Origin of the sequence: Methyloceanibacter stevinii, from assembly GCF_001723355.1 — a bacterium.
In the GTDB taxonomy this organism is placed as follows: Bacteria; Pseudomonadota; Alphaproteobacteria; order Rhizobiales; family Methyloligellaceae; genus Methyloceanibacter; species Methyloceanibacter stevinii.
In genome coordinates this window covers 227519-338689 of the sequence record NZ_LPWE01000010.1, presented here as the reverse complement: position 1 = coordinate 338689, position 111171 = coordinate 227519, and the positions used below count along the sequence as shown (strand labels likewise).

Below are 111171 nucleotides of genomic sequence, written 5' to 3'. Positions count from 1 at the left end.
AAGGATCCCAATCTGTGGCCCGCGCCGGGCCGCGACAACCAGCTGACCCGTCACAGCCCGCTGAAAGACATCAACACGGAGAATGTCGGCAAGCTTGGGATGATTTGGGCGCAGTCGATGAACTCGCTGCGTGGCCAGGAAGGCCAGCCCGTCGTCGTCAAGTTGGAAGACGGCACGCCCATGATGTATTTCGTGAGCGGTTGCCCGTCGATGCCGCTTTGCAACGTTGTGCAGGCGCTTGACCTGACGGATCCGGATAATCCGAAGCAGATCTGGAACTACGTGAAGAAGACCGATCGTGACGAATCGGCCATTCCGCGCGCCTGCTGCGACACGGTCAACCGTGGTCTGAACTACGCCAAGGGCAAGGTCGTGTTCCACACGCTGGACGGCTTCGTCATTGCGCTCGACGGCAAGACCGGCAAGGAGGTCTGGACCGTCAAGCACGCCTATCCTGAGAAGGGCGAGACGCATACCGGTCCGACGATGATCGCCGAGAACCTGGTGCTGGCCGGTTTCGGCGGTGACGAATTTGCCGCTCGCGGCCGCATCACGGCCTACAACATCGAAGACGGCAGCGAAGTTTGGAGCTGTCATTCGACGGGATCGGACAAGGATGTCTGCCTGACGGCCGACACCAACAAGGCCAACCCGCATTACGGGTCCTACGGCAAGGATCTCGGCGTCGTCACCTATCCGAAGGATGAGTGGAAGATCGGCGGCGGCTCGCCTTGGGCGTGGTTCAGCTACGACCCCGAGCTGAAAATGATCTACTACTCCACCGGTAACCCCGGTCACTGGAGCCCCGGCCTTCGCTGCGGTCTCGAAGGTGAGAATCATACGCACGAGAAGTGCAACGAATTCGATCCCGACCTGACCTCCGGCAAGTTCGACAACAAGTGGTCGATGACGATCTTCGGCCGCAAAGTCGATAACGGTGAGGCTGTGTTCGCCTACCAGATGACCCCGTTCGACCAGTGGGACTATGACGGCGTCAACGAGAACATCCTCGTGGACATGGAAGTCGACGGAAAACAGCGTAAGACGCTGGTGCACTTCGATCGCAACGGCTTTGCTTACGTCCTCGACCGCGTCGACGGCACGCTTCTTCGTGCCAACAAGTTCGTCACCGTGGACTGGGCGGAGAAGGTCGATCTCAAGACCGGCCGTCCGATCAAGGTGAAGGAGCATTCGCCCTTCAACATCGGTGTGAACACGTCGGCCTGTCCGTCTGCCATGGGCGGTAAGGATCAGCAGCCCTGCGCAATCGATCCCAAGGAAGGAAACATTGCGTACTGCCCGACCAACAACTGGTGCATGGAGGACGAGCCTCAGGAGCGCACGCACACGCAGCAGGGCACGGTTTACGTGTTCGCGAACGTGTACATGTATCCTGAAAAGCCCGGCGTAACCGGCAAGTTCAAGAAGTTCGACGTGCTGACCGGTAAGACGCTCTGGGAGATCCCGGATCCGTATCCGAACTGGGGTGGCGCTGCCGTGACCGACGGCGGTCTCGTCTTCTACGGTTCGCTCGGCGGTGACTTCCGTGCGGTCGACCGGAACTCCGGTAAGGTCCTGTGGAGCCGCAAGCTGGGCTCCGGCATCATCGGCAATCCGATCACCTACAAGCTTGACGGAAAGCAGTACGTGTCGGTGCATTCGGGTATCGGCGGCTGGATCGGCCTGCCGGTCACCGCGGGCCTCGACATGAGCGACAAGTTCGGTGCGATCGGCGCGACGGCGATGGCGAAAGCCACTGGCCTTAACAACGTCCCGCAGGGTGGAACGGTCACTACCTTCAGACTCCTCGACTAGCTACGGCTTGTCAGTGGCGTCAGACGGGGCAACTCGTCTGGCGCCACCTCTTTTTCTGAGAACCTTTGATCCAAATTGGGGTTGTTGCGTTGACCCACCGATCTCCTGCACCGCCGTCTGCGCGGCATTTCTGTTTTTTACAGGCAGCGCCGTCGCGACTGCTCAGGCCGAAGAAACGGCGCGGCCCGAAGAAGCAGCGCAGTCCGAAGAAACAGCCGAGTTTCTCAGTCAGGGCTTTGCCAACAAGACCTATGACGAACTGACCTCGGCCGAACTGACCGCCGCCAAGGCGGTCGCGCGCAAGATGAAGATCGATTCGCTGCGCGTGTGCGCCGACCCGGGCAACCTGCCCCTGTCGAACGACAAGCGCGAAGGCTTCGACAACAAGATCATCGACATCGTCGCGAAAGAACTCGGCACCAAGATCACCTATTTCTGGCGTCCGCAGATTGACCGCGGCCTGACCCGTCAGACGTTCGACAATCACGAGTGCGACGTGCTCTTGGGCATGCCGGCAGGCTATGAAAGTGTTCTGACTACCACCCCCATCTATCGAACGCCCTACGTATTCGTCACCCGCGAGGAAGACGATATCGACATCGAAGGTTTCGATGATCCGCGCCTTAAAGAGCTGCGCTTCGGCGTCTACCAGCACTCCGGTCTGCGCCTGGCACTTGCCAAGCACGGGATTACCAACAGCCTGGATGTCCATGTCCTCAGCCACGACGCGGACTTGCAGCCCGAGAAACAGCCCTGGCGGCAGGTCCAACAGGTCGTCGATGGAGAGATCGACATTGCCGGCGTGTTCGGCCCCTTTGCGGGCTTCCTCAAGACCATGCGCGGCGCGAAGATCGCCATTCAACCCGTCAATCAGATAGATGACGAGGTGCCGCTCGAGTTCAACCTCGCGCTCGGTGTCCAGCCGACCAACATTGTCCTGAAATACATGCTGGATGACGCGCTTGAACGCGGCCGCGACGAAATCAAGGACGTCCTGACCGCGTACGGTGTGCCGCTCGTGCAATGCAGCAACTGCGTCGTGTCGGGCGACATCCCTTCCCATGGCACCTACTTCACGGACCGGCAGGAGAAGGCGCGAAAGCTCTATCTGACGCCCTTGTCGGAAAATCGCGAGGGCTTGCAGAGAGACAAGGCTTCCGCCGATCAGGTCGTGACCGAAACGCGGCTCGACGAATGGCTCGACGACGGCGCCGATCTCAACGAGGAACTCAGCAACGCGGTTGTCGGCACCGACCGCGAGCGGGTCGCCTTCCTGCTAAAGCGTGGTGCCGATATCGATTCGCTCAATCTCATGGGCCTTGCCCCGCTCCACACCGCTGCCGCGAGCGTGACTCCGACATGATCGCGTTTCTGCTCGACAAGGGCGCGGACCCGAATCGTGCCGATCGCGACGGTTGGACGCCGCTGCTCCACGCGGCATTTCGCAACCACGTGCCGTCCATCGAGGCGCTGGCGAAAGGCGGCGCCGATTTGGATAAAGCCGCTCCCAGCGGAGTGACACCGCTGGCAATCGCCATCATGGAAGCCAAGTTCTTCGCGGCCAACGCCCTCATGGATGCGGGCGCGAAGCTGGACGAGCCGGTGGGCCCGGAACGGCTGACGCCTCTCATGATGGTTGCCACGCAGCCCCTCAAGTCGGGACGTGCCGCCCGCTTCAATCAGGGCGCCAGTTCCGTCGATGTCGCCCGCCGGTTGATCGACGGCGGTGCGGATGTCGATGCGCGGAGCACGAAAGGCGTGACGCCGTTGATGATCGCGGCCACGCACAACAACCCGCCCCTGATTGGTCTCTTGCTTCAGGCGGGCGCGGATCCCGAGGTGAAGACGCCGGGCGGTCAAACGGCGCTGGATATCGCCAAGGCCAATCAGAGCGAGGCTGCGGTTCTCCAGCTCGAACTCCCGGCCAAAATTCGTGCGCCGCGAGTCAAGAAATCCGAGCGCGGCGCCGAAGAAACGCCCGAGAAGTCGTCCGCGGCCCTGATGGAGGTGAAATGAGATTAGGAGCGGCAACCTTACGCATCGCCGTCGCCGCGATCTCTGTCGCACTGCTCACCCCCGCTTATCCCACGGAGCAGCCCGGCAATAACGTCTCTAAACCGGCCGAAGAGTCCCGGGCGGCGCGGAAGCCACCGGCACCGCAGCCGGAAACGGTCGTGGACATCGTCTATCTCGGCAAGCGCTACGCGGAACCGATCCCATTGTCGCTGATGGAGCCGGTCCTCACCGACAAGGGCTTACAAGGCGCCCGCCTCGGCATCCTCGATAACAATGCAACGGCGCGCTTTCTCGGCGTTGAGACGGTGCTGACGGAGCGCATCGTGCCCGAAGACGGCGATGTCGCCGCCAAGGCCAAGAAACTGCTTGCCGAAGGACCGCGGTTGATCGTGGCCGATCTGGAGCCGGCGGACCTTCTCGCCGTGGCCGATCTTCCCGAGGCGCAAGACTCGCTGATCCTGAACATGCGCTCCGCCGACGACCGGCTGCGCCAAGAGAACTGCCGCGCCAATGTCGTTCACATCGTGCCCAATTGGGCCATGCGCGCGGACGCTCTTGCCCAATACCTCGTTTGGAAGAAGTGGCCGCGATGGATGATCGTCAAAGGGACTAGCTCGCAAGACGACGCCTATGCCGAGGCCGTCAAGCGCGCGGCGCAGCGATTCGGCGGCAAGGTGGTTGACGAACGCACCTATGAATTCGAGGCCGGTTCGCGGCGCGTCGAGTCCGGCCATCAGCAGATCCAAAGTCAGATCCCGATGGTCACGCAGAACGCGCCCAATCACGATGTGGTCTTCGTCATCGATACGGGCGAGGCTTTCGGGCTGTACTTCATGTACCGCACCGCGGAACCCGACCCGGTTGTCGGCACGCACGGCCTTACCGCCTCTATTTGGCACCGCGCCTTCGAACAATGGGGCGGCATGTCCCTGCAGAGCGCTTTCCGGGAACTGACTGGCCGCAACATGACCGAGCGAGACTATGCTGGCTGGCTGGCCGTCCGCACGCTCGGAGAAGCGGCCGCGCGTTCTAAGAAGCGCGACGTCGGATCCCTGCGCAACTACGTCTATTCGGACAAGTTCCGCGTGGCCGGCTTCAAGGGTCAGAAGTTGACCGTGCGGCCTTGGGACCACCAACTGCGTCAACCAATTCTGATCATGGGTCCGCAGGCGCTTGTATCCCTTTCGCCGCAGGAGGGGTTCCTGCACCAGCATTTCCCGACCGATACGCTCGGCTTCGATGAGCCGGAAACGGCCTGCCGGTTCCCTGAAAACACCGCCCCCGAAACAACCGTTCAGAGATAGTGGGAATGAAACGCCGCAATGCCGTCATGCTGGCCGTGGCGCCGATCGCGATGCTCGCGATCACGCCGGCCTACGCCGACAGGATTTTCGTCTCGAACGAGCGGGACAACACCGTCACCGTGGTCGACTCGGACTCCTTGGAGATCATCAAGACGATCGCCACGGGACGCCGCCCGCGCGGGATCGTCACGGGACCGGACAAGACCGAGGTGTTTGTGTGTGTCGGTGACGACGATGCCGTCGAGGTCATCGATGCAGACTCGCTCGAGATCGTCCGTACCTTGGATTCGGGCCCAGATCCGGAACTGATGGACGTGTCGAAGGACGGTAAGACCATCTATATCGCCAATGAGGACGACTCGATGGTGACGATCATGGAACCCGACTCAGGAGAACTCATCGTCGAGGTTCCTGTCGGCGTCGAACCGGAAGGCATGCGGGTCAGCCCCGACGGCGCCGTGACGGTGGCAACGTCCGAAAGCTCGAGCATGGCGCATTTCATCGACACGGCAACCAACGAGCTCGTGGCCAACGTCCTCGTCGATACGCGCCCGCGCCACGCCGAGTGGCAGCCCGACGGCAAGAACGTTTGGGTCACCTCCGAAGTCGGCGGCACCGTTGCGGTCATCGACGGCGACACCTACGAGACGCTCAAGGTGATCGGTTTCGAAATTCCGGGTGTGTCGCCGGAGCAGATACAGCCTGTCGGCATGCGGTTCTCCAAGGATGGGAAAAAGGCTTTCGTCGCTCTGGGGCCCGCCAACCGGGTCGCGGTGGTGAACGCCGAGACGTTCGAAGTGGAGGACTACATCCTCGTTGGACAGCGCCCCTGGCACGTGGAGATCGCTCCCGATGGCTCGAAGCTCTATGTCGCGAACGGCCTCACAAACGACATGACCATCGTCGATCTGGAGACGCTGAAGCCGCTCAAGTCCGTCCCGGTCGGGCGTCTGCCTTGGGGCATTGCGATCACGCCTTAGGCTGGTGCTCGGCACATCGGCGCCAAGGCGAACCGGTCGGCCCTCGAGGCTTCCGGCGAGGCTTTGTCAAGCCACTGATTGTGCGAGGGATTTGGTGGAGCCGGACGGGATCGAACCGACGACCTCAGCAGTGCGATTGCTGCGCTCTCCCAACTGAGCTACGGCCCCATGCGAGCCCCGCATTTAGGGAGCCGCTCCCCCCTCTGTCAAGCAACGCCCGCATTGAAGCGCCGAATTCTGTGCGGTGGTCAGTTGGTCGGGGAAGCGCCACGAAACGGCGCAAAGGGCGCGCAGGAACGGGCTTTTCGTCACGGGGCTTGCCCTTTGGCGCGCCCGTCAGCTACATGGGGTCCGAGGCCGCGCGAGGAGGGGCCGTTACATGGTGCCTTTGATCGGATTCATTGCTCTTGTCATCGACCTCTTCATCTGGGTTGTCATCGCCAGCGCCATTCTGAGCTGGCTGATCGCCTTCAATGTGGTGAACACGAACAACCGCTTCGTCTATTCGATCGCGGACATGCTCTACCGCATCACCGAGCCCGCGCTTGCGCCCATACGCAGCTTCATGCCCAATCTCGGCGGTATCGACATCTCGCCGGTGATCCTCATCTTGATCTTGTTGTTCATCCGCGACGTGGTGCTGCTGGGCTGGCTGCTGCCGGCCTTCGTGTAGCGCTCCCATGGGCGACAGCGCCCCGGGGCCTCGTGCGCCGCAACTGAAAATCCGTCAGACGGAAACCGGCGTGGCCATTGCCGTGCGGCTTACGCCCAAGTCGGCGCGGGATGCGGTGGAAGGCGTCGAGGAGTTCGGGGGCGATCCCGTACTGAAAGCGCGCGTGCGCGCCGTGCCTGAGAACGGCAAAGCCAATGCCGCGCTCGAAGCGCTGATCGCCAAATGGCTCGGCGTGCCGCGGTCGACGGTTTCGGTCATCCAGGGCACCAAGGCGCGCATCAAGATCGTGGCGATCGACGGCAGCGCCATTGGCCTTTCGGCCTTGGTCGCCACAAGGCTCACCGAATTCAGCAATCCTGCTTCCTAGGCGGTCGCGGCAATCTCCGCGGCGATGGCCTCTGCCGCCGCCCGTGGGTCTTCCGCGCGCGTGATGGGACGCCCGATCACGAGGTAATGCGCCCCGGCGGCAATCGCATCGCTAGGGGTCACGATCCGCGCCTGGTCGTTCGCGTCGGCACCCGCCGGTCTGATACCGGGCGTGACGATGAGAAAGTCCCGCAGGCGCTCATGCAGCGCTGCCGCTTCCTTGCCCGACGCCACGATCCCGTCGAATCCCGCATCCTGCGCCAGCCTTGCCCGCTCTTGCACAAGGGCCAAGGGAGGCATCTCGATGCCTTGCTCCGAGAGATCCGCCCGATCGAGATTGGTGAGCACCGTGACACCGAGCAGTTTCATCGCGCTGTCCCCGCGACCGCGCACGGCCGCATTCAGGGTCTTGCGGTCGGTGGCGTGGACGGTGAGGAATTGCGCGCCGGTCTTGGCGATCGCCGCCGTGGCGCGCTCCACGGTCGCTTCGATATCGAGCAGCTTGGCATCGAGAAACACGTTGCGGCCTTGGCCGACCAGTTCCTCCGCGAAGCCGAGCCCGCCGCGATAGATCAGCTCGAGGCCGATCTTGAAGACACCCACGCTGTCCCCGAGTGCGGCGACAAGCCTGCGCGCCTCATCGAGATCGGCGACATCCAGCGCAAGAACGATCCGGTCCTTGGGCGCCAAGTTCTCCGTTGTCATGTTTCCCCCCAAACGATTCCGCGCCTAGGCCGCGAACTTACGCGCCGCCACCGCCAAGGCCTCGACCACATCGGCAAACATCTTCTGCCGCGTCTCGTCGACCAGACTACCATCCTCGGCGAAGGCCTTCATCGCGCCGGGCAACGCCATTTGTTGCGGGATCACGGTGGCGCCCAGCCCGACCGTGAGGACTTGGCGCAGCTGCAGCAGCGCGCGCATGGCGCCGTAATAGCCGGGTGACGTGCCCGAGACCGCGAACACGCGGGTCTGGAACACGTTCGGCTCCGTGCGAACGCGGCTAACCCAATCCAATGTGTTCTTGAGGAGTGCCGGGATGCCGGAATTGTATTCGGGCGTGACGATCATAACGCCGTCATACTCACCGAGAAGCGCCTTGAAGGCTTGGGCCCGTTCCGGCACGCCCTCGGCGTCTTCCAGATCGCCGTGGTAGATCGGCATGTGGTAGTCGCAAAGATCGGCGAATACGGCCTCTATGCCGTTGGCTTCGGCGATCATCTGCCCCAGACGGGCCAGCTTCTTGTTGTGCGATCCCTCTCGAGCGCTCCCTGCGAAAAACAACAACCGCATAAGCGTCTCCGTTGTAGTCGAGCCATCCCGTTGATCTTTGCAGGCTGAGGCTTGTCCGTCGAGGCTTAGAGCGCCTTCGCCGTGGCCTTATGGCGAAGCGCGCCGGTGCCGCCCTCCTGTCGTCCGCGCGGGAATGCATGTAGGGACGGTTTGGTGGAAGCGGAAGAGGCGATCGTGGAATTAATCGGCCTAATCGCGTGACGGCGTATGCGCTACTCGCCGATGCCGTCGAAGAATTCTTTCACGCGCGCGAAGAAGCCCGATGATTCGGGGCTCGTCTCCGCGTTCGACTCCTCGTCGAACTGACGCAAGAGATCGCGCTGCTTGCGTGTGAGGTTCTTCGGCGTTTCGACCTCGACCTGAATATAGAGGTCGCCCTGCTGCTTGGACCGCAGAACGGGCATGCCTTTGCCTCTGAGGCGAAACTGTTTGCCGCTCTCGCTGCCCTCGGGAATCTTCACGCGGCTACGTCCGCCGTCGATCGTCGGGACTTCGATCTGGCCGCCCAGCGCAGCCGTCGTCATGGAGATCGGCGCGCGGCAGAACAGGTCCGCACCGTCGCGCTGGAAAAACTCATGGGGCTTGATAGCCAAGAAAATGTAGAGGTCGCCCGGAGGTCCGCCGCGCAAGCCCGCCTCACCCTCGCCGGCGAGCCGGATCCGCGTGCCGTCCTCTACGCCCTCGGGGATCGTCACGGACAGTGTCCGCTCCCGCATCACGCGCCCGGTCCCTTGGCAGCTCGTGCAGGGGTCTTCGATGACCTCGCCGCGGCCGTCGCATGTGGGGCATGACCGTTCGATGGTGAAGAAGCCTTGGCTCGCGCGGACTTTGCCCGCGCCGCCACAAGTTCGGCAGGTGACCGGCGATGTACCGGGCTTGGCACCCGAGCCGGAACACTCTTCGCAGGTGACGCCGGTGGGGACGCGGATTTGCGCCGTGCGGCCTTCATAGGCCTCGGCCAGCGAAATCTGCATGTTGTAGCGGAGATCGGCGCCACGCTCACGGCCGCCGCGTTGCCGCGGCCGGCGCGCGCCCATGAACTCGCCGAACAGATCGTCGAACATGGCCGACATGGACTCCGAAAAGTCCGAACCGAAGCCATGACCGCCCGCGCCGCCGCCAAAACCGCCAAAGCCGGACCGCCCGTCGAAGGCCGCATGGCCGAACCGGTCATAAGCCGCGCGGCGCTGCGGGTCCTTCAGGATCTCATAGGCTTCGTTGACAACCTTGAAACGCTCTTCGGCGGTCTCGTCCCCGCCATGCCGGTCGGGATGACATTCCTTCGCAAGCCGCCGGAACGCGGTCTTGATCTCCGCGTCATTGGCCCCGCGGGCAACGCCGAGGACTTCGTAGTAGCACTGCTTCGCCATTACCCCTCCGGACCCTCATACCTCTTCGGTTCCGAACGGGGCGCATGCGGGCCTCTTATTGGGCAGCCGGCGGAGCCCCGTGAGGATCGGGGCTCCGCTGCCGTGTTGGACCTTGTCGTTACGCGGATTTCTTGTCGTCGTCGTCTTTGACTTCCTCAAAGTCGACATCGACCACGTTCTCGTCCGTGCCGCCGCTTCCGGCCGCGTCGGCGGAGGGGCCCTCAGCGGCACCCTCGGCCTCGTTCGACTGATACATGGCTTCGCCAAGCTTCATCGAGGCTTGGGCCAATGCCTCAAGCTTCTGCTTGATAGCTTCCACATCCTCGCCTTCGGCGGCGGTCTTTACTTCGGCCGCGGCAGCCTCGACCGCTGCCTTGTCCTCGGCCGAAACCTTGTCGCCGAAATCGGCGAGCATCTTTTCGGTCGAATGGGTCAGCGCTTCCGCCTGGTTGCGGACCTCGACGAGTTCGCGGCGCTTCTTGTCTTCCTCGGCATGGCTTTCGGCTTCCTTGACCATGCGGTCGATGTCCGTATCGGACAGACCGCCAGAGGCCTGGATCCGGATCGACTGCTCCTTGCCGGTCGCCTTGTCCGCCGCCGAGACATTCACGATGCCATTGGCGTCGATATCGAACGTGACCTCGATCTGCGGCACGCCGCGGGGTGCGGGCGGAATGCCGACAAGGTCGAACTGGCCAAGCATCTTGTTGTCCGCAGCCATCTCGCGCTCGCCCTGGAAGACCCGGATCGTCACCGCATTCTGATTGTCTTCGGCGGTGGAGAAGACCTGGCTCTTCTTGGTCGGGATCGTCGTGTTGCGGTCAATGAGACGGGTGAATACGCCGCCCAGCGTCTCGATACCGAGCGACAGCGGCGTCACGTCGAGCAGCAGCACGTCCTTGACGTCGCCCTGCAGGACGCCCGCCTGGATCGCGGCGCCGATGGCCACGACTTCGTCCGGGTTCACGCCCTTATGCGGATCCTTGCCGAAGAAGGTCTTCACCGTCTCGGCGACCTTCGGCATGCGGGTCATGCCGCCGACGAGGATCACCTCGTTGATGTCGCCAGCCTTCAGGCCGGCATCCTTCAGCGCCGCCTCGCACGGGGCGATGGTGCGCTTGATCAGGTCTTCCACGAGGCTCTCGAGCTTCGCGCGGGTCAGCTTCATGGTCAGATGCTTCGGACCCGACTGATCGGCCGTGATGAAGGGCAGGTTGATTTCCGTCTGCTGCGTCGACGACAGCTCGATCTTGGCCTTCTCGGCCGCCTCTTTCAGGCGCTGCAGAGCGAGCTTGTCGCCGCGCAGATCGATGCCGTTCTCCTTCTTGAACTCGTCGGCCAGGTAATCGACCAGGCGCATGTCGAAGTCCTCGCCGCCGAGGAACGTGTCGCCGTTGGTCGACTTCACCTCGAACACACCGTCGCCGATCTCGAGAATGGAGACGTCGAACGTGCCGCCGCCAAGATCGTAGACGGCAATGGTCTGGCCGTCCTTCTTGTCAAGACCGTAGGCAAGCGCGGCAGCGGTCGGCTCGTTGATGATGCGGAGCACCTCAAGGCCGGCGATTTTGCCGGCGTCTTTTGTCGCCTGGCGCTGAGCGTCGTTGAAATAGGCGGGAACCGTGATAACGGCCTGTTCGACCTTCTGCCCAAGATGGGCTTCGGCCGTCTCTTTCATCTTCTGAAGGATGTAGGCGGAGATTTGGGAGGGTGAGTACTTCTTGCCATGGGATTCGACCCACGCATCGCCGTTGTCCGCCTTGATGATCTCGTATGGGACGAGCTTTTGATCCTTGGCAACCGTCGGGTCGTCGAAGCGGCGACCGATCAGGCGTTTGATCGCGAACATCGTATTTTCGGGATTGGTAACGGCTTGGCGCTTCGCCGGCAGTCCGATCAGCACCTCGTCGTCGTCGGCAAACGCCACCATGGACGGTGTCGTGCGCACGCCCTCGGCATTTTCGATGACCTTCGGGCTTGTTCCATCCATGACCGCGACACAAGAATTCGTCGTGCCGAGGTCGATACCAATAACTTTCGCCATTTCCGAGCCTCTCTTTCTGGCAAACCGTCCGGGCCCTAGCGCGGCACCCGGCATTCACTGATGCGCCTGGCCTTCCTCAAGGCGGCGCGATCCGGTTCCCAATTGTTTCGCAGCGCCCCCATGCGCAAAATCACACGGGGTTCCGCGGTTATATAGGTGCCAACCCTAGGGCCCGCAAGGAGAACACAGGTCGCATCTGGAGGTATTCCAGGTATCGCCGCCGGTGCTCTTGCGCGATCCTCCTTTGTCACCCCGGACACCTCGCGATGGGCCCTGTCCTGAGCATTTCCGCCCGGTAGACTAGAGCTTCAAGGCGAGTGGCGTGGAAGGGACGCGGAAGGGCAAACGGCGCGTGCAGTATTTTCCGAAAGAATTAACCGTGGCCGAACAGACCGCGCTGCTGGGCGATATTCGCAAGATTATTCGGCAGGTACCGCTGTTCATCCCCACCATGCCGCGGTCGGGCAGGCCCATGTCGGTCCGGATGACCAACGCGGGCATGCTGGGCTGGGTCACGGACAAGGCGCGCGGCTATCGCTATCAGGCCACCCATCCCGAGACGGGCGCCTCTTGGCCCGCGATTCCCCCAAGGCTCATTGCGCTGTGGGAGAAGCTTGCCGGCTATCCCCATCGGCCGGAAGCCTGCCTGATCAACTACTATGGCGGCACGGCCAAGATGGGGCTGCATCAGGACCGGGACGAGGACGAGTTCGAAGCTCCCGTGCTGTCGGTCTCGCTTGGCGATAGGGCAATTTTCCGTGTCGGCGGCACCACCCGGAAAGGCCCGACGCGCAAACTCGAACTGGCGTCCGGGGACGTGGTCGTTCTGGGGGGTGCAGACCGGCTTGCCTATCACGGTATCGACTGCGTGCTGCCCGGGACGAGCGATCTCCTGGACGAGGGCGGGCGGTTCAACCTCACGCTCCGCCGCGTCACAAAACCGGCTTAGGCGCGCTGCCTGCTAGCTCTTGCCTTTGGTGTCGTCGTTGGCGGCAGGGCCGGTACCGAAGCCGTTGCCCTCAGGCGCACCGCCTTTCGGTGTGGGGGCCGGTTTCGGGCCGCCCTTGGACACAGCGACGAGCGCGGGCCGCAAGACCCGGTCGCCAATGGTGAAGCCAGCCTGCATAACCTGCACCACCGTGCCGTCCGGCACGTCCGTGGTCGGGACTTCGTACATGGCCTGCTCCTGATTGGGGTCGAAGCGCTGCCCCAGCGGCTCCAGCCGCGTGACGCCATGCTTCTCCATCATCTTGAGCAGCTCGCGCTCGGTCAGCTCCACGCCTTCGAGAAGGCTCTTGAGCGCCGGGTCCTTTTCCGCCGCCTCCGCCGGCACATGTTCGAGCACGCGGCGCAGATTGTCGCCGATGGTGAGAACGTCGCGCGCGAAATTCGAGATGGCGTAGCGTGAGGTATCTTCCTTCTCGCGCTCGGTGCGGCGGCGCAGGTTCTCCATGTCGGCCATGGTGCGCAAGACCTTGTCGCGCATGTCCGCGTTTTCCGTCAGCAGCGCCTCGAGATCGCCCGCGACGTCGGTGCCGGCGTCCTTGGTGGCGGACGCCTCCGGTGCGCCTTGCGGCGCCTGCGGCTTGTCATTGGGGCGGGTATCGGAAGGTTCGTCCGGCATCAAAACTCTCAAGCGTTTGGATTGACAGGAAGAGCCCCGGATATCGACCGGGCGGCGACAAAAATCAAGGGAGAAGGCGGGGATCGCCGTGGCGGAAGCCTAAGGGACGAGCCGCCCGAGGAGCCGCGCCGTGTAGTCCACCATCGGAATGATGCGGGCGTAGTTGAGGCGCGTCGGCCCGATCACGCCCAGCACGCCGACGATCTTCTGTTCCGAATCCTCAAACGGTGACACGATCAGAGCCGAGCCGGAGAGAGAAAAAAGGTTGTTCTCCGAACCGATGAAAATCCGGACGCCCTGGGCCCGTTCGGCAAGACCGAGCAGTTGGATCAGCCCTTTTTTGGCATCGAGATCCTCGAACAGCAGCCGGACCCGCTCGAGGTCCTCCATCGCCTTGATGTCCTCGAGAAGATGCGCCCGGCCGCACACGATCAGGCTCTGCCGATTGTCGGCCTCGCCCGACCAGGTCGCGAGTCCGTCCGTGACCACCCGCGCCGTCAGTTCGTCGAGCTGAGCGCGCCGTTCCTCGATCTCCGTCTCGACGCGCTTGCGCGCCTCTTCCAGCGTCATGCCGGCGATACGCGCGTTCATGTAGTTCGTTGCTTCGTTCAGGGACGACGGCGGTAATCCTTGAGGAAGCGTCACGATGCGGTTTTCGACGTCCCCGTCTTCGCTCACGAGCACCGCCAGCGCCTGACCTTGACCGAGATTGACGAATTCAACCTGCCGCAGCGTCTTGCTTTGCTTCTCGGCCAAGACCACACCGGCGCAGCGAGACAGGCCCGACAGCATTTCGCCCGCCTCGGCGAGATAATCCTTCACGCCCCGGTGGCGGCCGCTCGCGCCAATGCGGGCTTCGATTTCCTTGCGCTCCGCCTCCGTGACGTCGCCGATCTCCAGCAGGCCGTCCACGAAGAGCCGCAAGCCGGTTTGCGTCGGCAACCGGCCGGCGCTCGTGTGCGGAGCGTAGATCAGCCCCAGCCCCTCGAGGTCGGACATGACATTGCGCACGGAGGCCGGCGACAGGGTCATCGGCAGGGCACGGCTCAAATTGCGCGAGCCGACCGGTTCGCCCGTCTCCAGATAGGTCTCGACGATGCGCCGGAAGATCTCGCGCGAGCGTTCGTTGAGCTGACGCAATCCGGCTGCTGCGTCCGCCGCCGCCATGGCGCTTTTGACGTCTGTATGACCCATGCGGGAAATTTAGGTAGCGCTCCGCACGGCGTCAAACGGCATCGGCGGCGGGGGTCGGTCGGCCCCGACTAGTTCAGCGGCCCGAAATCATGCGCGACCGGGGCCGAAAGTTCGTCCGGCGCGCCGAAATGGGCGAAATAGCGCGAGTTGATGTGCTCCACCGGCAGGATGATCAGGACATCTGTGGTCCCGAACTGCCGGTCGATCACCGCACCGTCGCCGATATAGGCCCCGAGCCGCAGATACCCCTTGATCAGCGGCGGCATCGCCTTCAGCGCCGCGCGCATGTTCAGCGCTTCCTGCGGCATCATGTTCATGTCGACACGCAGATGATTGTGCGCCGAGACGCGCCACTCTTCGGGCGGGCTGGCGGTGTGGTGCAGGAAGCTGAGCGCCATCGCATGCTGGGCGGGATCGACACCCGGGAAGCTGGCGCAGCCGACCATGACGTCGACGCCGTGCTGGCGCACATAGGACCAGATGCCGTGCCACAGAAGCTCCACCGTGCGGCGGTTGCGGTACGGTTTCAGCACACAGGAACGGCCGAGCTCCATGAAGCTGTAACCGGGCTTGGATTGGATCAACGGTTCGATGTCGTATTCGCCCTGGGTGTAGAACCCATCGTGTTCGTCGGCGATGTCCTGGCGCAGAACGCGATACGTGCCGACCACCTTGGGCCGCCTCCACCCCTTTCGGTTGGGGTCGCCGTGGTCCAGCACAAGGAGATGGTCGAAAATCGGATCGAACGCATCCTCGTCGCGGCGCGACAGCATGGCCAACGCGTTGGGCGTGGCTGCCATCTCCTCGTAGAACACTTTGTAGCGGAGGCGCTGCGCCCGGCGGATTTCGCTTTTCTTGCGTGCGAGCCGGACTTCGAGCGAGCCGATCCGCCCATAAACCTGCGGTGGCTGAAGCCGCCCGCGAAGGCCTGCCGAGAAGCCGCCCTTGCCCAGGGCAAGGCCTTTGCCCAAAGCGCCGCCCCTGCCCATAAACGGCAGTCCGCCAGGGACGCCTCGGAAATTCAAGCCGGGGAATTTGGCTCCCACCAGAAACTTCTCTGCAAAGCGTCCCGGAGTCGTTTTCGTCGGCATAGTGCTGCCCACCTGACATTTTCGGGGATCGTGCCGCGAGGCTTTTGCCAAGCTCTCTACGGATCGCAGGGCCTTCCGGCCACCCCCGATTCGGCCACATCAGAAGCGGGTTAGCAAACCAATTCGAACCCTATGTGACAGGCGGTGGATATCCGTGTGCGACTGAAACGGATTCCAGTGACTAGGCAGCGCCGGCCCCGGCCGCATAGCGGTTCCGTTGCCAGCGTTGGACCAGCTCTTCCAAGTCCCGTTTTTCGAAGGGTTTGGCGAGATAGTCGTCCAGGCCGGCCGCGAGATAGGATTCACGGTCCTCTGCATAGGCATTGGCGGTGAGGGCAACAATCGGCGGGCGCCCGGTCCCCGGCTCTGCGCTGCCGGGATACAGGGCCCGGATTCGGGCCGCGGCTTCGATTCCGCCGACATCCGGCATGTGGATATCCATCAGGATCAAGTCGAAGCCGGATCCGGTGCCGAGCGCGTCCTTGGCTTTCGCAATGGCTTCGGCGCCGTTGCGCGCGCGGATCACGGTGGCTCCGGCCTTCATAAGGACGGTGCGCGCCAACAAGGCGTTGATGTCATTGTCTTCGGCGAGCAGGACTGACAGCCCCGTTGCTGCATGGGCGCGGGCGGCAGTGCCGCTGCCGAGACGGTGTACGGATTTCTGGGGCGCTTCCGGTGGGGTGAACAGGCGCGTCAGCGCCGAGACCGGCCTCACCGGACGCACCAGAAAGGCAGTCTGCCCCTGATCTGCGAGCGCTGCGTAGGCATCGCGCTCGCCCGGGTCGATGACCACCACCACGCGGGGCTCCGGCTGGCCTTGGGCGCGGCCGAGCAGCGGAACGAGGGACCGCGCGCCGTATTCGGCGTTCGCCAGGTCGGTCAGAAGTGCGGTGTACGGAGCGCCTTCGTTGGCGCCACGTTGCGCGACGTTGGTGGCTTCGGCGCGGGAGACGCAGGTCACCGAAGCCCCGGCGCTGGCGATGAGGTCTTCAGCGATGGTGGCTTCCGTTTGGCCCTCGAGCAGGATGAGCACGCGTTCACCCGGCCTGGGCTTTGGCCACGCGGCGCCGAGGCACGGGGTGTCGATTGGGGCCTCGAGCGGGAGATCCACGCTGAACGTCGTGCCCGCGCCCGTCTGGTTTGCAACCCGGATGTCACCGCCCATCGCCTGCACGAGCCGCTTCGAGATCGTGAGGCCAAGCCCCGTCCCGCCGTGGCGGCGAGTCGGACCCTGATCGGCTTGTTCGAACTCGGCGAAGATGCGCTCGAGCGCGTCGGCGCGCACGCCGGGACCGGTGTCAGTCACGTCAAAGCGGAGGACCGGTCGGCCGGCGTCCGACGAAGCGGCGGCCTGGCCGACGGACAGGCTTACGCCGCCGTGCTCGGTAAATTTGATGGCATTGCCGAGGAGATTGATCAGCACCTGGCGGACGCGGATCTCATCCCCGACCACGCGTTGTGGGAGGTCGGGCGCAACGAGCCAGCCGATCTCCAATCCCTTCTCGCGGGCGCGGGGAGCGAGCAGTTCGACGACGCCTTGAATAGCCTCGGACAGGTCGAACGGCGCAGGGCGCAGTTCCATCTTGCCCGCCTCGATCTTGGAGAAGTCGAGAACCTCGTCGATGAGGCTCAGAAGCGTTGTCGCCGATGCCGAAATGGCGTGCGCATAGGTCAGCTGCTCCGGCGAGAGCTTGGTGTCGAGAAGTAGCCCCGTCATGCCGAGGATGCCGTTCATCGGTGTACGGATTTCATGGCTCATCGAGGCGAGGAACTGCGACTTGGCCTGGTTCGCCGTCATGGCTTCGTCGCGCGCCCGCGCCAGGCCAATTCGGCGGCCCGCTGCTCGGTCACGTCACGGGCGACGCTCTGAACCTCGCCGGCCGTTCCGTCCTCACTCGGCAAGACGAAGTCTTCCCACACGAACCAGCGCGGGCCCGATGTGGTGTTCAGCTCGATCACGCGGGTGCTCCGGCCCGCGCCTGTCTCTTCGCTTCTCGAACCGGATTCGCTATCGAGAATCGGCAGCGTCAGCGGCGCGCCGAGAACGTCGTCTCGCGCGACGCCGAATGTTCTGCAGAACGCATCGTTGACGAAAGACAGATTGTTTTGCCAATCGCGGCGCGCGATGACCTCGTCCTGGTGATCCAGCAGGTCGCGATAGCGCCTCTCGCGTTCGCGGATTTCCCACTGCAAGTCCTTGATCGATTCGATGTCGGTATTGAGCCGGTCGGCCAGGGCCGCGAGCCGGCTATGGTCGGCCGTGGGCTGGATACGCATGGCAACGACAAAGAGCGCGAACCCCAGCAGCAGCGGCGCAAGCGCGAGCGTTCCGGTCCCGCCCAAGCCGAGCAGGCACAGCCCGATCAGCGCCAGCGCGAGGGCCGCGATGGTCAGGGGTGCGCGCACCCCGCCGGCGCCGTCAGCGCCGGAGCTCTGCCAGTTCGTGTACTGCACTGTTTTGACGCCTGTTTATGCGCCGGACTTTTTGCCCGGCTTTTCATTGGCGCTGAGCTTGGCAGAGAAAGTTTGAGAAACTCTTGAGAGGATCGTGCGGAATTGCGGCTTCAGGCCGCCACTTTCGTGCGGCGCAGGGCCTCGCCGCGATAGCTGAGCGCCTCGGCGATGTGGATGCGGGAGACGGTCTCCGCCCCGTCCAGGTCCGCGAGCGTGCGGCCCACGCGCAAGGTCCGGTGATAGCCGCGGGCGCTCAAAGAGAGCGTCCGCGCCGCATCGCGCAAGAGCCCCAGCCCTTGCGCATCGGGCGTGGCCACCTTCTCCAGAACCTGGCCGTCGGCCTCCGCGTTGGTCCGCACCTGCGGCAGGCCAAGGCCCCGATAACGTGCCGTTTGGATGGCCCGCGCCGCAGCCACGCGCTCCCGCACCTCGGTGCTGCCTTCGGAGGCGCGCGGTAGCACCAGGTCGGCGGCGGAGACTGCCGGCACCTCGATCTGCAAGTCGATCCGATCGAGCAGCGGACCGGAGATGCGCGCCTGGTAGCGCGCCGCGCAGGATTGCCCCTGGCGGCAGACATGGCCCGGTTCGCCAGCGTGGCCGCAACGGCAGGGGTTCATGGCGGCGACGAGTTGCACCCGGGAGGGATAGGCAATGCGGTGGTTCGCCCGCGCGATGATCGTCTCGCCGCTCTCGAGCGGCTGCCGCAGCGCGTCCAGAACCTGGGGATTGAACTCGGGCAGTTCGTCGAGGAACAGAACCCCGAGATGGGCCAGTGCGACTTCGCCGGGGCGGGGCCGGGTGCCCCCGCCGACTAGCGCGGCCATGCTGGCGGAATGGTGAGGCGCGCGGAAGGGCCGGTTGCGCCCGATCCGGCCGCCTGCCAGATCGCCCGCAAGGCTGCGGATCATGCTGACTTCCAGCATTTCGGCGGGTTCGAGAGGCGGCAGGATCGAGGGCAGGCGCTTGGCCAGCATGGATTTGCCCGATCCCGGCGGGCCGACCATCAGAAAGTGATGCCCGCCGGCTGCCGCCACTTCCAAGGCGCGCTTCGCAGTTTCCTGGCCCTTGATATCGGCCAGATCCGGCATCGCCTCGTCCTCGGGCTCGAGATTGGGCTCCGGGCGCCGCAAGGTCTGGAGGCCCTTGAAATGGTTGATAAGCTGCAGCAGGTCCGCCGGCGCCAGGATCGGCATATCGGCGGCGGCCCAGGCGGCTTCCGCGCCGCAAGGCCCGGGGCAGATCAGCCCCTTGTTCATCGCATTGGCCCCGACCGCCGCCGGCAGCGCGCCTGCAATGGCCGCGATCGAGCCGTCGAGCGCCAGTTCGCCAAGGACGCAGTGGCCCTCGATCGCATCCGGCGCGATGGCCCCGGCGGAGGCCATGACCCCGAGGGCGATGGGCAGATCGTAGTGGCTGCCTTCCTTGGGGAGATCGGCGGGGGCGAGGTTCACGGTGATACGTTTGGGCGGCAGGGCGAGCCCGATTGCGTTCAGGGCGCCGCGCACCCGTTCCCGGCTTTCGGCAACAGCCTTGTCGGGCAGGCCCACGATGGTGAAGGCCGGCATCCCGGAGCTGATCTGCACCTGCACATCGACCGCGCGGGCCTCGATGCCCTCGAATGCAACCGTCGTAACCCGCGCGAACATCCGGCGAACCCCCGTTTGATCTTCGAAGGCAATGCTATCTCAGCGTGTAGGCGGGCGCAAGAACATTAAGTGAACATACGGCACGTCTGCCAAATCCAGCGCGATCGTGTTTGTCTTCGGGAATGAAAAACGATTCGATTCCGCTCGGATTCTTGATCCACGCCGGCGTCTACCTCGCCGTCGTTGGGCTGTGTGCCGCGCTGGCGCTGTCTCACGATCCCCCGCGCCACTGGTTCGTGTGGGTGGCCGCCGGCTGGGGCATCGGGCTGGGCGCCCATGCGCTGGCCGTTTGGCGCTGCCGTGCGCGACGGCGCGCGCGGTCCTAGCGCGCAGCGACCTTCTTCTCGACCACGTCCCAGATCATGGCGGCGATGTCGTTCCCGCCGAACTCCTTCACCTGCCGGATGCCCGTCGGCGAGGTGACGTTGATCTCGGTGAGGTAATCCCCAATCACGTCGATGCCTGTGAAGATCAGCCCGCGCTTCTTGAGCTCGGGTGAGAGCCGCACGCAGATTTCCTCCTCGCGCGGCGTCAGCGTGGTCTTTCTAGCCGTGCCGCCTACATGCAGGTTCGAGCGCGTCTCGTCCGCTGCCGGCACGCGATTGATGGCGCCGGCCACCTCTCCGTCGACCAGGATGATGCGCTTGTCGCCCGCGCGCACACTCGGCAGGTAACGCTGCACCATGATCGGCTCGCGGAAGGTCTGACCGAGCAGTTCGATCAGCGAATTGAGATTAGTGTCGCCCTCGGCGATGCGGAAGATCGCGGCGCCGCCATTGCCGTAAAGCGGCTTCACGACGATGTCCTTGTGCTCGGCGCGGAAGGCGCGGATCTCGTCCGGCGACCGGGTCACGAGCGTCGGCGGCATCAGATCCAAAAAGTCGAGGACGAACACCTTCTCCGGCGCGTTGCGCACGGAGGCCGGATCGTTGACCACGAGCGTGCCGGGCTGCAGGCGCTCCAGCAGGTGTGTCGTGGTGATATAGGCCATGTCGAAGGGCGGGTCCTGGCGGAGCTGCACCACATCGAAATCGGCGAGGTCCACGCTGCGCGGATGCGCTAGCCGGTAGTGGTCGCCCGGCTTGTCCTCGACCGTCAGGCTGTGGCCGAACGCGATCAGCCGGCCGTCCTTCAGCGAGAGATTGGGCGGGGTGTAGTAGAACACGTCATGGCCGCGGCTCTGCGCCTCCAAAAGAAGCGCGAAGGTGGAATCCCCGTTGATGTCGATCAGCTCGATGGGATCCATTTGGAAGGCGACTTTGAGGGCCATGATGTCCTGTCGGTTCTGGGGCCCAGATGAGGGGCCAGGCGAGTTCCGCGGAACTTGCGCGCTGGGGCGCCTCTTTTCAAGCGCGGCACATCCGCCGCCATGTCGCTCACACGGGGAACGCGTTTTCCACGTGCTGCGGCAGGGTCCAAGGGGCGCACAGCACCACGTCGAAGGCGATGGCATGGCCGACGAAATCCGGATGGCTTGCGATCCAGTATTGAGCCGCGCGAACGATGCGCTGCTTCTGCCGCGCCGTCACCGCGAACGCCGCCTCGTCGTGGGTCTTCCGGTGCTTCACCTCCACGAACGCTAGTCGCTCGCCCTTGGTGGCGACGAGATCGATCTCCCCCACCGGCGAACGGTAGCGCTTCGCCACGATGCGATAGCCTTTGAGGCGGAAGAGCCAGGCGGTGAGCGTCTCGGCCATGACGCCGTCGCGGTAGGCGCGTGCGCGAGCCCGGCTCATGATCTGTCCCGCTTAGACAAGGCGAGGCCCAACTCGTAGACCCGCGCGCGTTTCACCCCATGCGCATCCGTCACCGCGCGCACCGCGTCGCGCAGGCTCATGGCCCCAAGCGCCGCCTCCAAGTCCGCCGTGAGGCGCGCATCGTCAACTTGCGCCTCCTCGGCGCGTGGCGGCGCGATCACCACGGCCACCTCACCTTTGACCGGCTGCGCGTCGATCTGCGCGGCGAGCGCATCCAGCGTGCCGCGATGCAGGGTCTCATGCAGCTTGGTGAGTTCGCGCGCGATCACCGCTTCGCGTGGGCCCAACACCGCGGCCATGTCGGCAAGGCTCTTGGCGAGGCGCGGCGCGGTCTCGAAGAAGATCAGCGTTGCGGGCGTATCCTTGAGCGCGGTGAGCCGCGCCTGGCGCGGTCCGGATTTCGGCGGCAGGAACCCGCCGAACAGGAAAGAGTCCGTCGGAAGGCCCGCGCTCGTCAGCGCTGCCAGCGCCGCCGAGGGTCCGGGAATGCTGGTCACCATCAGCCCCGCATCGAGCGCCTCGCGCACCAGCTTGTAGCCGGGGTCCGAGACGAGTGGCGTGCCCGCATCCGAGATCAGCGCCACGGCGTAGCCGGCATCGATCCGCGCGAGCAGCTTCGGGCGTTCGCGCGCAGCATTGTGCTCGTGATAGGGCGTGAGCTCGGCGGAGATGTTGTAGTGCGACAGCAGCTTGCGGGAGTGCCGCGTGTCTTCCGCCGCGATCAGCGGCGCGCGGGAGAGGACCGCAAGCGCCCTCAAGGAGATGTCGGTAAGATTGCCGATCGGCGTCGCCACGAGATACAGGCCCGCCGGGAGCGGCCGGTCGAGGAGTTCGGCCAGCGCTTCGCTGGCTCGAGCCACCGTTCTGGCATTGGCTTCCGTTGTGCCGTGGTCTTGCAACGGGCTCCGTCTTTCTCTCGCGTCGTATTCCGGGAGTTGCGAATTTAGGCGGATTCGCGTGGCTCCGCACGTGGGCTTCAGGCGGCGAGTTCCAGGATCAGCCGTTCCAGCACGAGCCGCCCCGACGGCGTCGCCGTGAGCTGCGTGCCGTTCCGGACGAGCAGCCCTTCGGCAGCGAGCGCGTCGATGCGGTGCTCGTCGAGCGGCTCGCCTGCGAAATTTTCGAAGCGGGACAGATTCATGCCCTCGGCGAGCCGCAAGGCCATCAACAGATATTCCTCCGCCGATTCGCGGTGGCTGAGCGGCTCGTCGCTCATAAGACCGTGCCCGCGCGCTTCGACTTGGGCGAGCCAGTCTTCGGGCAGCCGCAAAGTCGAGAGCGCCCGTTTCGTGCCGTCCGTCGCGATGCGCGCATGGGCCGCCGGCGCCGACGCTGCATAGTCGTGGCCGCGCCAATAGACGAGGTTGTGGCGGGATTCGGCACCCGGCGCGGCATGGTTGGAAACCTCGTAGGCGGGGAGCCCTGCCGCCTCACACAGGTCCTGGGTCGCCAGATACATCGCCCGGGCCGTCTCGCCTTCGGGCACGTGTAAACGACCCGCCGCGTGCAGCGCGGCGAACGGTGTCCCGTCCTCGATGGTCAGCTGATAGAGCGAGAGGTGATCTGCGGCGAAGGTCAGCGCGCGCGACAGTTCCTCCCGCCAGGCATCGAGAGACTGCCCTTCGCGGGCATAGATTAGGTCAAAGGAGATACGGTCGAAACATTCCCGCGCCAGCGCGAAGGCGGCGAGTGCCTCGTCGGCCGTATGCAGGCGGCCGAGAGACTTCAGACTGGCATCGTCCAGCGCCTGGACGCCCAGCGACAGCCGGTTGACGCCCGCGGTCGCGTAACCCCGGAAGTTCTCCGCCTCGACGCTCGTGGGATTGGCCTCGAGCGTGATCTCCGCGGCCTCGTCCAGCGTCCAGTGTTTGGCGATGGCGTCCAGGATTGCGCCGGTCACGCGCGGCACCATGAGCGAGGGCGTGCCGCCGCCGAAGAATACGCTCGTCACCGTGCGCCCCGGGGCTGCGTCCGCGAAATACCCAAGTTCCTTCAGATAGGCCGCGAGGAAACGGTCCTGATCGATGCCGCCGTGGCGCACATGGGAGTTGAAGTCGCAATAGGGGCACTTGGCCGCGCAGAACGGCCAGTGCACGTAGACGCCGAACGGCTCGCCGTATTTGGCGTCAGACTGCGTTTTCGTCGTCGGCTTTAGCATAGGTCGCCTCGATCAGCTGTTCGAAGGCGCGCATACGGTGAGACAGGTCGTTCTTGAGGGATGGATCCATCTCGCCGAACGTCTCCTTGTAGTCCTCAGGCACGAAGATGGGATCATAGCCGAAGCCCCGCTCCCCGCGCGGCGGCCATTGGATATGCCCGAAGACCTTGCCCGTGAAAACGGCTTCCTCGCCGTTGGGGGCCGCGAGCGCCAGAGCGCAAGTGAAGTTGGCGTGGCTGAAGGCTCCGCCGGTGGCTTCCAACGCCTCGTGCACCTTCCGCATGGCAAGCGCGAAATCCTTGTCCGGGCCGCCCCATCGCGCCGAGTGAATGCCGGGATCGCCGCCGAGCGCGTCGACTTCGAGCCCGGAATCGTCCGCCAGCGCCATCATGCCCGATCCGCGTGCCGCCGCATGGGCCTTGAGCAGCGCGTTGGCCTCGAACGTGTCGCCGGTCTCCTCTGGCTCCGGCAGATCGAGACTGCCCGCCGAGATGCAAGTGATGCCGAGCGGTTCGAACAACTCGCCGAGTTCGCGCACCTTGCCCTCGTTGTGACTGGCGACCACGATTTTCGAGCCGGGATGAAGAACGCCGGGACTGAGCACGCGCGCCTCCTCAGGCAATCGTCATCTTCTGGAGCTCGACGAGATCGGCGATGCGGCGCGCGCCAGCCCCATCAGCGCATCGAACTGCTCCTGGCTAAACGGTTCGGTCTCGGCCGTTCCCTGCACCTCGACGATCCCGCCCTTGCCGGTGATGACGAAATTGGCGTCCGCATCGGCTTCGGAGTCCTCGGCGTAATCGAGATCGAGCACGGGTTCGCCGCCATAGAGACCGCAGGAGACCGCCGCCACATGATCGCGCAGGACGCCGCTCTTGATCATGCTGCGCGCCTCCATCCAGGCGAGGGCGTCATGGAGGGCGACCCAGGCCCCGGTGATGGAGGCAGTACGCGTGCCGCCGTCTGCCTGCAGCACATCGCAGTCGACCACGATCTGCTTGTCCGGCATGCCGGCCAGATTGGTCACCGCCCGCAAGGAGCGACCGATCAGCCGCTGAATTTCCTGGGTCCGCCCGGACTGCTTGCCGGCCGCCGCCTCACGGCGTGTGCGGTCGTGGGTTGAGCGCGGCAGCATGCCGTACTCGGCCGTGACCCAGCCCCGCCCGGACCCCTTGAGCCACGGGGGAACCGATTCGGCGACCGAGGCGGTGCATAGGACATGAGTCTCGCCGAAACGGACGAGGCAGGAGCCCTCGGCGTGGCGCGAGGCCGCGCGTTCGAGGCTCACGGGGCGCAACGTGTCGGGTGCGCGTTTGGACGGGCGAATGATGGCAGCTCTCCTCGGAAATAGCGGTGAGGTCGCGCACCCTAGAGGACGCGGTGAGGCGCGGGAAGCCCTTTCCCCCACTGTCCTCCCCAACTGTCATGGGGCGCGCCCTTGTGCGCCCGACGGTGAGAAGCTAGGACGCTTTGATGGCCTGGTGCGACGAAATTTTGGGGTTCTGCGACCCCTCGGGCGCCGCGCTCGATCCCGTGCCCGCCTACTACGAGGTCACCGCGCGGATCGACGCGATGTCCATGACCGACTGGGTCCGTGCCTGGCGTGAGGTCTGCACGACGAAGTTCCGGGATCGAACACCCGCGTCTATGCGTTCGTCACCCATTTCGACCGCCTGTCGCACGACGACCCCGAGCAGGGAGTCGCGTTCATCGAGGCGGCGCTGCAACACGAGCCGGACGAGGAGGTGCTCAATCTGATCGCCAAGGGCAAGCCGCTCGGTCAGCTTCTTGTCTTCCGCGCCTCGGTGGCGACGCCTCTCCTGCTAGAGCTTGCGCTGCGGCAGCCACGGCTGCGGTGGCTGATGGGCCGCCAGGCGGCGTCCATAGGGAACGGCAAGGTGGACGATCCGGATTTGGCGCGGCGCCTCCTGGCGATCTGCGACGAGCCCGCCTACCGCGCCTGGGAAGACGCGGCGCATCCCAAGTCCGAGCCGGTCGCGTTCGAGTCCTTACCCGTTCCCGACTTGGCCGCGAAATGGGTAGAGATCATGTCGCGCTCCGATATCGAGATCGAGCGCGACCATCAGTGGTACGACCTCTACGATTACCAGCACACCCTGACTGTACGCGAGCCCTTGAAAGGCCTGGCCTTGGTGAAAGCCATTCTCGAGATCGAAGACAACCCGAACCTGCTCGGCATCCTATCCGCCGGGATGCTGGAGGACCTGATACCCTATGAGGACGGTCCGGTCGTCGATGCGGTGGTGGCCGAGGCTGCGGACAATCCGCAGTTCCAGGACCTGTTGTGCGGCGTGTGGTTCGATCAGTTGAGCGCGCAAGTGGTGGCGCGACTCAAATGGGCATGCGGTCAGAGACGGCCATGAAGACAGACGCGGAAACAGGCACGATGATCGGCGGCACGAAAGAGCCGTTCCGCGCGCCCGAGGGCGTCACGCCGATGATGGCGCAATACTTGGAAATCAAGGCCGCCAACGCCGACAGCCTCCTCTTCTATCGCATGGGCGATTTCTACGAGATGTTCTTTGAGGACGCGTCTGTCGCCTCGCGTGCGCTCGGGATCGCTCTCACCAAGCGCGGCAAGCACCTCGGCGAAGACATTCCCATGTGCGGCGTGCCTGTCCATGCCGCCGATGATTACCTGCAGAAGCTCATCGCGCTCGGCCACCGCGTCGCCGTGTGCGAGCAGACCGAGGACCCGGCCGAGGCCAAGAAGCGGGGTGCGAAAGCGGTCGTGCGCCGCGACGTGGTGCGCCTCGTGACGCCGGGGACGCTGACCGAGGAGTCGCTGCTCGATGCGCGCGCCCATAACTTCCTCACGGCCCTGTTCCGCGAACCGCAAGGTGAAGGCACCGAGCCTCGCCTGGCACTGGCCTCGATCGATATCTCCACAGGCGAACTGATCGCGGCGACCTGCAAACTCACGGACATTCCGGGCGAGCTGGCGCGCATCCGGCCCGGCGAGGTGCTTGTTGGCGAGGATCTCGCGAGCGACGCCGGCATCCGCGCGCGCATCGATGAGGCCGGGGCTGCGCTCACGCCCTGCCCACGCGCCCATTTCGATTCGGCCCGCGGCGAGCGCGCGCTGAAAGAGCGCCTCGGCGTAGCGACGCTCGATGCGTTCGGCGATTTCTCGCGGGCGGAACTCGCGGCACTTGCCGGTCTCCTCACCTATGTGGAGCTCACCCAGGTTGGCCGCATGCCGCTCTTGCGTCCGCCGCGCCGGGAATCGGCGGACCGGCTGCTGCTGATCGATGCGGCGACGCGCACCAATCTCGAACTGGTGCGGTCGAACCAAGGGACGCGGGCGGGCAGTCTTCTGGCGGCGATCGACCGGACTGTCACGGCGGCCGGCGCGCGCGACTCGCGAGGCGCATCTCCAGCCCCCTCAACGGACGTAGCCCTGGTTAACGCCCGCCTCGACGCCGTGGGTTATCTCGCCGACGAGCCGCGCCTGCGTCAGGATCTGCGGGATGCCCTGAAAGCTGCACCCGACCTCGCCCGTTCGCTTTCACGCCTCGCCTTCGGCCGCGGCACGCCGCGCGATCTCGGCGCGGTCGGTGCGGCGATCGGGGCGGCGCACGCGCTCGCGGCCCGGCTCCTCAGGGCCGGCGACGCGCTGGGCCTGCCGCGCGAGCTGATGGGGATCGCCGAACGCCTGGCGCAAGCGCCCGCGGACGTGGCGGCGTCGTTGTCTGCCGCCCTTGCCGAAGAGTTGCCCGTCAATGCGCGGGATGGGGGCTTCGTGCAGCCCGGATACGATGCCGGTCTCGATGAACTGCGCGCCTTGCGCGACGGCAGCCGCAAAGTCATCGCCGGCTTGCAGGCGACGTATGCCGAGGCCACCGGCATCAAGTCGCTCAAGGTCCGGCACAACAGCGTGCTCGGCTATTTCGTCGAGGTCACCGCGCTCCATGCGCCGACGCTCACGGCGCCGCCGCATGCGGAAACCTTCATTCACCGTCAGACCATGGCGAACGCGGTGCGGTTCTCGACGACCGAACTCTCGGACCTCGAGTCCAAGATCACCTCCGCCGCCGACCGGGCGCTGGCGCTGGAGCTCGAGATCTTCGCCAAACTCACGGCCGAAGTCATGGCTGCGGAGCGGCAACTGTCGGCGGCCAGCGCCGCGCTCGCCGAACTCGATCACTATGCGGGGCTCGCGGAGCTTGCCGTCGAACTGCGCTATGTGCGCCCGCGCGTCGACGACAGCGCCGTGTTCGCAATCGAGGAAGGCCGGCACCCGATGGTGGAGCAGACCTTGCGGCGCGAGCAGGCCGGCGACTTCATCGGCAACGATTGCCGGCTGTGCGGCGGCGAAGGCGACCGCAACGAGGCTCCAAGTGCGCTCGTGGTCACAGGCCCCAACATGGGCGGCAAATCGACGTTTCTGCGCCAGAACGCACTGATCGTGGTGCTGGCGCAAGCCGGGGCCTTCGTTCCGGCCAAGTCCGCCCATATCGGCCTTGTCGATAGGCTCTTCAGCCGCGTCGGCGCCGCGGATGATCTTGCGCGCGGACGCTCCACGTTCATGGTCGAAATGGTCGAGACCGCCGCGATTCTGAACCAGGCGACGCCCCGGTCCTTCGTGGTGCTCGACGAAATCGGACGCGGCACGGCGACATTCGACGGGTTGTCGATTGCGTGGGCCGCACTCGAATATCTTCACGAGGTCAACCGGTCGCGCGTGCTGTTCGCAACCCACTACCACGAACTGACGGCGCTTGCGGACCGGCTCCCCCATGCCGCCAACGCGACCGTCGAGGTCAAGGAATGGCGAGAGGAGATCGTCTTCCTGTATCGCGTGAAGATGGGCGCCGCCGACCGGTCCTATGGTATCCATGTGGCCAAGCTGGCAGGACTGCCGGCGCCGGTGCTCAAGCGCGCGGGCGCGGTTCTCGCCGAGCTGGAAAAGGCCGACGGACGTCCGAAACCCGCCGATCTCGCCGGCGATCTGCCGCTGTTTCAGGCGGCTGCGGCGCAAGAGGCGGCCTCGTCGCCGTCTAAGCTGGAGGAGGCGCTGCGGGACTTCAATCCGGACGCCATGACGCCGAAAGAAGCCATCGAGGCGCTGTATCGCCTGCGGGCCCTGTTAGAAGACGATGCCTAGCGTGGTTATGCTAAAGTCTGCCTCTATGGACCAAGCCGTTATCAAAAGATCTCCTTATTTCGATTTCGACCTGTTGCGCGAAGAAGCGGATGCCGTGGCGCGCAAGCATGCCGGCCAAGACATGCAGATGCGTGCAGCGCTGGTCGAGTTCCTGAAGCCACGAGTGGAAGAGGCCCGCGCATTGGCGAAGGCCCAGCTGGACGATGACGGGGACGGCCGCGCCTGCGCCGCGGGCCTGTCCGCCTTTCAGGACGAGTTGATCCGGCTGGCTTACGACTTCACCACGCGCCACGTCTACCGGGCCGAAAACCCGTCCAAGTCGGAGCGCATGGCTGTGGTTGCGCAAGGCGGTTACGGGCGTGGCCTGCTCGCGCCGGGATCGGATATCGACCTGCTTTTCCTGCTGCCCTACAAGCAAACCGCCTGGGGCGAGAGCGTCGCGGAATACATTCTGTATCTGCTGTGGGATCTCGGCTTCACGGTGGGACATGCAGCGCGCACGATCAGCCAGTGCGTGCGGCTCAGCATGGCCGACATGACGATCCGCACGGCGCTGCTCGATGCGCGATTGATCCTCGGCGACGAGAAGCTCTTCGCCGAGTTTCTGCACCGCTATCGCCGCGAAGTGCTTGATGTGGATGCGCGTGCGTTCGTGGAGGCAAAGCTGGCCGAGCAGCATGCGCGTCATTCGCGCTCAGGCGCCTCCCGTTACCTCGTCGAACCGAACATCAAGGAAGGCACGGGTGGCCTGCGCGATCTACACACGCTGCACTGGCTGGCCAAGCACATCTATCCCGATCAGGCCGAGGAGGAGTTCGTCGAGGCCGGCGTTTTCACCCACGCCGAATATGCCAGCTTTCGCCGCTGCGAGTTCTTTCTGTGGACGGTCCGCTGTCACCTGCATTTTCTGACGGACCGGGAAGAAGACCGGCTGAGCTTCGATCTGCAACGTGCCATGGCCGAACGGCTTGGCTACCGCGACCACGCGGGCCTCAGCGGTGTCGAACGCTTCATGAAGCACTACTTCATGATTGCGCTGGAGGTCGGCCAGCTGACGCGCATCGTGTGTACGGCGCTCGAATTGAAGCAGCTGAAGTCGGTACCCTCGCTCGATGCGCTTCTGGCGCCGTTCGATTGGCGCCGCCGCGCCAAGCTGCGCCGCACGTCGGACTTCCGGATCGACAACGGCCGGATCTCCGCGGTCGCAAGGACGCCTTTCAAGACCGACCCGGTGAACTTCATCCGGCTGTTCGTGGTGGCGGACGAGAGCCAGGCCGCGCTGTCGCCCGAAGTACTGCGCCAGATTCGCGCGAACTTCCGCTATATCGACGAAGACCTGCGCCAGGATCAGACCGCCAACAAGCTGTTCCTGAAGCTGCTGACATCGGCGCGCGATCCGGAAGTCGCGTTGCGCAAGATGACCGAAGCGGGCGTGCTCGGCCGCTTTCTGCCGGAATGGGGGCGGGTCGTTTCGATGATGCAGTTCAACATGTATCATCACTTCACGGTCAACGAGCACCTGGTCCGCACGGTCGGCTATCTCGATGCCATTGAGCGCGGAAAACTGGCCGCAGAGCACCCGCTCGCGAGTGAGATCATCAAGACGATCGACAACCGCCGCGCGCTCTATGTCGCTGCGCTGCTCCACGATGTGGCCAAGGGGCGCGACGAAGACCATTCCATCGCCGGGGCGCGCATCGCCCGCGAGCTGTGTCCGCGCTTGGGGCTGACGCCGTCGGAAACAGAGACGGTGTCCTGGCTCGTCGAGCAGCACCTCACCATGAGTCTGTTCGCGCAGAGCCGCGACCTCAACGATCCGAAGACGATAAGCGATTTCGTCGCAATCGTGCAGAGCCGGGAGCGGCTCAAACTGCTCCTGATCCTGACGGTCTGCGATATCTGCGCCGTCGGGCCCGGGACCTGGACGGGCTGGAAAGGGCAGCTCCTGCGGACACTGTACTACGAGGTCGAGCCGATCCTCGGCGGGGGGCATACGGAACTCACGCGGTCGCAGCGGCTGCAGCGGACGCAAGGAGCTTTGCGCGAGAGACTCGCCGACTGGCCCCAAGAGGAGCTGGATCGTTTCATAGACCGGCACTATCCGGCTTACTGGCTGCGGACCGATCTCGACGCATTGGTTGAGCACGCCGAACTCATGCGCTCGGCGGAGCAGCAGAACAGCGTGATTGCCACGCACATTGCGACGGATGCGTTCCGCGGGGTCACGCAGCTCACCCTGCTGGCACCGAATCATCCCTGGCTGCTCGCCATGGTGGCCGGCGCCTGCACGGGGGCGGGCGCCAACATCGCCGATGCGCAGATCTCGACGACGCGGGACGGCATGGCCCTCGACACCATCCATCTTCAGCGCGAGTTCGATCACGCCGAGGACGAGGAGCGGCGCGCCCGCAAGATCGCGAACTCGATCGAGCGCATGCTCATGGGCGAAACAGACGTGGTCGACGTCATCAAGGCGAAGGTGCTCAGCACCTCGCGCCTGTCCGCCTTCTCCGTCGAGCCGCAAGTGATCATCGACAACACGCTGTCCGATGCGCTGACGGTGATCGAGATCAACGGGCTCGACCGACCCGGCCTGCTGTACGAGATCACGCGTGAAATATCGAACCTCAATCTCGACATCGCATCGGCGCATATCGCGACGTTCGGCGAAAAGGCCGTGGACGTGTTTTATGTGACGGACCTGACCGGCAAGAAGATCAGGAGTTCGAGTCGCGAGTCCCTCATCCGCGAGCGTCTGACCCGGGTGCTTGTGGAAACCCAAGAGCCGGAGCTGGAGGTGCTGTGACCCCTGGCTCCGCTCTCTCCTAAGTCCCTCCTCCAAGTGGCGCAGCATCCATGACGCTCTATCGCGGGTTCGCAACCGTCGGCGGCATGACCGTCATCAGCCGCCTGCTCGGTTTCGTGCGGGACATTCTGATCGCCGCCGTTCTCGGCGCCTCGGCCATCTCGGATGCCTTCTTCGTCGCGCTGCGCGTGCCGAACATGTTCCGCCGCATCTTTGCCGAAGGCGCCTTCAACGCGGCCTTCATTCCGCTCTACACGAAGAAGCTCCATGAGGCCGGGGAAGTGGCCGCCAAGGACTACGCCGCCAAGGCGCTGGCAGGGCTGACGGCCGTTTTGGTCTTGGTCGTGCTCTTGGCGGAGATCGCTGCACCTTGGCTCGTCCTACTTCTGGCACCCGGCTTTGCGGAGGATCCGGACAAGTTCAGCTTGACCGTTCTGCTGGTGCGGATCGCGATGCCGTACCTCCTCTTCATGTCCTGGGTCGCCCTCTACACGGGTTTGCTCAACACGCTCGGCAAGTTCGCCGCCGCCGCTTTCGCGCCGAGCATCTTGAACTTCGTCTTGATCTCCGTGCTGCTCGGCCTCATCGCGACGGGGCATGGCCAAGATACGGTCGCGGGCGTCGCGCTTGCTTGGGGTGTGGCTGTCTCGGGCCTGTTGCAGGTCGCCATCGTCGTCTTCGCCGCCTTCCGCACGGGGCTGCGGTTGAAGCTCGAGCGGCCGCAATGGTCCGACGACATGAAGCGGCTCGTGCACCTCGCGATCCCCGGCATCATTGCCGGCGGCATGGCGCAGATCTCGATTGTGATTGCAACGATCGTGGCCAGTCTCGAAGGCCGTGTCGTGTCGTGGCTGTATTACGCGGATCGCATCTTCCAACTGCCGCTCGGTCTTATCGGGGTCGCGGTCGGCGTCGTGCTGCTCCCGGATCTCAGCCACAAGCTACGGTCGGGTGATCATGACGCCGTTGTAGACAGCGAGAACAGGGCGCTGGAGTTTTCGCTGCTGCTGACGGTGCCGGCGGCCGTTGCCATGTTCGTGTGCGCCGAGCCCATCATCCGCGTCCTGTTCGAGCGCGGCGCCTTCACCGCGACCGATGCCCAAGCGTCGGCGGCGATGCTGGCGATGCTGTCGCTTGGGCTGCCCGCCTATGTGATCGTAAAGGCCCTGCAGCCGAGCTTCTTCGCCCGCGAGAACACCAAGACGCCGATGATCTATTCGGGAATCGCCATGACGCTGGGGGCCGTGCTCTCCGTCGTGCTGTTCTACGTGCTCGGGCCACCCGGCATCGCGCTCGCCACGAGCCTGTCGGGCTGGATCAACGTGGTCTTGCTCGCCTGGGCCTTGAGGAAACGGGGCGAGTTCATCCTGGACGAGCGCTTTCGCTCGGCTTTTCTCGGCATCGTCCTTGCCAGTACCGCCATGGGGTTTGGCCTGTGGTGGGCGGCCTCCGCGCTCCAGCCCTATTTCGATCCGGGCTACGGGCTCCTTCTGCAAATTGTTGCCCTGGCAGGGCTCATCGCTTTCGGGCTCGCGCTCTATTTCGCCATCGGCACGCTTGCCGGCGCCGTGAAGCCCCGGACCTTCGTCAAGGACCTCCTAGGGCGCTGAATTAGACCAAGGAACAGGGTCTCCCCGGTTGCGCCGGGACTATGTTGCAGTGCAATATATCCGCTCAATCACTTGGGGGAACTCGAATGGCAGGCCGTCCGCGCCGCAGCGTGCTCTATATGCCCGGCTCCAATGCCAGGGCCCTGGAAAAAGCCAAGACGATCCCGGCCGATGCGCTGATCTTCGATCTGGAAGACGCCGTCGCGCCCGACGACAAGGTCATGGCCCGGGAGCAGGTCTGTGCGGCCGTGGCCGATGGCGGCTATGGCGGCCGCGAGGTCGTGATTCGCGTGAACGCGCTCGAGACCCCCTGGGGCGCCGCGGACATCATGGCCGCCTGCGTGGCCGCGCCGGACGCATCCCTGATCCCGAAAGTCATCCACTCCGGCGACATCATCTCCGCCGCCAAGCTGCTGCAAAGCGTGCACGCGCCCAAGAAGGTGCGGCTGTGGGCCATGATGGAAACGCCCATGGCGATCCTCAACGCCCGCACCATTGCCGCGCGCGCGGTCTATGACGACAACCGGCTCGATTGCCTCGTCATGGGCACCAACGACCTCATCAAGGAGAGCCGCGCCCGCGCGCTGCACGACCGCTTCGCCGTGGTGCCCTGGCTCGCCATGACGTTGGCCGCCGCGCGCGCCTACCGGCTCGACATCATCGACGGCGTCTACAACGACTTCCGCGACATGGAAGGGTTCCGCGACGAGTGCCAGAAGGGCCGCATTCTCGGCATGGACGGCAAGACGCTGATCCACCCGACCCAAGTCGGCCCGTGCAACGAGATCTTCTCGCCGAGCGAGGAAGAAGTCGAATGGTCGCGCAAGGTCATCGACGCCTTCGGCCGGCCGGAGAATGCGAAGAAGGGCGTCATCGTTGTCGAGGGCCACATGGTCGAGCGGCTGCATTTCGCCATGGCGCAGCGCGTGGTCGAGATCGCCGATCAGATCAGAGAGTTGGAAGTGTCACTCGGCTAGCCGGGCCGGTCAGTACGGACGGACTGGCCTCGTGAGCAGAGCGGTCTCCCGAGCAGAGCAGTCTTGCGCGCGCGCCTGCCCCACGCCATAACGCCGCGTGGCTTAGGGCGAGGACATGCAAGACACTCCGACACATAAGACCCGGATCTTCTCAGGGGTTCAGCCGACGGGCAATCTCCATCTCGGCAACTATCTAGGCGCCATCAAGCGCTTCGTGGAGATGCAGGCGGACTACGAATGCCTGTACTGTGTGGTGGATCTGCACGCCATCACCGTGTTCCAGGACCCGGACGAACTCACCCACAACACGCGCGAAGTCACGGCCGCCTATATCGCCGCCGGAATCGACCCGCAGCAAAGCACGATCTTCAATCAGAGCCAGGTTTCTGGCCATGCCGAACTCGCCTGGATCCTCAACTGCGTCGCGCGGATCGGCTGGCTGAACCGTATGACGCAGTTCAAGGAGAAGGCGGGCAAGGATCGCGAGAAGGCCTCCGCCGGGCTCTACATCTACCCCAATCTCATGGCGGCGGACGTGCTGCTCTATCACGCGACGCATGTGCCGGTCGGCGAAGACCAGAAGCAGCATATCGAGCTCGCCCGCGACATCGCCCAGAAGTTCAACAACGACTTCGCCGAAACGATTGCGCGCGCCGGCTATCCCGGAGGCTTCTTCCCGCTGCCCGAGCCCGTCATCGCGGGCGCGGCCACACGCGTCATGAGCTTCCGCGACGGCACCAAGAAGATGTCGAAGTCCGATCCGTCCGATCTCAGCCGGATCAACATGACCGACGACGAGGACACGATCGCCAAGAAGATCAGGAAGGCGAAGACCGATCCCGAGCCGCTGCCGTCCGAAGTGGACGGTCTCAAAGAGCGCCCCGAGGCCGACAACCTCGTCGGCATCTACGCGGCGCTCGCCGGTACCGGCAAGGACGCCGTGCTCGCGGACTTCGGCGGCGGCGAGTTCTCGGCCTTCAAGAAGGCGCTGGTGGAACTGGCGACGGACAAGCTCACGCCCATCGGCGATGAGATGCGCCGGCTGCTGTCGGACCCTGTGGAGATCGACCGCATTCTCGCCGACGGCGCGGCCCGCGCACACAACGTGGCCGATCCCATCCTGGCCAAGACCAAGGACATCATCGGCTTCATTCGAAGCTAGACTTCGTCGGGAGCTAGGCTTCCACGCTGGTTCCGATGGGGCAGGTGACGCCCGTGCCGCCGAGGCCGCAATAGCCGGCCGGGTTCTTGGCCAGGTATTGCTGGTGATAGGCTTCCGCGAAATAGAAGGTCGGGGCGGGTGCGATCTCGGTGGTGATGGCGCTCTTGCCGTTCGCCTTCAGCGCCGCTTCGTACATCGCCTTCGAGTTCTTCGCGGCTTCGGCCTGGTCGTCCGAGAACGTGTAGATCGCCGAGCGGTACTGGGTGCCCACGTCGTTGCCCTGGCGCATGCCTTGCGTCGGGTCGTGGCTCTCCCAAAAGACCTTGAGGAGGTCGTCGTAGCTGATCTCGTTGGGGTCGAACACCACGAACACCGCCTCCGTATGCCCGGTCCGTCCGGTGCACACTTCGTCATAGGTGGGGTTGGGCGTCGGCCCGCCGGCATAGCCCACCGCCGTGACCAGCACGCCGGGCAGCTGCCAGAATTTCCGCTCCGCGCCCCAGAAACAGCCGAGGCCGAACAGCGCCATCTGAGCGCCTTGCGTGTAGGGACCCTTGAGGGGCGCGCCGTTCACGAAATGAGTCTGCGCCGTCGGGATCGCATGATCGCGGCCGGTCATGGCCTCCGCGGCGCTGCAGATCGACAGGGACTTTCTCATGAACCGAAACATGGTGGCTCCGTGAGCGATTTTCAGCGCGGGTGGCGATCAACCTTGCGCGAGCGTCAGTTGATGTAGACCTCGACCTCTTTGCGCTTCTGCCCCAGCCAGTAGAGGAACACGCCGAGGATCCCGAAAACGACCCAGGTCGGCGCGGCGAGGATCGACAGCAGGATCGGGTCCCACAGCCAGTCGCCCACGGTGTCGATCACCCACTGGCGGAAACCGTCGAGCATTTCCGGGAAAAGCTGGCGCCATTGCTCGCCGAGCGGTGTCACCGCCCAGGCCCCACCGCCCGCCAGGCTCTTGGTGGCGTCGACGACGGCCGCGACCATGGCCAGCAACAGCAGCCAGATACCGAGTGTTCGTAGGACAAAGCGCATGGGCGGAAATCGCTCCGGTAGCGTTAACGCATTTCCGCTTTGATACGCGATCCGCCTTTCCGGTTCAAATGGCAGGTCAAACGCCTGCAAATTCGTTGCCGAAAGGCCCATTCGCTCGCTTGAACGCGAAACGCGCTTCGCTATAGTGCGGCGCTTCGCGAAGCGCCCGGACGGAGAGATGGCCGAGTGGTCGAAGGCGCACGCCTGGAACGCGTGTAGGCGGGTAACCGTCTCGAGGGTTCGAATCCCTCTCTCTCCGCCATGTGCCGCACGGCCCCTGCGTCCTCTGTTCTGGCGCAGCCGGCCATTGGTCTCCATGACCGGCTATTCCACGATCAACTTGCCTGGGCCAAAGCCACCGCGTCGTCCCCAGCCGCGTAACGCAATTCGCCGGTCGTATCGTTCACGGCCCGCCACACGGCCTCGGCCACGTCGCTTTCCTTCGTAGTCATCGCCGGCTGCGCATACGCTTCAAAGATCGGGGCAGCGAAACCGGCATAGGCTTCGGGGATGAGAGCGGTCACGTCGATGTCCGCGTTCGCGGCAAACCGCGTGGTCGGCGCGTAGCCAGGCTCGACCAATCGGACCCGAACGCCGAACGCACCGAGCTCGTGGCTCAGTGAGCCGGTGAAGCCCTCGATGGCCTGCTTGCTGGCCGTGTAGGCCGCCGCCAACGGCATGGGGGCCAGGGTGACGCTCGAGGTGACGTTCACGATCGCACCGGAGCGCCGGGCGCGCATCTGCGGGATCACCGCCTGGGTCATGGCCATGGTGCCGAACGTGTTCGTTTCGAAGACCTTCCGGATATGCGCCATCGGCGTCGCCTCGAACGCGCCGACCACGCCGATGCCGGCATTGTTGACCAGCACGTCGATCGGCCCGGCAGCGGCAACGGCCTCCGCAATGCTTTCGGGGTCGGTGACGTCCAGCGGCAGAATGCGGATGCGGTCGGCCGCGGAAAAGAGATCGCTCCGAGGGCGCCTCATGGTGGCGATCACGTTCCAGCCTTGTCTGTGGAAGTGCCGCGCGGTCTCCAGTCCGTAGCCGGACGAGCAACCCGTGATGAGAATAGTGTTCATGCCGATCTCCTGTGTTCGCTGTTGACGAGACGGAGATATCGCGCATGATCAGGACTATCATCGATGCATCGTCCGTATTTAATTTGCAATAGTCCATAATGACCGATCCGTTGTCCACCGACCCGCTGGCCCAGGTGATCCAGCTTCTGCGCCCGCGTGCCGTTTTCTCGAAGGGAATCAGCGGCGCCGGTCGCTGGGCCGTGCGCTACACCGAATTCGGCCAGCCGGGCTTTTGCGCCGTGACGGAGGGGAGATGCCGTCTTGCTGTCGATGGCGAGGACCCAGTGGTGCTGGAAGAGGGTGACTTCGTGCTGCTGCCGGCCACGCCGGCTTTCACCATGTCGGGATTGGACCCGGCGGCGCCAAAGCTCATCGATCCGCACCAGGCGCCGGCGACGGATGGGGAGATTCGCTACGGCCGGCAGGACGGGCCGCCCGATGTGCGGCAGTTCGGCGGCTACTTCGCCTTCGAGTCGCCGGACGCGGCACTGCTCGTGTCGCTGCTGCCGCGGATGATCCATATCCGGGGCGTCCCAAGGTTGGCGCAGTTGGTTCGCCTCGTCGGGGAAGAAGCTGCAAGAGATGATCTTGGCCGCGACCTTGTCCTCGCCCGCTTGGTCGAGATCCTGCTGATCGAGGCCCTGCGGTCCGTCCCCGGTGACGCCGCGCAGCCGGGCCTGCTGCGCGGGCTGGCGGATGCACGGATCGCGGCTGCCTTGCGGCCGATGCATGGCGACGCGGAGCGGTCTTGGACGGTCAAGGACCTCGCGCAAGAGGCCGGAATGTCCCGATCGGCCTTCTTCGACAGGTTCACCCGCACGGTCGGGGTCAGGCCGATGGAATATCTGCTGCAGTGGCGGATGGCCGTTGCCAAGGATCTGCTGCGGAGTGGAGGGATCGCTCTGGACGAAGTGGCGCGGCGAGTGGGATACGGCTCGGCGAGCACGTTCAGTACCGCCTTCAGCCGTCACGCAGGAATACCGCCCGGCCGGTTCATGCGAACCGCCGGCGCGGCGGACGCGGCTCACGCCCGGCCCGTATGAGTCCAGGCAGGAGTGATTCCGGGCATCGAGCGATCCTGGCATCGAGCGCGGCCGACTCCCCCAGTCGTGGCGGCAATCCGACAATTCGTGCGTTTCGCGGCCGACAGAGGCCGCGTGAAATGCCTGTGGGCGGGCTTGTGACCCTCCGTAACATATTGATTTCAAGTAGATTCTCACGCACCGGCGAAGTCGGTGCGGAATTTGCTTCTCCCTGTCCTGGGCGCGGGATCTCGCGCGCCTGGCGCAGCAGCGCGCAAGGATTTCGGACGGAAGGAGAGCAGGTCCCATGACGGACATGACGGAACTGGCGAAGCGCAAGCTGCCGCTCAACCTGGCGATCGTGCATGTCGACCCGGACGGGTTCCTGGCCACCTATCGGCGCTGGCTGGAAATCACCGCCTTCATTTCCGCGTTGCGGATCGGCGAGGCGGAGGTGCCCGAAGACGGGATCACCCCGGCGCTGACCGAGGCCGATCTTGCCAACGGCGGCGTGCACAAGATCGGCAATGACACCGTCATGGCCTTCTGCGCGACCGCCGCCATGAAGGGCGATGGCGCGGCCGTCGACAAGATCGAGGCCGGGCTGAGGGCGGACATGGGGGACGAGTTTCCCGGCAGCTTTGCCTTGAGACACTTCCGCAATCCGGTCGCGGCGCCGATCACGCTGGAAGACTTTGTCGGCGCGTCGGGCAAGAAACTACTCGAAGGCGAGATCCCGCCGCCGCCGAAACGGGCGTCGGAGTGCTGGGAGACGGGCTTGCGATTTCTGGAACTGGCGCGCGGCTCCAATTTCAAGAACGAGATCATGTATCCGCTCGCCCTGTGGACGCGCGATCTGTGGACTTGGGCCTCGACCGACGGCCTGTCCTTTCTCGCTCATATCGAAGACAGCCAGCCGATCCTGACCGATGCGCTCAAAGAAGAGCGCAACGACGAGCCCTTTATCGCTAACATGCTGCAGCTCGGGGCGCCCGCCGTCGAGATCGAGCTGGACGAAGACGTCGAAGGCATGTTGCGCTCGCTCGCGCGGCGCTAAAGGAGACAAGACTACATGAGCGGTTATCAGCGTATCGGGATCGCGGAGGCGCAAGCCATCGCCGCGCGCGAGGGCACGGCGCTACTGGATGTGCGCGATGCGCGTGCCTTCGCACAAGGTCATGTAGATGGCGCGCGCAATGTCGGCGAGAAGGAGCTCCCCAATCTCGTGGAGGAGCTCTCCAAATCGGCGCCGCTCGTGATCTACTGCTATCACGGCAATTCGAGCCAGTTCTATGCGCGCATCTTCGCCGCGCACGGATTTGCCGATGTCTATAGCGTCGACGGCGGCTACGAGGCCTGGCGCGGCCCTAACGCAGCCGCGCCCTCAGCCCCTTAAGCCGCGCGGCGGCGGGGCGGCCTGCGCCGCTTGCTCCGTGCCGGTTTGGCCGCACCAAATCCCTGTTTCTGACCACCGCGCTTATGCTGGTTCGGGCGGCGAGCCGGCTTGCCGTCGCGCCCCCCGGTCGGCAGCTCGCCGCTCGCAACAGGGATGTCGAACTTCATCAGCCGCTGGATTTGGCGCAAAAGGCCCGCTTCATCCGGAGCGCAGAGGGCGATGGCTTCGCCTTCGCGGCCCGCGCGCGCTGTCCGTCCGATACGGTGCACATAGCTGTCAGGCACTTCGGGCAGGTCGTAGTTGATGACATAGGCGACGCCCTTGATGTCGATGCGCGCGAGCGACGTCGGTCGCCACGAGCACCGTAACCCGGCCCTCACGGAACGCCTTGATGGCGCGGTCGCGCTGGCCTTGCGTCTTGTTGCCGTGGATCGATGCCGCGTTGTAGCCGTCGGCGATCAGGCTCTTCGAGAGTTTCTCGGCACCGTGCTTGGTGCGTGCGAAGACGAGCGTCGTCGCATCGAGATCGCTGGTAAGAATGTCGCGCAGCTTTGCGGGCTTCTCCGACTTCTCGAGGAAGTGCACCGACTGGGTGATCTTGTCGGCGACCTTGCCGGGCGGTGCGACCTGCACACGCTTCGGATCGTTCAAGTACGCGCGGCTCAGCTCTTCCATCTGCTTCGGCATTGTCGCCGAGAACAGCATGGTTTGGCGGGGCGTCCCCAGCCGGGGCGCGATCTTCCGCAGCGCGTGGATGAAACCCATGTCGAGCATCTGGTCGGCCTCGTCCAGTACGAGCTGACGCACGGTGCTGAGATCGACCGCCCTGCGGTCCATCAGGTCGATCAGACGGCCGGGTGTCGCCACGAGAATGTCGGTGCCGCGGCCGAGCATCTTGATCTGGTTGTAGAGGGACGCGCCGCCGACCACGGTCGCCACGTGAAGTTTCGTTTTCGCCGTAAGAACGCGAAGGCTGTCGGCGATCTGGTTCACGAGCTCGCGCGTCGGCGCGAGGACGAGCGCCTTCGCGGTCTTCGGTGCGGGCCGACCCGGCTCGGCGAGCAGGTGCTCGATCAGCGGCAGGCCGAAAGCGAGCGTCTTGCCCGTCCCCGTCTGGGCGAGGCCGAGAATGTCGTGGCCATCGAGGGCCAGCGGGATCGCCTGGTTCTGAATAGGCGTGGGTGTGGAAAATCCGGCGCGGGAAAGCGCCTCGTTCAAAGCCGGCGCGAGGCCGAGCATTTCAAAGTCTAACAAATCGAATCCTTTTATTGCCGCGCCCAAGCCCCAACGGCCGCGCGGACGTGTTGCATGGCCGCGCGGGAGCGCGGCATACGAGGGTGCTGCAAAACCTCGGCGCATGTAGGCATCGTGCCCAGGCGCGGCTTTGCATGAAGAACCCTGCGTGATGGGGAACTGGAAAGAGGAGTCCGTGCTGCTGAGCCCAAACATTTCGGGCGCGGCTGATTCACGCGGCAGCGCAGCGGTGCCCCTGACGTGGGGCACAGCGGCCTGATTGTCAAGCGCCTCGTGGCGCGGTGCAGTGTTTGCCGCACCGGCACGGCGGGCGGAATTGCCCGCGCAAAGTCTTTGTTTCGTGCGCGCCTCTCGTCCCCGTAGGGACTCAAACCTGACTCATGCGGTTCCACGCATCGAGCCCGGCCACCTTGTAGGCCTCGGCAAGGGTCGGGTAGTTGAAGGTGTTCTCGACGAAGAAATCGACCGTGCCTTTGAGGTTGATCACGGCCTGGCCGATATGGATCAGCTCCGTCGCGCCCTCGCCGATGATGTGCGCGCCGAGAAGTCTGCGCGTATCCAGCGCGAAGATCAGCTTCAGGAAGCCGTTGTCCACGCCCATGATGTGGCCGCGCGATGTCTCGCGGAACCGCGCCACGCCGCACTCATAGGGCGTACCGCCGGCCCGTACCTCTTCCTCCGATTGCCCCACGGTGGAGATTTCCGGCACCGCGTAGATGCCGTAAGGAAACGCTTCGGGCGGCGGCGGGGCGGGCATGCCGAAAGCGTGGCAGGCGGCCAGACGCCCTTGTTCCATGGATGTCGAGGCGAGACTCGGGAAGCCGATCACGTCGCCCGCGGCATAGATGTTGGGAACGGCGCTCTGAAACGTCTCCGGGTCGACTTTCAGCCGGCCGCGCTGTCGGGCCTCGAGCCCGATAGCCTCGAGGTTTAGGCTCTCCACGTTTCCCGAACGGCCGGCGGCAAAAAGCAGGAAGTCTGACGACACCTTGCGCCCGTCGTTCAACGATATCGAAACGCGATGATCGGACTGAGAGATATCCTTCACCGCCGCCCCGAGGCGGACGATCATGCCCCGGTCGCGCATCTGATGGATGAAATCCTCGACCACCTCCTTGTCGAGAAAGTCGAGAATGGTCTCGCGCCCTTCGATGAGGGTGACGGGAACGTCGAGCGCCGAAAAGATGGTTGCGTATTCGACGCCGATCACGCCGCCGCCGATCACGGTGAGCGAGCGGGGCAGATGTTCGATCTCCAGGATGTCGTCGCTGTCGTAAATGCGCTTGCCGTCGAACGGAACATGGCCGGGACGAAAGGGACGCGTGCCGACGGCGATCACGGCCTTGTCGAACCCGACGGTCCAGGTTTCGTCGGACTCGGTGGTCAACTCGACCTCGTTGGGTCCGATGAAGCGTGCACTGGCGAGGGCGAAGTCGACCATGTTCCGCATGAACTGGTGCTCCAGCACCTCGACCTCGTGGTCGAGTGTCTTGTAGAGGCGCTCCGTGAGGTCGACGGCGCTGATGTCCTGCTTCACCCGATAGGAGCGCCCGTAGAATCCGCGCTCACGCCAGCCGCTCAGGTTCAGGACGGTTTCGCGCAAGGTCTTCGATGGGATCGTGCCGGTGTGGACGGAAACGCCGCCGAGCCGCCGCCCCCTATCGACGACCATCACCGACTTTCCGAACTTCGCCGATTGTACGGCAGCGCGGCGGCCGGCAGGCCCGCTGCCGATCACCAACATATCCACCTTGTCCATGTTCCCCCCTTTATTGATCCCCTTGGGCGCAAAGCGCAGTGCTGGCACATGCAAGTTTCGTACAAGTGACGGGTGCGCGAGAAACCGCAGAACCCTTTGACTTCTCCGGAAGAGTTCGCGCGCGAGGACTGTGCGCGGGCCGGTTTTGCTTGCAAAAACGGCACCCGTCACTTATTTGCCCAGGGTCGGATCGGCCGGGGGGCGCTTCTCACATTTGGCGTTCGGGAACCGGATTTCCTTGGGTGATTCCGGCACGGCTAGGGGCTGTGTGACGATCCCGCATGTCTTCGTGCGGCGCGTCTCTTGTGGGGCTTTGAGCAACCGGGATTTGAGCGGCAGCCGCGAGCGAGGCGTTGCGGCGGCGTTGGCGACAGCCCGACGGCGTCAGCGAGGCTATGCTTCGAGATGCACCGTGCATGCGGCGCGGCTAACTGAACAAGGGTGTGTTCCTGATCTTCCGGCGCACGAACAGCTACGACCGTGAACATCAACATCGCCCCATCCGTCAATATCAACTCCATCCTGCGAGATTGGGTCGAGCGGCAACCCGCCCGCCGGTTGTTCGCCTTTGTCGACTCCCGGGGCGAGACGCTCGAGGACTATGACTATGCGGGGTTCGCGGCGCGCGTGGAGACGCTCGCCGCGCGCCTTGCCGAAACAGACGGTTTGCAGCCCGGCGACCGGGTCGTTCTGGCCTATCAGCCCGGCATCGAATTGGTCGCGGCGCTCTTTGCCTGTTCGAAGGTCGGGCTTGTCCCCATTCCGACACCGCCCGTCAGCGCCTTCGACTTCGTTGCCTGGGTCGGGCGGGTCGATCACATCGTCGCGGACAGCGGCGCGTTGGCTTGGCTCGCCTGCGGGCGGACACGCGAATTTTTCGCCGAAGGCCGCCAGCGCTACACCGACCCGATGCCGCGTGCGGCTGCTGATCGGCTCGACGCATTGCGGGTCATCGAGACCACGGCGATCGAGACGGATCCGGACGCGACGGCGCCGGACAAGCCCCGCCCGATCGCCTTTCTGCAATACACGTCGGGCTCGACTAGCAATCCAAAAGGCGTGTGCGTGTCGCATCAGAACCTGATCGCGAACTGTAGTGCAGCGGTTCCTCGGCATGGCGAGGTTGCCGTGACCTGGCTGCCCCAGCATCACGACATGGGACTGATCGGCTATTACATCTATGCGGTGCTGTCCGGCAGTACGACTTGGGGTTTGTCGCCGCGCTCCTTCATGCAGAACCCGTCCATCTGGCTGGAGCTGCTGACACGCTACAAGGCAACGGCGACCTCCGTCCCCAATTTCGCGCTCGAACTGTGCCTCAACGAGCGCCACGTGCCCCCAGCCAAGCTCGACCAATACGATCTGTCGACGCTTCGCACGTTCATGGTCGCGGCCGAGCCGGTCTCACCGGAGACGTTCGAGGCGTTCCGGCGGAAGTTCGCGCGCTGCGGTCTCAAGGACGAGGCCTTCTTCGTGGCCTATGGGCTTGCGGAATTCACGCTCGCCGTTTCGAGCCGGGGACGCCGGGCCGTCTCCGTGGATCGGCGCCGTCTCGCGCAAGGTCAGGCCGCGCTGGTTACCGAGACGACGGGGGTGAGCCACGCGCTGCCACTCATGAGTTGCGGGCGTGCGCTCGGCGACACGGATATCCGTATCGTCGATCCCGATACCGGGATCGAGGTTTCGGACGGCCGGACAGGCGAGATCTGGTGCGCAGGCGCGGGCCGCGCTTTGGGCTATTGGCAGAAGCCGGAAGACAACCGCGAAATCTTCGATGCGCATCTGGTCGATGCGGCAGGGGTCGACAAGCCGTTTCTGCGCACCGGCGATATCGGTTTCATGCAGGACGGCGAACTCTTCGTCTGCGGCCGTCTCAAGGACATGATCATCATCCGGGGGCAGAACATCTACCCCGAAGACATCGAGGCGCTGGCGCTGCAGGTCTATCCGGAACTGCGCCGCAACGGCGTCGTGGCGTTCTCGTCCGGCGACGGCAATGAGATGGACATTACGCTCGTGGCGGAGATTGCCCGCGGCAACGAGATGCCCGACGAGGTCGAGATCGTCCGGGTGATCCGCGAAGGGCTGCAGGTCCCCGTCGCGCGCGTCGTGTTCGTACCGCCGCGCTCCGTGGCCCGCACGAGCTCGGGCAAGGTACGCCGCGCCCGCACGCGCGAGCTTCTCGAAACCGGGCAAATGCCGATCCTTGTCGACACGCGCCATGCCCTAGCCGCAGTGCGGACGGACGGCAAGTCCGATGTCTACGAGTTGGAACTCCTGAAAGACCGCTACGGCATCACCGGCGAAGAGGACTACACGCTGTTCGACGCCGGCATCGACTCGCTCGATCTCGTCGTGTTCCTGAATTGGATCAAGGATTCTCTCGTCGACCGCAACGCGCCGGATCTCGCAGAGCGCGTCAATCCGCGCCTTCTGTCGTCGATCTCCATCCGCGATCTGTTCGCGCTCGTCCGCCAGTTCGTGACCGCTCCTGCCGCCGCGACACGGGCCATGGCCGAGTTCTTCACGTCAGCCTATGAGGCACGGGTCGCCGCCGAGAAAGAGAAGATGCTGGCCGATCGCAGCTACAAGGCGGTCGACCGCCGTGTCGCCAGCCCTGCCGGTCAGAGGATCGGCACGCTGCTCACGGGCGGCACCGGCTTTCTCGGCCCGTTCCTGATCGATGCGCTCCTCAAGCAATCTGACGAGGATCTGCACGTTCTCGTGCGCGGACGCAGCCTGGAGCAGGCCCGCGCGCGCCTGGACAAGGCCTTTCTCGAGAACATCGTCGATCCCGAAAGCCGCAAGGCCTACGAGGAGCGGGTCCACGTGGTCCTTGGGGATCTGGAGGCGCCGCGTCTCGGTCTCGACGATGCGGCCTGGTCTCGCCTCGCCGACGGTGTGGACACGATCTATCACAACGGCGCGCTGGTGAACTATCTGCTCACCTACGACCACATGCGTGCCGCGAACGTCGTCGGCACGTCCGAAGTGCTGGACCTCTGCTTCACCGGCCGCGACAAGGTGCTCAACTACATTTCGACCACCTTCATCTTCGGCTGGGCGGTCAAGGACTTCCTTTACGAGAGCGACAACAACGACGGCATGGACCGTCTCGACTTCGGCTACAGCCAGACCAAATGGGCCGCCGAACAGAAGGTCTTCGCCGCCATGCGGCAGGGGCTCAAGGCGCGTGTCTTCCGGCCCTCGCTTGTCACCCCGGCGCTGAACGGCAATGGCGGCAATCTCGACATCGCCTTGCGCCTACTCAGCTTCATCGTCAAGCACGGGCTCGGGGTGACGGCAGGCAATCAGGTGAGCTTCATGCCTGCGGACATCTCCGCCGGCAACATGATTGCCATCGCGCGCCAGGAGGAGACCTTAGGCCAGACATTCCATGTCGTCCGGGACGAACACGAGACCATGCCGATGATCACCGACATCATCGCGCAGCGCCTCGCACGTGCTTCGAGATGTACGATCTCAAGAGTTTCGTGCCGCAAGTCATCCGGCGCTGCACGCGGGCGGACCCGCTCTATCCGCTGCTCGACTTTCTTGTCGGCTCCGTGGACAACATCTCGCGCATGGAATTCAAGCGCTACGAGAGCAGCAACTACCAGCACGCCCGCGACCGAGCCTTGGCGACCCATGCCGATCCGCCGCTGGACGTGGTCGTCGACGGCATCTTGCGCTTCCTGAAGGTCCGGAACCTGGTCTAGGGCGCTTCGGCGTTCCACGCTGATGGCCGAGGCTCGGCCGTTACACGTGTGTCGTCCGCCCCGACTATGCTGATGAACGTATCAGGACAGCGAAATGATCGGGGGCACTTCATGGACTCGGCCTTTATCAACCCATTCCACTTTGTCTCCGCGACGGCGGTTCTTGTGTCCGTTGTCGTCACGGTCGTCGTTCCGTTCGCGTTAGACCTCGCGTTTCGCAACGCCACCGCCTAGAAGACCGCGCGGCGGAACGCAGGCGCGTTGGAGGACTTAGACCTTTCGTTTGAAAGGCGATCCGTCGGGTGTGGTCAGCCTGATCCCGGACGCATCGCGATGCAGGACCGCGCCATGGTCCGGATAGTGAACCACTTCCTCCGATGCCCTGGTGCCGACGATGAGGATCGTCGCGGGATCGGCGGAGCGATTCTCGAGGCAATGCGCGATCGGTGTTCCGGCGCTCCAGCCTGCGGCATCGCCTGCGTTGAGTACGGTCTCGGAGTCTTCGACGAGCACGAGTTGTCCGGAAATCACGTAGATGAATTCGTCCTCGTTCTCGTGCCAATGCCGCACCGACGAGCGTGAGCCCGGCGTTAGACGCTCCATGCGCACCCCGAACTGGCTGAGACCGGCAGCATCGCCGAGCACGATTTCGGCATAGGGCCCGTGGTCCTCGCCTGAGATCGCGTTGATGCCGCCCGGTTTTTCGGCCCATTCGGGAATGTCGATCTTTGGCATGTCGGTTGAGGTAAGCGAGTCGGGGCAGACGCGCAACGCCGCCCGGAAAGTGCGATTGTCCGATCGTCTGCCACCGCGCCACGATGCTGACAGGGGCGAGCGGGAAGACTAGCGTGGAACCCGTCCAGAGGATGGAGGAGCGCCATGATCACCCTTTACACGTTCGGACCGGCTTTCGGCCTTCCCGACATGAGCCCGTTCGTCACCAAGGCCGAGATGCTGCTCAAGCTCGCTCGGCTTGACTACCGCACGGACCCAAACGGCTTCAACAAGGCGCCGAAGGGCAAGCTCCCGTATATCGACGACGACGGGGAGGTGATAGCCGACTCAACCTTCATCAGGCGTCACATCGAACGAAAATACGGCATCGATTTCGACAAGGGCCTGGATGCGGAACAGCGCGCGACCGCATGGGCCTTCGAGCGTATGTTCGAAGATCATGCCTACTGGACATTCCTGCATGCGCGCTGGGTGGATCAAGGCAATTTCGATCGCGGACCGCGGGTCTATTTCGAGCGCATGCCGATGCCCATGCGGCTCATCGTGCCACGCATTGCGCGCCGCCAGCTCAAGGCGCAGATCATGGGGCAAGGTATCGGACGGCACTCCGATGCGGAGATCGTCGAACTGGGGACGCGCTCGCTGGATGCGGCCGCAGCGTTTCTCGGTCAAAAGACCTACATGATGGGCGAGGAACTGAGCGGTCTCGATGCCACGGCTTTCGCATTTCTCGCTGGCGCGCTCTGCCCCATTTTCGAGACGCCGCTGCGAACCGCGGCCGAGCGTCACGACAATGTCAAAGCCTATGTCGGCCGCATCACCGAACGCTTCTATCCGGACTATGGCGAACTGCTCCAATGGACGGCATAGAGTCGGCATAGAAGTCCGTCGGCATTCAGAGTGTCGTGCAGTCGAGGCTCCGATGAGCGCGTGATGGTCTGGATCCGTTGTCACAAGAGTTGAACGTTGCTGCCCTAGGCTCCCCTGGCGTTCGAGCTGTGGGGGCAGTCATGGATCAGGCCGTTATTGCGGAGAAGGTCAAGGACGGAGACGCGCGTACCGTCCAGGACTATATCGACGAGACTCCGTTCTGGGCCGACGGCACGTCCGTCCCGGACGGCCCGATGAGCGGCATGCAATGGCGGATCTGGTGGCTGTCCATTGCCGGCAAGTTCTTCGAAGGTCTGGTCGTGTTCATGACCGGCGTCGCGCTTCCGCTGCTCGCCAAGGAGTGGGATCTGACGGCGGCCCAGCACGGCATGGTCGGTGCGGCGACGCTGTTCGGCATTCTCGTCGGTGCAAGCGCGCTCGGCGCCCTGTCCGATTATTTCGGACGCAAACCGATGTTCGTCTTCGAGATCGGCCTCTTCACGCTGTTTCTTGCACTGATCGTCGTATCGCCCGGCTTCGTCTGGTTCATCGTCTGCCTGTTCGGTCTCGGTCTCGCGCTTGGCTGCGATTATCCGACGGCTCACGTGATGATCTCCGAGAGCACGCCCTCGCGCATCCGCGGACGGCTTGTGCTCGGCGCTTCGGGGTTCCAGGCGGCGGGCGCTCTCGCCGGCACGGCGGTCGGTTACTTCGCGTTGAGCCTCGACCCGGACGTCGGCGCGTGGCGCTGGATGTACGGCGCGGCGCTGATCCCGGCTCTGCTCGTTCTCATCGGCCGCTTCTACGTCACCGAGAGCCCCCATTGGCTTGCGGAGATGGGACAGGATCAAAAAGCCGAGCACGAGCTCAATCGTCTGCTGCAGCGGCATCCGCCCTATCCGCCCCAATTCAATCTTCCGGCCGCGAAGGCCGAGGCGGCCGCCAAGAAGGAATCCGGCTATCGCGCGCTGTTCAAGAAGAAGAACCGGCGGGCGCTCGTGCTGGCATCGGTGCCGTGGTTTCTTCAGGACCTCGGCACCTACGGTATCGGCATTTTTACGCCGACTATCCTCGCCGCCTCCTTGGGGCACAAACGCGAGCATGCGCAGAACGTCGCCGATCTGGTGCACAACGATCTTCTCGCCGCCAAGGGCGCGGCCATGATCGACGTCCTGCTTCTGTTGGGTATAGCCGTCGCCGTGCTGCTGTCCGACAAAGTCGGACGGATCAAGCTTCAGGTAGTCGGCTTTGTCGGCTGCGCTGCCGGGCTCTTCATCGCGGCGCAGTCGGCGCTGTTCTCGAACGACGATCCCTTGAAGCTCGTCCTGATCTTCGCCGGCTTTATGCTGTTCAACTTTATGACCAATCTCGGGCCGAACGCCCAGACCTATCTGATCGCGGGCGAAGTCTTCCCGACCAAGGTCAGAGCGAAGGGCGCTGGGCTGGCTGCGTCCTTCGCCAAGATCGGCGCCTGTACCACGGCCTTTCTCTTCCCGATCCTGCTCGCCGATATCGGCACACAGGCTCTTCTCTACATTCTCGTCGGAACTTCGGTGCTGGGTGCGCTGATCACCTGGCTGTTCCGGATCGAGACCAAGGGCGTGAAGCTCGACACCGTCGGTGTCGAGCTGGAGTAGGGCCTCGCTAGAAATAGTCCGGGATGAAGGTCTGGTCCTCGAGCGGTGGCCGGACATAGTCGCCGCCCTTGGGGCGCGGCGGCAGAGACGGCGGCGTCGGGGTCAGATCGCCATACTCGATCTGGCTGAGCAGATGCGTGATGCAATTCAGCCGGGCGAGCTTCTTCACGTCGGCCTTCACCACGTACCAGGGCGCCTGCTTGATATCGGTATGCGCGAACATGTTGTCCTTGGCGCGTGAGTATTCGACCCAGCGCGAGCGCGACTCCACGTCCATCGGGCTGAGCTTCCAGCTCCGGGTCCGGTCGGTCATGCGCTTTTGGAAGCGCCGCTCCTGCTCCGCATCGCTGACGGAGAACCAATATTTGATGAGAATAATGCCAGAGCGCACCAGCATGCGCTCAAATTCCGGGCAACTACGCAGGAACTCCTGATACTCGGTATCAGAGCAGAACCCCATGACGCGCTCGACGCCGGCGCGGTTGTACCAGCTGCGGTCAAACAGGACCATTTCGCCAGCCGCCGGCAGATGCGGAACGTAGCGCTGGAAATACCAGGAGGATTTTTCGCGTTCCGTCGGCGTGCCGAGCGCCACGACGCGGCACAGGCGCGGATTGAGGCTTTCCGTTATCCGCTTGATAACGCCGCCTTTTCCGGCTGCGTCGCGGCCTTCGAAGATCACGACTACGCGGAGCTTCTCCGCCTTGATCCACTCTTGCATCTTCACCAGCTCGACTTGGAGCTTGGCGAGTTCCTTTTCGTAGACGTCGTTCTTGATTTTCCGGGTTTTCGCTTTCACATCGCCGACCGCAAGGTCGGCGGCGGCGAGTTCCTCATCGGACAAGTGCTTGGCCAGCTTGCCGTTTTTCTTCGGCTTCTTGTCCTTCTTCGACTTCTTCTCCTCGTTCAGGATCGCATCCATGGCTATTCCCTCTCGTTCCTGGCTCTGACGTCCTGCCAACGCGGACCTTGCAGGGCCTCAAGTCTTGCCGGGTGCGTCGCGGACGGCGATTGCCGCCGTCGGCGCGGCGCGTAAAGGGATTAGCAGTGCAACAAAAGTGCCATAATGCGCCTGAGCACGCGTATTGCGTGCTACTCGGCGTCGTCGTCGGTCTCCTCGGGGCAGTCCGGGCCGAGATACTTCCCGTCGATATTCACGCCCATGCGGCGGATGGCGCCGATCGGCGGGTCGAAGGTGGTCTTCATCGTGCCGTGGTAACGCGTCTCGAAGTCTCCGGTGAAGGTGGAGCTGATGATCTGTTTGCCGTCCTTGTTGGTGCACTCGACGGTGACGATGGTTCCTTCGTTGAGCGGGGTGAGTTTCGGCTCCGTGCAGTCCGATCCTTCAGGCCGGATGATGTCGTCATTCTCGCCGACACAGACCTTGCGGGTCGTCATGCCGGACACGGGCGCCACGGTCGTGATCTCCCAGAGACCGGCCTTGCGCTGCGGTGCCGCGACGTCGGCAGCGGCGGCGACGGAACAGGCGGCCGTGCCCAAAGCGGTTGCGAGAATGAACTGACGTACCGGGAATTCCATGGGTGACCTCCGTGTCGGGGTGCATGTTGTGTCTGATATGCGTGTGGTCGCAGACATCGGCGCGTCCGCCAACGCGCGGAGCGTGGGCCTGTGCCCAAAAATGCACGTGCGATGATCCCGGAAATCCTAGGGAAGAACTTCCCGTCTGTGGAATGCGGCCGCCCTCGGACTCGGGGCTTGCGCTGAGGGGGCCGTTTGCCCCACTCCTGCGGGCGGACTTGAACTGGAACGAATCGGATGACGACTGAGACGAAGATCGCGACGGCGCCGGCGCCTGCCTCGAACGGGCCGGCCCAGAAAATGGCGGTGACCGTGCTTGCGGCGATCAGCATGTGCCACATGCTGAACGACATCATTCAGTCGTTGATCCTGGCGATCTATCCGATGTTGAAGACGTCGCTCGCGCTCGACTTCGCGCAGATCGGCTTCATCACCTTCACGTTTCAGGCGACCGCGTCCGTGCTTCAGCCCTTTGTCGGCTACATCACCGACCGTTACCCCACGCCTTATTCGCTTGTGGCCGGCATGGGCTCGTCCCTCGCGGGACTGCTCCTGATCGCCTATGCGACCACCTACACCACCGTCCTTGTCGCCGCCGCGCTGATCGGCATGGGCTCGTCCGTGTTTCACCCCGAGTCCTCGCGGGTGGCGCGGCTGGCTTCCGGCGGCAAGCACGGCACAGCCCAGGCGGTGTTCCAGGTCGGCGGAAACTTCGGCACGGCGCTGGGACCGCTGCTCGCGGCATTCATCGTGCTGCCCTACGGGCAAGGCTCCATCGCCTGGTTTTCGGTGGTGGCGCTGGTGGGCATGGTGATCCTGGGCGGTGTCGGCGCGTGGTACGGCAAGGCGCTCAAGATCCGCCCGATCTCCCACCCCGAAGAGCGGGAGGCGATCGCGGCGCTCGGACGGCGCAAGGTGGCCAAGGCGATCGTGATCCTGATTACGCTCACCTTCTCGAAGCACTTCTATCTGGCGTCGATCGCGAGCTTCTACATTTTCTATCTGGTGCACACATTCGACCTGTCGGTGCAGTCCGCCCAGCTCTACCTGTTCCTGTTCCTGGGGGCGGTCGCGGCGGGCACGGTCATTGGCGGCCCCATTGGCGACCGCATCGGGCGCCGCCGCGTGATCTGGTGGTCCATTCTCGGTGTCTTGCCCTTCACCTTGGCGCTGCCCCATGTGGGCCTATTCGCGACGGCCGTCCTGAGCGTGATCATCGGACTGATCCTCGCCTCGGCGCATCCCGCGATCATCGTCTATGCCCAGAGCCTGTTGCCGGGACGGGTGGGCATGGTCGCCGGGCTATTTTTCGGCCTGGCTTTTGGGATCGCCGGCATTGGCGCGGCGCTTCTCGGTCGCTTGGCCGACGCGACGAGCATCACGTTCGTCTACAACGTCTGCGCGTTTCTGCCCGCCATCGGACTGCTCGCGGCATTCTTGCCAGAAATGTCGAGCCCGTCCCAAGAGGCGGCGCAGGAGAAGCGGCCGCGTGCCGCCGGTTCACCCCAAACTTGACAAGTTAATGACACCCTCCGGTGTCACATCTTGGTCAATTGTTCAGCGCACGTCTTAGTTTTGTCTTGGCCGGCTGATCCGAGACCGCCGGATTAACGTTAATGAGACGTTGCTTTGTTGCGTGACACCGCAGGGGTCCGGAAGTGCGAGACTCTGCAGGCGGTTAACGGTAAAATGCTGAGTGTTGGCGCCGATGCTGAGGCTGAGTTCGGCGCCCCGTCTACGAGTTCTGCGTAACGTACCGGGCGGCGGTCGGCGAGGTCAGTTGTGGCCCGCAGGAACCCCTTGCCCGGATTTCAGTTGTATTGAGGTTCAGTGATTTCTGGGGGTAAGAGATGCGTGATATTCGCGGGGACCTACAAGACCGCGCTGGCTTCCTAGAGGAGCAGATCGGCGCGGCACAAGCGCAATTCGAAAAGAGGATGGAACTGTTCACGCGCGAGCATGAGTCGAAGATCGCCGATCTTCAGGCCGAGCTCGAAGCGGTCAGCATGCTCATGGAGCGCGAATATCGGCGCATCATGAGCGCGCCGGACGTGGCGGAGGAGCGCCGTCAGGCGCAGCCCCAGCAGACGCCCGAACAGGCTCCGGTCGTGTCCGCGCCTGAAGCGTATGACGAGTCCGACTACGTGGACGAGGAATCTGAGTACCTTCCCGAGGACGTACCCTATCGCAGGCCTGCGGTCGCCGAGGCGGAACCTGCCCGGCAGGCAGCGCCCGCCGAAGAGGCGAGGCCTGTCCGGCGCGAGCCCGAGCCGCGCTACGCGCCGCGCCCGGCAGCCCGCGCCGAGGATGACCACCGGCAGCCCGCTACAGCGGAAGCCCGGCCGCAGCGGCCGGTTCCCATGGAGCGCCCGGCAGCGGAACGGCGTCCGGTCGAGACGGCGCCTTATCGGCCTGCCGCCCGCGCACCCGAGCCGCGTCAGGAAGCGCCGCGGCAAGAGGCTTCCCGTCAGGAGCCCGTCCGTCAGGAAGCACCGCGCCAAGAATCGCCGCGCCGTGAGGAGCAGCCCCGGCAATACGAGCCGGTGCAGCAAGACCGCGGTCCGTCGCAGCGGCAGCCCCTTGCGGACTTCCTGATCCGCAAGCTTGGCGAAGTCGGCAACATGAGCTTGGACGATTTATGCGGTGTCGCCATCCACGAGGGGTACTTCGCCGAAGGCGACAACCCGGACCGGACGGTGCACATGACGCTCATGAATGTCGTCAAGGCGGGCTTCATCCGGCAGTTGCCGAATGGAACCTTCGCGCCGGCGTCCGTCATGGACACGATCAGGCTGCGGCGCGCGATCTAGCGCCGCCGTCTCATTCGGTGGGCCGTCCGCGCAGCAGCTCGACGACGTCGCTTCGGATCTTGTCTTCCGTATAGCGCGCCAGTTCCTTGCGATCGGCGAAGTCGTCAAGCGGCACGGGCGGTCCAATCCGAATGTTGGCCTCGAGGGCCCCAGTCCCAACAGCCGCCAGGCGTGGCTGGCCATGTCCATGTCGCCATACCAGGCGACTTGCGGACGGCCGCGCCGTCCGAGCGGCAACCCATAAGCTTTCGTATAGGCAAGCGCCAACGTCTGAACGGAGACGTCGGACTCTGTCGTGTCGCTTGCGGGCGGCTTCACCGCCGCGAACAGCGCCGAGCGGAAGGGCAGCACCCCGTTGCCGTCGCTGGACGTTCCTTCGGCAAAGAACACCACATGGTCGCCCGCCTCGAGCCGGTCGAGGATTTCGTTCGCCTTCGTGCCCGTCTGCGTGCGCCGCTCGCGGTCAACGAAGACCGAGCGCTGCAGCTTCGCCAGCCATTTCACGAAGGGCCAGGTCGAGACTTCCTGCTTCGCCACGAACGAGACCGGCGCCACGGCGGACAACACGGTGATGTCGAGCCAGGACACGTGGTTCGAGACGACGAGGACGCCGTTCTGGCGCGCAAGCTCACCATCCACATTGATGCGGACGCCGACGATGCGGCAGACCTGGCGGTGATACCAATGCGGGAAGGTGCGGGCGAACCGCGATCGCGACCGGACGAACAGGTGCTGCAAGGGCATCAAGGGAAGGGTGAAGGCGAAGAAAGTCGCCAGCACCAGAAATGCGCGCACGTTTTTCATCGGTCAGGAGCGAAGCGGGCGAGGATCAGCGGCGGACGAGAAACTCAAAGCATCAATAGCAGGTTCGATTCCCATACCGCGTGATGCAGATCCCGCGCAAGGCGGGGTTTTCGGCGCGGACCCGCAGCGGCTCGACCGTGCACTCCGTCCGGACATCGCCCCCGCCGAAATTGAATGTATCGCAGACCTCGCGGCGTCCGGTCTGGACGAGAGTGATGTTCATCTGCGACGGGAAGGCCACTTTCACAGGGGCCGCGGCGGGCGCTGCTCGGCGGTGGCAGGACTTGACGCTATTGCCTGGGTTGGGGGTGTCGTCGCTTGCGGCGTGGGCGGGTTTCCGCGTCGAGCGAGATCGCGTGCTCCGCAAAGGCGAGCGAGGTCAGCAGCATCAACGCCGTCGCCAAAAAAAACGCGCAAACCCATCACGCACCCCTTCATCCCGTTAACCTTTCGTTAACGTTGTCCCGGGGCGTGTCGGAAGTCAAACCTCACGCGCGGGGAACGGGCGCCGCTTAGGTCTCGTCCTTGTCGTTCTGGGGTTTGAGCGGCTTCCCGAAAAGCTCGAGCCGGTGGCCGATCAGCTTGAACCCCAGCTCGGCCGCGACGCGTTCCTGCAGGCGTTCGATGTCTTCGTTGGTGAACTCGATGACGTCACCCGTGGTCACATCGATGAGGTGATCGTGGTGCTCGTGGTCGCCCGGCTCGTAGCGCGCGCGGCCGTCGCCGAAATCGTGGCGCTCCACGATGCCCTCGTCTTCAAGGAGCCGGACGGTGCGATACACGGTCGACAGGGAAATGTGCGGATCGCGCTCCGCCACGCGCCGATAGACTTCCTCGACATCAGGGTGATCGTCTGCGTCGGACAGGATCTGCGCGATGATGCGCCGCTGGCCGGTCATCCGGAGGCCCCGCTCGGCGCAAAGGCGCTCCAACCTGCTCTCACGCCTGGTCTGCTTGGGCATGGCTCTCGTCGGGCGCGACGTGGTCGGCGCTCGGCCGATGATCGGCGCCGCCACGGCTCGGGTTGTTCGCGACATCGCGCATCATCGGGTCGTGGGTCCTAAAGGGCAAGAACGAAGATCAGGACTGAAGATCGAGGCGCAGGACGGCGGCATCACCACCGTTCTCGTAATAGCCGGGCCGCCGTCCGACCGCCTCGGCTCCCAGCTGCCGGTAGAGCGTGAGCGCGGGCGCATTGGTCTCGTCCACTTCCAAAAAGAGAGCCTGGATACCGCTCGCCTTGAGGGCTTCCACCGCGTGCCGCAAGAGCGCCCGGCCCACACCACGTTTCCTCAAGTCGGCCACCACGCCGATCGTGAGCAACTCCGCCTCGTCGCCTGCCGCGCGTGCGATGAGAAAACCGGCCGGCTGGGCGTCCTCCGCGCCAAACGTCGCCAGGAGGCACAGCGTTGAGGGGCCGGCGATGAACTGGGCCATGGACGCTCGTCCCAGGCGCGCTGCTGGTGAGACTGTTCGCCTGTAGCGAAGCACGATTGGTGGAGAGCGGCGAAGAGCGCGGCGTCGAAGGGGGTTGCCCGCCGGACTCGGATGTCCACGGCGTCGTCCTGCCCTGTCACGGCCGCCGCTCCAGGGCTGTGTTCTGGGGTTTTGCGTCCGGAGGCCGCAAATAGAGCGGCCGCAGGACGGGGGTGCGCTCATCGCTTTCGGCGGCAAGTTCGGCCAGCGCCATTGCGCCGGGTTGGAGGCCGGGCAGGGCAGGCGCCAGTTCCTGGTTCCTTGCCGCAGCCGCCTCGGCCAACAGTGCCGCCCCGCTTCCGACAGCGAGGGCGACGCCGACGGGCAGGCTGGCCGCGGCGTCCTCGGGCGTGAGGAGAGCGGGGCCATCGAGCCGCGATCCATCGGGCGCGAAGAGGCCGAAATAGAGCATGCCGCGCCGCGCATCGACAGCGACGGCAAACGGTGCGTTCGGGGCAAGGCCCTCCCGAAGAGCCCGGCGTGCCATCACTGTGAGACTGTCGGTGCCGAAAAGGGTGGCCCGGCAGGTCAGGGCCAGCCCACGTGCCGCCGCAATGGCAATGCGCACGCCCGTGAAGCTGCCGGGCCCTTGCGTGGCGGCGATCGTGTCGAGGTCGGCCGGTTCGAGGGCCGCTTCGGCCAGGACCGCCTCGACCATCGGCATCAGCGCTTCCGCGTGGCCGCGCAGCATCTCGGTCTCGCGCAGGACTTCGAGCTGCGCGGAAGGGCCGGTCCGCAGCACGGCAGCCGCGCAGACTCCCATGCTCGTATCGAGCGCTAAGATATTCATGAGGTGGTCTTAGAGGATGCGGGCGACTTGGTCGAAGTCGAATCGCGGCGATCGGGGACGCAGCGCCGAGCTGTCGCCATAGCCGAGATTGCACAGAAAGTTCGATTTGACGTTCGTGCCGTCGAAAAAGGCGGCGTCGACGCCGGCCGGGTCGAAGCCCGACATGGGGCCGCAGTCGAGCCCGAGGGCCCGCGCGGCCATGATGAGATAGGCACCCTGCAGCGTCCCGTTGCGGAAGGCGGTCTCGGCGATCTTCTCGGGCTTGCCGGTGAACCAGCTCTTCGCGTCCGTATGCGGAAACAGCTTGGGCAGGTGTTCGTGGAAGTCGAGATCGTGGCCGATGATCGCGCAGACCGGGGCCTGCATGGTCTTCTCCCGATTGCCTTCCGACAAGAACGGCTTCAGCCGTTCCTTGGCTTCAGGCGACTTCACGAAAACGAATCGTGCGGGGCTGCAATTGGCGCTGGTCGGCCCGAGCAGGACGAGCGAGACGAGTTCGCGCAGCAGCGCGTCAGGCACATCCCGGTCCTGCCAGGCATTGTGCGTTCGCGCGTCGTGAAATAGCTGTGCGAAGGAGCCGTCTGGGAGGCGGTCCGTCAAATCGGGCGGACTTCCTGGACTTCCGGAATGAAGTGCCGCAGCAGGTTCTCGATGCCGTGCCGCAGCGTCGCCGTGGAGCTCGGGCAGCCGGAGCAGGCGCCGCGCATGTGCAGATAGACCACGCCGTCACGATAGCCCTGGAACGTGATGTCGCCGCCATCCTGGGCCACGGCGGGCCGGACCCGCGTATCGAGCAGTTCCTTGATGGTCTTGACCGTATCCTCGTCCTCGGGCTCGAAGAACTCTTCGCCGCCCGGCTGGATCTCGTCCGCCTCGTCCACGGTGACTTCGCCGGACAGGTAGTGCTCCATGATCGCGCCGAGGATGGCGGGCTTCAGGTGCGGCCACTCGCCGTCGCTCTTGGTCACGCTGATGAAGTCGGAGCCGAGGAACACGCTGGAGATGCCGTCGATCTCGAACAGCCGCGAGGCAAGCGGTGACGCTTCGCCCTCGTCGCCGGCGCGGAACTCGAGCGCGTCGTGATCGCCAAGGACGGTTCGTCCAGGGAGAAATTTCAGGGTCGCCGGATTTGGCGTCGCCTCGGTCTGGATGAACATGACGGACCCTCTTCTGAGTCGAATCTCAATAGCTTAGAATTATTCTATACTTGTGACTCCAAGACCTCAAAGTCAAGGCGGCACCGGCCTAGATTTGCCTGTCTTGAGAGGCCGCAGCGCCCTCAAGCGAGCGCAAGAATTTCCTCCGCCGAAAGATGCCCCGGAACGACGGTAATCGGCGTCGGAAACACGCCTGCCAGTCGTCCGCCCGCGAGGCTCGAAACCAGCGGACCGGGGCCGGACGGATCTTTCGAAGCGCCGAGGACCAGCACGCCGATATCGGGATCCTCTTCGATGAGTTGTGTGATCTCCTCGTCCTTGGAGCCTTCGCGCACGATCTCCTCGGGCTCCAGGTCTTCGAACCCTAGAGCTTTGAGTTTACGTCCAAAAAGGCGAAAGACGGCCTTCGCCTTGTTCAGACCCTCCTCGCGCGCGATTTCTTCCACGCCGAGCCAGTGCATGGCGCCGTCCTCGGGTTCGATCACGTAGAGGAGCGCGAGCTTGCCCTTGGTGCGCTCCGCGCGGCTTGCGGCAAAGGCAAGCGCGCTCTCGCATTCCGGGGTCTCGTCGACGACGACCAGGAATTTGCGCTTGTGACCCTTGAGGTAGATCTGGCGCTTCTGGCGGCGTCGCGCCCGCGTGGATTTCTTGTCGTCTGTTTTTTCGCTCATTGCGCCGCAGGGGACCCGTTCGTGGACTCGGCGCGCATGCTGCCACCTCCGGATGGGCGCAACAAGCCAGTTCTGTGCCTGTCGCGGCCGCGCTCAGGCCAGGTCGATGGCATAGCGTTTGAGGTCTTCGAGTTCCACGAGCTCGAGCGTGGCCTCGTGCGTCGCGGCAAGGACGACCCGTGGCGCCTTACCGGCCTCGAACGCCTCGAGCCAGCGGGCCGCGCACAGGCACCAACGGTCCCCCGGCTTCAAGCCCGGAAAGCCGAAATCCGGCACGGGCGTGGAAAGATCGTTCCCACACGCCTTGGAAAACGTCAGGAACGCCTCGGTCACCTCGACACAGACCGTATGCAGCCCGGCATCCTCGGGGCCGGTGTGGCAGCAGCCTGTCCGGTAGAACCCTGTGAGCGGCCGGTCCGAACACGGCCTGAGGGGATCTCCGAAGACGTTCTTTTGACCTTCGAACGGATTTGAGCGCCGCTGCAACATGGCCGGGAGTGTGCCCGAAAGAAGCGATGCACGCAAAGACGGCGCATCGCCGCGACAGCGCCCGTCAACGTATGGGATTGCGCTCGGGCACCTGCATCGAGACTTTCTTGGGCTTCGCACCCAGGAACGCGGCGAGTTCCTCCTTGGTGAGGACCGGCACACCGGGACCTGCGTCCTTGCTGGTCGCTGCCTCGACGGCGACCTCAGGTAGCTCGTCACCCACTTTGAGCGGCTCCACGCCGCCAGATGTCAGGACGGTCTGACAGTCTTTCGGCAGATCCCCGAGTTTGCCGCGCTTCTTCCGGTCGGAAACGCTGGGCCGGCGCCGGATCGGATCCAAGGGGCTGAAGCCGTGGTCGGTCGCCCACTTGGCGGAGATCTTTAGCTTCTTGTCCCAATACACGAACGCTTGTCGTCGCAGCCGATGTCGCCCGACACCGGTGTTTGGCTGTCGCATCCGGACATTCCCGGCGGACAGTTCAGGCGGACATGAAAATGGTAGTGGTGATTCCACCAGGGGCGGACCTTCGCGAGCCACGCCTTGTTCTTGCCGGCCACATCCGCCCGCGCGCAGAGCGCTTTCTTGATCGCGGGATGGACGAAGATCCGTCCGACCTGGGGGTAGGAGGCCGCGCGCCGGATGAGCTTTATCTGCAAATCGGTGAAGACTTCGGGATCGACGTTGAAGGGGTCCTTCAGCATCGAGACGGCCGTCATCTCCTCACGCTCGTCTTCCGTCAGCACACGGTCGGGCATGGGCGTCAGCCAAATGTCCGCATCCAGACCGATCTGATGGCTGGTGTGACCGGTGAGCATGGGGCCGCCGCGGGGTTGAGAGAGGTCGCCCACCAGCAGCCCCGGCCACCCGTCAAGAGCATGCGCGTCGCTGGCGAGCCGTTCCATATAGTCGATGAGCTGCGGCGCTCCCCAGTTGCGGTTCCGCGATACGCGCATCACCTGCCAGTCCGGACCGTTGATGGGCAGCGAGATGCCGCCGGACAGACAGCCCTTGGTGTAGCCGCCGATCGCTCGCGCGGAGAGCGGCGCCGGGTCCGCGACCGATCCGAACAGATCGTTGGCGGGAGCCAGTTTCGCGGGTGGAATGTTCTTTGGCGGATCGGGCCGGCGCAGGGGAAGCTCCATGGGGACATCCGCCTGGGCCGCTACGTCTTCGCCCTCGTCGTCGGGGCTGCCGTCCGCCGGTTGCGCCTCGTTGAGCGTGTTGTCTTGCTGGGGCGTATCCGCGCCGGGCGGCGCGACGTGCTGAGGCCGCACGGCCGCCTGCGGCGAGGCTACCTCTGCCGCGGCGATGCCGGTCATCAGGAACAAAAGTGGTAGGCCGATGATCAGCCTACGCATTGTCCTCCAGCCACATGACATGTGCCCCGCTAGCTGACGACGTTGAAAGCGAAAGCTTAACACAAACAAGACCAATAGTAGCAGCCTCTTAAGGGTGTTGAATCGGTATGGCTTTGGGCCCGGACGGCTCGCACCAGACATTCAGGAGATGTTCAGCCCATGGCGATAGACTGATGCCCTCGACTGGTCCGAAGTCGGAGATTTGAGGGCCTACGCGCGTCCGCGCCGCCGATCCTGAGTGTGAGTTGAGCCACGGAGGAGACACAACAAATGCGACGTTTCTTGGTCCTGATCGCGATATTGGGCGCAGCCGTATGCCTGCCGGCCACGGCCTTTGCCGGCGTCGTGGCGCAGATCGATCTCTCGAGCCAGCGGATGCACGTTTATGTCAACGGCAAGCCTGCCTATACGTGGAAAGTCTCGACCGCGCGGCCGGGCTACCGGACGCCGACTGGGACGTACAAGCCCTACAGTCTCGTCAGGTACCATCGGTCGACGATCTACAACGGCTCGCCGATGCCCTACTCGATCTTCTTCAAGGGCGGCTATGCGATCCACGGCTCGTATGAGACGAAGCACTTGGGCCGGCCTGCGTCTCATGGCTGTGTGCGGCTGCACCCGTCGAACGCCGCGCGGCTTTACGCTCTCGTGCAGCGGTACGGTAAGAGCAACACCACGATTCGCATCACCCGTTAGGGTGCCGGGTCGGGCGTTCGTCGCACGCCGGTCACGGCGTGAATTTTATGCGAACGCCTTGACCGGGACCGGCCCGCGCGGGACGCTTCAGAGAAAATCAGAAAAACTGGGATTGGAGGAACGCATGTGTGATTGCCCCGAACACGCAACGCTGTCGCGCCGTGCGCTTGTCGCCGGCGCCGGTGCTTTTGTTGCGGCCGGTATAGTGCCGCGCGTCGGTGCGCATGCGGAGGACAAGGCGCCGCCACCCAATGCGATCCCTCCCGCCGAGGCCCTGGAGCGCCTGAAGGCGGGCAATGCCCGCTACAAAGCCGACGGCGGCAAGGACAGGGACTTCTCGGTTGAGCGCGCCGCGCGCGTCCAAGCCCAGCATCCCATCGCCGGCATTCTCTCCTGCGCCGACAGCCGCGTGCCGCCTGAGATCATCTTCGACCAGGGCCCCGGCGATCTGTTCGTGTCGCGCGACGCCGGCAATGTCGTCAGCAATTACGGACTGGCGAGTTTCGAATTCGCCGTGACGAGCCTCGGCATCCCGCTGATATTCGTTTTGGGCCATAGCGGATGTGGCGCCGTGCTGACGGCGCTCAGCGCCTCCATGCAGCGCAAGGAACTACCGGGCCATTTGCCCGAGCTGGTCAAGGCGATCCAGCCCGCGGTCATCACGGCACACGGCAAGCATCCCGGCGATTACCTGGCGGCATCGATCGAGGAGAACGTGCGCCTCGGTATGACGCGGCTGAAGACGCAGTCCGAAATCATCGGCGAGGCTGTCATGGCCGGTAAGGTGAAGATCGCCGGCGGGGTCTACGACCTCGAGACGGGCACCGTGAATCTGGTCTAGCGGAGAACACCATGGAAGACGTGCTCGATCGTTGGCGGTCGGAGAAGACTGCGGCCTATCTGTCCGGCGCCGTCGCGGCCAACGAGCCCGACCCCAGGCGCGCCAAACTGTTCCGCAAAATGGCCGAGGCGGCTGAGACGCAGGCCGCGATTCTCGCCAAGGACCTCAAGCAGGTTCCGGCGTTCACGCCGTCGATGCGCTCGCGCATCATGGTCTTTCTTTTGGGCATCCTGCCGCCGCGCGCCATGCGCAACGTCTTGTCCGCACACAAGGTGCGGGGCATCTCCGTCTATCGTGGCAGGGCCGAGGAGCCGAAGGGCGAGAAGACCGACGGCAGCGGCCATCCCTGGCCCACGTCCGTCGACGACATCGGACGCAGCACAAGAACTACACGAGCGGCACATTGCGCGCGGGCGTGTTCGGTGTGAACGATGGGCTGGTATCCAATACGTGCCTTGTGATGGGTGTGGCAGGCGCAGGCGTTGGGCCGAGCGAGATTCTGCTGACCGGCATCGCCGGACTGCTGGGGGGCGCGTTCTCGATGGGCGCCGGCGAGTTCATCTCCATGTTGTCGCAGCGGGAAATGTTCGAGCATCAAATCGCACAGGAGAAGGACGAGCTCGAACGCTATCCCGATCAGGAAGCTGAAGAACTCGCACTCATCTACGAAGCGCGCGGCATTCCCCTCAACGAAGCGCGCGACATGGCCAAGCATCTGATTGCGAATCCGGAACAGGCGCTCGATGCGCTCACCCGCGAAGAACTGGGACTGAATCCTGAAGAGCTTGGCTCTCCCGCGGGCGCGGCCATCTCGTCCTTTCTTACGTTCAGTGTCGGCGCGTGCGTGCCGCTTATTCCCTACCTCCTCGGGTACGAGAAGGAAGGCATCGTCATCGCTGCGGTCCTGGCAGGGATCGCGCTGTTCGGCGTGGGCTCCGCGCTCAGCCTCTTCTCGGGCAAGAATGCGTTTATCGGTGGCGCGCGCATGCTCGTCGTCGGTTCGGTCGCGGCAGCGGCAACGTACTTTATCGGGTCACTACTCGGGGCGAATGTCGCCTGATCCGGCGCCGATTTCCGGCTGCGCGCCACTTCTCCATCGCGCAAACACGCGGTAAAATCGCCAGTATCTCGACTTCGTTTGCATAAAAATCGTTTCGGGAGCTGGGTATGACGAAACATCTGGTACTTGCGGCCGCTGCCATTGCGGCTTTCTCCGCGTCGGACGCCCTCGCCGCCGACGCCGATCACGGAAAACAGCTATATGCGACCTGCGCGGCCTGCCACGGGCCGACCGGGGCTGGCAACGAGGCGCTCGGCGCGCCGCCGATTGCCGGCATGCCGTTGGTATACGGTCCGGCAGCTGAACAACTTCAAAACGGGTGTGCGGGGCGCCAACCCCAAGGACACCCATGGCCAGCAGATGGCCCCCATGGCCAAGATGCTGGGCACGGATGACGATGTTGCCGACGTCGCGGCCTATATCGAGACCCTCAAATAGGCCGCGAAAGAGTGGCGGTACTTGAGAAGAGGTTCCGGCGTCCAACCTGACGTGCATTAAACCTCGAGACGGGGCCGCGATATCGCGGCCCCGTCTTGTTGACCCAGGCGCGTTGTTCGTTTGAGCGCGCAGCCGGATCGGTGCGACCGGCGCGCCAACGGCTTTTACGAAAATTCGAGTGGGTTTCACCGGTCCTCGATAACCTTCTGTGGAAGTTGCGAGGTCGCTTAACGCAGCTTTCACAGCCGCAGCGCATTCTCCTGCCGAGTTTCGTCCAAGGAGATGTTCCATGATCCGCCGCGCTGCTACCTACGCCTTCGCCGCTTCACTTGCCTTAGCGACCACACCTGCCTTTGCGTGCACGGGCATTAGCCTCAAAGCTCAAGATGGCGCCGCCATTCGCGCCCGCACCCTCGAGTTCGGCTTCCCGCTCGAATCCAACGTTCTCGTCGTGCCGGCCGGCAACGAGTTCGCCGCTACGCTTCCCGACGGAAGCAAGGGAATGAGCTACAAGGCCAAGTACGGCTTCGCGGGCATGAACGGCATGGGGTCGACCTACCTGATCGCCGACGGTTTGAACGAGCAAGGGTTGTCGATCGGCCTGTTCTATTTTCCGGGCGACGCGAAATACGCGGAGTCGACGAAGGAGAATGCCGACAAGTCGCTCGCCCCTCAGGATTTCGGCGCCTGGGTTCTCGGCAACTTCGCGACGGTCGACGAGGTCGCGGATGCCGTCAAGGACATCGACATGGTGGACACGCCCATGCCCGGCTTCGGCAGCGCCGAGGGTCAGTCGCTCCCCGTGCACTTCTTCGTGCAGGACAAGACGGGCAAGTCCATCGCCGTCGAACCCATCGACGGCAAGCTCAAAGTCACGAACGCCCCGCTGGGCGTCATGACCAACACGCCGCCCTACGACTGGCAGATGACCAATCTGTCCAACTACGTGAACCTCACGCCCAAGGATGTGGGCACGGAGAAGCTGGGTCCGATCACGATCAAGCAGACCGGATCGGGGTCCGGCATGCTCGGCCTGCCCGGCGACTTCACGCCGCCGTCGCGCTTCGTGCGCGCCGCGCTTTTTAGCCAGAACGCGACGCCGAGTGAGACGGCGCAGGACGCCGTGTTCTCGGCGTTCCATATCCTGAACCAGTTCGACCTTCCGAAAGGCTCGATCATCTACGGCAACCCGAAGCTTCCTCCCGAGATCACCGAGTGGACCAGCGTCAACGACCTGGAAAATCTCCGGTACTACGTGCGCACGCGTCAGGATCAGGGGATTCGTATGATCGACCTGAAGACGGCCCTCGAAACAGCCAAGGGTAAGATCAGCATCATCAACGTGCAGGACTCCGAGCAAGAAGTTGAGGATGTTTCCGGCGACGGGAAGCCTGCCTCGGCCAACTAGCCGGCGGCAGACGGATGGATCGTTCAGGCCCCGGGCGCATGCCCGGGGCCTTTTTGTTGGCTCAGCGGCAAATCGCTTCAATTTGAGACAATTTGAAAAGAAGTTTTCCGAAAGCGGGCCGCAGGGCGAGACAAGCCGCGTTTCGGCGCATAGGATCGGCGCGGTTGGGGAAATTGTTCAGCGCATCATCATGACGTCTTCGCTTCAGAAAGCCTTCGCCAGGGTTTGTCTCGCCGGGTCTTGTCTTACGAGGTCTTGTCTCACCTGCGCCTTGCTGTTGTCGCTCTGCCTGGTCGTCTTAGGGACCCCTGCGGCACGGGCCCAAGACGCGCCGGACGATGCCGAGGCCGCCACTGAGCCAACCGAACAAGCGAGCGAAGAAGCCGAAGAGCCGACGGCTGCATGGGACATCTCGAAACCGTGCGCGAACGTCCAACATCCCTATCAAGCCGACGTCTGCCAGCAATCGCGTGCGGCGGACGCATCCGAGAGCACGGCACGGCTGACGCGGCTGATCATGTTGATCGGCCTGGTTGCCCTTGTGATCTTGCTCCTGATGCTGTGGCCCATCATCACCGCCGCGCTCGCGGCACGTCGGGCCGCCGAGGGCGGCGCCGCACCGGCGCGGTTGACGCCTGCGCCGAGGACCGGCGACCACGAAGCCGAGCTGCGCGCCTATGTGGATGTGGACTCGCTCGAATTCGTCGAGACGCCGGAGGCAGACGGCATCGTCAAAGTGAAGGTCACCTTCCGCAACTCGGGTCATACGCCGGCGTTCAAGCTCGAAACCCTGGCCGAGATGGAGGTCGTCGACATTGCCGACGAAGCGGATCTGCCGGTAAAGGCCGTTCCCGACGATTCGGCGCCCGCATCGTCGCGTCCGCGTGTCGGCCGGGATGGGACCACGACACTGATCGTGCAATGCGCCTCGACGCCCAAGCTTGCCGACCGCGTGACGAACGGCGAAGCGACGATCCTCGTCTGGGGCGCAGCCGGTTATTACGATGTCTTTGACCGCCGCCGCCGCACGATCTTCCAGTACTTCTGCAACGCCGAAACGTTGGACACGGGCGAGATGTTCCGGCCATGGAGCGCGGCGACGAACTTGGGTAGGTCCCTCGTTTCGAGCGGTGCATCGTCCACAGGCCCCGCCGCGCTCGCCTGCGTCCTTGCTTGAGCTTTCCTGACAGGAACGGCACTCTAGGCCCGAAAGCCGCGCGCTCCGCCGCGGCCGGGAGATCGCCATGACGCCCCGTTCGCCTTTGCCGGCCGGGCAGACCGCGGCAGACAGCCGTGCCAATGTTCTCCAAGGGCTTCTGATCGCGGCCATCGTGATCGGTGGCCTGTATTTCGCTCAAGAAGTTCTGCTCCCCTTGGCGGTGGCGATTCTGCTGAGCTTCGTTCTCACACCGCCGCTGCTTCTTCTCCGGCGCATCAAAGTGCCGCGAATCCTGGCCGTGGTCGTCGTCGTGGCGGTGGCATTCTCGATTCTCGGCGGCCTCGGCTGGATGATCTCCCACGAGCGACGAAGCTTGCGGGTAACCTGCCGAGCTACCGCTTTACGCTGTCGCAAAAGATACAGATGCTGCGGGAGACCACGGCGGAGTCCCAGGTGCTCACAAAGGCGGGCGACGTACTCTCGGAGCTCGAGAGCCAGTTGGACCGGCCCACGGAGGTCGAGGGCACCAAGCCCGGTCACGTCGAGATCACCGAGGACAGCTCCGAACCGGAGCCCATCCCGGTCGAGATCCGTGTGCCCGCGCCCACGGGTCTTGATTTCTACCGATCCATAGCGGGCAAGGTTCTGCCTCCGCTCGTGACGGCGGGCATCATTCTTCTGTTCGTGGTCTTCATTCTTCTGGAGCGCGAGGATCTGCGCGACAGGATCATACGCCTCTTCGGCGGGACCGATCTGCAGCGCGCCACGTCGACCATGAGCGAGGCCGCGACGCGGCTCAGCGGCTACTTCCTGCGCCAGGTGCTCGTAAACGCCGCCTACGGCACCTTCATCGGCATCGCGCTGTGGGCGGTCGGCATGCCCAGTCCGGTCGCTTGGGGCATCCTTGCGATGGTGATGCGCTTCGTCCCCTATGTGGGATCCTATATTGCCGCCGCCATCCCGGTCTTGATCGCCGCGGCCATCGATCCGGGCTGGACTCTCGTTCTTGTGGTGCTCGCTCTGTTCGTGCTGGGCGAATTCACCATGGGGCAGATTATCGAGCCGCTGGTCTATGGGCGCGGTACCGGTGTGACGCCGGTCGCCGTGATCGTCAGCCAGGTGTTCTGGACGTGGCTTTGGGGGCCGGTCGGTCTGATCATCGCGACGCCCATCACGGTTTGTCTCGCGGTGCTCGGCCGCCATGTGGATGGGTTGCGCTTCTTCGACGTGCTGCTTGGGGACCAGCCCGCCTTGCTGCCGTCGGAAAGTTTCTACCGGCACGTTCTGATCGGCGATTCCTCCAACGCCACTTACCAGGCCGAGCTCGCGCTCAAGGACCAGAGCCTTCTCACCTATCTCGATGAGGTTGCGCTCGGCGGGCTCGGGATCGCCGAGCGCGACCTGGCGCGCGGGACTCTGAGCGAAAAGCAAACAGAGCGGATTGCGACCACGGTTTCCGAGATCCTCGAAAATCTCGACGAGTACGAACCGAAGCGTTGGTTCTCGCGGTTGCGCCGTCACCTGGAACGGGTTGGCGCCGATCCCGGCAAGAACGGCAAGCCCGCCGACGAGCCCGAGGCTGAGGACGCTCAGGTGGTCGACCCGAAAGACTTCGAAGCCGGGTGGACCGTCGACACACCGATCTTGTGCATTGGCGGCCGGAACGGCCTCGATAAGGCCGCGGCGTTGGCGCTCGGCCGCGCGCTGGAGAAACGTGGCATGAAGGCCGAGGTCCGCGGACCCGGCGCGCTCGCCGCTGGCGCGATCGAGGCCCTGACCGAGACGCCCGCGAAACTCGTGTGCCTGTCGTATCTCGCTTCGGCGGCGGGCCGGTCGAGATTCGCTACGTGGTGCGCCGCCTGCGCCGCATCTTGCCCGATGGAACGTTGATCCTCGTCGCCTACTGGGAGCGGGACGATGAGGACGAGGACGCCGAGTCCCGGCGCAAGCTCCTCGACGTGGTGCATGCGGACGCCTATGCATCGACGCTGCATGAAGCGGTCGGGCTTTGTGAGGACGCCGCGATGGGAAGGCCGCTCACGCCGTCCGACGACACCGTGCAAAGCCAGAACGCGGCTGCGGCTGCGGCGACCTAGGCCGGCGCTTTCGCGGCCGTTTGCTGGTCCCGAAAACCCAGCGCCATCAGACCGCCGAGGGCGAGCGCGGCGGCAATAAACAGCAACGCCGCCGAGAAGCTGCCCGTCGCCTCCTTCAGCAGACCGACGATATAGGGTCCGGCGAAACCGGCGGCGTTCCCCATGGAGTTGACGAGGGCGATGCCCGCCGCCGCACCGGCCCCCGTCAGGAGCGCGGTTGGAAGCGCCCAGAACGGTCCGAAAGCCGCATAGAAGCCGAGTGTCGCAATCGTCAGCGCGACCATGGTGGGGACGAGCGGGCCCGAATAGGCCGACCAGGCGAAGGAGGCAGCGGCCAGGAAGAGCGGCAGGGCGATGTGCCAGCGCCGCTCGCCCGTGCGGTCCGAATGACGGCCCCAAACCACCATGGCGACGGCGGCGAAGAGATAGGGTATCGCGGTGAGAAAACCGACCGTGAGCGAGTCCAGTCCGAAGCCGCTGATAACCTGCGGCATCCAGAAGCCGATGCCGTAAAGCCCGGTGACCATGAGGAAGTAGAGGCCGCCCAGCGCCAGCACGCGCGGTCGCGTCAATGCCGTGCGCAGATCCGCGTAGCCGACCGCCTCCGTCTCCTTCGCTTCGCGGGCCAGAGCTCCGGACAGCGCAGTTTTCTCATCAAGAGTCAGCCATGCCGCCTCGCCGGGCTGGTCGGTGAGAACCTTCAACGCGAGGATGCCGAGAGCGATCGCCGGCAAGCCTTCGATCACGAACAGCCATTGCCAGCCCTTGAACCCGAGAAAGCCGTGCATTTCGAGCAAAGCGCCCGAGATCGGGCCGCCGACAACGGTCGCGAGCGGCACCGAGGCCATGAACAGCGCGACGATGCGGGCGCGTTCGGCCGCCGGGAACCAGTAGGTCAGATACAGAATGATGCCCGGGAAGAAACCGGCTTCGGCAATGCCCAGCAGAGCACGGGTCACATAGAAGCTGGTCTCCGAGTGAACGAACGCCATGGCGCAGGCGACAATGCCCCACGAAATCATGATGCGCGCGATCCAAATCCGGGCGCCGAAGCGCCGGAGGGCCAGATTGCTGGGGATCTCGAAGACGATGTAGCCGAGAAAGAAGATGCCGGCGCCGAAGCCGTAGACCGCCGGCGAGAAGCCGAGATCTTCGTTCATGTGCAGCGCGGCGAAGCCCACATTGACCCGGTCGAGGAAATTGACCGTGTACGCAAGGCACAGGAACGGGATCAGCCGGAAAGTCGCTTTGCGGATCGCGGACACAAGGGCTTCGTCTGTATGACGCTTCATCGAGGTCCCGCTTGGCGTATGCTGCTGTGGAGAACAGGAGTGATTCGACCGACACCCTAGAGGAGGGCCCGACCCATGGCTATTCCAGTGGATGCTGCTGCTGCGGCGCTTCGCGAGGCGATGCGCGAGACCGTGAAGCGTTACTCCCTTTGGTACCTGATTCAGGGCGTATTGCTCGTCGTCGCGGGCGTGCTCGCGATCATCTCACCCATTTTCGCGTCCGTCGCGATCGTGTCCCTTTTGGGATGGGTGCTGATCATCAGCGGGGTGCTGCAGGCGGTTGGCTTGATCGGCGCTACCAACGTCCCGCATTTCTGGCTGCAACTGATCTCCGCCGTGCTCGCGGTCCTGATTGGCGTACTGCTGCTCCGCTCGCCCGAAAGCGGGCTCCTCGTGATGACGATGCTGCTGATCGTCTACTTCATGGTCGAAGGCATCGCAAAGGTGATCTTTGCCCTGACGATCCGGCCGTTTCCCAATTGGGGATGGGTGCTGGCAAGCGGTGTCGTCGGCATCGTTCTGGCCTTCGTCTTGTGGGCCAACATGCCGCTCACGGCGAGCTGGGTCCTGGGACTGATGCTCGGAATACTCCTCGTCAGCGAGGGCGCCGCGCTCACCTATCTCGCGTGGCAGGTGCACAACGCGCCTGCGGTCAAAGACGCCTAGGGCGCGCTGCTTTCCTTCAGGAAGCGGTTGTAGATGTAGCCTTCCTGCGCCGTTTTGGGGTCAGCGACGCGGATCCAATTGCCCTCGCGGCCGACCACGCGGAACTTGGCCCCCCTTGGGGCGACCTTGTCGGTCCCGGCGTTCGAGGATGGGCCTTTGCGGATGTTCACGGGGCTGGCGACTTCCATCCACTCTTCCTGAGCCGATTGGCCGGTGGCCGCGCGCATGAGCATGGTCAAGGGCCCCGGCTTCGGGTCTTCCTCGGACGCCAGCAATTGCGGCCTGACCGAACTCGCCCGAGCCGCGCTGTTGCTGGCAAGTTGCTGCCGCTCCGCAACGTCGTCGGCATCCTGCGGCTTCCGCGTCCCCACAAGAGGGTTCTTGATGGGCGCGGAGACGCCGAGCGCCGGACGGGCCGCTGCCATGACCTCCGTCTGCTTGGGAGCCGCCGTCTCTTGGCCCCAGTCTTTAGTCAGAGCCTGGAGCGTCGTCTCCCGATCGGCAATGCCGAGGCCCGCGGCCCGCGCATACCATTTGGCGGCTTCCGTTCTGTCGGGCTTGATGCCCTGGACGCCCAGGCGCGCGACGATATCCGGATCGTAAGTTGCGCCCACCGCGAGAGCGGCCTCGCCGCTCCCGGCTTCCGCCGCCCGGCGGTAATAGGCCCGTGCGCCGGCGAGATAGCCCGCGTCGATCATCTTCTGCCCGTGCGCCATCAAGCCTTCGACGCGATCGGACTCCCCGGCCCGCACGGCGAACCCAGACGAAAGTGGGGGAGCCACATCAGGCCGGGCCGCCGTACGGACCTTGCCGTCTCCGTCCGGCGCGAGGGCGGGAGCGGAGAAGCGAGGCGGAAGGACGTCGATCGACAACGCCGCGGATGTGCGCGGCGCGGGTTCCGTTTGGGTGACGAGGCCCGCATGTTGGAACACGCGGTCCAGGTCGAGATCACCGGTACCCCCCAGCCACATCATCCCGCCGGCCAAAGCCGCAACACAGACAAAGCCGATGGCAGCTGTCCGCATAAAGCGCCGGGGCTTGGTGTCCGGACGGTATGACGAGGGTTCAACGGGAGCCAGCCGGGTGGGATCGGCGGCGGTGGTGCGTTGCCGGACGCTATCAGGTGCGAAACGCCGGGCGAGCGAGGACGCGGTCTGGTCCGTATTGGCTGCCGCCAGTCTATAGCCGAAGGAGGAAGCGGCATTGAGTTCCTCCGCAAGCCGCAGGACCTCGTCCGGAATGTCGTCTTGTCTCAGTGCTGGCGTTGCCACGGGGACCTCCCTGTAAACGTGCCGGTGGCGCTTGGCGCTCGTTCAGTTCGATTGTTGGGCCTTGCTCCAGGCCTTGAAGGCGCGGAACAGCTTCTCCTGGTCCGCATCGGAAACAGAGTCAGGGGCTACGACGTCGCCGGTCTGCGTCAGGAACGCCTTGAAGCTCTCCCGCTCGCGGGCCTCCGCGACGGCCGTCGAGCGGGCCATGTCGATCCAGGCTTGTGCCTGCGGGGCGCGTTGCCAGTCCTCGAGCGTCGCGGCGAAATTCACGTCCCGCCATTTGGCGTGGTTGGGTGGCTGCAGGAGTGCATCGAACCTCGAGAAGAAGCGGTCCACGAAGAGAGCGAGTTTCGCTTGGCGGTCTGCATCGGCCTTGTCGCCGAGCGCCACGAGGACGGCGCAGATGCCCACCGTGTCGACCCGCGCGCCGCTCTCGATCAGGGCCGGGTAGTCGCCATGGGTCAGGACGGCCGGATAAGTGTCGTCCTCGAGCCCTTGAGGATAGGGAACCGGCAGAAGTTTGAGGTGCGCGTCCGCCCCGATCTGGGCCAGGCCGGCGATGGGCGTCGTTCCGATGAGGATCGTGGCTTCGATTTCGCCCGACTTCAGCTTTGCCACCGCATCGGCCTCATCGAGGTGAGCCGCCTCGACCTCAAGCTCTAGCGCGTCAAACAGGATCTGCGCCGCAATCTCCGTGGCGCTTCCGTTCGGACCGACATTCACCGTCTTGCCGTTCAGGTCCTCGACCGTCGTGATGTCTGCGCCGGCCAGCAGGTGCAGGTCCTCGTTGAAAAGCTTCGCGACGTAGACGAGGCGGTCCTTGATCGGGCCGAGTTCGCCGGACTGGGCATAGTGATTGAGAACCGTCGAATGGGTTACGCCCATATCGACGCTGCCAAGGCTGAGAACGTCGCGGAGGGTTTGGGCCGGGCCCTGTCCGATCATCGGAACGGCCCTGAGGGACACGTCGCCGCTGCTCAAGTCAGCCCTGTTGATCATGGCCGCGATATCGCGGGCGACGACCGCGGTCCCGTCGAACGTGGTGCCGGACATGATCGTCACGGTGCCGGCGTTCAGCGGGCTCCCGTCATTGCCGGCGCCGCTCTCGGCGCTGTTCGCGACCCCGTAGGGGCGCAGCAGACACAGTCCGGCCAGGCCAATGGCCAAAGCGATCCGCATGATAGATCCCTCATTCAAACGTCCCCCGCGCCGAATGGGAAGTGATCGATTCGCATCTGTCAAGTAAACATGATTCTAAATCGAGATAAAATCACATAAGCGCCATGAATGTGTTCGGAAACGATCAACTTAGACTGCAATGAGGCAGAAAATATACAGTATAGAAAAAGAAAATATGGCCACAGAATGTAATAATTCTGCGTGCTCTATCTGGGCATCGTTGCAAGGCACGCGAAATTGCGCCCGAAGCGCGGCGTGCCGCATCAATAACGCAGGTGTAGCGATTTGGTTTCGTCGGAAGAGAGGCGCGCCTAGTCGGCGTCCATCTTGAGGGCGGCGATGAAGGCTTCCTGGGGGATGTCCACCTTGCCGAAGCTGCGCATCTTCTTCTTACCCGCCTTCTGCTTCTCGAGCAGTTTGCGCTTCCGGGTGATGTCGCCGCCATAGCATTTCGCGGTCACGTCCTTGCGCAGGGCGCTGATGGTTTCGCGCGCGATTGACCTTGCCGCCGATGGCGGCTGGATCGGAATCTTGAACATGTGCCGGGGGATCAGGTCCTTCAGCTTGTCCACCATGGCGCGCCCACGCGCCTCGGCGCGGCCCCGATGCACGATCACCGACAGCGCATCCACGGGCTCGGCATTCACCAGCATGGACATCTTCACCAGGTCGCCCTGCTCGTAGCCGGTGATGTGGTAATCGAAGGACGCATAGCCGCGCGTCACCGACTTCAGCCGGTCGTAAAAGTCGAACACCACTTCGTTGAGCGGCAGGTCGTAGACGATCATCGCGCGGGCGCCCGCATAGGTGAGCGTCTTCTGCCGCCCGCGCCGGTCCTCGCACAGCTTCAGCACGGCCCCCAAGTGCTCGTCCGGCACGAGGATGCTGGCCTCGATCCAGGGCTCCTCGATGTGCTCGATCTTCTGCGGCTCGGGCATGTCGGCAGGGTTATGCAACTCGATCATCGTGCCGTCGGTGAGGAACACGTGATAGACGACCGACGGTGCCGTCGCGATGAGATCGATATCGAACTCCCGCTCCAGCCGCTCGCGGACGATCTCCAGATGCAGGAGGCCGAGAAAGCCGCAGCGGAAGCCGAAGCCGAGCGCGGCGGATGTCTCCACCTCGTACTCGAAGCTCGCATCGTTTAGCCGCAGTTTGCCGACAGCCTCGCGCAAATCCTCGAAGTCGCCCGAGTCGACGGGGAACAGTCCGCAGAACACGACAGGCTGTGCCGGCTGGAAGCCCGCCAGCGGCTTCTCGGTCGGCTTCTTCTCGTCCGTCACGGTATCGCCGACGCGGGTGTCGGCCACTTCCTTGATGGCGGCGGTGAAGAAGCCGATCTCGCCGGGGCCGAGCTTGTCGCGCATCTCCTGTTTGGGGCGGAAGATGCCGCAACGGTCGACCTGATAGCCTGCGCCGGTCGACATCAGCCGGATACGCTGGCCTTTCCGCAGCGTGCCGTCGATGACGCGGATAAGCACGACGACGCCGAGATAGGCGTCGTACCAGCTGTCCACGAGCATGGCCTTGAGCGGGGCGTCCACATCCCCTTGCGGCGCCGGCAGGCGCGTCACGATCGCCTCGAGTACGTCTTCGACGCCGAGACCGGTCTTGGCCGAGATCTCTACTGCGTCGGATGCGTCCAGCCCGATCACGTCCTCGATCTGGGCGCGGACCCGCTCCGGCTCCGCGGCCGGCAGATCGATCTTGTTCAGGACGGGGACGATCTCGTGATCGTTGTCCAGCGCCTGATAGACATTGGCGAGCGTCTGCGCTTCGACGCCTTGGGTCGCATCCACGACGAGGAGAGAGCCTTCGCACGCGGCGAGCGACCGGTTGACCTCGTAGGCAAAGTCCACATGGCCCGGCGTGTCGATCAGGTTCAGTTCGTAGAGCTTTCCGTCCTTGGCCCGATAGTCCAGGCGCACGGTTTGAGCCTTGATGGTGATGCCGCGCTCGCGCTCGATATCCATGGAGTCGAGCACTTGCTCCTTCATCTCCCGCGCCGTGAGGCCGCCGCAAAGCTGGATCAGCCGGTCGGCCAGGGTCGATTTGCCATGGTCGATATGGGCGATGATCGAGAAGTTTCGGATATGGGAAAGGGGTATCGGCGCACTCATGGACGGCTACGTAGGGGAGCAAACGGCTTTAGGTCAAGCTGGGAGTTAGGCGCGTGTCGGCGCCTGTTAATTTTGGCGAAACCATGTGCGCGACTGCCGTAATTTTGCAGTTGTCCGCGCGTAGAAATTCGCCGATTGGAATGCTCTTCCGATCGCGGGAGATTCGGATGATTCGCAAAGAGACCGAAGCCTCGCATCCAACCCCTGGTCTCGAATCCAGAGACTGCCTTTAAGGATTGAATCCATGCACAAGAATGTCCTTCTCGCCACCGCTGCGGCTGCTCTGATTGCCGGCGCCACGCTTGCGTCCCCGGCCCAGGCCGCGAAGACCTGCCAGGAAGTGGCGAAGGTCAAGGCCACCAGCATGATGGAGCGGGTCAAGATCAAGCGCGAGTGCAAGAAGTCGATGAAGTCGGCCAAGGCCGACGGCGGCCGGTTCTCGAAGCTGAACTTCCTGAAGGACCGCTCGTAAGCGGGCACATCGATCCGAGATCGATTGACATCAGAAATGCAAGAAAGGGGCTCATTTGGGCCCCTTTCTTTTTGCCTGTTGGGGCGAGGTGCCGTGCCAATCCCGTGCATACGGAGGAGACCAGCGATGAAGAAGCTTGTTCTGTGTTCGATAGCCGCCGCGGTGATCGCCGGCAGCGCAACGCTCGTTTCGGCCCCGGCCCCGGCCAACGCGGCTCCCAGCTGCGCCGACCGCGCGAAATGGATGTACCCTTACGACAAGTGGTCGCGCAAAGCCTACAAGCAGGCCTGCAAGGATCGCCGCGACGCTTGGAAGGACCGCCGCAAGGACTGGAAGAAGGCCCGCAAGCGCGGCGTCTGGATCGGCTACTAGCCGCACGCCGTCATAGATTGCCGAATGGGGCGCCGTCCCGTCGTCATTGCGATGCGCACGCGCCCCATTTTCGTTTCAGCCGTATCTGCTCTGCGTCGGATCAGCTGCTCTTGTCGCCCCAGATCTCGGACAGGCGCTGGGCGCGGCCGCAGCCCCATTTGTAGTACTTGTAGCTCACCGGATTTTTCGTGTGGTAATCCTGGTGGTACTCCTCGGCCGCGGTGAACGTCGTGGTCGGACGGATCTCGGTCTCCACCTTCTTACCGAACTGTTCCGCGATCTCCTGCTTGGTCTTCTCGGCGAGTGCCTTTTCCGCATCGTTGGTGACGAACACGACCGTATGGTAGGCGGGGCCCTTGTCGCAGAACTGGCCGGCCGGATCGAACGGATCGATATTGTGCCAGTAATTGTCGAGGAGCTCCGCATAAGTCACTTTCGACGGATCGTAGGTGACCTTGAGGGCTTCCACATGGGTCTTGTGGTTGGCGTAGGTGGGGTTCTTCAGGGTGCCGCCCGCATAGCCGGAGACCGTTTCGGTCACGCCGTCGACCTTGTCGAACGCATCCTCCACGCACCAGAAGCAGCCGCCGGCGAAAATGGCGGTCTTGGTCTCCGCCGCGTCTTCCGCCATCGCAGTTTGGCCATGCATGGCGAGCACGAACAGCGCCAGGAAGGCGGCCGTCAGGCTGGCGAAAATCCATCGCGCGATCATTGAACGTCTCCACATTGTTGTCTGTCTGGAACGATAAGGAGTCGCGGAGGTGGGCGGTAGGGACACTCGCGGTTGTGTGATTGGAAGTGAAGCGAGCGCATCTCGTGGTCCATAACGTGTTGGAAGTCCTGCCGGAGCCGAGGTATTGAGAGGCATGCAGCAGCCTGAAACGCTATCCCTTGACCGCGCGGCCATGCGGCCGGCCTACGACGTGGTCGTGGTCGGATCCGGCTATGGGGGCGGCATCGCCGCGTCTAGGCTCGCGCGCGCGGGCCAGCGCGTCTGTGTCCTGGAGCGGGGCCGGGAGGTGCCGGTCGGCGGGTTCCCCTCGCGCATGCCCGAGCTTCGGCGCGAGCTTCAGGTCCATAGCGGCAAGAAGCGGTCCGGGTCCGGAACGGGGCTGTACGACGTTCGCCTGGGCTCGGACATCAACGTGGTGGTCGGGTGCGGCCTTGGGGGCGGTTCACTGATCAATGCCGGCGTCGCTCTGCGCCCCGATGCGCGTGTCTTCGCCGATCGTGCCTGGCCGGATCCAATCCGTGAGGACGGTCTGCTTGACCTCGGCTTTGCCCGGGCCGCGGACATGCTGCGGCCGACGCGCTATGCGGGTGCGCCTGAACTCACCAAGTATCGCGCGCTGGAAGCGGCCAGCGGCGTTTTCGGTAAAGCGCCGGTCACGGCGCCCATCACGGTCAGCTTCGACGACGTGGTCAATCCCGCCGGGCTCGCACAGCGCGCCTGCACGCTCTGCGGGGACTGCTGCTCGGGCTGCAATGTGGGTGCGAAGAACTCCGTCGCCGTCACCTATCTCGCCGACGCCAAAATGCATGGCGCCGAGATCTTCACCGAGCTTTCCGTCAGCCATGTCGAGAAGCTGAGCGGCGGCTGGCGCGTACACTTCTACCCCACAGCCGATGAGGGCGAGGCGGCTACGGTGGACGCGAAGACCGTGTTCCTCGGCGCGGGCACGCTGGGCTCCACCGAGATCCTGCTGCGCTCGCGCGAGAGGGGCCTAGGCACCTCCGATCGGCTCGGCATGGGTTTCTCGGCCAATGGCGACATCATTGCCTTTGCCTTGGGTGGGAAGAACCGCGCCAACGCGGTCGGTGTGGGCGAGCCGCCCAAATTCACCGAGGACCCCGTTGGAACGTCCGTGGCGGGTCAGATCGAGCTGCCGGACGACGATGATCTCAACGCCAGCATGATTATCCAGGAAGGCACGATGCCGTCCTCGGTCGCGCCGCTGCTGCCGGTGTTCTTCATCGCGGGCGGACGGCTGCTGGGCGCGGCCCAGAGCCTGATCAAGGGTGTCTACAAGGGACCGCTGTCGCATCTGCAGAGTTTCTTCTGCGTGTCGCACGACGACGCTGAGGGACGCCTCGTGCTCAAGGACGATGCGATCGCGGTCGATTGGCCGGATGTCGCCAGCCAAGATGTTTACGCCCGCGTCGACGACGCACTGACCAAGGCGGCAGAGTTCGTCGGCGGGCGCTATATCAAGAACCCGCTGTCCGCCACCAATATGGGCTCGCGCCCCGCGACCGCGCACCCGCTCGGCGGTTGCGGCATGGGCGAGACGGCCGAGTCCGGCACCGTCAATCACAAGTGCCAGGTGTTCGCGAGCCCGACAGGCGAGGAGACCCATGCGGGGCTCTATGTATGCGACGGGTCGGTCATGCCGCGGTCGCTCGGCTGCAACCCGCTCCTGACCATCAGTGCGTTGGCGGAGCGCGCCATGGTTCACTTTGCCCGCGACCATAATCTAGGATTCGACACCGAACCGATTCGGCTTCAAGCCGAACTCGAAGCCACCGCCTAAGGGACAAAGACGGATGCGCCTCGTTGCTTGCACCACAGCCATGCTCCTGGTGAGCCTTGGCGCGGGCGGGCAAGCACGGGCCGACATGCGCATCGGCCCCTGCCCGAGCACGGAGTACACGGCGGCCATCGGCGGCACGCCGAAGCTAGCAAGCGCGCCAAAGCCTGCAGGACCGACGCAGCTCACGCTCGTGCTGGCAGGCGATACGGGCTTCAATCCGAAAGGCGCGCCAGTCGACCCGAGGGGCTTCACGAAAGACCGGCGCAGCCTCACGTTCGATGAGAGCCTCAGCGGCATCGCGGGCGAGATGGACGGCGACGTCGCCTTTCTCAATCTCGAGACCGTGCTGACGGACCGCAACGATTTGCCGCCTGACATGAAAGGGCAGACATCGCCCTACAATTTCCGCAGCCATCCGGCTGGGCTCGACGCGCTTCTCGGCACGGGCTTCAACCTGTTCTCCCTCGCCAACAACCACTCCATGGACTACGGCCCGAAAGGCGCCGAGGAGACGCTCTATCATTTCGCTATCGCCAATGCGGCGCGAGGAGAAGGCAAGACAATCGCCTATGCCGGACTCGGTGGCGACTTCGAGGAAGCCACGCGGCCGGGGTGCCTCGATATCGAAGGTATGAAGCTCGGCTTCGCCGCGACGGGAATCGTCACAGGTCAGCGGGCGGAGCATCGCGCCGGCGACAACAAACCCGGTCAGGCGGCATATCGCCGGCGGGGAGACTTCGAGATCGTCGTCAATCGGCTGCGTGAAATCCCCGCCGACTATCGCATCCTGTCGGTCCATTACGGGCTCGAAGGCCGCGTCGTGCCCGACAAGCGCCAGATCGACGATTGGCGGGACTTCGCCGCGCGCGAGAAGGGGATCGACCTGATCGTCGGCCATCACCCGCACGTGGCGCAGGGCGTCGAGCGTGTCGGGGATTCGCTCATCTTCTATGGGCTCGGTAATTTTCTGCATCCGGGTACGGCGGAGATGAAGCGCTTCGGCATGTGCCGCGACTACGGCCTCATGGCGAAGGTGCATCTGGCCAAGGTTGAAGATGCGTGGACCGTCGGCGCCATCGAGGCGATCCCGGTCACGGATACCCATGTCCGCCCCGCACGTTTCTCGCCGCAGGAGGGGACGCGGCGGATCTATGCACTCAACGATCTGGGTCAACGGCTCGGGGATGGTGCGGGCGCCAAAGGCATCACCTTCACGCCGCGCGAAGACGGGACGGGACTCTACTGCGCGGCCGGTGCCGGAGAGCTCGGCGGCAAGATCGGTGCGCTATGTGCATCCTGGACACCCGCACCGCCGATCCCCGCGCAACTCGCCCCGACGCTCGCCAGCGCGTGCGCGGACAAGCCCTTCTATGGCGCGGGCCGCAAGAAGAAGCGCAAGACCAATTCGATTTTCGGATTTGGGCAGTTCTAACGCTGACGCGCTTCCGATGCTGATGCGGCTTGGCGGGAAAACGAGGGCCACGAGCGTGGCCCTCGAGAGAGATCAAATGAGAGTTGGGACTATTTTTTTCGCGCCCGACCGGCCTTGGCGGCGCCCTGTCCGGCTTTGGACATGCTTCCCGCTGCGGGGGTGCTGGAACGACCTTTGGTCTGTTTCACCGGAGTGACACGGCCTGTTTTGGCAGCGCTGCCAGATGCACTTGTTTTGCCCTTTGGCATTTGAGTTTCTCCATGAGAGATGCACCACGATCGGTGCATCGACTCGAAACTTGATCCGAATTTGTGGGGAACGCAAGGGGAACATGAAGGGTAGAAACCGCCGCAACTTCAATGAGTTGGCGGTTTGAACCTGGAAAAGAGCCTAGCGGAGCGTGCCGCCGGTGGCTTTCGCGCGCCTGCGACGACCTTTTCGGCCACTGCGTCGATCTCTTCGTCCGTCAGTGTCTTGTCGCGCGGCTGCAGCGTCACTTCGATAGCGAGCGACTTCTTGCCCTCCGGCACGCCTTGGCCGGTGAACTCGTCGAACACGCTGACATTGGAGATGAGCGCGCGGTCCGCACCGGACGCCGCGCGAACGAGCAGGCCTGCGTCCGTGTCCGCATCGACGAGGAAGGCGAAGTCGCGCGTGACCGCCTGAAGATCGGAGGCATCCAGCGCAGGCTTGGCGGTGCCCTTTCGCTTCGAGGGCGGCAGATTGTCGAGATAGAGCTCGAACGCCGCCATGGGTCCGTCCGCATCGAGGCTTGCAAGCGTGTCGGGGTGAAGCTCGCCGAACACGCCGAGCGTTACTTTCGGTCCGAGCTTGATCGCGCCGGAGCGGCCGGGATGGAACCAGTCAGGGGCTTCGCGCACGATCTGCACGTTGCTCTGACTGAGGCCCAGCGCTTCCAACGCCGCGATGGCGTCGGCCTTCGCAGTCGCCCAGCCGGCTTCGGGCGCGGCGCCCGACCAATGCCGCCCCGCGCCGTCGAGCGAGGATTGCCCGAAGCGCACGCCGCTGGCGCCCGTGTACTGATCGTCCGGCTCGAGGCCGCGATAGGCATTGCCAAGCTCGAACAGGGCACCGTCGGCAAAACCGCGGTCCCGGTTGCGCTTGGCTGCGCTGATGAGACCGGGCAGAAGGCTCGGACGCATCTGGGACATCTCCGTGGAGATCGGATTGTCCAGCGCCAGGGCTTCGCCCCCGCCGCCGAACAGGGCAGCCTCGTTCTTCGGAATGAAGGACCAGGTGACGGCCTCGACGAATCCGCGCGCAGCGAGCAGGCGGCGTGCGGTGCGCGCCCTTTTTTGCGCGGGCGTCAGAACCGGCCTCGCGACGCCCGACAGGCGCGGCAACGGCTCGGCCGGAATGCGGTCGACCCCGGTCAGCCGTACGATTTCCTCGACGAGGTCGGCCGGCATGGAAAGGTCGGGGCGCCAGGACGGCGGCACGGCTTTCAGCACGTGGCCCTCACCTTCGAGCGTGACGCCGAGCACTTTGAGTTTGCGTTCGATGCCGCGGTGAAGCAGCGAGAGACCGCTCAAGCGGCCGACCAGCCGCAGGTCGAAACGGAACGGCTTGTTGGCTTTCGGCGCGCGCCCGGCCACCGTGACCGTGCTGGCCTCCCCGCCGCAAAGGTCGAGTACCATGGCAGTGGCCTGCTCGATGCCGTGCTCCGCCGACTGCGGGTCGATCCCGCGCTCGAACCGGAAGCGGGCGTCGGAAATGATGTTCAGGGTGCGGCCCGTGCGCGCCGTGCGCTTCGGGTCGAAATAGGCCGACTCGATGAAGACGTTGGTGGTCTCCTCGGTGCAGCCCGTCTCCTCGCCGCCCATCACGCCGCCCAGGCCGAGCACGGCCCGTTCGTCGGCGATCACGCACATCTCCTCGTCGACCTTGTAGGTCTTGCCGTCGAGGGCTTCGAAGCTCTCGCCGATCCTGCCGAGCCGGGCACGGACCGCGCCGGCAAGCTTATCGGCGTCGTAGACATGCAAAAGGCGCGCGCGATCGAACGAGATGTAGTTCGTGATATCGACCAGCGCGTTGATGGGCCGGAGTCCGATCGACTTGAGCCGCGCCTGCAGCCAAGCCGGGCTCGGCCCGTTCTTTGCGCCGCGCACGAGGCGGCCGGCAAAGACGGGACAAGCGTCCTTCGTTTCCTTGTCGAAAGTAAGCTTGACCGGAACGGGATTGTCGAAGCTGCCCTTGACCGGCTTGACCGTGTCTTTCTTCAGCTTGCCGAGGCCGGCCGCCGCGAGATCGCGGGCCACGCCACGCACACCGAGACAGTCCGGCCGGTTCGGCGTGATGGCGATGTCGAAGAGGACATCATCGAGGCCGAGCGCTTTCGCCGCCGAACTGCCGACACGCGACTTCGCCGGGAGTTCGATGATGCCCGTATGCTCGTCGGAGAGTTCCAGCTCGCGCTCCGAGACCATCATGCCGCTGGATTCGACGCCGCGGATCTTCGCTTTGGTCAGAGTGAAATCGATGCCGGGGACGTAGGTGCCGACAGGGGCAAAAACGCCCTTCATCCCTGCGCGCGCGTTCGGCGCGCCGCAGACAACCTGCAGCGTCTCCTTGCCCGTATTGACCTGAAGCACTTGCAGCTTGTCGGCATCCGGATGCTTCTGCGCCGTCACGACTTCGGCCACGCGAAAATTCGCGAGCGCCTTGGCCGGGTCGACGACCTCTTCGATCTCGAGCCCGATCAGGGTAAGCGTGTCGGCGATCTCCTCGACGGAAGCGTCCGTATCGAGATGCTCTTTAAGCCAGGACAGCGTGAACTTCATGGTCTAGCTCAGCCCTCCTGCAAGGGTCGGCACGGACAGCGGAGCGAAGCCGTAATGCTTCAGCCAGCGCAAATCGCCTGAGAAGAACGCGCGCAAATCCGGGGCCCCGTATTTCAGCATGGTGAGGCGATCGATGCCGACGCCGAACGCGAAGCCTTGAAATTTCTTGGGGTCGAGATGGACGGCGGTCAGCACGTTGGGATGAACCATGCCGCAGCCGAGAATTTCCAGCCACTGGTCGCCCTCGCCGATGCGGATCTCGTCGCCCACCTTGGCGTAGCCGATATCGACCTCCATTGACGGCTCTGTGAAGGGGAAATGGCTCGCGCGGAAGCGCATCTTGACCTCGGGGACCTCGAAGAAGGCCTTGCAGAACTCCTCGAGCACCCATTTCAGGTGGCCGAGATGGGCCTCCTCGTCGATGACCAGCCCCTCCACTTGGTGGAACATGGGCGTGTGGGTCTGGTCCGAGTCGCAGCGGTACACGCGCCCCGGCGCGATGATGCGCAAGGGCGGCTTGTTGTTGAGCATCGTGCGGATCTGCACCGGGCTCGTATGGGTGCGCAGGACAGGGCGCGTCCCGTCCGGGCCTTCGGCGAAATAGAACGTGTCGTGATCCTGCCGGGCGGGGTGCTCCGGCGGAATGTTGAGCGCCGTGAAATTGTTGAAGTCGGTCTCGATGTCGGGCCCTTCGGCGATCGAAAAGCCCATATCGGCGAAGATCTCGGTGATCTCGTCGGTGACCTGGCTGACCGGATGAACGCGTCCCTCGGCCAGCGGTCCTTCGCGGACCGGCAGGGTCACGTCAGCACGCTCGGCCGCGAGTTTCGCCGTCGTGGCCGCGCGAGCGAGCGTCTCGCGCTTGGCTTCGAGAGCATCCGAGACAGCCACCTTGACGGCATTGACCGCTTGGCCGAAGTCGCGCCGCTCTTCCGGCGGCATGGAGCCGAGACGCTGCATCAGGGCCGACACGCGGCCCTTCTTGCCGAGCGCCCCCACGCGCACCTCTTCGAGGCTCGCCAAATCGGACGCAGCCGCGACCGCCTCAAGCAGTTCTGCTTTGAGGGTGTCGAGCTCTGACGCGCTCATCGGTCTTGCTCCTTCGCCGTTTGAGGCCGGGCCTTACGCCCGGGCGGCAGTGGCAGCTTCGACCAATCCTTGGAACGTTTGCGGCTCGCGTACGGCGATATCCGCCAGGACCTTGCGGTCGAGCTCGATGCCGGCCTTCTTGAGACCGTCGATGAGCTGGCCATAGGTCACGCCATGCAAGCGCGCTGCGGCGTTGATGCGCTGGATCCACAAAGAGCGGAAGGTGCGCTTCTTCACCTTGCGGTCGCGATAGGCGTACTGGCCAGCTTTTTCCACGGCCTGCTTGGCGACGCGGATGGTGTTCTTACGGCGTCCGTAATAGCCGCCTGCTTGATCACCTTGCGGTGACGGGCATGGGCGGTGACGCCACGTTTCACGCGGGACATTTCGGTGCTCCTTTAAGCGTTGTTCTCGATACTCGGCCCTGTCGGGCGCAAGTCCTTGCCCTACCGGGCGCAAGCCTTCGCCCTATCGGGCGTAGGGGAGAAAATTCTTCTTCACGACTTTTGCGTCTTCGTCGGCCAGGACCATGGTCCCCCGGGCATTCCGGATGAACTTGTTGGTCCGCTTGATCATGCCGTGACGCTTACCGGCGGCGAGGCATTTCACCTTGCCGTTGGCCGTGACCTTGAATCGCTTCTTGGCACCGCTCTTCGTCTTGAGCTTGGGCATTTGGCTTCCTTCTTCGGCAGGCGCTGGAGGGTTCCAGGCCCACGTTCTTGAACAATTTTCGAACAAATATGCTGGAAAGCATGCGAGCCGCCACGGCATGCCCTGCCGGGCGGCTCCTTGAACGGCGGGTTATAAAGGGAATTGCGCCCGTAGCGCAAGCGCTGTCGGCGCGATTCGGGCCCGCCGCCTAGCGTGGTGCGAGCACCATGACCATCTGGCGCCCTTCCAGCCGAGGCTCCGACTCCACCTTGGCGATTTCGGTAGTGTCGACCTTGACCTTGTTGAGCAACTGCATGCCCAGGTCCTGGTGAGCCATTTCACGGCCGCGGAACCGCAAGGTCACCTTGACCTTGTCGCCTTCCTCGAAGAACCGGTTCATGGACCGCATCTTCACGTCATAGTCGTGCGTGTCGATGTTGGGCCGCATCTTGATCTCTTTGATCTCGACGGTGCGCTGCTTCTTGCGCGCCTCGGTCGCTTTCTTCTGAGCCTGATATTTGTATTTCCCGTAATCCAGGATCTTGCAAACGGGCGGGTCCGTGTTCGGCGAAATCTCGACGAGATCGAGCCCGGCCTCGCTGGCGCGCGCGAGCGCGTCTTCAATCTCAACGACGCCGACATTTTCGCCGGTTGCGTCAATGAGCTGGATTTGCGGAGTGTCTATACCCTCGTTGGTGCGTGGGCCGCCCCGGTTGGGGGCCATCTTCATGGGCCGTCTTGCGATGTCTCAGTCTCCTTAGGTTTTGAAGCGCCCTCGCCGCGGCGAGGCACGGGGCGCGACAGTAAAACAAAGTTAGAAGCGAAAAGTTCTACAAGAAGGCGGCAATGCCTGACAAGTCACGCCGGAATCGGCTTTCGGATCAAGGCGAAGCGGCGACGGTCTCAGGGCGGCTTGCGCGATAGGCGTTCACGGCGAGCACGACATAGAGCCCCGCCAAGCCCGTCAGCGCCATGAGCCATCCCTGCCACATGCCCCATGCAAACGCGATAATTGCGAAGAAGGCCGCCACTTGGGCCAGCGCGAAACGTTGCGTATCGCGCGGCAGACGGCCGAGAGACAGGATCACGGCGGATCCCGTCACCACGAACAGGATGACGCCGACGGCGCCCAGTTCGTACCAGGTTTGCAGGAAGACGTTGTGCGCATGGGCCCCTGCGCGCCAGCCGAAGCCCTCGGTCTTGAGTTTCTTCCTCCACTGCATCCGCCGATTGTCCGGTGACTGATCGATCTTGCGCGTGGACGAGCCGCCGATGCCGAGGAACGGGGTGGCACGGACATGTTCGGCGGTATAGGCCCAGAGTGTCACCCGGCTTGCGCCGAGAGCGGGAGGTATTCGGACTTGTGGAGCTCGGCCTTGTAAGCGGCCGTCGCCACCGGCACCACCAGTGCGAACGTCAGGCACCAGCCGAGCCACAATCCCTTTCGCGTCCCGGCCGGCCACGGGATCGCAAGCGCAAACACGACGAGGCTGGCGACGAGACCGACCTTCGACGAATCGTGATTCGACAGAAAGATTGCCGCGGTAGCGGCGATGAATAGCGCGCCCGCGACGAGATAGCGCCGCTGGCACCCGAGCCGCGTCAACACGCACAGCAGCATTGGCCACAGGGCCAACAGCATGACGGCGATCATGGCGTTCAGTTCGCCCGGAGCGATCCGCACGATCTTGCCGTCGCGCACGACAAATCCCTTGAGGCTGTCCGGCTGCGTGATGGGAAGGGCGTGATAGAGGGTCAGGGTCGCAAGCCGTCCCGTGGCCGCTTCGAACAGAACAATGGCAATGCCGATCCCGGTCCCGATGGCGAAGGCCGTCGACGCCGCGCGCAACGCGGGCGCCGGCCAGCGTGCAAGCGCGCGGGCAGAACTGAAAGACATGACGGCGACCAGGACGAACCAGATGGCCGCCGTGATGGCGCGTTGCGGGTCGAGCGACCACGTCGCGTTGATGAAGAGATACGCGGCCGTCAGGCCGAACAAGGCGAGTGTCGCATCAATGCGAAACAAATCCTTGAGCTTACCGCCCCGCGCCAAATCCAGCCCCACACAACACAGAAACAGCACGATCAGGATCGCGACCGTCGTCTTCGGGATCAGCAGTGTGATGAGGGGGCCAAGGAAAAACAGAGAACGGATGATCGCGGTCTCTCGCCGGAGCGCGAGTTTGGCAAGTTGCCGCATAGGGATTCCGGTGTCTGGGCTTGGGCGCGGGTCCCGAGGTGCCGTTGGTGGACGAGGTCAGTTCCTAGTCCATAGCACCTCGCAGTCGCACCCGAAAGCGCCCGCCAGGACATGTTGACGGGCAAACTAGGACGTTCCCGGCTTTCGGCTAGACGTGAGGCGAGGGACGGTCAGCTCGCAGGAAGGCCGGCTAGACGATTGTGGCGGGGTCGCGCTGCGGGACGGCCACGCCGGTGTCGAAGTGTCCCCAGCGCCGCTGCAAGCGCCGGACGATCTGGTGCACGAAGCGAATGGCTTCACCGCCGACGAAGCTCGCTGCCCCGTTCTCGAGGGCGGCGGGACGTACCGCGCCGGTCTCGTGCCGAGCCTCGCGCCAAGTCTCCCACAGCCTCTGATCGATCCTGTTATCGGCCTGGATGCGGGCCACCGTCGACTGGGGAAGCAAATCCAGCGTCAGCGGAGTCCATCCCGCGCCCCGCGACAAGTCCGCGAGCCCATTGTGGAGCCGTGCATTGGCCGAGATGTCGAGCCGGTCGCCGAGAGCGCCCAGCAGGTCGTCGCACAGCGTGTAATCGCCGACGAACCAGAACATGGACAGGAACGCGTTCGCCAAGTCGTACTTGTCTTCGTCGGACAGGCTGGCGATCTGCACCCAATTCAACTCGAGGAAGTTGTTGAGGATGTAGTGCGTGATGAAGTTGCGCCGCATGGCCCCGTAAGCGATGTCGATACCGTAGGGCTGCAGACCCTCGTTGATGTAACGGGTCATGCGGTAGTTGTAGTACGACACGAAATGGCTCGCCGGATCGCGCAGCAGCATGCTGCGCTTGATAAGCCGATCCTGAAACAGCGAGTCGATTGAGATGCCGAGATAATGGCTGCTGACAATCTGCGTCTCGTTCGGATCGGGCAGATGCGACGTGTCGTAGCCGGTCGCGAGCCGGCCTAGGCCACGGCGCCGGCGCAAACGATGGTAGGCGTTCGCCGGCAACGCGCCCGCCAGATGGCGATCGATAGTCCGGCCCGCACATTTGGGCACATGATAGACGAAGTGCACCGGCGGCGTATCCACGCCCCGTGCCGAAGTCGCTCGTGCCTGCATATGTGTCGAAACGCCTGGGTACATTTTTAAGAGATTGGCACCGCCATACTTAACAACTCCTTTAGGATGTTGGTTCCCTCAAGAAGAAGCTGCTCGGCGCCAGCGAGAACAATTCGTCCCAGGATGACGCGGCGGAACCGAGGCAAAATCTGGGCAGTCGGGTCGAAAGCCGGCACACGATTTTTTGAACGATTAGAGTTGTTTGGCGGGACAGAACGTCGCAGCCAGCCCCGTGCCTAGCAGTTCGTCGTAAACGGCGAGCGTGGCCCGCTGCATGTCATGCAGCGCGAAGCGTTCGCGAGCGTTGCTCCTCGCGCGCTGTCCGATTTCCGCGAGCGCCTGGGGGGAAAGGGTTAACGCCTCGCCCAGGCAATCGGCGAGGGCGTGCGCATCGGCCGTCGGCACAACCCATCCGGTAAACGCGTCGAGGTCGCTTTGGGGCACCACGTTCTCGCTGGCCGCGCCGACATCGCTGACGATGACCGGGCAGCCAGCCGCCTGAGACTCGATGCTGGTGCGTCCAAATGTCTCCGCACGCGTCGACGCCACCACGGCGAGGTCCGCCAATGTGAACGCCGCCGGAATATCGTCGCAATGGCCGACGAGGCGCACGACGCCGGTGAGACCCGCCGCGTCGATCTCGGCCTGAAGCTCTGCGCGGTAGTCCTCGCGTCCTTGCGTGTCGCCGGCGAAGACGAAGACCGCGTCGCCGAGTTGATCCCTATCCTTCAGGAGACGTGCCGCCTCGATCGTGTAGGGATGCCCCTTCCAGCGTGTCAGCCGCGCGGCCTGCAGAACAACGCGTTGTTCCGGCGAGATCCCCCAGACCTCGCGCAGCCGGTCGAGGCGCTTCGGCGCCACGTTGTCCGCATCGAACGCCGAGACATCGAAGCCGCGATAGATGACGTGCAGGTGTTCCGGCGGCACAGGGTATTGGCTCGTGATCAGCCCCGCCGTGAAGCGCGAGTTCGCGATCACCCGGTCACCGCGCGCCATGACGCTGTTGTAGAACGTCTTCAGCCGGCTCCTGCCGCTATAGGCCCCGTGATAGGTGGTCACGAAGGGCCGCTGCGTCTTGCGGGCGGCGAGATAGGCGCTCCAGGCGGGCGCGCGGCTGCGCGCATGGAGCAGCGTGACATTGCGTCTTTCGACGATTCGCGCCAGGTGCCGGGCATTGGCGAGGATGGTCAGAGGGTTCTTGCTCGCCACGGGCAGTTCGATGATTTCGCCGCCGGCATCCTCGAGGGCAGTTGCCAAAGCGCCCGCCTCGGTGGCAACCAGAGCCTTCGCTCCGGCTTGGGTGAGCGCTGCGGCGATCTCGACGGTCGACTGTTCGCTGCCGCCGGTTTCAAGCCGTGGCACGACCTGCAATATGGTCACGTCCGACATCGCGTCGCTTCTATCCTCGAATCCCAAACTGCGGGCAGCTCTCAAGATGGACCAGCAAGAACCACATTTTATGGAGATTGGCCAAGGGGATCATGGCCGCCGCATCGCCTATCGCTTTGATGCGGGGGCATCGGACGATGCTCCGGCCGTCATTTGGCTGTCCGGTTTCCTCTCCGACATGGCGAGCACGAAGGTCGTGTTCTTGAGCGAGTGGGCGGCCCGGAAGGCTACGCCATGCTGCGCTTCGACTATTCGGGCCACGGCCTTTCCGGCGGCGATATTGAGAAGGCCTCGACCGGCGCCTGGCTGGAAGAAGCGCAAGCGATGATGGCGCTCGTGGGCGCGCGGCCCGTCATCCTCGTCGGGTCCTCGCTCGGCGGCTGGATCTCTCTGCTCCTGGCGCGGCAACTCGCGGAAAGCCGCGACACGCACCTCAAGGGTCTCGTGCTCATCGCGCCGGCCTGGGACATGACCGAGAAGCTCATGTGGGAAAAGATGTCGGAGAAGACGCGCAACATCGTGCTCACCGAAGGCGTCTACCACGCCCCGTCCAACTACGACGATCCGTATCCCATCACCAAGATCCTCATCGAAGAGGGCCGCAACCATTTGCTTGCGGCGGGCAACATTCCGGTGAATGCGCCGGTGCGCATCCTTCAAGGCATGCGCGACGAAGATGTGCCGTGGGAACACAGCGCTCAGCTGGTCGATCTGCTGGCGACCAACGACGTCGATCTCACGCTGGTGAAGGCCGCCGGCCACCGCCTGTCGGAGCCGGAAGATTTGCAGCGCCTTGCGCGTACGATCGAGGCGATAATCAATCCGGCGGCCGCCTAAGCCTTACGGCTTGAGCGACGCGAGCCCTTCGCGGAAGGTCGGATAGCGTAGCGCCACACCGAGTTCCGATTTGATGCGGGCATTGCCGATCTTGCGGCTGCCTTCATAGAAGCTGCGCACCATGGGCGGCAGGTCCGCGTCCTCGAAATCGATCTCCGGCGGGGGTTCGATCCCGATCATTCGAGCGGCATGGGCCACAATGTCGCCCGGCGCCGCCGGCTCGTCGTCGGCGACGTTGTAGATCGCGCCCGCGCGCGGCGACGCAATGGACGCCTCCAGCACCGTGGCGATGTCGTCCACGTGAATGCGGCTGAAGACCTGGCCCTGCTTGTTGATGCGCCTTGCCGTGCCCGCTTTGATCTTGTCGAACACACTGCGGCCCGGGCCGTAGATCCCTGCAAGGCGGAAGATCTGCACCGGCACGCCGGTCTTGGCGCCGAAGTCGAGCCAAGCCTGTTCGGCGGACACGCGCGCCTCGGTGCGGGCGCTGTTGGGCTTGGGCGGCGTGTCCTCGCTCACCCATTCACCGTGCTGATCGCCATAGACGCCGACCGTCGAGAGATAGCCGATCCATTGCAGGCTGCCGAGGTCCGCCAGTGCGTCGCCATAGTGGGTCAGTACATGGTCGCCGTGGCTCTCGCCGTCGTGGCGGTCGGGCGGAATGGAATGCAGCAGGTGTGTCGTCCCCGCGAGTAGGCGGTCGACGTCCGGACGGGGCACATCGCCCGTGAACTCGGCTGCCTCGAACCCGCGCGCCCGTAAGGCATCACATTTGGCCTCATCACGTGCGGTTCCAGCGGCGGTCCAGCCGCGCGCCACGAGACGCGGTGCGAGTTGCTGTGCGGAATAGCCAAATCCAAATGCGAAGAGCCGGCTCATGGCACCAACGCGCTTTCGGTCACTTGCCATTCCGCCCGGACGGCACCGTCCGTCTCGGCGGCAAGCCGTTCCACACGCAGCGTGTCCGACTTGGCAGGATCGAGGCGCTGGAGCGCCCACGCCGCCATGGCGCGCACGAGCGGCGAGGCATCGTCGATCAACGCTTCGACATGCGGAACGAGCGATGAGTCCCTCGCATTGCCCGCGGCGATGAGGGCGTTGCGGACGAAGCGGTCACGCCCGGTGCGCTTGATCGGCGTGCCTCGAAAGCGGGTGCGGAACTCTGCATCATCCAGTGCCAAGATCTCGGCGAGCGGCGGGTCGTCCGTCTCCGGACGAATAGCGAGTCTCGTCTCGTGGCTCGCTTGCGCGAACTTGTTCCAAGGGCAGACGGCGAGACAATCGTCGCAGCCATAGATGCGGTTCCCCATGGCCGCGCGGAACTCGGGCGCGATGTGCCCCTTGTGCTCGATGGTCAGGTAGGAAATGCAGCGCCGCGCATCGATCTCGTAGGGCGCGGTGAACGCCTTCGTCGGGCAGGCGTCGAGGCAGCGGCGGCAGGCGCCGCAATGGTCGATCTCGGGCGCGTCCGCTTCGATATCTGCCGTGGTGAAGATGGAACCTAGGAAAAGCCACGAGCCGAAGTCGCGCGAAACTAGGTTCGTGTGCTTGCCCTGCCACCCGAGCCCGGCCTTCGCCGCCAGCGGCTTTTCCATCACGGGCGCGGTGTCGACGAACACTTTCACGTCGCCGCCGGCCAGCGCCTGGATCTGTCCGGCCAGCTGCTTGAGCTTGCCCTTGATGACATCGTGATAGTCCGCACGCTTCGCATAGATCGACACGGCCCCCCGCGACGCATCTTGCAGAGATGCGAGCGGGTCGGCCGACCCGCCGTAGTTCGTTCCGAGCAAAATGATGCTGCGGGCATGGGGCCAAAGCGCGTGGGGGCTCTTACGGCGCTGGGCCGTGTCCTTGAGCCACCCCATGTCGCCCTCGCGCCCTTGCGCCAGAAAGGCATCGAGCGCGGGGCCCATGCGCTCGGGAGCGTCGGCGCCCGTGATCCGCACGGCGTCGAAGCCAAGCGCCTCCGCGCGTTCGGCGATGATCCGTTTCAGGGATTGTCCCATCACGGGCGACCGTCCGTTCGTGGCAGGGTGGGCAGGCTCCCGGCGGCGCGCTCCCAGTTCAGAAGTCGAGATCGGCATAGGTTCCCGCCGGAACGAACCCGGCGATCCGGTCCTGCAGCAGCGGACGGAAGGAGGGCCGGGATTTCACCAGCGCATACCAGTTTTTGGCAGGTTCGAACTCTTCCCACGGCACCTCGCCGAGATAGTCCAGGGCCGACAGATGCGCCGCTGCTGCCAAGTCCGCAAAGCTCATTGCGTCGCCTGCGAGCCAGCTGCGCGTTTCCGTCAAATGGCCGATATAGGTCATATGATAGCGCAAATTGTCGTGCCCGGCCCGCATTGCCGCCATATCGGGCGAAGAGCTTTGGGGGCCGAAGCGCCGGAAGACTTTCTCCACCACGAGGTAGTCGGTGACTTCCTCGTAGAACTTTTGATGGAACCACTCCACGAGGCGGCGCGTCTCGGCACGGGCCGCCGCATTTCCCGGGAAGGGCTCAAAAGCGGTCGCCGCGCGCTCGCCCATCGTGTCGGAAAGCCATTCGGAGATGGCATAGGCGCCCGCGATCGGCGCCCCACCGTCGGGGATGAAGACCGGCAATGTTCCCGCTGGGTTGAGAGCCAGAAACTCGGGTCTCCACTCCCACGGCCTCTCTTCGTTCAGCTCGTACTCGACTCTACACTCGGCAAAGGCGAGACGAATTGACCGGGAGAAGGCGCATAGCGGATGGTGAAGAAGATTCGCCATGAGGGGCTTCGATCGCTATTCGTTCGGAAGGTAATCGGGCGGAAAATGAATCGCGCCAAACGCATGAGCCTCGTATAGAACCTGCGGCCAAGGCGAACAAGCGGCACGGGCACGCCGCGTCTGGGGATTGGGACCATGACCATAGAGCAGATCATCGTCATCGCGGTGGTTCAGGGAATCACGGAGTTCCTGCCCATTTCCTCCTCGGGCCATCTGGTCCTCGTCCCTTACCTTTTTCACTGGCCCGACCAAGGCCAGTTCGTCGACGTCATGGTGCATGTGGGCACCCTGTTCGCGATTCTGATCTATTTCTGGCGCGATGTCTGGAAGCTGATCGTCGGCGCCCTGGATCTCTTCCGGGGCAAGGTCACGCAGGACGGAAAGCTGGCGATCTACATTCTGCTGGCGACGATCCCCGCGGTCGCTTTCGGCCTGTTCCTGAAAAAATTCGGCTTCGGCGATCTGGAACGCAGTGTCACGATCGTCGCCTGGAACACCGTGATCTACGGCATTCTCATGCTGATCGCCGACATGATGGGCCGGCAGGAGAAGACCATCGAGAACATGACGCTCAAGAGCGCGATGATTATCGGCGTGGCGCAGGCGCTGGCCCTCATTCCAGGCACAAGCCGTTCCGGCGTGACTATGACCGCCGCACGCTTCTTGAACTATACCCGCCCCGATGCGGCTCGGTTCTCGTTTCTCTTAGGCATTCCCGCGATCGCGGGCGCGGCGTGCTGACCGTGGGCGAGGCGCTGGCGGCCGGCGCCACGATCACCATGGATTCGGTCTATTGCGCGATCCTCACCTTCTTCGCCGGTCTTGCGGCCATCGCCTTCCTGATGGCGCTCGTCCGCCGTATCAGCTTCCTGCCTTTCGTGCTCTACCGCATGGTCCTGGGCGGCTTCCTGCTGTTCATGATCTACATGTGAGGATAGGACGCCTGAGGTTCATCACGGCGGATGCGTTCTGGCACAAGCTGCAACGGTTCGGGCTCGCGCGTACGGAGCCCGATTGGCTCACGGTGCCCGCAGGTCCCCACGTCTGCAAAGGCGTGCCGAAGTTGGCCGTGCCGCAGTAGGGCGTCGGCTCAGGCCTTGTAGACCGAAAACTGCCCGCGCGGGCGGAACTGCTCCAGATAGTCCGGGACGACGCTGGCGATCTGCACCGGCTCGATGCCGAGCCCCTGCAGCGTGCGCCCGTCCTTGACCGCGCCCTCGCTGACGACATTGTCGGTTTCGAGAAGCCGGACCTGGTCGATGGTCAGCGGCGGGTTGGGTAGCCATTGCAGGAAGGCGCCCTGCAGCTTTGCGAGCCAGAACGGCAGCGAGATCAGCGGGCGCGAGCGCATCGTGTAGGCGAGCACGCGCTCCATCACCTCTTTCATGGTCAGAACCTCGGGTCCGCCGAGTTCGTACGGCGCATCCGTCTTGGTCCGGCCTTCGATCGCCGCGACGAGAGTCTGGGCCACGTCGCCGACGAATACCGGTTGGAACTTGGTGTGACCGCCGCCGATCAGGGGCAGAGCCGGGAATAGCTGCGCCATCGCGCCGAACCGGTTGAAGAACTCGTCCTCGGGGCCGAACACCACGGATGGACGAACGATCGTGGCATCGGGGTAGACGTCGCGAACGGCCGCTTCGCCGGCCGCCTTGCTCTGCGCATAGACCGACGGCGAGCCCGCGTCGGCGCCGATGGCCGAGACATGCACGAAGGTGCCGACGCCGGCCGCTTTGGCTGCCTCGGCGACGTTGCGGGCGCCTTCGTCCTGCACCGTCTTGAAGGTCTGCTTGCCGGAAGCGAACAGGATTCCGACGAGGTTCACGACCGCGTCCGCATCCTCGGCCGCGGTCACGAGCGAGTCGGGGAACCGCACATTCGCCTGAACCGGCACGATCTGGCCGACGCCGCCGAGCGGCTGCAAATGGCCGGCAAGATCAGGCCGGCGGCAGGGGACCCGGGCGCGCGCGCCGGTGCGGGCGATGGCCCTCACCAGGTGGCGTCCCAGAAATCCGGAGCCGCCATAAACGGTTACCAATGCTCGATTGTTCAGTGTGACGCCCACGGCAGTGCCTCATCTTTCACGGCGCTGAATTTCGCAGATGCAACATGCCACGAACACAGGCCGCCTTGAAGGCGGTTCTTCGTCTCAATTCCCGCTCTCGAAAGAATTGACATTGCGCAGCGCCAATCGTACCTGAACGCGTTCAAGCCCAGGTGGCGGAATTGGTAGACGCGCTAGCTTCAGGTGCTAGTGCCCGTATGGGCGTGGAAGTTCGAGTCTTCTCCTGGGCACCATCTCTCGTCTCGCCGTGCAATGGTACGGCGAGCGTCTCAGTCGGCAAGAAGGGTCTGACGAGGTCCTTCCGGAAAGGCGCAATTGAGCCAGTCCTCGACCGTTGAACTCTTCAAGGGTGACTTGCCGCCGGGCCGCTTCAAGGCCAAGGCGATCGCGGTCGATACCGAGACGCTCGGCCTCAATCCTCAGCGCGACCGGCTCTGCTTGGTGCAACTCTCCGACGGTGACGGACGGGCGGTCCTGGTGCAGATTTCACCGGGTGACGATGCGCCCGAGTTGAAGCGCCTGCTGGCCGACGAGAGCGTTCTCAAGATCTTCCACTACGCGCGTTTCGATGTGGCCGTGCTGAAGCAGTATCTGGGGGTCGACACGGCACCGATCTACTGCACCAAGATCGCCTCGAAACTGGCTCGGACCTATACCGACCGGCATGGCCTGAAGGATTTGTGCCGCGAGCTCCTGGGCGTCGAGCTGTCCAAGCAGCAGCAGTCCTCCGACTGGGGCGCGGAGACATTGAGCCCCGAACAGCTCAGCTATGCGGCCAGCGACGTACTGTATCTGCATGCTCTGAAGGAGCGGCTGGATGCGATGCTCGATCGCGAAGGCCGCGCTCATCTCGCGCGCGCCTGTTTCGCGTTTCTGCCGGTCCGCGCCGAATTGGACCTCAAAGGCTGGTCCGAAATGGATATCTTCGCCCATTGAGGCCCGCGAAAAACCGCAGGAAATCAAGGGCCCCGGTCGCAATCTGATCAAAGTCCTGCGGCTAGCTACCTAACGGTTCCGGCCTGTCCAATCGTACGTGGAGCCAGGAGCGCGGAAGTTGGCGAATGTAATGGCATATGAGGCGAATATCGCGGGCGCACGGTCGCGCCACCGGATACGGACGCCTGAAGAGCGCGCCCGGGCGATGCGCAATGCCAAGCGTCACAGCATGGTGGTTGGTGTCCTGCGAAAGGCGCTGCCCGTTCTCGCCATTCTCGTGCTGGGCGCCTACTTCTTCTCGACGCGTATGAACGTCCATGTCGGCGGCATCACCGCGAGCATCGACGGTCTCCAGGTGACTGACGGCGCCTTGCGGATGCTCAATCCAACCATGCGAGGGACCGACAAGAAGAATGGGGACTACGTCATCAGGGCCGATTACGCGGATCAGGACGTCACGAACCCCAACCTCGTCGCATTGAACAAGATCGAGGCCGACGTGACCAACAAGGCCAACGCAAGCTGGTCGCGTATGCGCGCTGTGCGGGGCAAGTTCGATTCGAAGAAGGAGCGGCTCATTCTCAAGGATCGGATCACGCTCGCCACGAGTGCGGGTCTGACCGGCGAACTCTCCTACGCCACGATCGACATGAAGAACCAGATTCTTCGGTCGCATAACCCGGTCAAACTCGACCTGCCGTCCGGAACCGTCCGGGCGAACGCCATGACCCTGTATTCGGACAAGAACGAGATCGTCTTTCGCGGGAAGGTGGCCGTTCATCTGAAGCCTCGGAAGGGCAAGGCCGCAGCGCCGGCACCCCAACCGGCCGCCTCCGGCACACCTGCGCCCGCCCCGGCCGAGACACAGACGGGGCCGGCGCAATGAGACTGGCGCCCGTCTCTTGGATCCCGGTAGCCGCTGTGGTCTTGCTGGGAGCGTTCTCGCCAAGCCCGGCTGTCGCCGAGGAGGTCAAGAGTGCCTTCAAGGGCCTGTCCAAGAATTCCGACAAGCCCATCGACATCTTGTCCGACACGCTCACCGTCTACGACGAGAAGAAGCTGGCCGTGTTCAAGGGCAATGTCCGGGCCAGCCAGGGCTCCTCGACCCTGCGGGCGGCGCAACTCGACGTGCACTATGTCGGCGGGGCGAACGAGCTCACGGGACAACCCGATCAGCAGCAGGCCGCGGCTGAAGCGCAGCCCCCGGCCGCTGGCGACTCTGGCCCCGACGGCCAGATCGAGAAGATCGAGGCGCGCGGCAGCGTGGTGATCAGCGGCGAGGACAATCAGACGACGACCTGCGATCACCTCGTCTATGACGTTCCCACCCAGAAGGTCACCGTGAGCGGCAACGTGGTCATCAACAGTGACGAAGATCAGACGACGACCAGCGATTGGGCCATCTACGACGTGGCCGGGCAGAAGGCTCTGGTCGGCGGCAATGTGGTACTATCCCAAGGGCAGAACGTGCTAAAGGGAGACCGGCTCAATATCGACCTGGCCACGGGCGAGAGCCGGTTCGAGAACACCGGCACGACACAGGACGGCAGCCGCCGAATCCGCGCTTTGCTCCTCCCGAAGGAAGAGAAGAAAAAGCCCGGCAAGGAGAAGAAGAAGAAAGCGAAAGAGGCCGCGCAGCCCTGACCCTGGGATGTTTCCCCGGCCGGCCGGCGTCGTCGCGGCGCGCCACCACGTCGCACATGCGCTCTTTGCGCGCGTCCGTGTGCCGCGCCCCGCTGTGGCCGTGATTGTCGCAGAATTGGAATGTCAGGGATTTCTGCAGGTATTCTGCGTACACTTTAACCGATATTAACGGCGGTGCGTTTCAACCGAAGGGTGACACGAGCAGTGGGCAAGGTGGTCTCGATACCGGGACAAGGAGCAGTTTCCGCTCCGCAAGGTGCGTCCGCTGGGGCGCAGCCTGCGCACGTGCCACGTCGCGACCAGGGGCACCCGAGCGCCCCGACGCAACCCGACCAGCGTATCCATCCGGGTCAAACCGCCCATCCAAGCCAAGCGCCGCGCCCGGCCATGCCGGCGCCTCAGGGGCAGCCCGTGCCCCAGCGGCAGCCGGTCGCGCAGCCGGCGCCGCAGCCTCATAGGATTCCGCCGGTCCCGCCCGGGCACTGTGCCGCCGCCACCGCCGCATGCGGAACAGGCCCAGGCAGGAGCGCAAGGACTGCATGAGCCAGGCGAGGGCTGGCTGACCATCCGTTCGATCGTCAAGAGCTTCAAGAAGCGCACGGTCGTCCGCGGTGTCAGCCTCGATGTCCAGCGCGGCGAGGCCGTGGGGCTGCTCGGCCCCAACGGTGCGGGTAAGACGACGACGTTCTACATGATTACCGGGCTCATTCCGGCGGACGAGGGCTCGATCAAGATCGATGGGCAGGACGTCACGCGCCTGCCGATGTACCGCCGCGCCCGGCTCGGGATCGGTTATTTGCCGCAGGAAGCATCCATCTTTCGCGGTCTGACGGTCGAGGAGAACATCCTGGCGGTCTTGGAAACGGTGGAGCCGAACAAAAAGGCGCGCCGGGAACAGTTGGATGCCTTGCTTGAGGAATTCCGGATCACGCGGCTGCGAACCTCGCCGTCCATGCGCCTGTCCGGTGGCGAGCGGCGCCGTGTCGAGATCGCGCGTGCCCTTGCCACGCGTCCGTCCTACATGCTGCTCGACGAGCCTTTCGCCGGCATCGATCCGATCGCGGTCAACGACATTCGTGCGCTCGTACGGCACCTCACCCAGCGCGGCATCGGCGTCCTGATCACCGATCACAATGTTCGCGAGACGCTCGACCTCGTGGGCCGGGCCTATATTATTCATGACGGGACAGTTTTGACCCACGGAACCACCCACGAGATCGTCAACAATGAAGACGTCAGACGCGTCTATCTGGGCGACGATTTCAAAATCTGACTATGTGATCGCGAGTGACTTCGTAGATGGCGATCAACGCAAAGCTCGAAATGCGCCAGACCCAGAGTCTGGTCATGACGCCTCAGTTGCAGCAGGCCATCAAACTCCTGCAGCTGTCGAACATGGAGCTGAGCGCGTTTGTGGAGGGGGAGCTCGAGCGCAATCCATTGCTCGAGCGCAGCGACGGCGACGGTCCTGCTAGTCCGACAACGGATGATAATGCCCCTGAAGGGTCGGATGAGAAGAACGAGAGCGCGACGGATGCGCGCGACTCCGATAATTGGGTCGATCTCGAATCCGGCGGCGATAACAACCGTACGGAGGATCTGGACGCCGATCCTCGCGACATGTTTCCCGACTCGGAAGATTTTGTTCCGGGCGCCGTGATGGACAGCGGCTGGAGCGGCTTGACGCAGTCCGGCCCGGGCGTATCCGAAGATGGCGCCGACCTCGAAGCCTATGTGGCGGAGGAAAAGACGTTGCGGCTCCATCTATCGGAGCAGCTTGCGCTGGCCTTCGCCGATCCCGCGCAACGCATGATCGGCCAGCACATCATCGATCTGACGGATGAATCCGGCTATCTGCGCGGCGAGTTGGATTTGCTCGCCAGCCAGCTGGGGGCGCCACTCGACCTGGTCGAAGACACGTTGCGGCAGATGCAGGACTTCGATCCGTGCGGTGTCTTCGCGCGCGATCTGCGCGAGTGTCTGTCACTTCAGCTGAAAGAGCAGGACCGATGCGATCCGGCCATGGCCGCGCTGATAGACAATCTGCACCTGCTCGCGGCCCACGATCTCGTCGCCTTGAAACGCGCAACAAGCGTTAGCGACGAGGATCTGGTGGACATGATCGCCGAGGTGAGACGGCTCAATCCAAAGCCTGGACTGGAATTCGGCGTGACTCCCGCACAGCCCATCGTGCCGGACGTGCTGCTGCGGACACTGCCGGACGGCAGTTATCACGTGGAGCTCAATTCGGACACGCTGCCCCGCGTTCTCGTCAACCAGACCTATTATGCGAGGGTCAGCAAGTCGCCGCTCGCCAAGGACGACAAGAGCTACCTTGTCGATTGTCTGCAGACGGCGAACTGGCTGGTGAAGAGTCTCGATCAGCGCGCGCGCACGATCCTGAAAGTGTCGCAGGAAATCGTGCGCCAGCAGGACGCGTTCTTCACCTACGGCGTCCGGCATTTGCGGCCGCTCAATCTCAAGACCGTCGCCGATGCGATTTCGATGCACGAATCGACCGTGAGCCGCGTGACGGCCAACAAATACATGGCGACGAATCGTGGCCTATTCGAGCTGAAATACTTCTTCACGTCCGCGATTGCCGCCACGGGTGAGGGCGATTTCCACTCCTCGGAAGCCGTGCGGCACCGGATTCGTGAAATGATCGACGGGGAGCCTGCGGAAGACGTCCTATCCGACGACAAGATTGTCGAGCGCCTCAAGGTGGATGGCATCGATATCGCGCGCCGGACCGTCGCAAAATACCGCGAGGCGTTGGGTATCCCATCCTCGGTCCAGCGGCGCCGGCAGAAGCGCATGGCGCTGACGGTAAGCGCTTAGCTGCCGGGCTTTTCGACATTTGTGGAGGTTTGGATTTGACACCCTCCAAGCACAGAGCTAGCTTCCGGCCTCCGCTACAGAGGTCAATGTTGTTTGGGCCGGGACGTAGAGATCCCGATGCTGGCCTCGTTTCTTGTGGAGTTCGTGCCGGGAGGTACGCAGCCGCAAGACGTGAGCGGGTTGCCTACGGGAAAAACAACGCAGCCAGATACCAGATAGACTTCTAGAACACGTCAAAAGCGTTCCGCGTTTTCGTCCAAATTTGCGTTCTATAGAGTTTTCCGGCGGTCTCGGGCCCCGGGCTACGCGTGCGAGGCAGAAATGACCGGCACGCGCATGCTGGTTGGAACACACGCGTAACGAAAAGTGTTTGTTGGTCCATGTGGACCGTGCCGGATGGGAGGCACACAGGTACTCGAAATGACCCTAGCTGATTACATTGCGCCCGAAGCCGTCCTGCCGTCCCTCAACGCGGCGGACAAGAAGCAGCTCTTGGCCACGCTTTCGGCGCGCGCCTCGGAGATATGCGGTCTCCAAGAGCGGGATATCTTCGACGTGCTGTTGCAGCGGGAGCGGCTCGGATCCACGGGGCTTGGTCAGGGCGTCGCAATCCCCCATGGCAAAATGCCGGGCCTGAACAGGATCGTCGGGGTGTTCGCGCGGCTGGCGGAGCCGATCGACTTCGATGCGGCCGACGCCGAGCCGGTGACGATTGTTGTGCTGCTCTTGGCGCCGGAGGGCGCCGGCGCGGACCATCTGAAGGCCCTGGCGCGCATCTCGCGCTTGTTGCGAGATCGCCCGTCGGTGAAGAAGCTGAAGTCCAGTGCCGACGCCGAGGCGCTCTACGCCGTGCTCACGCAGGACGACACGGCCTCACACGCCGCGTAGCGGTCTTCGCCTTCGAAGGGCGGCGCTTCGCGCGCTTCCAGCGAGCGCTGCGAGTACGTTTTCAGAACTAGTGATTAGTGGACGCTCAAGGGAACGAGGTCGTTCTCGATCGCATTAGCGATCGCGGCGTTGCGGCTATCGGTCAACGCGATTGGCGTGCCGTCGGCGCCCAGCACGGCGAACAGATCGATCCCTTCCGGCGTATCGTCGAGGGCCGGAAAGAGCCGCTCCGCATCGTCGAAATCGACCTGTTTGATATACGCGACTTCGCCTTCTCCAAGCAGAGCAAGCTCCTTGGGGCTCATCGCGATCTCGGACTCGTCGTCTTGGTGCTTATTCATCAAACTCATTTCCAAACATCTCAGCCAGCGGACTTGATCCCGACCTTGAAGGCGCGCGTCTCCTGCGGAAGCCTCTCGAGCTCGATGGCCAGGAGCCCGTTGTCTAACTCCGCTTTACGCACTTCGACGCCGTTGACAAGCGCAAATGTCCTCTTGAAGCGGCGGCTGGCGAGGCCGCGGTGCAAATAGTCCCTGCTGTCTTCTTCCGGTTTTTCACCGCGGATATGAAGTGCTCCGTCTGCGATGCGCACGTCCAGCTCTTCCCGGGAGAAGCCGGCCACGGCCAGAGTAATCCGCAATCGCTCGGGGCGCTGTGCCTCCGCAGGAAGGATTTCAACGTTGTAGGGCGGATAGCCGCCTTCGGCCAGCTTCGTCGCGAGGCTCTTCTGGGCGGTGCCGACGCTGATCCATAGACTGCCGTCGAGACGTGTCATCCAGTATCCGGCAAGGGGCCTCTTCTTCCGCCGCCGTCCGACGGGCCGGAAATCACCAAGAAAGCAACCCCGATATGGGTGTCCGGCGGCCGAAATCAAGTAAGGCCCGCCGGTCTGCGCGGCGCTCCTATGGGTGGGAGCCGCCACTTTTTTGTGACCTGCGCAGCCGGGATGCAAGACAACTTGACGCACCTACCTAGTGATAGGTAGAATGCTGCTCAGATGTCGAACGACCCTCACAGTCACCCCACAGGGAGCAGGGTTCCACACAGCTGCGGCTGCGGGGTCCATGTGCTCTCGCGCCGGAATGTGATCCTGGCAGGCCTGGCGATGGCCTCCACGCCGCTCCTGCGCTACGGGCCCGCGCATGCGTCCACCAGCGATGTGAGCGAAGTTGCGCCCGGCGTCTTCGTGCATCAGGGACGCTACGAGGTTCAGTCCGCCGCCAATGGCGGGGACATCGCCAATGCGAGTTTCGTCGTCGGATCCGAGGCCGTCGCCGTCATCGATACGTCAGGGAGCGCGAAGCTCGGCGCCGACCTGCGCGACGCCATTCGGTCCGTCACCGATAAGCCCATAAAATACGTGATCAACACGCATATGCATCCCGACCATGTCTTTGGGAATGCGGCTTTCAAACAGGACAATCCCGAATTCGTCGGTCACTACAAACTCGCGCGGGCGCTCGGGACGCGCAAAGACAGCTATCTCGTCGCCAACGAACAGATGATCGGCGCCGATGGCTTCGCCGGCAGCGAGATCATTCTGCCGACGCTCGGGATCAAGGAGCCGACCAAGCTGGACCTCGGCGACCGGGAATTGCTGCTGGAGCCGCAGCCCACGGCCCACACCGACAACGATATGATCGTGACGGACCTGAAGACGAATACGCTCTTTCTCGGGGATCTGCTGTTTTCCGTGCACGTCCCGACCATCGACGGGTCGATCACGGGCTGGCTCGCGGTGCTCGACGAGATGGGGAAACGGAAGGCGGCCCGCGTGGTTCCCGGCCACGGGCCGAAGACGATGGAACTGCCGCAAGCGCTGGTTCCGGAACAGGAATACCTATCCACCATTGCGGACGACGTGCGGCGCCAAATCGCCGAAGGCAAGACGTTGGAGCAGGCGACGAAGTCGGCCGGCTTCACTGAAAAGGATGCCTGGAAGCTGTTTGACCAGTATCATGTGCGCAACGTCACTGCCGCCTATGCTGAACTCGAATGGGAATAGCTGAGAACGACGTGAGAAGAGGAACTCCAAGGCCATGACATACGCTTTCAACACGCTCAGCCGGACGCTCTGCGGCGCCGTGCTCGCAGCCAGTATCGGCGCTCTAGCGATGGTGCCGGCGCATGCCGATGAAGACGTGTGGCCGATCCTGCGCGAGCAGGCCTTTGGCGACCGTCCGATCACGGAGGAGGACGGTGCAGTCGTTCTCGAAACGCCTCAGAAGATTGAGGACGCCGCCATCGTGCCGATCACGGTGCGGATCCCGCCTCACGTGAAAGACAAGGTCAAATCTCTCTCGATCTTCATCGACAAGAACCCGGATCCGAAGGTCGCGACTCTTACGTTCGGTCCGGCGGCCGGTTCCGGCGGCGAGCGCAGCTTCGCCACGCGTGTCCGTGTCGACAACTTCTCCCATGCCCGGGCCGTGCTCGAGCTTGAAGACGGCAGCCTCCACATGGCGACGAAGTTTTTGTCCGCCGCAGGAGGATGCGCCGCCATGCAGGCCAAGGACCCGGATGCGGACACGGCCGGAATGGGCAAGACGATCGTTCGGACGTTCGCTCCGGCTCTCAGCAGCAATCCGATCTGGCAGGGCCAGGTCATGATCAAGCATCCGAACCACAACGGCATGCAGCTCGACATCAACACCGCCAAGTTCATTCCCGCCCGCTACGTCAAAGAGGTGACTGTCGAGCGGGATGGCGAGCTGGTGTTCAAGCTGGACAGCACGTTCTCCGTTTCGACCAATCCGAACTTCCGCTTCACCTTCGCGAAGGGCGACCACAACGAGCTCGACGTGTCGGTGGTGGATACGGACGGCGAGAAATTCAGCGGGACGAGTAAACCCCAGGGCGGGTCCTAGGCCGAGAACGGGTATCGCTGTCGAGGTGCGGCAAATGTCGATTGGAACACGAGATCTCCTGTTGAAGGAGGCAGAGACGCTCACCCGAACCCGCGGCTATGCGGCGTTCAGTTACGCGGATTTGGCCGAACGGGTTGGCATTCGCAAGGCGAGCGTCCATCACCACTTTCCGACGAAAGAGGTTCTGGGCGTCGCCCTGATCGACGGCTATCTCGCCGAGTTCAAGCGGGCACTTGCGAAGGTCCTCGAGGAGGAGAGGTCGGCCGAGGCCCGTCTTGCTGTCTATAGCGGGTTCTTCATCGACAGCCTGCGGGACGGTTTGATGCCGCTCTGCGCGGCGCTGTCGGCCGAGACCGCGGCCCTGCCGCAGTCGATGCGCGCACAGGTGTCGACCTTCTTCGAACTTCACCTCGACTGGCTCTCCGGCGTCGTCCGGGATGGGATTGCCGACGGCGAGTTCCGTGCCGATCTCGACGTGCGCCAGACGGCGACGATGCTCCTGAGTGTCCTCGAAGGCGCCAGCCTCGTCGCATGGGCGCTGAAGGACAGCGCGCGCATCCAACCGACATTCGGACAGGCGCTCGAAAGCCTTTCCGAGACCAGCCCGGTCTAGGCGCGCCACAACCAGTCCGTCGATTGAGTATCGATTGCGTCGCAAAAGGCGGCTACGATCCAGCGCATCTATCCTTGAGGGAAATTGGAGACTGCGATGGTCGTGTTCAGATTTCTGCCTGTAGCTGTGCTTCTCGTGTCCGTGCAGGCGGTCGCCTATGACGGGCTCGAGGCCGATTTCGCCACCTGCACGCAGAGTAACGACAGCGGCGCGGTCGTCTCGGCCTGTACGCGTTTGATCGACAACGCGGCGGTCGAGAATTCGGTGACCGGCATGTTCTACGGCCTTCGGGCGGCGAACAACACCGACGCGGCCCAGAACTGTGCCGATGCCAAAAAGTCGCTGGCGCTTGCCGAAGACGCCACGATCAAGTCGCTGTCTCAGCAACTCATCGATCAGAACTGCTAAGTCTCTCTCCTGATTGAGCGGCGGCGCTACCGAGAAGCCTGTCAGGGGGTGCAAGCGGATCAAAGCGCTTGCTTCCGCCACTTCGGACCTCGCGCCAGATCAGCGGTAGACAGAGGGCGCAGACCCCGAGCGCCACCGCGAAGCTGCCCAACAACGGTGCGTCAAACACCGTCTCGAACAGCGCGGCGGCCAGAAGCGCGATTGCGCCAAACCAGAGCAGGCCGACGACCAGCCATACAATCCAGAGCCCCGTGCTCCCGGCGACGAATGCTGCGCCGGGGTTGGCCTTGTGTATTCGCTTGGCGAGTTCGCGTACGAGAGGCCCGTAGCTGTCCGTTCGATCTTCGAACGCGCCGAGGCTGAGGTAATGCGCCGATCGCAGCAGCACTTTGTCCCCGGCCGTGCTTGTCACCTTGCACTGCAGGGCTCTGCCGATCGGTGAGGCATAGGAGATCAGCTGCATCGCACGGGCGTCCGCATAGGCCAGGCGTCCGTCGGACCTGCCGGTCTCCGTCCAGCAAAGGGCGTCCTGCGCGAGCCGATACGTGCGCTCGCCACTGACGATGCCGTTGCGGACGCTGTGTGCCCATTCGGTCATGGAAGACTGGGGTAGCCTGTTTCGACCCGAGGTCCAACCCTCGCGGCGCAGGCGTGTCGGCGGTCACCTAGAGCGTCAGTAACTCGAGCAAGCTAGAACCGGCAATCGACGTTGTGGAAATTGGTGGAGCCAGACGGGATCGAACCGACGACCTCGTGAATGCCATTCACGCGCTCTCCCAACTGAGCTATGGCCCCTTAAAGGAATTGTTGTGAATCCGGGCTGCCGAGCAGCGCCGTCGATTCCAGACCGCATCGTTTAGGCTGAGCGGCCCGTTCGTTCAAGCGAAATGCGACTCGGCGCGACGGATCCATTGGAGCAGGACGGGTTTCCCGGGGGCGTGCGCCTCCGGCAATGTCCTAGCTTTCGTCTTCCCGTTCGTTCTTGACGATGTCGGTGACGTCGTCTTCCTCTTCGTCGTCCTCCAGGAACGTATCCTCGTCGTCGCTGTCGGGGATGTCTTCATCGTCATCTCCGATATCGGCGATTTCCTCGTCGTCGGCTGCCGCTTCCTCGGCCTCCTCCGCCTCGTCCAGGCTGATAACCTCGGCGCCGCCCAAGACGGGCTTGTCCTCTTCTTCCTCAACCTCAGGCTTGGCGGCCGGCTGCGCAGCTGCACCGCGCCGCGTCGGCGTCGCGACGTGGTACACGGCTTGGCAGACGGGGCAGACAATCGGCGAACGACCCAGATCGTAAAACCGCGCGTCACAGCTCGCGCACACGCGCTTGGTTCCCCGTGCGGGTTTCGACATGACTCTCCTCAAACATAGTCTAAGCGTGACTCCCCATTGCCACGCCTCATGCGTAGTGTCAAAAGCTATCAAACATCCTCAAACAGCAATCTGATCTCCATGCCGCAGCCTCTAACCGCTCGCCGATCCGCAGCTATTTCCGGCCGTGTGAAAGTTCCCGGCGACAAGTCGATCTCGCACCGCGCGCTCATCCTGGCCGGTCTAGCCACGGGACGAACGCGCATCGAGGGATTGCTCGAGGCCGATGATGTTCTGGCGACGGCGCGGGCCGTCGAGGCGCTCGGCGCCTCGGTCGTCCGAGATGGAGACGTCTTCGAGGTTTTGGGGCAGGGCGTTGGCGGTCTCAGCGCTCCCGATGGCGTTCTCGATTTCGGCAACTCCGGTACGGCCAGCCGGCTGATGCTCGGCGTGCTGGCGGGCTATCCGATGCCTGTTTCTCTCACGGGGGATGCGTCCTTGTGCCGGCGCCCGATGAGCCGCGTGTTGAAGCCGCTGATGGAGATGGGGCTGTTGGTGGAGGACGACAGGGAGACCTTGCCGCTCACGGTCGTGGGCACCCAGGACCTTTTGCCGATCGTGTATGAACTGCCGGTGCCGTCCGCCCAAGTGAAGTCGGCTATTCTGCTGGCGGGGCTCCATGCGCCGGGACGCACCACCGTGATCGAGCCTCTCCCGACCCGCGACCACACCGAACGTATGCTGCGCTATTTCGGCGCCGAGGTCGACGTGGAGACGCGCGCGGACGGCTCGCGGGCCGTCACCGTCACCGGCGATGCGGAGTTGCGGGGCGCCCATGTGATCGTGCCGGGCGATCCGAGCTCGGCGGCATTCCTCGTCGCGGCCGCCCTCATCTGTCCCGGCTCCGATCTCACGATCGAGAATGTTCTTCTCAATCCCACGCGCACCGGCTTCTTCGACACGTTGCAGGAGATGGGGGCCGATATCGCGGTGCTCGATCAGCGCGATGCGGCCGGCGAGCCCGTGGGCGATCTGAGGATCCGGTCTAGTGCGCTGAGGGGCGTGCGCGTACCCCCTGAGCGGGCGCCGTCCATGATCGACGAATATCCGGTCCTGGCCGCGCTCGCGGCCTTCGCCGAGGGCGAGACCCGGATGGAAGGCTCGGCCGAGTTGAAGGTGAAGGAAAGCGACCGCCTGGCCGCTACCGCCGCCGGGCTCGCGGCTTGTGGCGTAACCGCGCGCATCGAAGGCGACGATCTGATCGTCACGGGCACGGGCGCCGTGCGAGGCGGCGGTACCGTGGCGACGGAGATGGATCACCGCATCGCCATGGCCTTCCTGACGCTGGGCCTCGGCGCCGAGGAACCCGTCGCCGTGGACGATATCGCCATGATCGCCACCAGTTTCCCCGCCTTTGTGCCATTGATGACCGGTTTGGGAGCGCGCCTCGGATGATAATCGCGATCGATGGGCCGGCCGCGTCGGGCAAGGGCACATTGGCCAAACGGGTCGCCGTGCACTACGGGCTGCCGCATCTCGACACGGGCCTGCTCTACCGGGCAGTGGGCCGGGATGCTCTGGCCCGAGGCATCGCCCTGGATAACGCGGAGGCCACGGCCGAGGTCGCCTCTACGCTCGAAATCGCCACGCTCGACGATCCCGCATTGCGGACGGCGGGGGCCGGCGAAGCGGCCTCCCAGGTGGCCCGGCATCCGGCCGTGCGCACGGCGCTTCTCGCCTATCAGCGGAATTTCGCCCAAGGGGAACTCGGCGCGGTCCTCGACGGCCGCGATATCGGCACGGTGATCTGCCCCGATGCGGACGCGAAGTTGTTCGTCACCGCGACCCCCGAAGTCCGCGCCATGCGGCGGTTTCTGGAATTGACGGGCCGTGGAGTCGCCATCACGGAGGCGGCGGTGCTGGCCGATATCAGGGCCAGGGACGAGCGCGATTCGACCCGTGGCGCCGCCCCGCTCGTGCAGGCCTCCGACGCGGTCTTGCTCGAAACCACAAATTTGAGTATAGACGCGGCGTTCAGGGCAGCTCTCGATTTGATCGAGGCTGCGATGAGCCGCGCAGGGCGGGCCGGTTGAGGTCGTGCCCGTTTGGCGTTGGCCCGTCATCTTGAAGCAAGCTTGAAAGAATTTCGCGCGGCGAGGCGAAGCGGACCAGGCCATTTGGAGATGGCGGCGGTCCGGGGCGCGTTCGTCGCATTGCTACAACATCTAGCCTCGGGTTCGGCCGCACAAGGCAAACCACAACCAACGAACGCCGAGTAGGAGTACAAATGTCCGAACCGCAGACCAGCATCAGCCAGCCGAGCCACGACGAGTTTGCAGCGCTTCTCGAAGAATCTCTGACCGGCGCAGCGCTCCAGGAAGGCAGTGTGGTCAAAGGAACTGTCGTCAGCATCGAGAAAGATGTGGCGATCATCGATGTGGGCCTTAAGACCGAAGGCCGCGTCCCCCTCAAGGAATTCGGCGTCCCTGGCGCGCCCTCCACGCTTGTCGAAGGCGACGAAGTCGACGTCTATCTCGAGCGTGTCGAGAATGCTGCCGGCGAGGCCGTCCTGTCCCGCGAGAAGGCCCGCCGCGAAGAGAGCTGGGTCCGTCTCGAGGAGAAGTACAAGAACAACGAGAAGGTCGAAGGCGTGATCTTCAATCGCGTCAAGGGCGGCTTCACCGTCGATCTCGACGGCGCCGTGGCCTTCCTTCCGGGCAGCCAGGTCGACATCCGACCGATCCGCGATGTCGGCCCGCTTATGAATACGCCGCAGCCCTTCCAGATTCTCAAGATGGACCGCCGCCGCGGCAATATCGTCGTATCCCGCCGCTCGGTTCTGGAAGAGAGCCGCGCCGAGAAGCGTGGCGAGATTGTCGCCCGCCTCAAGGAAGGCGAAGTGGTCGACGGCGTCGTCAAGAACATCACCGATTACGGTGCCTTTATCGATCTTGGCGGTATCGACGGCCTGCTTCACGTCACGGATATGGCGTGGCGCCGGGTCAACCACCCGAGCGAGATCGTCAATGTCGGCGACACGGTTAAGGTGCAGATCATCCGCATCAATCCGGATACGCAGCGCATCAGCCTCGGCATCAAGCAGCTCGAGGCCGATCCGTGGGAAGGCATCGCCGCCAAGTACCCGGTCGATGCGCGCTTCAAGGGCACGGTCACGAACATTACCGATTACGGTGCGTTCGTGGAGCTGGAGCCCGGCGTCGAAGGTCTGATCCACGTTTCCGAGATGAGCTGGACCAAGAAGAACATTCACCCCGGCAAAATCATCTCCACGAGCCAGGAGGTCGAGGTGCAGGTTCTGGAAGTCGATCCGGACAAGCGCCGCATTTCGCTCGGTCTCAAGCAGACCCAGGAGAACCCGTGGGTCGCGTTCGCGGCGGCATACCAGCCGGGGACCGAGATTGAAGGTCAGATCCGCAACATCACCGAGTTCGGCCTGTTTGTCGGTCTCGATGGCGGTATCGACGGCATGGTCCACCTGTCCGATCTGGACTGGTCCAAGTCTGGCGAGGAAGCTCTCAAAGACTACAAGAAGGGCGACACGGTGAAGGCCGTTGTCCTTGAGGCAGACTCCGAGAAGGAGCGCATCAGCCTCGGCATCAAGCAGCTTGCGGCCGACCCGTTCGAGGGTGCGGCTTCCTCCGACAAGCTCGGCAAGGGTGCCCGCGTGACCTGCGAAGTGACGGCCGTTAAGGACAATGGGATCGAGGCCAAGCTTCTCGACCATGACCTCACGACCTTCATCCGCCGTTCCGATCTTTCCCGCGATCGCTCCGAGCAGCGTCCCGACCGCTTTGGCGTGGGCGAGAAGTTCGATGCCGTCGTGACCCAGGTGGATCAGAAGACGCGCAAGATCTCCGCCTCCATCAAGGCGCTCGAGATCGCCGAAGAGAAGGAAGCGGTGGCCCAGTACGGTTCGACCGACTCAGGCGCTTCGCTCGGCGACATTCTCGGAGCGGCCTTGAACAAGGCCAAGGACGCCGACGAGGAGCCGGCCGAAGCGGAAGCTGCGGCCGACGCCGAGGAAGCTCCCAAGGCCAAGGCTGCGCCGAAGGCCAAGACCAAGCGCGCCGCCAAGGCGGCGGCCGACAGCGAGAGTGCGGACGAGGCCTCTGCGGAGGAATAGTCCGGTACGCCTCACGGCTGCCTGATTTTCGATGTCTCACGGGCCGCGGTCGATTAGACTGCGGCCCGTGGTTCATTTGAGCCCGAGTTACAACGCGCGAGTCGCCCCCTATGAGCCTTGACGCAGAACGCGTAGTCGAACGGCGCCGCCTCAAGCGGCGTGTTTCCATCTGGCGCATCGCTGCGGTGCTGCTTGCCGTGCTGTTCGTGGGCTCGCTCGTCATGAGCGACTCGGACTCGAGCGGCACGGGCGGAATCCTGCCCCATGTGGCGCGGATCACAATCGATGGCGTGATCACCAACGATCGCAAGATGATCAATCTGATCGATAGGGTCCGTAAGGCCGACCAGGTCAAGGCGGTGATCATCGAGGTCAACAGCCCCGGGGGGACGACGACGGGCGGTGAAGCGCTCTACGACGCCATCCGGCGCCTCTCTAAGAAGAAACCCGTGGTCGCGACCTGCGGGACTCTGGCGACATCCGCCGCCTATATCGTCGCCCTCGCCTCGGACCGGATTTTCGTCTA

111 protein-coding genes, 4 tRNA genes and 2 pseudogenes (2 of these 117 only partly in view) are annotated in these 111171 nt (G+C 64.1%); 57 read left to right on the top strand and 60 right to left on the bottom strand.

The genetic code is table 11. The features are described from left to right. The 5 genes in view from AUC70_RS05505 to AUC70_RS05485 are tightly spaced (at most 13 nt apart) and all read left to right on the top strand, a layout consistent with a single transcriptional unit that may run on beyond the window. Nucleotides 1–1815: the 3' portion of a PQQ-dependent dehydrogenase, methanol/ethanol family gene (locus tag AUC70_RS05505; protein ID WP_069443922.1), read on the top strand. The gene continues 111 nt to the left of window position 1, outside the view; only the last 1815 of its 1926 coding nucleotides appear in the window; the start codon falls outside the window, past its left edge; it ends in the stop codon at nucleotides 1813–1815. A gap of 13 nt (nucleotides 1816–1828) precedes the next feature. After that, on the top strand, nucleotides 1829–3178 hold the full coding sequence (locus AUC70_RS05500; protein ID WP_069443921.1) for a quinoprotein dehydrogenase-associated putative ABC transporter substrate-binding protein: 1350 nt from the start codon (nucleotides 1829–1831) through the stop codon (nucleotides 3176–3178). Continuing rightward, nucleotides 3175–3831: an ankyrin repeat domain-containing protein gene (locus AUC70_RS05495; RefSeq protein WP_069443920.1), complete on the top strand. Its 657-nt coding sequence runs from the start codon at nucleotides 3175–3177 to the stop codon at nucleotides 3829–3831. The genes AUC70_RS05500 and AUC70_RS05495 overlap by 4 nt, the downstream gene beginning before the upstream one ends. Next, the gene (locus AUC70_RS05490) at nucleotides 3828–5135 is read left to right on the top strand and encodes an ABC transporter substrate-binding protein (RefSeq protein ID WP_083241286.1); all 1308 of its coding nucleotides are present in this window, start codon (nucleotides 3828–3830) and stop codon (nucleotides 5133–5135) included. The genes AUC70_RS05495 and AUC70_RS05490 overlap by 4 nt, the downstream gene beginning before the upstream one ends. Nucleotides 5136–5140: 5 nt before the next feature. Continuing rightward, nucleotides 5141–6115: a PQQ-dependent catabolism-associated beta-propeller protein gene (locus tag AUC70_RS05485; RefSeq protein ID WP_069443919.1), complete on the top strand. Its 975-nt coding sequence runs from the start codon at nucleotides 5141–5143 to the stop codon at nucleotides 6113–6115. Between the two features lie 92 nt (nucleotides 6116–6207). On the opposite strand, the gene AUC70_RS05480 is transcribed toward AUC70_RS05485, so the two are convergent. Beyond that, nucleotides 6208–6283 (bottom strand) — tRNA-Ala (locus AUC70_RS05480). A gap of 211 nt (nucleotides 6284–6494) precedes the next feature. On the opposite strand from AUC70_RS05480, the gene AUC70_RS05475 reads away from it, so the two are divergent. Further along, nucleotides 6495–6788: a YggT family protein gene (locus AUC70_RS05475; protein ID WP_045364043.1), complete on the top strand. Its 294-nt coding sequence runs from the start codon at nucleotides 6495–6497 to the stop codon at nucleotides 6786–6788. 7 nt (nucleotides 6789–6795) lie between these two features. After that, complete coding sequence (locus AUC70_RS05470; RefSeq protein ID WP_069443918.1) at nucleotides 6796–7155, top strand: DUF167 family protein; 360 nt, start codon at nucleotides 6796–6798, stop codon at nucleotides 7153–7155. On the opposite strand, the gene pyrF is transcribed toward AUC70_RS05470, so the two are convergent. The 4 genes from pyrF to dnaK form a co-directional block, all read right to left on the bottom strand. Continuing rightward, complete coding sequence (gene pyrF, locus AUC70_RS05465) at nucleotides 7152–7859, bottom strand: orotidine-5'-phosphate decarboxylase (protein ID WP_069443917.1); 708 nt, start codon at nucleotides 7857–7859, stop codon at nucleotides 7152–7154. The two genes, AUC70_RS05470 and pyrF, sit on opposite strands and share 4 nt — an antisense overlap. A gap of 24 nt (nucleotides 7860–7883) precedes the next feature. After that, the gene (locus AUC70_RS05460) at nucleotides 7884–8447 is read right to left on the bottom strand and encodes an NADPH-dependent FMN reductase (RefSeq protein WP_069443916.1); all 564 of its coding nucleotides are present in this window, start codon (nucleotides 8445–8447) and stop codon (nucleotides 7884–7886) included. Nucleotides 8448–8659: 212 nt separating this feature from the next. Beyond that, nucleotides 8660–9817: a molecular chaperone DnaJ gene (gene dnaJ / locus AUC70_RS05455; protein WP_069443915.1), complete on the bottom strand. Its 1158-nt coding sequence runs from the start codon at nucleotides 9815–9817 to the stop codon at nucleotides 8660–8662. A gap of 118 nt (nucleotides 9818–9935) precedes the next feature. Further along, complete coding sequence (gene dnaK / locus AUC70_RS05450; RefSeq protein WP_069443914.1) at nucleotides 9936–11861, bottom strand: molecular chaperone DnaK; 1926 nt, start codon at nucleotides 11859–11861, stop codon at nucleotides 9936–9938. Nucleotides 11862–12213: 352 nt separating this feature from the next. Here dnaK and AUC70_RS05445 point away from each other — a divergent pair, with 352 nt between their 5' ends. Further along, the gene (locus tag AUC70_RS05445; protein ID WP_141701998.1) at nucleotides 12214–12810 is read left to right on the top strand and encodes an alpha-ketoglutarate-dependent dioxygenase AlkB family protein; all 597 of its coding nucleotides are present in this window, start codon (nucleotides 12214–12216) and stop codon (nucleotides 12808–12810) included. Nucleotides 12811–12822: 12 nt separating this feature from the next. Here AUC70_RS05445 and grpE read toward each other — a convergent pair whose 3' ends face one another. The 6 genes from grpE to AUC70_RS05415 form a co-directional block, all read right to left on the bottom strand. Further along, nucleotides 12823–13485 (bottom strand): nucleotide exchange factor GrpE, encoded by a 663-nt coding sequence (grpE, locus tag AUC70_RS05440; protein ID WP_069443912.1) that lies wholly within the window; start codon nucleotides 13483–13485, stop codon nucleotides 12823–12825. 99 nt (nucleotides 13486–13584) lie between these two features. Next, on the bottom strand, nucleotides 13585–14679 hold the full coding sequence (gene hrcA / locus AUC70_RS05435) for a heat-inducible transcriptional repressor HrcA (RefSeq protein ID WP_069443911.1): 1095 nt from the start codon (nucleotides 14677–14679) through the stop codon (nucleotides 13585–13587). 68 nt (nucleotides 14680–14747) lie between these two features. Next, the gene (gene olsB, locus AUC70_RS05430) at nucleotides 14748–15668 is read right to left on the bottom strand and encodes a l-ornithine N(alpha)-acyltransferase (RefSeq protein WP_083241285.1); all 921 of its coding nucleotides are present in this window, start codon (nucleotides 15666–15668) and stop codon (nucleotides 14748–14750) included. 283 nt (nucleotides 15669–15951) lie between these two features. Continuing rightward, a complete protein-coding gene (locus AUC70_RS05425) occupies nucleotides 15952–17568 on the bottom strand; it encodes an ATP-binding protein (protein WP_069443910.1) in 1617 nt (538 codons plus the stop codon). After that, nucleotides 17565–18224 (bottom strand): PAS domain-containing protein, encoded by a 660-nt coding sequence (locus AUC70_RS05420; protein ID WP_141701968.1) that lies wholly within the window; start codon nucleotides 18222–18224, stop codon nucleotides 17565–17567. Before AUC70_RS05420 ends, AUC70_RS05425 begins: the two co-directional genes overlap by 4 nt. 110 nt (nucleotides 18225–18334) lie before the next feature. Then, a complete protein-coding gene (locus tag AUC70_RS05415) occupies nucleotides 18335–19870 on the bottom strand; it encodes a YifB family Mg chelatase-like AAA ATPase (RefSeq protein WP_069443908.1) in 1536 nt (511 codons plus the stop codon). Nucleotides 19871–19992: 122 nt separating this feature from the next. On the opposite strand from AUC70_RS05415, the gene AUC70_RS05410 reads away from it, so the two are divergent. Next, nucleotides 19993–20196, top strand: coding sequence for a 2TM domain-containing protein (locus tag AUC70_RS05410; RefSeq protein WP_069443907.1), 204 nt, complete (start codon nucleotides 19993–19995; stop codon nucleotides 20194–20196). Here the strand turns inward: AUC70_RS05410 and gshB are convergent. The 6 genes and pseudogenes from gshB to rph form a co-directional block, all read right to left on the bottom strand. After that, entirely contained in the window at nucleotides 20193–21140 is a 948-nt protein-coding gene (gene gshB / locus AUC70_RS05405; RefSeq protein WP_069443906.1) for a glutathione synthase, read from the bottom strand. The two genes, AUC70_RS05410 and gshB, sit on opposite strands and share 4 nt — an antisense overlap. A gap of 106 nt (nucleotides 21141–21246) precedes the next feature. Beyond that, a complete protein-coding gene (locus tag AUC70_RS05400) occupies nucleotides 21247–21606 on the bottom strand; it encodes a YraN family protein (protein WP_069443905.1) in 360 nt (119 codons plus the stop codon). Next, nucleotides 21603–22487, bottom strand: coding sequence for a 16S rRNA (cytidine(1402)-2'-O)-methyltransferase (rsmI, locus tag AUC70_RS05395; protein WP_141701967.1), 885 nt, complete (start codon nucleotides 22485–22487; stop codon nucleotides 21603–21605). The genes AUC70_RS05400 and rsmI overlap by 4 nt, the downstream gene beginning before the upstream one ends. A gap of 116 nt (nucleotides 22488–22603) precedes the next feature. Beyond that, nucleotides 22604–23785: a radical SAM family heme chaperone HemW gene (gene hemW / locus AUC70_RS05390; protein ID WP_069443903.1), complete on the bottom strand. Its 1182-nt coding sequence runs from the start codon at nucleotides 23783–23785 to the stop codon at nucleotides 22604–22606. Continuing rightward, nucleotides 23754–24389 (bottom strand): RdgB/HAM1 family non-canonical purine NTP pyrophosphatase, encoded by a 636-nt coding sequence (gene rdgB, locus AUC70_RS05385; RefSeq protein WP_141701966.1) that lies wholly within the window; start codon nucleotides 24387–24389, stop codon nucleotides 23754–23756. The genes hemW and rdgB overlap by 32 nt, the downstream gene beginning before the upstream one ends. 10 nt (nucleotides 24390–24399) lie before the next feature. After that, nucleotides 24400–25112: pseudogene (rph, locus tag AUC70_RS05380) on the bottom strand (ribonuclease PH). A gap of 418 nt (nucleotides 25113–25530) precedes the next feature. Between rph and AUC70_RS05370 the strand changes: the two are divergent. The 6 genes from AUC70_RS05370 to trpS all read left to right on the top strand — a co-directional run bounded on the left by AUC70_RS05370 (nucleotide 25531) and on the right by trpS (nucleotide 35468). Next, nucleotides 25531–26169 (top strand): DUF6869 domain-containing protein, encoded by a 639-nt coding sequence (locus AUC70_RS05370; RefSeq protein ID WP_069443900.1) that lies wholly within the window; start codon nucleotides 25531–25533, stop codon nucleotides 26167–26169. 23 nt (nucleotides 26170–26192) lie between these two features. Beyond that, a complete protein-coding gene (gene mutS, locus AUC70_RS05365; RefSeq protein WP_069444155.1) occupies nucleotides 26193–28913 on the top strand; it encodes a DNA mismatch repair protein MutS in 2721 nt (906 codons plus the stop codon). A gap of 25 nt (nucleotides 28914–28938) precedes the next feature. Continuing rightward, nucleotides 28939–31719 (top strand): [protein-PII] uridylyltransferase, encoded by a 2781-nt coding sequence (locus AUC70_RS05360; protein ID WP_069443899.1) that lies wholly within the window; start codon nucleotides 28939–28941, stop codon nucleotides 31717–31719. A 50-nt stretch (nucleotides 31720–31769) separates the two neighbouring features. Further along, nucleotides 31770–33329, top strand: coding sequence for a murein biosynthesis integral membrane protein MurJ (gene murJ, locus AUC70_RS05355; protein WP_069443898.1), 1560 nt, complete (start codon nucleotides 31770–31772; stop codon nucleotides 33327–33329). An 86-nt stretch (nucleotides 33330–33415) separates the two neighbouring features. Continuing rightward, nucleotides 33416–34306 carry an HpcH/HpaI aldolase/citrate lyase family protein gene (locus AUC70_RS05350; RefSeq protein ID WP_193427307.1) on the top strand — a complete coding sequence of 297 codons (891 nt, stop codon included), beginning with the start codon at nucleotides 33416–33418 and terminating at the stop codon, nucleotides 34304–34306. 115 nt (nucleotides 34307–34421) lie between these two features. Continuing rightward, complete coding sequence (gene trpS / locus AUC70_RS05345) at nucleotides 34422–35468, top strand: tryptophan--tRNA ligase (RefSeq protein ID WP_069443896.1); 1047 nt, start codon at nucleotides 34422–34424, stop codon at nucleotides 35466–35468. 13 nt (nucleotides 35469–35481) lie between these two features. Here the strand turns inward: trpS and msrA (AUC70_RS05340) are convergent, their stop codons facing one another. Next, nucleotides 35482–36138: a peptide-methionine (S)-S-oxide reductase MsrA gene (gene msrA / locus AUC70_RS05340; protein WP_069443895.1), complete on the bottom strand. Its 657-nt coding sequence runs from the start codon at nucleotides 36136–36138 to the stop codon at nucleotides 35482–35484. 53 nt (nucleotides 36139–36191) lie between these two features. Beyond that, complete coding sequence (locus AUC70_RS05335; RefSeq protein ID WP_083241284.1) at nucleotides 36192–36509, bottom strand: hypothetical protein; 318 nt, start codon at nucleotides 36507–36509, stop codon at nucleotides 36192–36194. A gap of 172 nt (nucleotides 36510–36681) precedes the next feature. Here AUC70_RS05335 and AUC70_RS05330 point away from each other — a divergent pair. Then, nucleotides 36682–36771: transfer RNA gene (locus AUC70_RS05330), tRNA-Ser, on the top strand. Between the two features lie 73 nt (nucleotides 36772–36844). On the opposite strand, the gene AUC70_RS05325 is transcribed toward AUC70_RS05330, so the two are convergent. After that, entirely contained in the window at nucleotides 36845–37588 is a 744-nt protein-coding gene (locus tag AUC70_RS05325) for an SDR family oxidoreductase (RefSeq protein ID WP_069443894.1), read from the bottom strand. Between the two features lie 98 nt (nucleotides 37589–37686). Between AUC70_RS05325 and AUC70_RS05320 the strand changes: the two genes are divergently transcribed. The 3 genes from AUC70_RS05320 to AUC70_RS05310 all read left to right on the top strand — a co-directional run bounded on the left by AUC70_RS05320 (nucleotide 37687) and on the right by AUC70_RS05310 (nucleotide 40006). Continuing rightward, complete coding sequence (locus tag AUC70_RS05320; RefSeq protein WP_069443893.1) at nucleotides 37687–38631, top strand: AraC family transcriptional regulator; 945 nt, start codon at nucleotides 37687–37689, stop codon at nucleotides 38629–38631. Between the two features lie 286 nt (nucleotides 38632–38917). Further along, the gene (locus tag AUC70_RS05315; protein ID WP_069443892.1) at nucleotides 38918–39667 is read left to right on the top strand and encodes a hypothetical protein; all 750 of its coding nucleotides are present in this window, start codon (nucleotides 38918–38920) and stop codon (nucleotides 39665–39667) included. 15 nt (nucleotides 39668–39682) lie between these two features. Continuing rightward, the gene (locus AUC70_RS05310; protein WP_069443891.1) at nucleotides 39683–40006 is read left to right on the top strand and encodes a rhodanese-like domain-containing protein; all 324 of its coding nucleotides are present in this window, start codon (nucleotides 39683–39685) and stop codon (nucleotides 40004–40006) included. Here the strand turns inward: AUC70_RS05310 and AUC70_RS18975 are convergent. The 3 genes from AUC70_RS18975 to sthA all read right to left on the bottom strand — a co-directional run bounded on the left by AUC70_RS18975 (nucleotide 40003) and on the right by sthA (nucleotide 43019). Further along, on the bottom strand, nucleotides 40003–40386 hold the full coding sequence (locus AUC70_RS18975; RefSeq protein WP_483127771.1) for a helicase-related protein: 384 nt from the start codon (nucleotides 40384–40386) through the stop codon (nucleotides 40003–40005). The two genes, AUC70_RS05310 and AUC70_RS18975, sit on opposite strands and share 4 nt — an antisense overlap. Then, nucleotides 40283–41260 carry a DEAD/DEAH box helicase gene (locus AUC70_RS05305; protein ID WP_483127770.1) on the bottom strand — a complete coding sequence of 326 codons (978 nt, stop codon included), beginning with the start codon at nucleotides 41258–41260 and terminating at the stop codon, nucleotides 40283–40285. Before AUC70_RS05305 ends, AUC70_RS18975 begins: the two co-directional genes overlap by 104 nt. A 367-nt stretch (nucleotides 41261–41627) precedes the next feature. Continuing rightward, entirely contained in the window at nucleotides 41628–43019 is a 1392-nt protein-coding gene (gene sthA, locus AUC70_RS05300; RefSeq protein WP_069443890.1) for a Si-specific NAD(P)(+) transhydrogenase, read from the bottom strand. A 480-nt stretch (nucleotides 43020–43499) separates the two neighbouring features. Here sthA and AUC70_RS05295 point away from each other — a divergent pair, with 480 nt between their 5' ends. Together AUC70_RS05295 and AUC70_RS18310 are read left to right on the top strand one after the other, a co-directional pair. Continuing rightward, on the top strand, nucleotides 43500–46718 hold the full coding sequence (locus AUC70_RS05295; protein ID WP_083241283.1) for an AMP-binding protein: 3219 nt from the start codon (nucleotides 43500–43502) through the stop codon (nucleotides 46716–46718). A 131-nt stretch (nucleotides 46719–46849) separates the two neighbouring features. Further along, nucleotides 46850–46972 (top strand): hypothetical protein, encoded by a 123-nt coding sequence (locus AUC70_RS18310; protein ID WP_280138226.1) that lies wholly within the window; start codon nucleotides 46850–46852, stop codon nucleotides 46970–46972. Between the two features lie 36 nt (nucleotides 46973–47008). Here the strand turns inward: AUC70_RS18310 and AUC70_RS05290 are convergent, their stop codons facing one another. Then, nucleotides 47009–47473, bottom strand: coding sequence for a cupin domain-containing protein (locus tag AUC70_RS05290; RefSeq protein WP_069443889.1), 465 nt, complete (start codon nucleotides 47471–47473; stop codon nucleotides 47009–47011). A gap of 144 nt (nucleotides 47474–47617) precedes the next feature. On the opposite strand from AUC70_RS05290, the gene AUC70_RS05285 reads away from it, so the two are divergent. Further along, nucleotides 47618–48343: a glutathione S-transferase family protein gene (locus AUC70_RS05285; protein ID WP_069443888.1), complete on the top strand. Its 726-nt coding sequence runs from the start codon at nucleotides 47618–47620 to the stop codon at nucleotides 48341–48343. A 140-nt stretch (nucleotides 48344–48483) separates the two neighbouring features. Next, on the top strand, nucleotides 48484–49980 hold the full coding sequence (locus AUC70_RS05280) for an MFS transporter (protein WP_069443887.1): 1497 nt from the start codon (nucleotides 48484–48486) through the stop codon (nucleotides 49978–49980). Nucleotides 49981–49987: 7 nt separating this feature from the next. On the opposite strand, the gene ppk2 is transcribed toward AUC70_RS05280, so the two are convergent. Both ppk2 and AUC70_RS05270 read right to left on the bottom strand, forming a co-directional pair. Continuing rightward, nucleotides 49988–50902 (bottom strand): polyphosphate kinase 2, encoded by a 915-nt coding sequence (gene ppk2, locus AUC70_RS05275; RefSeq protein WP_069443886.1) that lies wholly within the window; start codon nucleotides 50900–50902, stop codon nucleotides 49988–49990. Between the two features lie 170 nt (nucleotides 50903–51072). Next, nucleotides 51073–51519 (bottom strand): DUF3617 domain-containing protein, encoded by a 447-nt coding sequence (locus AUC70_RS05270; protein ID WP_069443885.1) that lies wholly within the window; start codon nucleotides 51517–51519, stop codon nucleotides 51073–51075. A gap of 237 nt (nucleotides 51520–51756) precedes the next feature. Between AUC70_RS05270 and AUC70_RS05265 the strand changes: the two genes are divergently transcribed. Further along, the gene (locus AUC70_RS05265) at nucleotides 51757–53034 is read left to right on the top strand and encodes an MFS transporter (protein ID WP_069443884.1); all 1278 of its coding nucleotides are present in this window, start codon (nucleotides 51757–51759) and stop codon (nucleotides 53032–53034) included. Nucleotides 53035–54155: 1121 nt separating this feature from the next. Here AUC70_RS05265 and AUC70_RS16140 read toward each other — a convergent pair. The 11 genes from AUC70_RS16140 to mepA form a co-directional block, all read right to left on the bottom strand. Continuing rightward, entirely contained in the window at nucleotides 54156–55124 is a 969-nt protein-coding gene (locus AUC70_RS16140) for a lysophospholipid acyltransferase family protein (protein ID WP_158007365.1), read from the bottom strand. A 61-nt stretch (nucleotides 55125–55185) separates the two neighbouring features. After that, nucleotides 55186–55356 (bottom strand): hypothetical protein, encoded by a 171-nt coding sequence (locus AUC70_RS17080; protein ID WP_158007364.1) that lies wholly within the window; start codon nucleotides 55354–55356, stop codon nucleotides 55186–55188. 289 nt (nucleotides 55357–55645) lie between these two features. Further along, the gene (locus AUC70_RS05250) at nucleotides 55646–56095 is read right to left on the bottom strand and encodes a Fur family transcriptional regulator (RefSeq protein WP_069443881.1); all 450 of its coding nucleotides are present in this window, start codon (nucleotides 56093–56095) and stop codon (nucleotides 55646–55648) included. Nucleotides 56096–56213: 118 nt separating this feature from the next. Then, nucleotides 56214–56570: a GNAT family N-acetyltransferase gene (locus AUC70_RS17075; RefSeq protein WP_069443880.1), complete on the bottom strand. Its 357-nt coding sequence runs from the start codon at nucleotides 56568–56570 to the stop codon at nucleotides 56214–56216. 136 nt (nucleotides 56571–56706) lie between these two features. Next, nucleotides 56707–57399, bottom strand: a complete 693-nt coding sequence (tsaB, locus tag AUC70_RS05240; protein ID WP_069443879.1) for a tRNA (adenosine(37)-N6)-threonylcarbamoyltransferase complex dimerization subunit type 1 TsaB — start codon at nucleotides 57397–57399, stop codon at nucleotides 56707–56709. A gap of 9 nt (nucleotides 57400–57408) precedes the next feature. Further along, nucleotides 57409–57999: a malonic semialdehyde reductase gene (locus AUC70_RS05235; protein WP_069443878.1), complete on the bottom strand. Its 591-nt coding sequence runs from the start codon at nucleotides 57997–57999 to the stop codon at nucleotides 57409–57411. Next, entirely contained in the window at nucleotides 57996–58556 is a 561-nt protein-coding gene (locus AUC70_RS05230; RefSeq protein ID WP_069443877.1) for a NifU family protein, read from the bottom strand. The genes AUC70_RS05235 and AUC70_RS05230 overlap by 4 nt, the downstream gene beginning before the upstream one ends. 122 nt (nucleotides 58557–58678) lie before the next feature. Beyond that, nucleotides 58679–59227 carry a universal stress protein gene (locus AUC70_RS05225; protein ID WP_069443876.1) on the bottom strand — a complete coding sequence of 183 codons (549 nt, stop codon included), beginning with the start codon at nucleotides 59225–59227 and terminating at the stop codon, nucleotides 58679–58681. 93 nt (nucleotides 59228–59320) lie between these two features. Next, nucleotides 59321–59716, bottom strand: coding sequence for a DUF2237 family protein (locus tag AUC70_RS05220; RefSeq protein WP_069443875.1), 396 nt, complete (start codon nucleotides 59714–59716; stop codon nucleotides 59321–59323). Nucleotides 59717–59780: 64 nt separating this feature from the next. After that, nucleotides 59781–60119 carry a hypothetical protein gene (locus AUC70_RS05215; protein ID WP_069443874.1) on the bottom strand — a complete coding sequence of 113 codons (339 nt, stop codon included), beginning with the start codon at nucleotides 60117–60119 and terminating at the stop codon, nucleotides 59781–59783. After that, nucleotides 60098–61075, bottom strand: coding sequence for a penicillin-insensitive murein endopeptidase (mepA, locus tag AUC70_RS05210; protein WP_244505505.1), 978 nt, complete (start codon nucleotides 61073–61075; stop codon nucleotides 60098–60100). The genes AUC70_RS05215 and mepA overlap by 22 nt, the downstream gene beginning before the upstream one ends. Nucleotides 61076–61345: 270 nt before the next feature. On the opposite strand from mepA, the gene AUC70_RS05205 reads away from it, so the two are divergent. The 9 genes from AUC70_RS05205 (at nucleotide 61346) to AUC70_RS05170 (ending at nucleotide 68773) form a co-directional block, all read left to right on the top strand. Further along, nucleotides 61346–61771, top strand: coding sequence for a L,D-transpeptidase (locus tag AUC70_RS05205; RefSeq protein ID WP_069443872.1), 426 nt, complete (start codon nucleotides 61346–61348; stop codon nucleotides 61769–61771). 124 nt (nucleotides 61772–61895) lie between these two features. Continuing rightward, nucleotides 61896–62612, top strand: a complete 717-nt coding sequence (locus tag AUC70_RS05200) for a carbonic anhydrase (RefSeq protein WP_069443871.1) — start codon at nucleotides 61896–61898, stop codon at nucleotides 62610–62612. An 11-nt stretch (nucleotides 62613–62623) separates the two neighbouring features. After that, the gene (locus AUC70_RS16700; protein ID WP_141701963.1) at nucleotides 62624–63040 is read left to right on the top strand and encodes a hypothetical protein; all 417 of its coding nucleotides are present in this window, start codon (nucleotides 62624–62626) and stop codon (nucleotides 63038–63040) included. Then, entirely contained in the window at nucleotides 63037–63672 is a 636-nt protein-coding gene (locus tag AUC70_RS05195) for a VIT1/CCC1 transporter family protein (RefSeq protein WP_158007363.1), read from the top strand. Before AUC70_RS16700 ends, AUC70_RS05195 begins: the two co-directional genes overlap by 4 nt. A gap of 107 nt (nucleotides 63673–63779) precedes the next feature. Beyond that, on the top strand, nucleotides 63780–64067 hold the full coding sequence (locus tag AUC70_RS18765; RefSeq protein ID WP_083241278.1) for a c-type cytochrome: 288 nt from the start codon (nucleotides 63780–63782) through the stop codon (nucleotides 64065–64067). A 332-nt stretch (nucleotides 64068–64399) separates the two neighbouring features. Further along, nucleotides 64400–65518, top strand: a complete 1119-nt coding sequence (locus AUC70_RS05185; protein ID WP_069443869.1) for a linear amide C-N hydrolase — start codon at nucleotides 64400–64402, stop codon at nucleotides 65516–65518. Between the two features lie 190 nt (nucleotides 65519–65708). Beyond that, the gene (locus AUC70_RS05180) at nucleotides 65709–66695 is read left to right on the top strand and encodes a hypothetical protein (protein WP_141701961.1); all 987 of its coding nucleotides are present in this window, start codon (nucleotides 65709–65711) and stop codon (nucleotides 66693–66695) included. Between the two features lie 405 nt (nucleotides 66696–67100). Continuing rightward, the gene (locus AUC70_RS05175) at nucleotides 67101–68567 is read left to right on the top strand and encodes an AI-2E family transporter (RefSeq protein WP_069443867.1); all 1467 of its coding nucleotides are present in this window, start codon (nucleotides 67101–67103) and stop codon (nucleotides 68565–68567) included. Continuing rightward, nucleotides 68525–68773 carry a hypothetical protein gene (locus AUC70_RS05170; protein WP_069443866.1) on the top strand — a complete coding sequence of 83 codons (249 nt, stop codon included), beginning with the start codon at nucleotides 68525–68527 and terminating at the stop codon, nucleotides 68771–68773. Before AUC70_RS05175 ends, AUC70_RS05170 begins: the two co-directional genes overlap by 43 nt. On the opposite strand, the gene AUC70_RS05165 is transcribed toward AUC70_RS05170, so the two are convergent. Continuing rightward, nucleotides 68770–70065, bottom strand: coding sequence for an MFS transporter (locus AUC70_RS05165; protein WP_069443865.1), 1296 nt, complete (start codon nucleotides 70063–70065; stop codon nucleotides 68770–68772). The two genes, AUC70_RS05170 and AUC70_RS05165, sit on opposite strands and share 4 nt — an antisense overlap. A 75-nt stretch (nucleotides 70066–70140) precedes the next feature. Here AUC70_RS05165 and AUC70_RS05160 point away from each other — a divergent pair, with 75 nt between their 5' ends. Beyond that, nucleotides 70141–70731, top strand: a complete 591-nt coding sequence (locus tag AUC70_RS05160; protein ID WP_069443864.1) for an HdeD family acid-resistance protein — start codon at nucleotides 70141–70143, stop codon at nucleotides 70729–70731. On the opposite strand, the gene AUC70_RS05155 is transcribed toward AUC70_RS05160, so the two are convergent. From AUC70_RS05155 to lepA, 3 genes are all read right to left on the bottom strand, one after another. Then, on the bottom strand, nucleotides 70728–72002 hold the full coding sequence (locus AUC70_RS05155) for an SH3 domain-containing protein (RefSeq protein WP_069443863.1): 1275 nt from the start codon (nucleotides 72000–72002) through the stop codon (nucleotides 70728–70730). The genes AUC70_RS05160 and AUC70_RS05155 overlap by 4 nt on opposite strands. A gap of 42 nt (nucleotides 72003–72044) precedes the next feature. Continuing rightward, nucleotides 72045–73181 (bottom strand): TAXI family TRAP transporter solute-binding subunit, encoded by a 1137-nt coding sequence (locus AUC70_RS05150; RefSeq protein WP_069443862.1) that lies wholly within the window; start codon nucleotides 73179–73181, stop codon nucleotides 72045–72047. Between the two features lie 311 nt (nucleotides 73182–73492). After that, on the bottom strand, nucleotides 73493–75304 hold the full coding sequence (gene lepA, locus AUC70_RS05145; RefSeq protein WP_069443861.1) for a translation elongation factor 4: 1812 nt from the start codon (nucleotides 75302–75304) through the stop codon (nucleotides 73493–73495). A 244-nt stretch (nucleotides 75305–75548) separates the two neighbouring features. On the opposite strand from lepA, the gene AUC70_RS05140 reads away from it, so the two are divergent. Next, nucleotides 75549–75776 (top strand): hypothetical protein, encoded by a 228-nt coding sequence (locus AUC70_RS05140; RefSeq protein ID WP_069443860.1) that lies wholly within the window; start codon nucleotides 75549–75551, stop codon nucleotides 75774–75776. 126 nt (nucleotides 75777–75902) lie between these two features. After that, a complete protein-coding gene (locus AUC70_RS05135; RefSeq protein ID WP_069443859.1) occupies nucleotides 75903–76148 on the top strand; it encodes a hypothetical protein in 246 nt (81 codons plus the stop codon). A gap of 100 nt (nucleotides 76149–76248) precedes the next feature. Here AUC70_RS05135 and msrA (AUC70_RS05130) read toward each other — a convergent pair whose 3' ends face one another. Then, complete coding sequence (msrA, locus tag AUC70_RS05130; RefSeq protein ID WP_206599316.1) at nucleotides 76249–76860, bottom strand: peptide-methionine (S)-S-oxide reductase MsrA; 612 nt, start codon at nucleotides 76858–76860, stop codon at nucleotides 76249–76251. Nucleotides 76861–77014: 154 nt separating this feature from the next. On the opposite strand from msrA (AUC70_RS05130), the gene AUC70_RS05125 reads away from it, so the two are divergent. Both AUC70_RS05125 and AUC70_RS05120 read left to right on the top strand, forming a co-directional pair. Further along, nucleotides 77015–78679: a GMC oxidoreductase gene (locus AUC70_RS05125; RefSeq protein WP_069443858.1), complete on the top strand. Its 1665-nt coding sequence runs from the start codon at nucleotides 77015–77017 to the stop codon at nucleotides 78677–78679. Nucleotides 78680–78692: 13 nt separating this feature from the next. Continuing rightward, on the top strand, nucleotides 78693–80111 hold the full coding sequence (locus tag AUC70_RS05120; protein ID WP_083241277.1) for a CapA family protein: 1419 nt from the start codon (nucleotides 78693–78695) through the stop codon (nucleotides 80109–80111). A 356-nt stretch (nucleotides 80112–80467) separates the two neighbouring features. Here the strand turns inward: AUC70_RS05120 and pheT are convergent, their stop codons facing one another. The 9 genes and pseudogenes from pheT to AUC70_RS05075 all read right to left on the bottom strand — a co-directional run bounded on the left by pheT (nucleotide 80468) and on the right by AUC70_RS05075 (nucleotide 89343). Then, nucleotides 80468–82912 carry a phenylalanine--tRNA ligase subunit beta gene (gene pheT, locus AUC70_RS05115; RefSeq protein ID WP_069443856.1) on the bottom strand — a complete coding sequence of 815 codons (2445 nt, stop codon included), beginning with the start codon at nucleotides 82910–82912 and terminating at the stop codon, nucleotides 80468–80470. Between the two features lie 3 nt (nucleotides 82913–82915). Then, complete coding sequence (pheS, locus tag AUC70_RS05110) at nucleotides 82916–84001, bottom strand: phenylalanine--tRNA ligase subunit alpha (protein ID WP_069443855.1); 1086 nt, start codon at nucleotides 83999–84001, stop codon at nucleotides 82916–82918. Nucleotides 84002–84034: 33 nt separating this feature from the next. Next, nucleotides 84035–84387, bottom strand: a pseudogene (gene rplT, locus AUC70_RS05105) (50S ribosomal protein L20). An 82-nt stretch (nucleotides 84388–84469) separates the two neighbouring features. After that, nucleotides 84470–84673 carry a 50S ribosomal protein L35 gene (gene rpmI, locus AUC70_RS05100; RefSeq protein ID WP_045364199.1) on the bottom strand — a complete coding sequence of 68 codons (204 nt, stop codon included), beginning with the start codon at nucleotides 84671–84673 and terminating at the stop codon, nucleotides 84470–84472. A gap of 187 nt (nucleotides 84674–84860) precedes the next feature. After that, nucleotides 84861–85382, bottom strand: coding sequence for a translation initiation factor IF-3 (infC, locus tag AUC70_RS05095; RefSeq protein ID WP_069443854.1), 522 nt, complete (start codon nucleotides 85380–85382; stop codon nucleotides 84861–84863). Nucleotides 85383–85533: 151 nt separating this feature from the next. Beyond that, complete coding sequence (locus tag AUC70_RS17070; protein ID WP_069443853.1) at nucleotides 85534–85980, bottom strand: O-antigen ligase family protein; 447 nt, start codon at nucleotides 85978–85980, stop codon at nucleotides 85534–85536. Next, on the bottom strand, nucleotides 85977–86852 hold the full coding sequence (locus tag AUC70_RS17065; protein ID WP_069443852.1) for a hypothetical protein: 876 nt from the start codon (nucleotides 86850–86852) through the stop codon (nucleotides 85977–85979). The genes AUC70_RS17070 and AUC70_RS17065 overlap by 4 nt, the downstream gene beginning before the upstream one ends. A gap of 190 nt (nucleotides 86853–87042) precedes the next feature. Next, a complete protein-coding gene (locus tag AUC70_RS05080) occupies nucleotides 87043–87954 on the bottom strand; it encodes a hypothetical protein (protein WP_158007361.1) in 912 nt (303 codons plus the stop codon). Nucleotides 87955–88146: 192 nt separating this feature from the next. Then, on the bottom strand, nucleotides 88147–89343 hold the full coding sequence (locus tag AUC70_RS05075; protein WP_069443850.1) for a glycosyltransferase family 4 protein: 1197 nt from the start codon (nucleotides 89341–89343) through the stop codon (nucleotides 88147–88149). 234 nt (nucleotides 89344–89577) lie between these two features. Here AUC70_RS05075 and AUC70_RS05070 point away from each other — a divergent pair, with 234 nt between their 5' ends. Beyond that, complete coding sequence (locus AUC70_RS05070) at nucleotides 89578–90180, top strand: alpha/beta hydrolase (RefSeq protein WP_244505503.1); 603 nt, start codon at nucleotides 89578–89580, stop codon at nucleotides 90178–90180. A 3-nt stretch (nucleotides 90181–90183) separates the two neighbouring features. On the opposite strand, the gene AUC70_RS05065 is transcribed toward AUC70_RS05070, so the two are convergent. From AUC70_RS05065 to AUC70_RS05055, 3 genes are read right to left on the bottom strand one after another with little or no spacing between them, the layout of a single operon-like run. Further along, the gene (locus AUC70_RS05065; RefSeq protein ID WP_069443849.1) at nucleotides 90184–91059 is read right to left on the bottom strand and encodes an SDR family oxidoreductase; all 876 of its coding nucleotides are present in this window, start codon (nucleotides 91057–91059) and stop codon (nucleotides 90184–90186) included. Continuing rightward, nucleotides 91056–92186, bottom strand: coding sequence for a tRNA epoxyqueuosine(34) reductase QueG (gene queG / locus AUC70_RS05060; protein ID WP_069443848.1), 1131 nt, complete (start codon nucleotides 92184–92186; stop codon nucleotides 91056–91058). Before queG ends, AUC70_RS05065 begins: the two co-directional genes overlap by 4 nt. Before the next feature lie 58 nt (nucleotides 92187–92244). Beyond that, nucleotides 92245–92931: a glutathione S-transferase family protein gene (locus AUC70_RS05055; RefSeq protein ID WP_069443847.1), complete on the bottom strand. Its 687-nt coding sequence runs from the start codon at nucleotides 92929–92931 to the stop codon at nucleotides 92245–92247. Nucleotides 92932–93066: 135 nt separating this feature from the next. Between AUC70_RS05055 and AUC70_RS05050 the strand changes: the two genes are divergently transcribed. Genes AUC70_RS05050 through AUC70_RS17060 form a run of 3 tightly spaced genes read left to right on the top strand, consistent with a single transcriptional unit; the run spans nucleotide 93067 to nucleotide 94012 of the window. Continuing rightward, entirely contained in the window at nucleotides 93067–93672 is a 606-nt protein-coding gene (locus AUC70_RS05050; protein ID WP_206599315.1) for an undecaprenyl-diphosphate phosphatase, read from the top strand. Next, nucleotides 93666–93863 carry a hypothetical protein gene (locus AUC70_RS17500; protein WP_206599314.1) on the top strand — a complete coding sequence of 66 codons (198 nt, stop codon included), beginning with the start codon at nucleotides 93666–93668 and terminating at the stop codon, nucleotides 93861–93863. Before AUC70_RS05050 ends, AUC70_RS17500 begins: the two co-directional genes overlap by 7 nt. Further along, nucleotides 93860–94012 carry a hypothetical protein gene (locus AUC70_RS17060; RefSeq protein ID WP_158007360.1) on the top strand — a complete coding sequence of 51 codons (153 nt, stop codon included), beginning with the start codon at nucleotides 93860–93862 and terminating at the stop codon, nucleotides 94010–94012. Before AUC70_RS17500 ends, AUC70_RS17060 begins: the two co-directional genes overlap by 4 nt. Before the next feature lie 9 nt (nucleotides 94013–94021). Here the strand turns inward: AUC70_RS17060 and AUC70_RS05045 are convergent, their stop codons facing one another. Further along, nucleotides 94022–94996 carry a complex I NDUFA9 subunit family protein gene (locus tag AUC70_RS05045; protein ID WP_083241275.1) on the bottom strand — a complete coding sequence of 325 codons (975 nt, stop codon included), beginning with the start codon at nucleotides 94994–94996 and terminating at the stop codon, nucleotides 94022–94024. Nucleotides 94997–95142: 146 nt separating this feature from the next. On the opposite strand from AUC70_RS05045, the gene AUC70_RS05040 reads away from it, so the two are divergent. The 7 genes from AUC70_RS05040 to AUC70_RS05010 all read left to right on the top strand — a co-directional run bounded on the left by AUC70_RS05040 (nucleotide 95143) and on the right by AUC70_RS05010 (nucleotide 101305). After that, nucleotides 95143–95229 (top strand) — tRNA-Leu (locus AUC70_RS05040). Between the two features lie 82 nt (nucleotides 95230–95311). Continuing rightward, complete coding sequence (locus tag AUC70_RS05035) at nucleotides 95312–95932, top strand: ribonuclease D (protein ID WP_069443846.1); 621 nt, start codon at nucleotides 95312–95314, stop codon at nucleotides 95930–95932. A 130-nt stretch (nucleotides 95933–96062) separates the two neighbouring features. Further along, entirely contained in the window at nucleotides 96063–96818 is a 756-nt protein-coding gene (lptC, locus tag AUC70_RS05030) for an LPS export ABC transporter periplasmic protein LptC (protein ID WP_069443845.1), read from the top strand. Continuing rightward, entirely contained in the window at nucleotides 96815–97576 is a 762-nt protein-coding gene (locus AUC70_RS05025; protein ID WP_083241274.1) for an LptA/OstA family protein, read from the top strand. Before lptC ends, AUC70_RS05025 begins: the two co-directional genes overlap by 4 nt. Nucleotides 97577–98060: 484 nt before the next feature. Beyond that, nucleotides 98061–98849 (top strand): LPS export ABC transporter ATP-binding protein, encoded by a 789-nt coding sequence (gene lptB / locus AUC70_RS05020; RefSeq protein ID WP_425283580.1) that lies wholly within the window; start codon nucleotides 98061–98063, stop codon nucleotides 98847–98849. Nucleotides 98850–98875: 26 nt separating this feature from the next. Continuing rightward, nucleotides 98876–100417, top strand: coding sequence for an RNA polymerase factor sigma-54 (gene rpoN, locus AUC70_RS05015; protein WP_069443843.1), 1542 nt, complete (start codon nucleotides 98876–98878; stop codon nucleotides 100415–100417). 420 nt (nucleotides 100418–100837) lie between these two features. After that, on the top strand, nucleotides 100838–101305 hold the full coding sequence (locus AUC70_RS05010; RefSeq protein ID WP_069444151.1) for a PTS sugar transporter subunit IIA: 468 nt from the start codon (nucleotides 100838–100840) through the stop codon (nucleotides 101303–101305). 74 nt (nucleotides 101306–101379) lie between these two features. On the opposite strand, the gene AUC70_RS05005 is transcribed toward AUC70_RS05010, so the two are convergent. Continuing rightward, complete coding sequence (locus AUC70_RS05005) at nucleotides 101380–101655, bottom strand: BQ00720 family protein (protein WP_083241273.1); 276 nt, start codon at nucleotides 101653–101655, stop codon at nucleotides 101380–101382. Nucleotides 101656–101666: 11 nt separating this feature from the next. Next, nucleotides 101667–102080, bottom strand: a complete 414-nt coding sequence (locus AUC70_RS05000; protein ID WP_069443842.1) for an Hsp20 family protein — start codon at nucleotides 102078–102080, stop codon at nucleotides 101667–101669. A 291-nt stretch (nucleotides 102081–102371) separates the two neighbouring features. On the opposite strand from AUC70_RS05000, the gene AUC70_RS04995 reads away from it, so the two are divergent. The 4 genes from AUC70_RS04995 (at nucleotide 102372) to AUC70_RS04980 (ending at nucleotide 105193) form a co-directional block, all read left to right on the top strand. Continuing rightward, nucleotides 102372–103310 (top strand): quinoprotein relay system zinc metallohydrolase 2, encoded by a 939-nt coding sequence (locus AUC70_RS04995; protein WP_069443841.1) that lies wholly within the window; start codon nucleotides 102372–102374, stop codon nucleotides 103308–103310. 34 nt (nucleotides 103311–103344) lie between these two features. Further along, on the top strand, nucleotides 103345–104172 hold the full coding sequence (locus AUC70_RS04990) for a quinoprotein dehydrogenase-associated SoxYZ-like carrier (RefSeq protein ID WP_069443840.1): 828 nt from the start codon (nucleotides 103345–103347) through the stop codon (nucleotides 104170–104172). Nucleotides 104173–104206: 34 nt separating this feature from the next. After that, a complete protein-coding gene (locus AUC70_RS04985) occupies nucleotides 104207–104785 on the top strand; it encodes a TetR/AcrR family transcriptional regulator (protein ID WP_083241271.1) in 579 nt (192 codons plus the stop codon). A 102-nt stretch (nucleotides 104786–104887) separates the two neighbouring features. After that, nucleotides 104888–105193 carry a hypothetical protein gene (locus AUC70_RS04980; RefSeq protein ID WP_141701958.1) on the top strand — a complete coding sequence of 102 codons (306 nt, stop codon included), beginning with the start codon at nucleotides 104888–104890 and terminating at the stop codon, nucleotides 105191–105193. On the opposite strand, the gene AUC70_RS04975 is transcribed toward AUC70_RS04980, so the two are convergent. From AUC70_RS04975 to AUC70_RS04965, 3 genes are all read right to left on the bottom strand, one after another. Then, a complete protein-coding gene (locus tag AUC70_RS04975) occupies nucleotides 105174–105791 on the bottom strand; it encodes a hypothetical protein (protein WP_069443838.1) in 618 nt (205 codons plus the stop codon). The genes AUC70_RS04980 and AUC70_RS04975 overlap by 20 nt on opposite strands. Nucleotides 105792–105912: 121 nt before the next feature. Further along, nucleotides 105913–105988: transfer RNA gene (locus AUC70_RS04970), tRNA-Ala, on the bottom strand. 162 nt (nucleotides 105989–106150) lie between these two features. Next, a complete protein-coding gene (locus AUC70_RS04965) occupies nucleotides 106151–106543 on the bottom strand; it encodes a TIGR02300 family protein (protein WP_069443837.1) in 393 nt (130 codons plus the stop codon). Between the two features lie 48 nt (nucleotides 106544–106591). Here AUC70_RS04965 and aroA point away from each other — a divergent pair, with 48 nt between their 5' ends. The 4 genes from aroA to sppA form a co-directional block, all read left to right on the top strand. Then, on the top strand, nucleotides 106592–107956 hold the full coding sequence (gene aroA, locus AUC70_RS04960; protein ID WP_069443836.1) for a 3-phosphoshikimate 1-carboxyvinyltransferase: 1365 nt from the start codon (nucleotides 106592–106594) through the stop codon (nucleotides 107954–107956). After that, nucleotides 107953–108594, top strand: a complete 642-nt coding sequence (gene cmk, locus AUC70_RS04955) for a (d)CMP kinase (RefSeq protein ID WP_069443835.1) — start codon at nucleotides 107953–107955, stop codon at nucleotides 108592–108594. The genes aroA and cmk overlap by 4 nt, the downstream gene beginning before the upstream one ends. 194 nt (nucleotides 108595–108788) lie before the next feature. After that, nucleotides 108789–110645 (top strand): 30S ribosomal protein S1, encoded by a 1857-nt coding sequence (rpsA, locus tag AUC70_RS04950; RefSeq protein ID WP_083241270.1) that lies wholly within the window; start codon nucleotides 108789–108791, stop codon nucleotides 110643–110645. Nucleotides 110646–110755: 110 nt separating this feature from the next. Next, a protein-coding gene (gene sppA, locus AUC70_RS04945) for a signal peptide peptidase SppA (RefSeq protein WP_069443834.1) crosses the window boundary here: on the top strand, nucleotides 110756–111171 show its beginning. The gene runs 547 nt beyond the window's last position; only the first 416 of its 963 coding nucleotides appear in the window; it begins with the start codon at nucleotides 110756–110758; the stop codon falls past the right edge of the window.

What these genes read in the sequence shown, in the direction of transcription:
- AUC70_RS05495 (WP_069443920.1), top strand. Translation starts at nt 3,175, where the DNA reads ATGATCGCGTTTCTGCTCGACAAGGGCGCGGACCCGAATCGTGCCGAT.
- AUC70_RS05490 (WP_083241286.1), top strand. Translation starts at nt 3,828, where the DNA reads ATGAGATTAGGAGCGGCAACCTTACGCATCGCCGTCGCCGCGATCTCT.
- AUC70_RS05485 (WP_069443919.1), top strand. Translation starts at nt 5,141, where the DNA reads ATGAAACGCCGCAATGCCGTCATGCTGGCCGTGGCGCCGATCGCGATG.
- AUC70_RS05475 (WP_045364043.1), top strand. Translation starts at nt 6,495, where the DNA reads ATGGTGCCTTTGATCGGATTCATTGCTCTTGTCATCGACCTCTTCATC.
- AUC70_RS05470 (WP_069443918.1), top strand. Translation starts at nt 6,796, where the DNA reads ATGGGCGACAGCGCCCCGGGGCCTCGTGCGCCGCAACTGAAAATCCGT.
- pyrF (WP_069443917.1), bottom strand. Translation starts at nt 7,859, where the DNA reads ATGACAACGGAGAACTTGGCGCCCAAGGACCGGATCGTTCTTGCGCTG.
- AUC70_RS05460 (WP_069443916.1), bottom strand. Translation starts at nt 8,447, where the DNA reads ATGCGGTTGTTGTTTTTCGCAGGGAGCGCTCGAGAGGGATCGCACAAC.
- dnaJ (WP_069443915.1), bottom strand. Translation starts at nt 9,817, where the DNA reads ATGGCGAAGCAGTGCTACTACGAAGTCCTCGGCGTTGCCCGCGGGGCC.
- dnaK (WP_069443914.1), bottom strand. Translation starts at nt 11,861, where the DNA reads ATGGCGAAAGTTATTGGTATCGACCTCGGCACGACGAATTCTTGTGTC.
- grpE (WP_069443912.1), bottom strand. Translation starts at nt 13,485, where the DNA reads ATGCCGGACGAACCTTCCGATACCCGCCCCAATGACAAGCCGCAGGCG.
- hrcA (WP_069443911.1), bottom strand. Translation starts at nt 14,679, where the DNA reads ATGGGTCATACAGACGTCAAAAGCGCCATGGCGGCGGCGGACGCAGCA.
- olsB (WP_083241285.1), bottom strand. Translation starts at nt 15,668, where the DNA reads ATGGGCAGGGGCGGCGCTTTGGGCAAAGGCCTTGCCCTGGGCAAGGGC.
- AUC70_RS05425 (WP_069443910.1), bottom strand. Translation starts at nt 17,568, where the DNA reads ATGACGGCGAACCAGGCCAAGTCGCAGTTCCTCGCCTCGATGAGCCAT.
- AUC70_RS05415 (WP_069443908.1), bottom strand. Translation starts at nt 19,870, where the DNA reads ATGTTCGCGCGGGTTACGACGGTTGCATTCGAGGGCATCGAGGCCCGC.
- AUC70_RS05410 (WP_069443907.1), top strand. Translation starts at nt 19,993, where the DNA reads ATGAAAAACGATTCGATTCCGCTCGGATTCTTGATCCACGCCGGCGTC.
- gshB (WP_069443906.1), bottom strand. Translation starts at nt 21,140, where the DNA reads ATGGCCCTCAAAGTCGCCTTCCAAATGGATCCCATCGAGCTGATCGAC.
- AUC70_RS05400 (WP_069443905.1), bottom strand. Translation starts at nt 21,606, where the DNA reads ATGAGCCGGGCTCGCGCACGCGCCTACCGCGACGGCGTCATGGCCGAG.
- hemW (WP_069443903.1), bottom strand. Translation starts at nt 23,785, where the DNA reads ATGCTAAAGCCGACGACGAAAACGCAGTCTGACGCCAAATACGGCGAG.
- mutS (WP_069444155.1), top strand. Translation starts at nt 26,193, where the DNA reads ATGATCGGCGGCACGAAAGAGCCGTTCCGCGCGCCCGAGGGCGTCACG.
- AUC70_RS05360 (WP_069443899.1), top strand. Translation starts at nt 28,939, where the DNA reads ATGGACCAAGCCGTTATCAAAAGATCTCCTTATTTCGATTTCGACCTG.
- murJ (WP_069443898.1), top strand. Translation starts at nt 31,770, where the DNA reads ATGACGCTCTATCGCGGGTTCGCAACCGTCGGCGGCATGACCGTCATC.
- AUC70_RS05350 (WP_193427307.1), top strand. Translation starts at nt 33,416, where the DNA reads ATGGCAGGCCGTCCGCGCCGCAGCGTGCTCTATATGCCCGGCTCCAAT.
- trpS (WP_069443896.1), top strand. Translation starts at nt 34,422, where the DNA reads ATGCAAGACACTCCGACACATAAGACCCGGATCTTCTCAGGGGTTCAG.
- msrA (WP_069443895.1), bottom strand. Translation starts at nt 36,138, where the DNA reads ATGTTTCGGTTCATGAGAAAGTCCCTGTCGATCTGCAGCGCCGCGGAG.
- AUC70_RS05335 (WP_083241284.1), bottom strand. Translation starts at nt 36,509, where the DNA reads ATGCGCTTTGTCCTACGAACACTCGGTATCTGGCTGCTGTTGCTGGCC.
- AUC70_RS05325 (WP_069443894.1), bottom strand. Translation starts at nt 37,588, where the DNA reads ATGAACACTATTCTCATCACGGGTTGCTCGTCCGGCTACGGACTGGAG.
- AUC70_RS05320 (WP_069443893.1), top strand. Translation starts at nt 37,687, where the DNA reads ATGACCGATCCGTTGTCCACCGACCCGCTGGCCCAGGTGATCCAGCTT.
- AUC70_RS05315 (WP_069443892.1), top strand. Translation starts at nt 38,918, where the DNA reads ATGACGGACATGACGGAACTGGCGAAGCGCAAGCTGCCGCTCAACCTG.
- AUC70_RS05310 (WP_069443891.1), top strand. Translation starts at nt 39,683, where the DNA reads ATGAGCGGTTATCAGCGTATCGGGATCGCGGAGGCGCAAGCCATCGCC.
- sthA (WP_069443890.1), bottom strand. Translation starts at nt 43,019, where the DNA reads ATGGACAAGGTGGATATGTTGGTGATCGGCAGCGGGCCTGCCGGCCGC.
- AUC70_RS18310 (WP_280138226.1), top strand. Translation starts at nt 46,850, where the DNA reads ATGGACTCGGCCTTTATCAACCCATTCCACTTTGTCTCCGCGACGGCG.
- AUC70_RS05290 (WP_069443889.1), bottom strand. Translation starts at nt 47,473, where the DNA reads ATGCCAAAGATCGACATTCCCGAATGGGCCGAAAAACCGGGCGGCATC.
- AUC70_RS05285 (WP_069443888.1), top strand. Translation starts at nt 47,618, where the DNA reads ATGATCACCCTTTACACGTTCGGACCGGCTTTCGGCCTTCCCGACATG.
- AUC70_RS05280 (WP_069443887.1), top strand. Translation starts at nt 48,484, where the DNA reads ATGGATCAGGCCGTTATTGCGGAGAAGGTCAAGGACGGAGACGCGCGT.
- ppk2 (WP_069443886.1), bottom strand. Translation starts at nt 50,902, where the DNA reads ATGGATGCGATCCTGAACGAGGAGAAGAAGTCGAAGAAGGACAAGAAG.
- AUC70_RS05270 (WP_069443885.1), bottom strand. Translation starts at nt 51,519, where the DNA reads ATGGAATTCCCGGTACGTCAGTTCATTCTCGCAACCGCTTTGGGCACG.
- AUC70_RS05265 (WP_069443884.1), top strand. Translation starts at nt 51,757, where the DNA reads ATGACGACTGAGACGAAGATCGCGACGGCGCCGGCGCCTGCCTCGAAC.
- AUC70_RS17080 (WP_158007364.1), bottom strand. Translation starts at nt 55,356, where the DNA reads ATGAACATCACTCTCGTCCAGACCGGACGCCGCGAGGTCTGCGATACA.
- AUC70_RS05250 (WP_069443881.1), bottom strand. Translation starts at nt 56,095, where the DNA reads ATGCCCAAGCAGACCAGGCGTGAGAGCAGGTTGGAGCGCCTTTGCGCC.
- AUC70_RS17075 (WP_069443880.1), bottom strand. Translation starts at nt 56,570, where the DNA reads ATGGCCCAGTTCATCGCCGGCCCCTCAACGCTGTGCCTCCTGGCGACG.
- tsaB (WP_069443879.1), bottom strand. Translation starts at nt 57,399, where the DNA reads ATGAATATCTTAGCGCTCGATACGAGCATGGGAGTCTGCGCGGCTGCC.
- AUC70_RS05230 (WP_069443877.1), bottom strand. Translation starts at nt 58,556, where the DNA reads ATGTTCATCCAGACCGAGGCGACGCCAAATCCGGCGACCCTGAAATTT.
- AUC70_RS05225 (WP_069443876.1), bottom strand. Translation starts at nt 59,227, where the DNA reads ATGAGCGAAAAAACAGACGACAAGAAATCCACGCGGGCGCGACGCCGC.
- AUC70_RS05220 (WP_069443875.1), bottom strand. Translation starts at nt 59,716, where the DNA reads ATGTTGCAGCGGCGCTCAAATCCGTTCGAAGGTCAAAAGAACGTCTTC.
- mepA (WP_244505505.1), bottom strand. Translation starts at nt 61,075, where the DNA reads ATGCGTAGGCTGATCATCGGCCTACCACTTTTGTTCCTGATGACCGGC.
- AUC70_RS05205 (WP_069443872.1), top strand. Translation starts at nt 61,346, where the DNA reads ATGCGACGTTTCTTGGTCCTGATCGCGATATTGGGCGCAGCCGTATGC.
- AUC70_RS05200 (WP_069443871.1), top strand. Translation starts at nt 61,896, where the DNA reads ATGTGTGATTGCCCCGAACACGCAACGCTGTCGCGCCGTGCGCTTGTC.
- AUC70_RS16700 (WP_141701963.1), top strand. Translation starts at nt 62,624, where the DNA reads ATGGAAGACGTGCTCGATCGTTGGCGGTCGGAGAAGACTGCGGCCTAT.
- AUC70_RS18765 (WP_083241278.1), top strand. Translation starts at nt 63,780, where the DNA reads ATGACGAAACATCTGGTACTTGCGGCCGCTGCCATTGCGGCTTTCTCC.
- AUC70_RS05185 (WP_069443869.1), top strand. Translation starts at nt 64,400, where the DNA reads ATGATCCGCCGCGCTGCTACCTACGCCTTCGCCGCTTCACTTGCCTTA.
- AUC70_RS05180 (WP_141701961.1), top strand. Translation starts at nt 65,709, where the DNA reads ATGACGTCTTCGCTTCAGAAAGCCTTCGCCAGGGTTTGTCTCGCCGGG.
- AUC70_RS05175 (WP_069443867.1), top strand. Translation starts at nt 67,101, where the DNA reads ATGCTGCGGGAGACCACGGCGGAGTCCCAGGTGCTCACAAAGGCGGGC.
- AUC70_RS05165 (WP_069443865.1), bottom strand. Translation starts at nt 70,065, where the DNA reads ATGAAGCGTCATACAGACGAAGCCCTTGTGTCCGCGATCCGCAAAGCG.
- AUC70_RS05160 (WP_069443864.1), top strand. Translation starts at nt 70,141, where the DNA reads ATGGCTATTCCAGTGGATGCTGCTGCTGCGGCGCTTCGCGAGGCGATG.
- AUC70_RS05150 (WP_069443862.1), bottom strand. Translation starts at nt 73,181, where the DNA reads ATGCGGATCGCTTTGGCCATTGGCCTGGCCGGACTGTGTCTGCTGCGC.
- lepA (WP_069443861.1), bottom strand. Translation starts at nt 75,304, where the DNA reads ATGAGTGCGCCGATACCCCTTTCCCATATCCGAAACTTCTCGATCATC.
- AUC70_RS05140 (WP_069443860.1), top strand. Translation starts at nt 75,549, where the DNA reads ATGCACAAGAATGTCCTTCTCGCCACCGCTGCGGCTGCTCTGATTGCC.
- AUC70_RS05135 (WP_069443859.1), top strand. Translation starts at nt 75,903, where the DNA reads ATGAAGAAGCTTGTTCTGTGTTCGATAGCCGCCGCGGTGATCGCCGGC.
- msrA (WP_206599316.1), bottom strand. Translation starts at nt 76,860, where the DNA reads ATGATCGCGCGATGGATTTTCGCCAGCCTGACGGCCGCCTTCCTGGCG.
- AUC70_RS05125 (WP_069443858.1), top strand. Translation starts at nt 77,015, where the DNA reads ATGCAGCAGCCTGAAACGCTATCCCTTGACCGCGCGGCCATGCGGCCG.
- AUC70_RS05120 (WP_083241277.1), top strand. Translation starts at nt 78,693, where the DNA reads ATGCGCCTCGTTGCTTGCACCACAGCCATGCTCCTGGTGAGCCTTGGC.
- pheT (WP_069443856.1), bottom strand. Translation starts at nt 82,912, where the DNA reads ATGAAGTTCACGCTGTCCTGGCTTAAAGAGCATCTCGATACGGACGCT.
- pheS (WP_069443855.1), bottom strand. Translation starts at nt 84,001, where the DNA reads ATGAGCGCGTCAGAGCTCGACACCCTCAAAGCAGAACTGCTTGAGGCG.
- rpmI (WP_045364199.1), bottom strand. Translation starts at nt 84,673, where the DNA reads ATGCCCAAGCTCAAGACGAAGAGCGGTGCCAAGAAGCGATTCAAGGTC.
- infC (WP_069443854.1), bottom strand. Translation starts at nt 85,382, where the DNA reads ATGAAGATGGCCCCCAACCGGGGCGGCCCACGCACCAACGAGGGTATA.
- AUC70_RS17065 (WP_069443852.1), bottom strand. Translation starts at nt 86,852, where the DNA reads ATGCGGCAACTTGCCAAACTCGCGCTCCGGCGAGAGACCGCGATCATC.
- AUC70_RS05080 (WP_158007361.1), bottom strand. Translation starts at nt 87,954, where the DNA reads ATGCAGGCACGAGCGACTTCGGCACGGGGCGTGGATACGCCGCCGGTG.
- AUC70_RS05075 (WP_069443850.1), bottom strand. Translation starts at nt 89,343, where the DNA reads ATGTCGGACGTGACCATATTGCAGGTCGTGCCACGGCTTGAAACCGGC.
- AUC70_RS05070 (WP_244505503.1), top strand. Translation starts at nt 89,578, where the DNA reads ATGCTGCGCTTCGACTATTCGGGCCACGGCCTTTCCGGCGGCGATATT.
- AUC70_RS05065 (WP_069443849.1), bottom strand. Translation starts at nt 91,059, where the DNA reads ATGAGCCGGCTCTTCGCATTTGGATTTGGCTATTCCGCACAGCAACTC.
- queG (WP_069443848.1), bottom strand. Translation starts at nt 92,186, where the DNA reads ATGGGACAATCCCTGAAACGGATCATCGCCGAACGCGCGGAGGCGCTT.
- AUC70_RS05055 (WP_069443847.1), bottom strand. Translation starts at nt 92,931, where the DNA reads ATGGCGAATCTTCTTCACCATCCGCTATGCGCCTTCTCCCGGTCAATT.
- AUC70_RS05050 (WP_206599315.1), top strand. Translation starts at nt 93,067, where the DNA reads ATGACCATAGAGCAGATCATCGTCATCGCGGTGGTTCAGGGAATCACG.
- lptC (WP_069443845.1), top strand. Translation starts at nt 96,063, where the DNA reads ATGGCATATGAGGCGAATATCGCGGGCGCACGGTCGCGCCACCGGATA.
- AUC70_RS05025 (WP_083241274.1), top strand. Translation starts at nt 96,815, where the DNA reads ATGAGACTGGCGCCCGTCTCTTGGATCCCGGTAGCCGCTGTGGTCTTG.
- rpoN (WP_069443843.1), top strand. Translation starts at nt 98,876, where the DNA reads ATGGCGATCAACGCAAAGCTCGAAATGCGCCAGACCCAGAGTCTGGTC.
- AUC70_RS05010 (WP_069444151.1), top strand. Translation starts at nt 100,838, where the DNA reads ATGACCCTAGCTGATTACATTGCGCCCGAAGCCGTCCTGCCGTCCCTC.
- AUC70_RS05005 (WP_083241273.1), bottom strand. Translation starts at nt 101,655, where the DNA reads ATGAGTTTGATGAATAAGCACCAAGACGACGAGTCCGAGATCGCGATG.
- AUC70_RS05000 (WP_069443842.1), bottom strand. Translation starts at nt 102,080, where the DNA reads ATGACACGTCTCGACGGCAGTCTATGGATCAGCGTCGGCACCGCCCAG.
- AUC70_RS04990 (WP_069443840.1), top strand. Translation starts at nt 103,345, where the DNA reads ATGACATACGCTTTCAACACGCTCAGCCGGACGCTCTGCGGCGCCGTG.
- AUC70_RS04985 (WP_083241271.1), top strand. Translation starts at nt 104,207, where the DNA reads ATGTCGATTGGAACACGAGATCTCCTGTTGAAGGAGGCAGAGACGCTC.
- AUC70_RS04975 (WP_069443838.1), bottom strand. Translation starts at nt 105,791, where the DNA reads ATGACCGAATGGGCACACAGCGTCCGCAACGGCATCGTCAGTGGCGAG.
- AUC70_RS04965 (WP_069443837.1), bottom strand. Translation starts at nt 106,543, where the DNA reads ATGTCGAAACCCGCACGGGGAACCAAGCGCGTGTGCGCGAGCTGTGAC.
- aroA (WP_069443836.1), top strand. Translation starts at nt 106,592, where the DNA reads ATGCGTAGTGTCAAAAGCTATCAAACATCCTCAAACAGCAATCTGATC.
- cmk (WP_069443835.1), top strand. Translation starts at nt 107,953, where the DNA reads ATGATAATCGCGATCGATGGGCCGGCCGCGTCGGGCAAGGGCACATTG.
- rpsA (WP_083241270.1), top strand. Translation starts at nt 108,789, where the DNA reads ATGTCCGAACCGCAGACCAGCATCAGCCAGCCGAGCCACGACGAGTTT.